The following is a 115,343-nucleotide window of genomic DNA, read 5'->3' as shown; positions in this document are numbered from 1 at the left end:
CGAATGGAGAGCGCCCGCGATTGACTCACCCCTCCGCCACCGCGTCGCTCCAGGGCTGGAACGGCTCGGTGGCGCCAGAGTTGGTGGTGCCCTCGCGCAGCACCACGCTCGGGCAGGCGAACTTCATCGGCAGGGTCTGAATGCGGGCCTCCTCGAAGTCGAAGCGGCCGCGCAGCGCCTCGCGCACGCTGGCGGGCAGGCGGACATCGCCGATCACCACGGCGCCCTCGCTGGCGTCGATCCGCGGCTGGTGGATCGCGGCGTCGAGATCCATGCCGAAATCCATCACGAAGGAGAGAAGCTGCGAGATCGCCGGCAGGATACGCCTGCCGCCGGATGCGCCCACGGCCAGCGTGCGGCCGTCGGCGGCCTGCGCCACGACAGGCGTGTAGTTGGTCAGGCAGCGCTTGCCGGGCGCAAGCGAGTTCGGATTGCCTTGCGTCGGATCGAACCACATGATGCCGTTGTTCATGGTCAGCCCGGTGTTCGGCGTCACGAATTTGGAGCCAAAGGTCGACAGCAGCGTCTGCGTCACCGCGGCCATGTTGCCGTCGCGGTCGACCGCGGAGAAATGCGTGGTGCAGCTTGGTGCGATCGCTTCCGCGCCGAGCGCGCGGCGGCCGTCGACATCGCCCATGTCCTTCAGCCGCTCGCGATAGGCGGCTTGCAGCGCCTCGGCATAGGCGGCATAAGCCGCGGCATCCGGACCGCCCTGCGCGGGCGCGAACGCCTTTTGCAGCAGGCCGAGCGTGCGCGCCATGGTCGGACCCGCGGTCAATTCCGGCGTCGCATAGACCGTGCCGCCGCGATAGGGAATTTTCAGCGGCTCGCGCAGATGGGCGCGGAAGGCGGCGAGATCGCGCGCCGACAGCGCGCCGCCGGCGGCCTGGATATCGTCGGCGATGCTGCGCGCCAGATCGCCCTCGTAGAAATCGCGCGGGCCTGCGGCCGCGAGCTGCGCCATCGTCGCCTTGAGCTTGTCCTGCGGCATGCGGACCACCGAGCGGATGCCCCATTGCGCATTCGGCGGCAGGCCATCCTGCAGATAGGCCGCCGCGCTAGCGGGATAGCGCCTGAGATCGGCGGCGGAGCTTGCGATCATCGCGGTGGTCCACCAATCGACCAGCAGGCCTTCAGCGGCGAGCTTGACGCTCGGCGCCAGCAAATCCTTCCACGGCATTTTGGCGTGGCAGCGATGCGCCTCCTCCATGCCCGCGACGACGCCGGGCACCGCGATCGAGCCGGGACCGTGCAGGTTGCGGTCGTCCTTGACCCGTGCCCAGGGGAACAGGTCGGAGGCCGCGCCGCCGGTCAGCGGATAGTCCTCGATGCGCAGGCCGTCGGGGGCGCGCATGCCGTAGTCGATCACCTCGACGCGGTTCTCGCGGGCGCGATACAGCACCATCGCGCCACCGCCGCCGGCGCCGCTCATCCAGGGCTCCACCACGCCAAGCGCAAAGGTGGTTGCAATCACGGCATCGACGCAATCGCCGCCCGCAGCCAATACCTCTGCGCCGACCTCGGCCGCCCTGCGCGACTGCGCGGCGACGATGCCGCCCTTGGCGCTGACGGCCGGCTTGCGGATCACTTGCGAGTTGGAGAACTGGTCGGACATGGCGTTGCTTTCGCTGTTCTTGTTGCGGGCGGGTCACGTTGGCGTAGCATGCCAAGCAGGGCACTGTCAGTGCAACAACAAGAAGCAATTTCAGGGAGCGGAAAATGAGCGGTGTGAAGCGCGAACGGGACGGCAAGGTCGGCATCCTGACGTTGAATGATCCCGCCAGCCTGAACGCGATGACGCCGGACCTGCTCGGCGATCTTGCGCAGGCCGTCGGCGAGATGAGCCACGATCCCGGCATCCGCGCGCTGGTGCTGACCGGGGAGGGGCGCGGCTTCTGCTCCGGGCAGAACCTCAAGGCGTTCCAGTCGCTCGGCGACAACATCTACACCGGCGTGATGCGGCATTACTGGCCGGCGATGCAGGCCTTGCGCGAATGCCGCATGCCGGTCGTGGTGGCGGTCAATGGCGTTGCCGCCGGCGGCGGCTTCAGCCTCGCGATGTCCGGCGATATGATTTTGGCCGCGCGTTCGGCGAGCTTCATCCAGGTGTTCAGCCGGATCGGCCTGGTGCCCGATCTCGGCTCGACCTGGCTGTTGCCGCGGCTGGTCGGCCGCCAGCGCGCACTCGACCTGATGCTGCTGAACGAGCCGCTGCCGGCCGAGCGGGCCAAGGAGTGGGGGCTGGTGCGCGACGTCGTCGACGATGCAAGGCTGCTCGACGAGGCGAAGGCGCTCGCCGCCCGATTGGCCGATGGCCCGACGCGCGCGCTGGTCGCGACGCGGCAGCTGCTCGAGGAGAGCGAGCATGCGAGCTACGCCGATCAGTTCCGCCGCGAGATCGAGCTGCAGCAGGTGATCCGCGAAAGTGCCGACGCGAAGGAAGGCCGGCAGGCCTTCGTCGAGAAGCGCAAGGCCCAGTTCACGGGGCGCTAGGCCTTGCTGTGGTGTACGTCAGCCGATCGCAATCGCGACCTTGCCGAAATGCGCGCCGCTCGCCATGTGGGCGAACGCGTCCTTGACCTGGTCGAAGGCGAACACCTTGTCGATCACGGGCTTGACGCCGTGCACGCTGATGCCGTCGCACAGCGCCTGCAGGTCCTCGATCGAGCCGACGGTGACGCCTTGCAGCCGCTGCTGCTGCATCACCATCAGCGGCAGCCGCGAGTCGGACGAGGCAGGGCCGGCGAGCACGCCGATGAAGGCGATGGTGCCGCCGATTTTCGTCGCGCGGATCGACTCGTTCAGCGTGCCGACGCCGCCGACCTCGACGACGAGATCGACGCCGCGCCCGGTCAGCTCGCGTGCTTTCTTGCCCCAGTCGGGCGTGGTCTTGTAGTTCAGCGTGACGTCGGCGCCGAGCTGCTTCAGCCGCGCGATCTTGGCATCGCTGGACGAGGTCGCGATGACGCGGGCGCCGCACATCTTGGCGAATTGCAGCGCGAACAGCGAGACGCCGCCGGTGCCCTGGGTCAGCACCGTCTGCCCCGGCTTGAGGTCGCCGAGCTTGACCACCGCGCTCCACGCCGTGAGGCCGGCGCATGGCAGTGCCGCGGCCTCGATGTCGCTGAGATGGTCCGGCGTGCGCACCAGCGCGTGCGCCGGGAACACCCGGTACTCGGTCAGAACGCCGTCGACGCTGCCGCCGAGTGCCGCGCGCATCCGCGCCTCGCTCGGCTCGCCGCCGATCCAGCTTTCGAAGAAGCTGCCGATCACGCGATCGCCGGGCGCGAAACTTCTCACTCCGGGGCCGACCGACTCGACGATTCCGGCACCGTCGGAGACCGGTACCAGCGGAAATTTCTGGCGCGAGCCGTAACCGCCCTTGACCGTGAGCAGGTCGCGATAGTTCAGCGTCGCCGCCTTCAGCCGCACCAGGACTTCGCCGGGGCCGGCCTGCGGAACCGGCTTGTCGACCAGCGCAAGCGCGTCGACGCCGCCGGGGCCTTGCAACTCATAGCATTTCACGGGACGTCTCCTCGGTGTTCTCGTTTTGGGCAACGCCCTCGGCGCCGCCGCACATGCGCCGAGCATATGTCAGGCTTGCCGCGCGTGGCCATAGCGCGCAGCGCGGCCGATGGAATGGTGCCCATGTCCGAACAGGCTGGCGCTACCGGGAAATACCGTCAATCTGTGCCGTCAATGAAGTGACCGAGCGGAGGTGACGATGGCTGCCTTGCTTGAGAGGAAGCACAATCTGATTGCCATGCGTGCACGCGGCGTGGTTCGCGCGCTGCTTGCGGCTGCGTTGATCTGTTGTGATGGTGCGATGGCGGCGGACGAGAGCCTCTACCGTGCGCAGACCGTCGTCACCGGCCAGGGCGAGCCGAACCGCATCATCGGCTTCGCTGCATGCCTGGAGGATGTCCTGATCAAGGTCTCCGGTCAGCCCGCGCTGGCGAGCGACCGCCGGCTTGCCGCATACAAATCGAAGGCCAAGGAGTTCGTCAGCAGTTTCGACTATCACGATCAATATGCCGGCAAGCCGCATCACGACGAGCAGGGTACCCGCGACCGGCCCTACGACCTCACGGTCGCCTTCGACGACAATAAGATCGACGGCATTCTCGCCAAGCTCGGTCTCGAGCCGTGGCGGTCGGAGCGCCCGGTGCTCGGCGTCTTCGTCGAGATGCAGCACGGTCCGAAGGACACCATCGTCACATCGGACGGCACGCAGTCCGATTTGCAGCGCGACGCGCTCGCGGCCGCGGCCGGCAAGCGCGGCATGCGCGTCGTGCTGCCGGCCGCATCCGCGCTGACGAGCGCCAACGTCACCGCGTCCGAGCTGTTGAAGCAGCCGCCGGCGAAGCTGACCTCGATCATCGCGCCGCAAGGCGGCCAGGCGCTGCTGATCGGACGGCTGGTCTGGGATGACAATGATCTCGGCTGGGCGACGCGATGGCAGATGGCCTGGCAGGGCAAGGACTACAAATGGCAGTTCCGCGGCGTCACGTTCGATGAAGCCTTCCGCCGCGGCGTCGGCGGCGCTGCGCAGGTGTTGTCTGGCAATGGCGATCCGGGGCGGGCGAAATGAGTTTGTGCGAGCGCCGCGGCCGCTTCGCTTCAAACGGTGTAGCCGAGCGTCTGCGAAGGGTATTCTCCGAACATCGCGCGGTAATATTGCGAGAAGCGCCCGAGCTCGATGAAGCCCTGTTCGAGCGCGACCTTGGAGACGGTGGTCTGGTCCGGCGTGCTTTCGCGTAGGATCGAGCGGACCGTGCAGAGCCGCTTGTAACGCAGGAACGTCACCGGGCCGACGCCGAACACCTCGTGGAACGCGCGGTGCAGGCTGCGTCGCGACAGCCGTAGCTCGGTGCAGATTTCCGAGACATGGACCGGGCGGCTGCCCGCTGCGCGCAGATAATCCTCGACGTGGCCCACCAGTTTCATCGCCGACGGCAGATAGCTCGAGCCGTCGGGCGGCAGCGACGTGACGACCGTCGCCGTCACGCAGTCGATGATCGCGCGCTTCCAGAATTCGGCCGACGCGTCCGACAGCGCGTCCGGATACCGGGCGAGATGCGAGACGATCTGCGGCAGCCGGTCCGCGGCGCTCATGCCGATCGATGGGTCGGCGCGATAATGGTTCTTCGCGTTCCAGGTCTCGGCATCGGCGAGCCGCGGCTCGCCGCCGAACACGGCGGGCAGGTCGGCCATGTCGAAGCGAATCGCCGCGTAGGAGGAGGCCTTGTGAAAGACCCCGTCATGCTCGACCGATGGCGGAATCACCAGCACGTCGGCCGGCTGCATGTCGAATGCCCAATGCGTGACGCGATCGGTCGCATTCAGCAGCATTCCGATGATCAATTTGGGGTCGGTCGAGATGCGCTGGGTCCGGACCCCGACATTGAAGGCGCCGATGCTCAGCGAAAAATCGCCGATGCCGACATGGGACAACGTGCCGCGCAGCTTGCCGCGCTCAAGCTGCATGACTTCGACATGCGATCCCTTGACGGCCTGGTGGAGTCCCTCGAAGCCGTCAAGTTCGCCGGTGTTGACCGTCAGGTGCTGACCCACGCCCGCAACTGTAGCGTGATTGGTCCGGCGAGACCAACTGATTTAGCTCAGCTGCGACAATTGGGTAGGCCGATTTGTTTCGCGTGGCGAGATCGCTGCACGCGTACGGATCACGGCAGGCGGAAAAGGGAAGCACGGTTGACGGATCAGCGCCGCCGGACGCGCGCCGCCCGGTGGTTAGGCCGCCATCAGTTGCTCAAGCGCCACAGCCTGTTCGCGGGTCTGGAATGCGATGGCGGTGTGGGTGAAGCCCGATGACGCCTGGGTCTGCGCGATGTGATTGAGGACCTCGTTGCCCTTGACCACGTGGAGATCCATGCCAGGGCCGGCCGGGAAGATGCCGAGAACGACGTCATAGGCATCGACGATGGCCTTGAGGGCACCGCCCTTGTCTTCCGATGCGTCGATGAAGATACGAACATCCGCGGCGATACTACGAAGTTCGTCAAAGTCGATCACTGGAAGTCTCCCATACGCAACGCACTGATCGATCCTAGCTGCAACTTGCTTACTGAAACATAAATTGCGCCCGGTTCCGTCGTGCACTCACCGCCACGTGACTCGTATTTCGATCTGCGCGTTCGCCGTCTTGGCGGCCTGCCGCTTTCAGGCGTCCCTCGGCGGTCGCCGCTTCGCGATGCGTTTGACCGGCGCATGGGCCGGTGCGGCAAGTTCGGACTGATCCGCCATGTGCGGAATGCGGCGCTCGATGTGATCGACGACACGGAAGAAGGCATCCAGCGCCTTGGCGTCGAGGCCGGCCGTGAGGTTGCTGTGCCGGCGCAGGATTTCGTCGAGGCTGCGGTCGAGCAGTGCGACGCCCTGGGCCGTCAGGCGGATCTCGCTCCGGTTCCGGGCGCTGCCTCTGACCGGCGTCAGCTCGATCAGTCCCTTCTTCTTCAGCGACGTTGTCTCGCGGCTGACGACGGCCTTGTCGAGCTGCGCGTTGGTCCAGATGTCGTAGGCGCTGGCGGGCTCGTGCTCCCTGAGGAAGGACAGCACCCGCCATTCCGCGAGCGACACGCCGTAGGCCTGCGGGAAGAACGCATTGGCATTGGCGCGCAGTTTTGCGACCAGGCTCGAGAGCACTGTCGGCACGTAACGTTCGAAATCGATCACCAGTTCGGAGCGCGCGTCCTCCTTGGGGGCGCGGCGCGGGGCAGGGGCCTTGGTACGGCTTGATGCAGTCCGGCTTTTCATTCTTTCACGAGTTGAGAGCGGGCGATCAGGACCATGACCGCCGCGAGGAGGAGAACGCCTGTTACCACGAGGAATCCGATGGTGAAACTGCCCGAGGCGTCCTTGGCGCGTCCGATCACGATCGGGATCGTCGCACCCCCGATGCTGCCGATCGTGCTGACCAGGCCGATCGCGCCCGGCGCGCTCTGCCGCGACATGTAGGACTGCGGGATGGTCCAGAACACCGCCTGCGTACCATAGACGCCGACATTGGCGACCATGAATCCGATGATGATCCAGACTGGCGACGTCGAAAAGGCGGCGATGGCAAAGCCTGCGGCTGCGATCACGAAGGTCGTGGCCGCATAATAGAAGCGCTCGCCGACATGATCGGAATGCCGCGACAATGCGATCATGCCGATCAGGCCGGCGACCGGCGGGATCGCGGTCACGAAGCCGACCTGCGAGTTCGGCAGGCCGAACGACTTGATGATCTGCGGCAGCCAGGGGAACAGCGACGCCAGCCCGCAGAACAGGCCGAAATTGCACAGGCCGAACAGCAGCACCATCGGCTTGGTGATGGTCCGGAGCACGCCCTCGGCGTGCACCACGCCGGTTGCCTTGGCGTCGCGCTCGAGCGCGCCGGTCAGCCAGTTGCGCTGCGCCGTCGACAGCCAGCTCGCCTGCTGCGGGCGGTCGGTCAGGTAGAAGATGCCGACGATGCCGAGAATGATGGGCGGCACGCCTTCGAGGATGAACAGCCATTTCCAGCCCGAAATCCCGAACACTCCATTGAGCTCGAGGATCGCGCCGGAGATCAGCGAGGCGAAGATGTAGGAGATCGGCACCGCATAGTTGAACATCGCGTTGTAGCGGGCGCGATAGCTGAACGGAAACCACAGGCTGAGCAGCAGCATCACGCCGGGAAACAGGCCGGACTCGGCAAACCCGAGGAAGCCGCGGAATGCATAGAGGCTCAGCGGCCCCTGGGTGAAGGCCATCAGCACCGTGGCGATGCCCCACAGGATCGCGATCCGCGTCAGCGTGACCCGCGCACCGTATTTGCTGAGGATGAGATTGCTCGGGATCTCGAAGATGGAATAGGTGAAGTACATGATCCCGACCGCGATGCCGAACATCTCGGCATTGAGCCCGAGCTCCTTGTTCATCTGCAGCGCGGCAAAGGAGATGTTTCCGCGGTCGAGAATGGCGAGGAAGTACATCGCCATCACGAACCACATCAGGCGCAGCGCGACCTTGCGGATCGTGGTGCGTTCGATCTCCGCATCGGCGGTCGTTATCGCCGCCTTGTCCATCACGACTTCGGTCATTCCTGTTTCCCCCGATTTTTGATTATTTGATGGTTGCTTTATGCAGGCAGGCAGACTTCCAGCCTGTCGCCTGTGACCCGCACGGGATAGGTCTGGATGTCGATCTCGACCGGATTGGTCAGCGCCTCGCCGGTTCGGATGTCGAAGCGGCCCATATGCAGCGGGCATTCGATCTCGCAGCCGTCCAGCATGCCGTCGGACAGCAGCGCCTCCGCGTGCGTGCAGATATTGCTCGTGGCGTAGTACTCAGTGCCGACGCGATAGAGCGCGATGTGGTGACGGCCGATCTCGATGCCGTACGGCTCGCCTTCGTTCAGTGCGCTCAGTGCGGCACCGTCGTGCCAGGTTCCTTCATCCGCCATGTGCCCTCTCAAATGCTGTAGAAATCGAGCACGGTCGGAATCCGGTCATTGACCAGCGTGATGACCTTGCGCGCGATCTTCCAGGTGTCGCCTTCACGTCTCAGCGTGTGCTGATAGCGCCCGTGACGCAGATGCTCCCTGGCCACGCGTGGGTCGTAGACATGGACCGAGAACACCGAGTGACAGATGATCTGGTCAGGTCCGGTCTCGGTCGCCTCCAGGTTCGAGATCTGATGCACGGTGCGCGGCAGCGGCAGCGCGGTGATCGATTTGCGCGACTCGATGCGCGCGATCCGCTCCTCCAGCCCGCGCCGCGCATCGTGGTAGAGCAACGAGACCTGCGTATCGGGATCGCTGGTCGTGGTGTACTCGTCGAGCCATGCCGGCACCCAATAGACGGCATCCTCGCTGTACATCGCGACCCAATCGGCCCATTCGCCGGTGTCGAGCAGGCGGGCTTCGCGGAAGATGATCGCGGCGGCGACCGCGTGGGCATCCGCTTGCTTGATTGTGTTGGCTGTCATCACGCCGTCTCCCCCGCGGCGTGCTGCAACAGCCTGCGCCACTCGCGATATCCGGGGTGGAAATTGGTCTCGCCGCCAAAACTTGTAGGACCGAACGACCATTCCGACGCGGTGATGCCGAGCTCGCGCGAATGCGCGCTGTCGCCGTGGCCGACATCTGCGACGCCGCGCAGATAGCCTTGGGTGGGCGCGGCGGTGGTCGCCTCGTAGCCGGTCTGGCAGAACTCATACATGACGTTGTCGTCGGAGCTGGCGAGCCCCGAGGCGTTGAAGAAGTCTTCGTAGTTGCGAATCCGCAGCGTGCGCGCCGCGGCGCTTTCGCCGACCGGGGCGAGGCAATGCGACACCATCTCGGTCTTGTCGGGCGCCAGCGGCCGCCAGGTCCGGACCTGCGCCGAGAGGATGTCGATGACCTGCAGATTTGGGAAGATCGTGAGGTTGCGCTGGCGGAGCATCCACTTGGCGCGGGTGCTGCCGACCCGTTGCCGTACGGCGTCGAGGCGCGCCGGATCCATGCCGAGCGGCCGGCCATAGAGCTGCGTGCGCTTGATCGACCAGTTGACGGCATGGCCATAGTCGAAGCTGAAGCTGCCTTGCCCTTCCTGCTCGCCTTCCGGCTCCGCGGTGAATCCGGTGTCCGGCCCGGCGGTGGCATTGCGCTTCTTCAGGATATCGACATAGGAGCTGTGGGTGGTCGCGAAATGATAGTAGTCGAGGCCGTTCTCGAACTGCAGCTTCCAGTTGGCGTCGAACGTATAGGTGCTGGCGCCCGGCACGAACTCGACCTCGCCGCTGTCGCTCTGGTCGATGATGAGGTCGAGGAAGGCGCGGGTGTCGCCGAGAAACTCTTCCAGCGGCGGAACGTCGGCCGAGAGGCTCGCGAACAGGAAGCCGCGATACGCGCCGAGCCGCGCGACCGGCAGCAGATCGTGGTTCTGGTTGGAGAACGACGGCGGATACTGCCCGCTCGCTTCCTCGGTCACCGAGATATTGCGGCCGCTCGAATCGTAGGCCCAGCCGTGATAGCGGCAGACGTGGAATTTCTGCCGGCCCTGCTTGAACGGGCAGACGACCGTGCCGCGATGCCGGCAGGTGTTGAGGAACGCGCCGACCTTGCCGTCGGCACTCCGCATCACCAGGATCGGATGCCGGCCGATATGGGTGGTGACGAAGTCGTTGGGCCGCGCGACCTGCGATTCCAGGCCGATGAAATTCCACGTCGCCTCGAAAATATGCCGAAGCTCGGCGTCGAACACCTCGGGATCGGTGAAGATCCGGCGATCGACCGCGAAGATGCGCTCGGCGGGCCGGTCGTCAATCAGCCGGGAAATCTCACGCAGCCGTGCCGCGTGGTTCTGCGAAGCAGCGTTCATCACGTCCTCCCTTCGACAAGCCGCCGGCCGTGCAGGGCGAGCATCAAGGTCGCCGTGCAGCCAACGCAGTTTCACGGCTCTCGTCGTTCCACGGCGAGACCAGCCGGCTTGATCGCCAATCTTGGAACGACTCTATAGTTGTCATGACAACTATGGTCAAGACGGTTGGCCGACCGGAAAGCCGGAGCTGGACGTGGCTGGGCCCGGCCGGTCGCCCGGGCGGCCGCCGGGAAACAGCAGTATGGCCGCGCGGATTGCTACCGCGCGAAAGCAGCGGGTGGTCCGGAGTGCCAGGGAGCGCTCAGGTCTTGCGCACCGGCGCTGTCAGGATAATTCCCTGATCGATCAGGCCGCGGCAGATCTTCTTCAGCGCGGTGATCGCCTCGCGCGTCGCCCGGCTCACCGGCCGTCCGCGCGGCAATGCCAGGACGCGGTCGGCGCGCATCCACGGCAACAGCGCCGCCGACAGCACGCCGGCAGCTACTTCCTGGTGAATTCCGGAGAAGGGCAGCAAGGCATAGCCGAGGCCTTCGGCAACCATGCGCTTCATCGGGGTGCTGTTGTCGACCCGCACCGCGCAGAGCATCGTCGACGGGAACGGGTTGCGGCTGAGCGGCGCCACCGCGGAGGGCAGGGCGTCGAACTCCTTGCGGGTCAGCCTGCCGCGCTTCAGCAGCGGATCGCGCGCCGGCCCGATCAGGAACACCTGTTCGACCATGAGCAGTTCATGGTCGAGGTGATCGTTGGGCGACGGCGCCGTCACGATCGCCAGATCGAGCTCACCTCGCAACAGGCGCTCGGATGCGCTCTCCGTCAGGCCCTCGTTCAGCTCGAGCCGCACGCGCGGAAACTGCGTCACGAATGTCCGGGCCAGCGGCGGGTAGAGGATGTCGCCGAGGCTCGGCGGCGCGCCGATCCGCACCGTGCCGCTCGGCTCACGATTCTCAGTGCGTACCTCGGCCTTGATGTCGTCGATCGTGCCAAGCAGCCAGCGCCCTCGCGCCAGCAGCACCTTGCCGGATTCCGTGACGGAAACGCCGCGTGCGCCGCGCTCGAGCAGCGCGCCGCCCAATTCCTCCTCGAGTTCCTTGACGTGACGGCTGAGCGCCGACTGGGCGACATTCAGCGTGCTCGCCGCGGCGGCAAAGCCGCCACGCTCGGCCACGGCCACGAAATAGCGGATCTGCCGCAGGTCCATGATGGCGCTCCATCTCAAATCGAGATCGATACCATATCAAACATATTCTTGTGAGATACCAAAAAGAGCGCAGTCTCCTCGCAACGATCAAACCGAGGAGAGACAAGGATGGGCATCGCCACCGATGAGGCACGCCGGACGTCCGTATTCATCGCCGGCGGCGGGCCGGTAGGGCTTGCGATGTCACTGCTGCTCGATCGCTTCGGCATCGACTGCGTGGTGGTCGAGAAGAGCCCGACGACGACAGATCATCCCAAGTCGCGCGGCTGCTGGGTCCGCACCATGGAGATCTTCCGGCAATGGGGGATCGAGCAGGCGATCCGCGACCGCGGCCTGCAGGACAACTCCGACATGTTCGTGTTCCTCGACAGCATCGCGGGACATGAGTTCGGCCGCACCCGTCCCGAGCCGAATGTCGGTCATACACCCGCATGGAAGAGCCTGGTCGCCCAGGACGCCGTCGAGGAGGAAATCCTGCGGGTGGTCGAGAAGTCCAAACACGCCACGGTCCTGTTCAACACGTCCTGCGAGTCGTTCGAGGAGACCAACAGCGGCGTCAACGTAACGACCCGTTGCGAGAAGACCGGCGCGGTGATGCGGTGGACGGCGACCTATCTGATCGCCGCGGATGGCGCGGGCAGCCAGACCCGGCGTAGCGCCGGGATCGAAATGGTCGGACCATCCACGCTGGCGGTGATGTCGAACGAGTATTGGCGAGCCGATCTGTCGCGGTTGCCGATTGCGCGCGAGGCCGCCGGCTTCATCATCGTCCCCGAAAGGCCCGATCTGCCGCGCGCCGGCATCCTCAACACCAACGGCAGGGATCGCTGGCTGACCGTGACGCAGATCGGCCTGACCAAGGACGATCGCGAGCGGCCGTGGACCGACCAGGAGTTCATCGAGATCGCGCGCGGCCATGTCGGCATTCCCGACCTCGATGTCACGCTTTTGAACCGTTCGATCTGGCGCGTCAGCATGCAGGTGGCCGAGACCTTCCGGAAGGGCCGGGTGTTTCTGGTCGGCGACTGCGCGCACCGCTTTCCGCCGACCGGCGGCTTCGGCCTGAACTCCGGCGTTCAGGACGCACACAATCTCGCCTGGAAGCTCGCCTTCGTTCTGAAGGGCCTGGCGGATGAGAAGCTGCTCGACAGCTATTCCAGCGAACGCCGCCCGATCGCGCAATCCAATGCCAATTTCAGCTACGGCAACCGGCTGCGCTTCGGTCTGACCGACGACGCCGTGCGATCACGCAATCCAGACCGCATCAGGTTCTGGATCAACGACATGGATAATCATCTGCACAGCATCGGTCAGAACCTCGGGCACAATTACGAGGAGGGTGCGGTGATCCCCGATGGCACCGTCGCGAAGGCGTTGAACTCCCGCTACTACACGCCGACGGACCGTCCCGGCGCGCGCTTTCCGCACATGTGGCTCGAGCCTTCGCGGAAGAAATCGACGCTCGACTGGTTCGACAAGGAATTCACCGTCGTCACCGGGCCGCTCGGCAGCGAATGGCTGGAGGCGGGACGGCAGGTATCGGAGAAGACCCGCCTGCCGCTGTCGCTGAAGCAGTTGCCGTCGGCGGATCCGGCGGACGGCTTCCAGCTCGGCATGCGCGGCGCCGTGCTGGTGCGCCCCGATGGACATGTGGCGTGGCGGATGCCGTGGCTGCCGTCGGATCCGGCGAAGGAGCTGGCCGGCGCGCTTTCAACACTGCTGCACTAGGGGCCTCCGATGCAATCGTTCGAAGCCAACGGCGTCATCACGGCGTTCGAGAAAACCGGACATGGCGAGCCGATCGTGCTGCTGCATGGCGGTGAAGCCGATCACTCGATGTTTAACGATCTTGCGCCGGCGCTGGCGGCGCATTTCACCGTGATCGCCTATGATCAGCGCGACTCCGGCGCCACCAGGAATCCCCCGTCGTCCTATTCGCTGGCCGACCTGGCCGATGATGCCGCGGCCCTGATCAAGGGACTCGGGTACGATCGCGCCCATGTCTTCGGCACCTCCCTGGGCGGCCAGATCGCGCAAGTGCTGGCGGCGCGCCATCCCGGCAGCATCGATCGCCTGGTCCTGAGCAGTACCTGGAAGGTCAACAAGAGCCCGCTCGACGTCAATGCGGATGCCTTCCGCACACTCGCGTCCTACCGCGCGGACACCGCAGGCAACGCGCCGAAGATTGCGGAGTTCTTCTTCCCGCCGGATTATCTGCGCGCGCGGCCCGAACTGATCGACATCTTCCGTGGCGCCAACCGCGACGACGGCCAGAAGGCGCGCCGCGGCGCCTTGCTGGCGCAGCCTGTCGCCGCCGATCTGACCGGCTTCGATCGCCCGACGCTGCTGCTTGCGGGCAGCGACGACCGGTTGATCCCGAATGCCGAGACATTTGCGCTCGCCCGCGATCTTGCCTGCGTCGAGACCAGGACGATCGCGAACGCCGGCCACGTCGCCTCGATCCAGGCGCCCGAGCAGGTGGCGGAGGCGGTGACGGCATTCCTGAATTCAAAAAAGAAGGCAGCTTGACAACAACAGGGGGAGACCATGGTTGAGCAAACGAACGCAGTGCCGTTCGACGAAGCGCCGGTGACGACGCGCTATTGGTTATCGATCATCATCTTCGCCGTGGCAGGCGTGGTCGATTTCTTCGATTTCTTCGTCGTCGGCTTCCTGGTCTCGGTGCTGGCGCCGAAATGGCACCTGACGTTCGGGCAGACCTCGATCATGCTGATGAGCGCCGGCATCGGCGCGATGCTCGGGGCGTTCGTCGCGGGCTTCCTCGCCGATCGTTTCGGGCGCAAGCCGTTGGCGGTTGCCGGCGTCATGCTCTGCGGCCTGACCTCGGGCGCGATCGCGTTCATTCCGGAAGACGGCTGGGTCGCGTTTGCGATCCTGCGCTTCTTCGTCGGCTTCGGCCTTGCCGCGGGCGCGGCGGCGGCGGTTCCTGCGATCGTCGAATTCGCCCCGACCCGTCATCGCACGCTGGTGACGAGCCTCGTGGTCGTGCCGGTTGCCTTTGGCGTGCTGTCGGCGTCGGTGACGGCGAGCTTCCTGCTGCCATTGGTCGGCTGGCGCGGATTGGCGGCGGTCGGCTTCCTGCCGATCATCCTCGGAATTCTGACCATGATCATCATGCCGGAATCGCCGCGCTGGCTGATCAGCAAGGGCCGCGTGCGCGAGGCGCAGGCGAGCATCCGGAAACTCTATCGGGTCGGCGGCGATGCGTTCACGCTGCCCACGTTGCCGCCGGCGAATCCGGCGACATTTGCCGATCTCTTTGCCGAGCAGCGGCGCTTCTGGCTGACGGTGCTGATCTGGTTCGGCGCCAGCACGGCGAACTACGGAGTCTTCTTGTGGGGGCCGACCATCGTGGCGCTGCTGCTTGGCGTCGCACCCCAGGAAGCGGCGAAGATGTTCATCTATGTCAGCCTCGCCGGCGTCCTCGGCCGGACCGGCTTCGCTTTCCTCGCGCATCGGATCGGCCGCAAGCCGTGTGGCCAGTTGATGGGCTATGGCACCGCGGTTTCGCTGGCGCTGGCGGCTTATTTCCATAACGACTTTGCCGGCTCGGTGCCGCTGTTCCTGGTCTTCCTGACCGTCGGTGCCGTGTTCTTCGACGGCGGGTTCTCGAACATCGGGCCGTATCCCGCGGAGATCTTTCCGGTCCAGATTTCGGGACGCGCGGTCGGCCTTGCCCAGCTCTCGAACGGGGTCGGCAAGATCGTAGGCCCGCTGTGTCTCGCATTGATCGCCGGTGCGGACAATCTCGTGCATCCGAGCGCAACGGCCGCGGCGGTGATGCCGGCGTTCTGCTTTCTTGCCGGCGCGGGTCTCCTGATCGGGCTTGCCTTTACGTTCCTCGGAGTCGAGCCGCACGGACGTCCGGTGGCGCTGTTCGGCGAGAACGCAGGCGCGAGCGCCACATCGAAGTCGCTGGCGGCGAAGACGGCCACTTGAGAAAACGAAAGGTCTTAACCATGGACAACGCGTTCGACACGATCGCAACTGCGGCGCCGTTCGATACTGCAAAGCTCGACCGGCTGATGGACGAGGCGGGGCTCGACATCCTGATCGCCACCTCGCGTCACAATGTGCAGTATCTGCTCGGCGGCTATCGTTTCTTTTTCTTCGATGTCATGGAGGCGATCGGCACCAGCCGCTATCTGCCGGTGTTCGTCTATCAGAAAGGACATCCGGAAAACTCGATCTACATCGGCAACCGCATGGAGAAGTTCGAGCATGAGCTCGGACGGATATGGACGCCGCTTGTCGAGACAGGCAGCTGGGGGACGATCGACGCGATGGCGCTCGCGATCGATCATGTAAGAAAGCTGGGCGGCACGGCAAAGCGCGTCGGCATCGAGGCCGGCTTTCTGCCGGCCGACGCCAGGGATCATCTGCTTGCCGGTCTTGGCAATCTCGAATTCCGCGAGGCCCATTTCACGCTTGAACGCCTCCGTGCCGTCAAATCTCCCGCCGAGCTCGACCTCATCAGGGAGGCGTCCGTACGCGTCGTCGACGCGATGATGGCGACGTTCAAGGCCTGCGACCCGGGCATGAGCAAGAACGACGTCGTCGCCCGTCTGCGCCGCGAGGAGCAGGAGCGCGATCTCGTGTTCGAATATTGCCTGATCGCCGGCGGCAAGAGCCACAACCGTGCGCCGTCGAACCAGCGTCTCGAGGAGGGCGACGTGATCTCGATCGATTCCGGCGGAAACTACCGGGGCTATATCGGCGACCTCAGCCGCATGGGCATTTTGGGTGAGCCCGACGCCGAATTGCGCGAACTGTTGCAAGAAATCGAGGACATCCAGCAGGTTTCGCGCCGCGTGATCCGGCCGGGCGCCATGGGCGGCGACATCATTACGGCAGGCGAAGCGGCGGTAAAATCCTCGCCGCATCGCGCCGTGCTCGACTTCACGGCGCACGGCATCGGGCTCGTCAGTCATGAAGCGCCGCGCCTGACCGCGACCGGCCCGGTGCCTTACGTACCGTATGACGCCGGCCGGCCGCTCGAGCGCGGCATGGTGATCTCGATCGAAACCGCGCTGCTGCATCCGGCGCGCGGCTACATCAAGCTCGAGGACACCCTGATCGTCACCGAAGCGGGCTGGGAAGCACCCGGTGACCACGGCCGGGAATGGAATTCATCACGTCTCATGACGTGAACCGGTCAAACCCAGGGCAGCATTTTTGGATGGGTCACCGATTCGGCTGCGGTGCTGGAGGCGCTCGTCGGTCGATTTCGGAATACTAGAAATATATCCCTGAGTTGCCCGACGTGTCAAGTTGCCCGGCCGCCGCCGGCTCCTTTGCATGGGGTTGTTTTCGATATTTTGGCGGCGCCCCGCCTGCCGCCGGTCTTTGCTTCACTCGCGCCTCCGGTCATGCGATGCTTCGCGCTGGATGCAGCGGCGGTTCCGTGCCGTCTGCTCGCCAGGTCGGCGCCGATGATGGGCAGGTGCAACCGATAAGGATTGCCTCCCATCGACAGAAGCGACCCGATGACCGCCAACGCGCTCCACGACTACGCCCAAAGCATCCTCACCGCCCGCGTCTACGACGTGGCGGTCGAGACGCCGCTCGACCCGATGCCGCGGCTCTCGGAGCGCTTGTCGCGATCCGTGCTGCTGAAGCGGGAAGACTTCCAGCCGATCTTCTCGTTCAAGCTTCGCGGCGCCTACAACAAGATTGTCAGGCTGCCGGAGGCGCAGCGCAGGCTGGGCGTGATCTGCGCGTCGGCGGGCAATCACGCGCAGGGCGTGGCGCTGTCGGCGCGCAAGCTCGGCATTCCCGCGACGATCGTGATGCCGCGGACGACGCCCGCCATCAAGGTCGAAGCTGTCCGGCGTCTGGGCGGCGACGTTGTGCTGCATGGCGACGCCTTCGACGACGCGCAGACCAAGGCCAGGGAGATCGAGGTCGCGCGCGGCCTGACCTTCGTGCATCCGTTCGACGACCCGGATGTGATTGCCGGCCAGGGGACCGTCGGGATGGAGATCCTGCGGCAGCATCCCGATCCGATCGAAGCGATCTTCGTGCCGATCGGCGGTGGCGGGCTGGCGGCCGGCGTCGCCGCGTTCGTCAAGTTCCTCAATCCGTCGATCAAGGTCGTCGGCGTGGAGCCGGCCGACGCCGCCTCGATGGCGGCGGCGTTGGCAAAAGGCAGCGTGGTCGCGCTGGATCAGGTCGGACTGTTCGCCGACGGCGTCGCGGTTCGCAAGGTCGGAACCGAGACGTTCCGGCTCTGCCGCGATTTGCTCGACGAGGTCGTCACCGTCGATACCGACGCGATGTGCGCGGCGATCAAGGACATCTTCGATGACGTGCGATCGGTGGCCGAGCCGTCGGGAGCATTGGCGCTCGCCGGCCTCAAGGCCTATGCCGAGCGCGGCGCGCTGAGCGACGGCAGCCTGATCGCCGTCAACAGCGGGGCCAATCTGAATTTCGACCGGCTGCGCACCATCGCCGATCGCGCCGAGGTCGGCGAGCATCGTGAGGCCTTGCTTGCGGTGACCGTACCGGAGAAGCCGGGCAGCTACCGGCACTTCATCCGTATCCTCGGTTCGCGCGCCATCACGGAGTTCAACTACCGCTTCAACGAGACGACCGCGCCGGCGCAGCTGTTCGTCGGCATCGCGCTGAGCCGCGGCGAGGCCGAGAAGCGGGAGGTCATGGAGCTGCTGCGGCGAGAGGGCTATCCGATCCTCGACCTGAGCGACAACGAGATGGCCAAGGACCATGTACGCTACATGGTGGGTGGCCGCGCCCCGCTGCTCAAGGACGAAGTGATCTACCGCTTCGAGTTTCCGGAGCGTCCCGGCGCGTTGCTGAAATTCCTCGAGAGCCTAGCACCCGATTGGAACGTCTCGCTGTTCCACTACCGCAATCACGGCGCTGATTACGGGCGCATCCTGGCTGGCATCGAGGTCAAGCCGCAGGAGCGCGCCCGGTTCGTGCAGGCGCTGGATGCGCTCGGCTATCCCTACTGGAACGAGAGCGAGAATCCGGCCTATCGGCTGTTTCTCTCTGCCGAGAAGGGATGAAGATCCACTCGCTGCTGGTCAAATCCTGCCGGCAACCAGTTTGAGCGAGCCGGCGATTCCTGTCGCCAGCACGAGGATCACCGCCATCCCGATCATGCCGGCGTTGAACGATCCGGTCGCGTCCTTCAGGAAGCCGACCATGTAAGGACCGACGAAGCCGCCGAATGCGCCGACGGAGTTGATGAACGCGATGCCTCCGGCTGCCGCGGCACCGGTCAGGAAGCTCTGCGGGATCGTGTAGAACACCGTGCGTGCCGAGATCGTGCCGACCAGCGCCAGTGTCAGGCAGGCGAGCGCCGGAACGAGCGAGCTGAAGAGCACGGACAGCGCAAGGCCAAGGGCACCGAGGATCAGCGCGGCCGTCAGGTTGTAGATCTTGTGGCCCTTGCGGTCGACGAGACGCGCCCAGAACAGCATGCCGATCGTCGCGAACAAATAGGGGACCGCGGAAAGCCAACCGACTTGCATGTTGCTCAAACCGTGGCTCTTCAGGATCAATGGCAGCCAGATGCCGATGCCGTAGGAGCCGATCGTGAAGGCGAAGGTGATCGCGGTGAGCATCAGCACGCGGATATCCTGCATGGCGGCCCACAAATCCTTTTTGGGCTTGTCGTGCTTGTCGCCGGCCAGCGCGGCGAGCAGCGCATGCCGCTCCTCGGGCGTGAGCCAGCGGGCCTGCTCGGGCGTGTCGGCGAGCAGCACGAGGCAGAGAATTCCGAGCAGGCAAGCCGGCAGGCCTTCGAGCAGGAACATCCACTGCCAGCCTGCAAGTCCCCAGAATCCATCCATGCCGAGCAGCGCTGCCGAGATCGGGCTGCCGAGCAGCGAGGAGAGCGGCGTCGCGGCCATGAACAGGGCCAGCACGCCGGTGCGGTGCTTCTCCGGAAACCAGATCGAGAGATACCAGATCACGCCCGGAAAGAATCCGGCCTCGAACACGCCGAGCAGAAAGCGGATCGCGTAAAAGCTGTAGGGCCCGACTGCGAACGCGGTTGCGGCAGCGGCAAGGCCCCAGGTGATCATGATGCGGGCCAGCCAGCGCCGGGCGCCGAACCGGTACATCATCATGTTGCTGGGAACTTCCAGCAGGCAGTAGCTGAAGAACAGGATGCCGGCGCCCCAGCCGAATTGCGTGGCGCTCAGGCCGATATCCTTGTTCATTTGCAGCGCAGCAAAGCCGACGCTGGTGCGGTCGAGATAGTTGAAGAGATAGGCGAGGCCGAGCAGTGGCACCAGGCGCCAGGTATTCTTGGAAAGGGCGCTCGCGAGCAACCCTGCATCCGGATTGCCCTCCGTGAACGATCCGTTGGCTACGATCTCGGTCATCCGCCGATCCTCCCCTGCATGCGGGCCGGTTACCCCGACGGGGCCCGGCTGTGTTAGCGTCGAAAATGCCAGACTGAGCGGACAGCGGTCCAATCGCTAATGTTCAAGAACCGATAACCGGGAGGAAGAAGTGGACCTTCGCGACCTCACCTATTTCGAGGTGATTGCCGACCTCGGCCATATGGGCCGGGCCGCGGACAAGCTCGGCCGCACGCAACCCGCGCTGACCAAATGCATCCAGCGCCTCGAGGAAGCCGTGGGCGCCGATCTGTTCGAGCGGACCGGTCGCGGGATCACCCTCACGCGCGTCGGCGAAGTGCTGCTGGCGCGGGCCCGGCGGATGCGCGAGGCGATGGAGGAATCGCTGCGCGAGGTCACCGATTTCGCCGCCGGTGCCGCCGGTCGCGTCAGCATCGGCTGTGGCGCGACGATGGGCGAGTACCTGCTGCCCCAGATCTGCCGCGCCATCATCGCCGACGCGCCGGGCCTTGCGATCGAGGTGCAGATCGGAATGAGCGGCGTGGTCAGGGCGGCGCTGCGCGAGCGAACGCTGGATCTTGCGATCGGCCCGATCCTTCCGTCCGACGAGCAGGAGTTCAGTCACGAGGCGTTCGGTATGGACGACGTCGTCGTGGTCGCGGCAAAGGACCATCCGCTTTGCGGCAAGCGGCTCGCCATCGAGGACCTGGTCGCCGCGAAATGGGTGCTGCCGGCCCGTACGGTGGCGATGCGCCAGTGGCTCGACAACGTGTTCGAAGCGCATGGCCTTGCGCCGCCCATGGTCCAGATCGAGACCAATTCGATCACGACGCTGCCCAAGCTGATCGCCGACACGGCGCTGCTCAGCTTCACGTCCACGCGGAATTTGCATCCGCATCGCTTGGGCAGCCAGCTCGACCGCCTGATGATCGACACCACCACGATGCGACGGCCGCTGGGTTTCGTCACCCGCCGGGATGGCTACCTCTCTCCGGCCGCGCAGCGGGTCGTGAGCCTGCTCAAATCCAGGGGGCGCGACTTTCTCGAACAGGTCACGCTGCCCGGCATGACGGATGCCGCGGCCACCATGCCGGCCATCGTGGTCAGCCGGGGAGAGCGAGCCCATAAACGCGCGCGGCAGTCCCACTGAACAGGCTCGCGCGATCGCTCTCGCTGACATGGCGCGTCAAGCGTTTGAATGCATTCCACACCGACCCATAGCCATACGAGCCCTTGTCGACCGGAAAATTGCTTTCGAACATGCATCGTTGCGCGCCGAATACCTCGATGCAAAGCTCGATGTAGGGCCGCCAGGCCGCGGCGAGGACTTCCGACGCGGGCGGGGCGTCCAGCGTCTCGAAACCGAATCCATTGATCCGCATGCCAAGACCGCCGAGCTTGACATAGACATTCTCGCATCCCGCGAGCTCACGCATGGCGCGCGACCATTCGGCGAAGATCTCGGCGCGCCGATCCCTATAGGCGCCGATCCCGACGATCCCGCCGAGATGGTCGAGCACGATTGTCGTTTGCGGAAACGCCCGCGCGAGTTCGGTCAGTTCGGAGATTTGCGGGTGGAACAGCCATGCGTCGAACACCAGCCCCAATGGCGCCAGCCGCGCGAAGCCGGCGCGAAATGCGCTGTCGCCGAGCAGCCCGGGCGGACCGGCACTCAGCGGATTCATCAGGCTTCGATCCGCGTCCCGCACGGTAATGTGCCGGATGCCGCTGAAGCGACCGGGCGCGGCGGCGATGTGGGCCTCCAGCACCGGCGTCACGTCGTCTCCGAGACGCAGATCGGCGTGGCCGACGATCCCGGCACAAAGTTGCCGCGGTCCGTAATTGCCGCTCGCGCTCGTGGCCGCGACGCCGTTGACGAACTCGGTCTCGCCGACGACGCGCATCGCGGCCGGTCCAACGTCCCGGTACATCGCCTGGCATTGCATGAAGACGCTCGCCATGACGTTGTGGCCGCTGCCGGCGATATCCGCGAGATATTCGTCGAACAGATACCGCCAGCCTTGCCGGTCCCAAAGGTGATGGTGCGCATCGATGATCGGCAGTTCGGGTTCGAGCGCCGCCTCGACGCCGCGCGCCAGCCAGTCCGGTCGCACGGCGAGATAATTGCCGCCTCCGGTCTGCGATGCGATCACTTGGCGAAATCCCGCGGAGCCGGTCCGGTGTAGCGATAGGGAATGCCGGGTGGCATCGGCCCCTTGATCCGGCCGCCCTGCTGCGATTGCTCCCATGCATGCGCCAGGATGCCCACGGAACGCGAGAGGATGAACAGGCCGCGCCCCAGCGCAGGCGAAAACCCCAGCTCCGAATAGATCACGGCGGTTGCGCCGTCGATGTTCATGGGAATCTTGCGGCCCTTGCGCTGCTGCATCTCGGCCTCGACGCCGCGGCCGATCTCGGCGAAGCGGCCGGACACCACCTCGTTGCTGCGGGCCGCGTCGACGAGCTCGAGCAGCCGCGGCGAGCGCGGGTCGATCGGATGAAAGCGGTGTCCGAAGCCGGGCACGATCTTTCCATGCGCCGCGGCGAAAGCGTCGAGGCCTTGCTGGATGGCTGTCTTCAGCTCGACGCCCGTCTCCTGACGGCGTGCGATGCCGGAGTAGAGCTTCATGCATTGTTCGCCGGCGCCGCCGTGAATGTCGTCCAGCACGTTGATGGCCGAGGCCATCGCGCCATTGAGGGGGAGGCCACAGGTCACGGCCATTCGTCCGATCGCGATCGACGGCGCCTGGGGACCGTGATCGACGGCGGAGACGAGCGCGGCCTCCAGCAGCGCGCCTTGCTCGGGCGACGGCAGATCGCCCTTCAGCATCAGCCAGATCATTTGCGGGAACGACACCCGGCCGATCAATTGCTCGATTGGGAAGCCGCGAAACCGGATCACGCCGGGCTTCATGTCGATGATGTCGGTCGACCACCATTGGGTGGCCTTTTGCAGCAGGTCTGCGGTGCCTTGATCGGTCATGGCATCTGTCCTCGATTTCTTCTCAACTGCTTGAAGTTTCGGCGCGCGTCTTCAGGTCCGGCATCCGGACGCTCTCCCGCGCCGTTGGCCGGTTGTCGAAGGCGACGACGCCGCGCTGGCCAAGATCCTCGATCTCGGCGTGCGTGAAGCCGAGCTGTCCGAGCCATTTCTCGGTGTGTTGTCCGAGGCTGGGTGGCGGCGATGGTTCCGGATAGTCGGTCTCGAGCCGGAAGCCCGGGCGGGTGACGCGCATCGTCTGGCCGCCCGAGACCTCAGCCTTCAGGCTTTCGACGAATTTGCGGCCGACGATCTGCGCTTCGTTCAGTACCTGCGGCACACTCAGCACGCATCCTGCCGGCACGCCCTTGGCGTTGAACAACGTCTCCCATTCGGCCGCGGATTTGGCGGCGAGAGCGGCCTCGAGCTCGCGCTTCAAGGCGACGCGATAGTCCTTGCGGGACTGCCGCTCGCGAAACAGCGGATCGGTCTTCAGCTCCGGCTTTCCGACGATGTCGCACAACGCTTCGAACTGCTTCTGTTCGTTGGCCGCGATGTTGAGCGGTCCGCAGCCTGTTGCGAACGTGCCGGAGGGGGCCGCCGTGAAATTCTCGTTGCCGATCGGCTGCGGATCGACATTGCCGTTGAGGTGGTTGGAGACCACCCAGCCCATCGCTGCCAAAGTCGATTCGAGCAGTGAGACATCGATCTGCCGCCCGCGCCCGGTCTGCCGCTGCTCGACGAGCGCGGCCGTGATCGCAAAGGATGCGGTGAGGCCCGCGATCGTGTCGGCGATCGGAAAACCGGTGCGCAGCGGCGCGGTCTCGGCATCGCCCGTGACGCTCATGACGCCGGAAAGCCCTTGAACGATCTGATCGTAGGCGGGGCGTCCGGCCCACGGGCCGTCCTGTCCGAAGCCCGAGATGGCGCAATAGATGATCCGCGGGTTGCGTTTGGCGAGCACCTCATAACCGAGCCCGAGCCGTTCCATGACCTTCGGCCGGAAGTTCTCCAGCACGACGTCGGCCGTCTCGACGAGGCGGAGGAAGATCTCCTTGCCTTCATCGGCCTTGAAATCGATCGCGACGGACTGCTTGTCCGCGTTCACAGCGACGAACGACAGGCCCATCAGGTTCTTCGCCATTGCCGGATCGGCGCCGAGCCGGCGCGCGAGATCGCCGCCCTTGGGATTCTCGACCTTGACGACCTCGGCGCCGAGGCGGGCGAGCTGATAGCCGCAGAACGGCCCGGCAAGCACGTTCGAGAGATCGAGGATGCGAATGCCGGCGAGGGGCAGTGTCATAGGTGTTCTCCGGATGATGCTTGATTGATCAGACCAGCCCGAGCCAGTGCCACCAGGTCGCGGCGCACAGGGCATAGAGCAGGCAGGCGGCGATGCAGACGATGACGCCGACGCGCGGGAAGTCCTCGACGCGGAGCCGGCCGGTGCCGTAGACGAGGATGTTCGGCAGCGTGTTGTAGAACATCAAAAGCGGGTAACCGCCGATGATCATGCCGGCCGGCAGCGCCAGTGCGACCGGATTGACGCCAGCGGTCGTTGCCATCGCCAGGATGATCGGCAACAGCGCAGTCGCCATCGCGGTCGTGCCGACGAACATCACGTGCATGAACTGCACGATGAACATCACGACCACGATGACGACGAGCGCCGATGCTCCGGCGAGGCCAAGCGCATGGAAAATCGAATTCGCCAGCCAGTTGGCCGCGCCGGTCTTGAGCAGGATATCGCCGAGCGACACGCCGCCGCCGGCGATCAGCAGTACCTGCCAGGACACGCCTTTGTTGGCGTCGTTCCAGTCGATCACACCGAAACGCGGCAGGAACAGCAGGCAGGCTCCCATCAGGCAGACCACCGTGGTGTCGAGCCCGGTCAGGCCCTGCGTCGCCCACAGGCAGGTCACCAGCACGAACACCGCCAGCGCGCGCCATTCGGCCGACGACATCGCTCCCATCGCCGCGAGATTCTGCGAGATCCGTGCATCGGCCTGGTCATGGCCGGCCTTGAACTCCGGCGGAAACACGCGCTGGATCACCCACCAGGTGAACATGGTCATCAGCAGTGCCGGCGGGAATCCGTAGAGCAGCCATTCGGCATAGGTGATGGTGTGGCCGCTCATCTTGGCGACGAACTCGACGGTCACGGGATTCGGCACCGTTGCCGTCAACACGCCGGCGCCGATCGTCGCGTTGGTCATCGTCAGCGTCAGCAGCAGATTGATCGCGAATGGCGAGCGGGCCTGGGCTCCGAAGATCGTCAGGATGCTGAGGCATTCCGGCAGCAGGATTGCCGTACGCGCCGTAGACGACGGAACGAGAAAGGCGAGCGCAATATTGACCAGCGTCACGCCGAGCGTGATCCGCGTCGGTCCGCTGCCGAACCGCGCCAGAATGATGTAGGTGATGCGCTCGGCAAGCCGGGTCTTCACCATCGCGGTCGCGAGGATGAAGGCACCCACGATCAGATACACGGGCGAAGCGGAAAAGCCGTCGAGCGCGGTTCGAAGCGGGGCTGTTCCGGTCAGCACCGCGAGCGGCACGACCATCAGGCTGGCGATCGCCAACGGGATCGCCTCGGTCAGATAGAGCACGAAGATGCCGCCAAACAGCGCCAGTGCCTTGTGTCCCTGTAAGGACAGCGTGTCCGGAGTCGGGCTGAGCCAGATGGCGGCGGCGACGGCAAGGGCGAGGGGAGCGCCGATCGCCTTCAGCGTTGCCTCCAGCGAGCGCGGCGCGGCTTCGCTGGTCTCCGCGTGAGCGTGAGATGACACGTGTTTTCTCCCTGTCGAAGCATGCGGCGATGGTTCGGTGCCATCATGGATTTGGAGCCGTGCTTCGCAGTGGAATTAGCTCGCGGGTCGAACCAGCGTCCAATTGCAAGTTTTCAGGAGACCATAACCCGCGGGAATGTGCGCGGCCGACGCGGCCACAGCCCCTTGTAATCAGGCGCCTGGTTCGACGACCTGAGCCTGACGGAGACGTTGGGTGCCGGATCAGCGATCGGCCGTCAGCTGCTGGCGATAGCGCTCGGCGTCCCAGTTCAGCAATGCGTGCTCATTCTCTGCGGTCAGATAGTGGATCCGCGCGGCCAGAGGCAGGCGGCAGGTGACCAGTGCGAGACAGCTCAGCATGGCTTCCGCGCCGTCGCTCGCATCCGCGCGGATCAGGCTGCCGATATCAGGGACGAGAAAGGCAACCGGCGGCGGCAAACCGTTCGCAGCCGCTCGTGCGATCATCGCGCCGAGGTCCTCGCGATGCTCCAGGACCGGCAGGCCCGGGCCAAGGAACACGACGTGATCAGGATAGAGCGAGCCGCTGGTCGCGATCGCGCGGCTGTAGCGGTCGGTGGCGATGTCGTGGCTGCGTGGATCCCGCGGCAAGCGATAGTTGGTGCCGGCGCTGATTGTCTGGAGCGCGTCATGATCCGCAGCCGGTGCGCTCCGCTGCTCCAGCGCGAGGCGTTGTTCGACGTCGGCGACCAGAGCTTCCGCCGCGTCACAGGTGGCGGCTCCGACCACCAGGCCATGATTGCCGAGGATCAGCACGTCGACGCCATCCTGTGCGATCGCCTCGCTGACCGCGCGCGCCAGCGGCAGCCCCGGGTGGTGGTAGTCGAGGTAGCGCCAGGCCAGTCCGTCCAGACGCCGGGCAAATTCGTCGCGGGCGTCGGTGCGCACCGCCCATGCGATGGTGTTGACGGAATGGACATGCAGCACGATCCGATGCGGCATCAGCGCATGCAGCGAGGTCTCGATCGAGGCGCGCAGCGTCGTCCCGGCGTTCGGTGCGAGCGGCACGCGCTCGTCGCCTTGCGTCAGCGCCGCGCGCGCGGCCGACAGTGCGACCGGCACGAAAATCTCCTTGTCCTCGGCATCGGCGAGCCAGGTGCCCGACGCTTTCACCCACAGCGCGTCGCCATCCTTGATCGACGAATTGCCGCCGGCGCCCTGCACTAGCAGGATATTCCTGCCGACGCGCGCCGACATGCGGCGCAGTTCGTTCAGTGCTTGAGGCGGTCGCATCGCGCTGTTCTCACCAGGTCAGATGGTCCATCGTCCAGTGCGGCATCCGTGCCGCTGCGCCGGCCGCGGTCTTGATCGCCCGCGGCAAATCGCTCGCCTGCGCAAGCGTCGCGCGGTGCGCGCCGGAGCCGATCAGCAGGGTCAGCATGCCGGCACTGCGTCCGCCGGCGATATCGTGATCGATGGAATCGCCGATGACGAGGATCCGCTCCGGTGGCGGATGTCCCAATTGATCGCGCGCGGCGGCAAACATCGGCGGATACGGCTTGCCGACGAACAGCACGGTGCCGCCGAGCGATTGATAGAACGCGGCGAGCGCGCCAGGCGCGGGGATCAGCCCTGCGACGCCGAACATCACGAGATCCGGATTGGCGCACAGCATCGGCAGGTGCCGTGCGGCGGCCGCCGTCAGTTGCACACGCCAATGCTCGGGCTCCGCCGCATCGTCGTCGAGCCCGCCGAGCAGGATGAAATCGGCCTCGCGTATGTTGGACACCACCACGAGGTCGGTGCCGTCGACGATCGAGCGGTCGGCGTCGCGCGAGATCAGGAAACAGGCGCGTCCGAGCTCGGCAAAGGGCGCCTGCTCGCGTGCATGCAGGCCGCGCCAGGTGACCTCGCCCGAGGACAGCACGCCGTCATAGGCCTCCGGTGGCAGCCCGAGCGCGGCAAGGCGCCGCCGGTTGCTGCCGGCGCGCTTGCCGGAATTGGACAGGATCAGGATGCGCTTGCCGGCCTCGCGCAGCCGCGCCACGCATTCCAGCGCCGCGGGAAACACCGCCATGCCCTCGTGCAGCGTGCCCCATTGGTCGAGCAGCACATGGTCGAAGCGGTCGGCGATGGTGTGAAGGCCGGCGATCGCGGTCGCATCGGCCTTCATGGCGGACCTCCGTTCAGCGCGAGCAGCGCGGCGCCGTAGCTTGCTTCGGTCTGCTCGGCGACCGAGACGGGGACGCCGAGCACGCGGTGCCGGATCCTGGTCCATGCGTCGTTCTTCGCGCCGCCGCCGATGCCGATGACGCGGCGCAGGCGCGGCGCGCCGAGCCGTGCCAGCTGGCGGTATGCGAGGGCTTCGACCGAGGCGATGCCTTCGAGCAGGCCCTGGAAGAAGCGGCAATCTTCCGCCGGGCGCGGCGTGATCCGCGCGGCGAGCTCGGGATCGGCGATCGGGAAGCGTTCACCGGGTTTTGGCAGCGGGTAGTAGTCGAGCCCGGTCGGCTGCTCCGGTGTCACCTGCGGCGTCAGCCGCTCCATCTCGTCGGCGGTGAAATGCAGCAGCAGCGCCGCGCCGCCGGAGTTCGAGGCGCCGCCGGCCAGCCAGCGCTCGCCAAGCCGGTGCGAATAGACGCCTTGATCCGCGGCGAAGATCGGCTGGGTCGAAAGCTGCTTCACTACCAGCGTGGTGCCGAGCGAGGTGACGGCGTCGCCCGGCTGGTCGGCCCGGGTCGCGATGAAGGCCGCCACGCCGTCGGTGGTGCCGGCCGCGATGTGCGCTGTGGCGGGCAGTCCGAGCGAGCGCGCGATCTGCGGATCGATCTCGGAAAATGGCGTTCCCGGCATCAGCACCTCGGGAAGCAGATCATCGCGCACGTCGAGCCGATCCAGCCAGGACGGCCAGGCGCGCGCGACCGGGTCGTAGCCGAGCTTCAGCGCGTTGTTCTCGTCGCTGATGCCGTGATGGTTGGCGAGCCGGCCCGCGATCCAGTCGGCCTGGTGCACGGCGTGGCGCGGATCGCCGATATAGCCATCGTTCTGCAGATAGAGCAGCTTGGCGAGCGCGCTGCTCGCACCATGCGCGCCGCTCTCGCGCGGTGCGACCGCCGCTACGCGCGTCGCCTCATGCGTCGCGCGTGCATCATTGTACATCAGCCCCGGCGAGCAGGGGCGGCCGGCCGCATCGACCAGCAACAGCGTGCCCGACGTGCCGTCGACGACGATGCGCGTGACGTCGCCAAGATCGACGGTGTCGCCGAGCTTGCCGATCGCAGCGACCGTGGCCTGCCACCAGATCTCAGGCGTTTGGTCGATGGCGTTGCCGTTGACGCGCGGCGCAGGCAGTGCGACGGACGCGAAGCCGCGGATGCCGGCCTGCGGATCGATTGCACAGGCGCGGACTCCACCGGTTCCGACATCGATGCCGAGATACAAACCTCCCATCCGACTTCACCGCTCTCTGTGCCCGCGCTTCGACGTTGGTTGCGCTGCAGCACGTTTGGGGGATTGACGCCCCGTCCGGCCTCTGCAATTTTTTGCAGGACGTGAAGAAATTTGCAAGCGGACTTTTCCGGACATGGCACCCCCGCACGACAGGCTGCCGGTGATCGACGGCGAGGCGTCGCTCGCGACGCGCGCGGCATGGCTGTATTTCGCGGCCGGGCTCACGCAGTCGGAGGTCGCCGACCGCCTCAACATCCAGAGCACCAAGGCCCATCGCCTGATCGCGCGCGCCAGCCGCGAGGGCATGATCCGCGTGTTCGTCGAGGGACCGGTCGCCGAATGTGTCGCGCTGGAGAACGAGCTCGCGCAGCGCTTCGGCCTCTCGTTCTGCCGCGTCGCGCCCGATCTCGGCGAGGGCGATTGGCCGCTGAAGGCGCTGGCGCTGGAAGGCGCGAGCTTCCTGCGCCAGATCCTCGAGCGCGGCCAGGACAAGGTGATCGGCGTCGGTCACGGCCGCACGCTCGCCGCCGTCGTCGAGCAGATGCCGCAGACGCCGGCGCGCGAGGCGCAATTCGTGTCGCTGCTCGGCGGGCTGACGCGGAAATTCGCCGCCAACCCGTTTGACGTGATTCACAAGCTTGCCGAGCGCACCGGCGCGGAGGCCTATCTGTTGCCGGTGCCGGTGTTCGCCAATTCGGTCGCCGACCGCGCCGTGCTGATGCAGCAATTCGGCATTGCCGACGTGTTCGCGCTGGCACGCAAGGCCTCGCTGCTGTTCGTCGGCATCGGCCAGGTCAGCCGCGACGGCTTTCTGGTGTCGAGCGGCATGATCAAGCCTGACGAGGTCGTCGAGCTGAAGCGCGTCGGCGCCTGCGCCGACCTGCTCGGGCATTTCTTCAGCGCCGACGGAGCCGTGCTCGACACCGATCTCTCGGCCCGCGCCACCTCCATGAGCATGGCCGATCTCAGGAAGCATCGCATTGTCGCCATTGCCGGCGGCCCGGCCAAGGTGACCGCGCTGCGCGGCGTACTGCGCAGCGGCGTGTTGCACGGCCTCATCATCGACGAAGCGACCGCAAAGGCGCTCGCCACCGACAAGCCGGAGACCACATCCGGCAAGACAAGAAGCAAGACCCGGAAGGACACATAAAACAAGCGTCAACAAGGAGAGGAAATACATGTTCGATCGCGAGAAGAATCTGTTCGACTCCTACGCTGCCAAACGCATCAGCCGCCGCGATCTCCTCGACGGCGCCGCCAAGCTCGGCATTGCGGGCATCGCCGCAAATGCCGCCTTCGCCTCCTCGCTGTCGAAAGCGATGGCCGCGGACTTCAACTGGAAGGCTCAGAGCGGCAAGAGCGTCAAGCTGCTGCTGAACAAGCACCCCTATGTCGACGCGATGATCGGCGACATCGAGGCGTTCAAGTCGTTGACCGGCATGAACGTCACCTACGACATCTTCCCGGAGGACGTCTATTTCGACAAGGTGACGGCGGCGCTGTCGTCGAAGTCGGACCAGTACGACGCCTTCATGACCGGCGCCTACATGACCTGGACCTATGGTCCGGCGGGCTGGATCGAGGACCTCAACACCTACATCAAGGATCCCGCCAAGACCAACCCGGCCTTCGCCTGGGACGACGTGCTGCCTGGCTTGCGCGCCTCCACCGCGTGGGACGGCGTCGCCGGCTCCGAGCTCGGCTCGGGCAAGGCCAAGCAGTGGTGCATCCCGTGGGGCTATGAGCTCAACAACATCACCTACAACCGTAACGTCTTCGACAAGGTCGGCGTCAAGCCGCCGAAAAACCTCGACGAGATGCTCGAGGTCGCGGCCAAGATCACCAAGGACGCCGGCGGTCCCTACGGCGTCGGCGTGCGCGGCTCGCGCTCCTGGGCGACCATCCATCCCGGCTTCCTGTCGGCCTATTCGAACTTCGGCCAGAAGGATTTCGTGATGGAGGGCGGCAAGCTGAAGGCCGCCATGAACACCAAGGCTTCGAAGGAATTCCACGACAAATGGGTCAAGATGATCCAGGCCTCGGGCCCGAAGAACTGGTCGACCTACACCTGGTACCAGGTCGGCACCGATCTCGGCGCCGGCGCCTCGGGCATGATCTTCGACGCCGACATCCTCGGCTATTTCATGAACGGCGGCGACAACAAGGAGAAGGGGCATCTCGGCTACGCGCCGTTCGCCGCCAATCCGGCCGCCAAGGCGCCGACCCCGAACGTCTGGATCTGGTCGCTCGCGATGTCGAGCTTCTCCAAGCAGAAGGACGCAGCCTGGCTGTTCATGCAGTGGGCGGCGTCGGTCGAGCACGACCTGTTCGGCGCGCGCAAGATGGACTTCGTCAATCCGGTGCGCGCATCGGTGTGGAAGGACAGCGAGTTCCGCGACCGCATCGCGAAGTCATATCCCGGCTATCTCGAGCAGCACGACATGTCGTCGCCCGGCGCCAAGATCTACTTCACGGCGCAGCCGCTGTTCTTCGACCTGACCACCGAATGGGCCGCCTCGCTGCAGAAGATGGTGGCCAAGGAGGTCAGCGTCGACGAGGGGCTCGACAAGCTCGCCGACAGCATCAACCGCCAGCTCAAGCAGGCCGGTCTCGGCTGACGGACCAACTGTGCGGTGCATGATCCCCCGCACCGCACCCATCCGCCGGCTCGGATCCTTGTCCCGTCCGAGCCGGCGGCGTTTGCCAGCCCAACGCGATCTCTTATCATCATGAGCATGGTCCAACTTCTCCAGACGAACGCGCAGGCAGCGCCGGCCAAACCAAGGCCGCGCGTGCGCCTCTTGCCCTATCTGCTCAGCCTGCCGGCGCTGCTCGTCTGCGTGGCGATCCTGGTTCCGTTCGTGACCGCGGCGGTTTACTCGCTGCAGCGCTACCGGCTGAACCTGCCCTATCTGCGCGGCTTCATCGGCGCGGGCAATTACATCGACTTCCTGACTGATCCGGCGTTCTGGAATACGTTCCGGATCTCGATCACCTATACTGCGCTGACGGTCGTGCTCGAGCTCTTGCTCGGCCTCGGCATCGCGCTCCTGCTGCGCCGGCCGACCCGCTTCCACAATGCGGTGTCGATCATGCTGCTGCTGCCGCTGATGACGGCACCGGCGATCGCCGCGCTGATGTGGAAGCTGATGACCAATCCGAGCTTCGGCATCTTGTCCTATTTCATAGGCCTGTTCGGCGTCACCGATTTCAAATGGGCCTCCGATCCGTCGAGCGCGCTGTTCACGGTCGTGCTGGTCGACGTCTGGGTCTACACGCCCTTCATCATGATCCTGCTGCTGGCAGGCCTGCGCTCGCTGCCGCGGCAGCCGTTCGAGGCCGCGGCGCTCGACGGCGTGCCGGCGAGCTTCGTGTTCTTCCGGATCACGCTGCCGATGCTGGCGCCCTACATCATCACGGCCTCGCTGTTCCGGCTGCTCGATTCGATCCAGCAGTTCGACATCATCTATGCGATGACGCAGGGCGGGCCGGGCGACCGGCTGATGGTGTTCCAGGTGCAGGCCTATCTGGAGTTCTTCCAGTACACCAATGTCGGCAGGTCGGCGGCGCTGCTGATGATCCTATGGCTGATCACCAACATCCTGTCGAACATCTTCATCAAGAACTGGCTGCGGTTGCGCGCGCGTGCGCACGGCCACGCGTGACGGGGAGAGGCGCGATGGAACATTCCAGCCTTGCCGGTCGCATCTTCCGCGGTGTAGCGCTGACGCTGATCCTGATCTTCTTCATGTTTCCGATCGTCTGGATCTTCCTGATGTCGTTCCAGACCAACGAGCAGATCTTGCGGATTCCGCCGCGGATCCTGTTCGAGCCGACGCTTGCGAACTACGAGGCGCTGATCTCCGGCCAGCTGCGCACCGCGGCCGGCAATCTGCAGATCTCCTTCATGCGCAATCTGTTCAACAGCGTCGTACTGTCGAGCGCGGCGGTGCTGCTGGCGCTGCTGCTCGGCGTGCCGGCGGCCTATGCCTTTGCACGCTTCAAGTTCCGCCTCGGCGAGACGATTGCCTTTACGCTATTGTCGTTCCGCTTCGCGCCGCCGCTGCTCGTGCTGCTGCCGCTGTCGCTGTACTACCAGGAGCTCGGGCTCAACGACACTTACTTCGGTATCGTCTGGGTCTATCAGCTGATCGCGCTGCCGTTGATCCTGTGGATCGTGCGCGGCTATTTCGAGGATATCAGCCCCGATATCGAGCACGCCTATCGGCTGGCCGGACATTCCTGGCGCGAGGCCTTCACCCGGATCGCGGTGCCGCTGGCAGGACCCGGCATCGCCGCGGCGGGGCTGCTGTCGTTCATCTTCTGCTGGAACAATTTCGTCTTCGCCCTGATCCTGGCGTCGGCCGACAAGCAGCCGGTGACGGTCGGCGCGCTCGCCTTCGTCACCGCATCGGGAATCCAGTACGGCCAGATCGCGGCGGCGATCGTGCTGTCGGTGACGCCGACCCTGTTGCTCGCGCTCTATGCGCAGCGCTACCTGGTCGAGGGTCTGTCGCTCGGCGCGGTGAAAGGCTGATCCGATGGCGCGTCTCGAGATCAATTCGGTGAGCAAGGCATTCGGCGCGGCACGGCCCGCCGACGGATTGTCGCTGGCGGTCGAGCCCGGCGAGATCGTGGCGGTGTTCGGACCGTCCGGCAGCGGCAAGACCGTGCTGCTGCGCATGATCGCGGGCATGTTCGAACCCGACGACGGTGACATCACCGTCGGCGGCCGCTCGGTGGTCGGTGCTCCGCCCGAGCGGCGCGGCATCGGCATGGCGTTCCAGAACTTTGCCCTGTTTCCGCACATGACCGCCCGCGACAACATCGCAAGCGGCCTGCGCGCCAAGGGCGGCAGCAGCGATGTCGCGGGCCGGGTTGCCGCGATCAGCAAGCTGCTCAAGATCGAGCACGTGCTCGGCCACACCCCGCGCGAGCTGTCGAACGGACAGAAGCAGCGCACCGCGCTGGCGCGGGCGCTGATCGGCAATCCGGACGTGCTGCTGCTCGACGATCCCCTGCGCAATGTCGATGCCAAGCTGCGCTACGAGATGCGGCTCGAACTGCCGAACCTGCTGCGACGCGGAACCGCCGCCGTGCTCTATGTGACCCAGGACTATCGCGAGGCGATGGCGATCGCCGACCGCATCGCGGTCTTGATCGACGGCCGGCTCGCCCAGGTCGCAACCCCAGCCGATATCTATGCGCAGCCCGCGTCGGTTGCGATCGCGCGGCTGTTCGGCGATCCGACCATCAACCTTGCCGAGGTATCTCCAGTCGCCGAGCACGGCATGCTGTCGGCTGAGGTCGCCGGCGCCAGAATACGGCTCGGTGCGGCCGATGGCGCGACACCTGCCGGTCAATGGTGGCTGGGCGTCCGGCCGGAGGATCTCGCGGTCTCGGCCGTGGCTACGGACGATGCCATCCCGGCGCGGATCCTCGCGGTCACGCCGATGCACGAGAAGGCCGTGCTGCTGCTCCGTCTCGCCGACGGAACGGAATGGCTCGCGGCGTTGCCGCCGGATGCACCGCAAGGTGCGGCCGACGACAGTGTTTTCATCCGCTTCGCGAGCGATGCGGCGATGCTGTTCGATCGCGCGACCGGCCTGCGGATCGGGTCCTCGCACCGGCTCAAGGCGGCATAGGAGCGGATGGTCATGGACATGCTCGAGCTTCGAGGCATCGACAAGGTCTACCGCAGCCGCGGCAAGCCGCCGGTACATGCGGTGCGCGCGCTCGACATGGCGGTCGAGAAGGGTGAGATCGTCGCGCTGCTGGGATCGTCGGGCTGCGGCAAGACCTCGACCTTGCGCATGATCGCAGGCTTCGAGGACGTCTCGGCCGGATCGATCGCGCTCGGCGGGCGGCGGATCCACGAGCTGCCGCCGGCGCGGCGCAAGGTCGCGATGGCCTTCGAGGGCTACTCGCTCTATCCGCCGCTGACGGTCCGCGAGAACATCGCATTCGCGCTGAAATCCGCCCAGCTGCCGCGCGCCGAGGTGACGCGCCGCGTCGACGAGATCGCCCGCCTGGTCGAGATCGAGGACATCCTCGACAGCTATCCGCGCGCGATCTCCGGTGGGCAGCAGCAGCGCGTGTCGCTGGCGCGGGCGCTAGTGCGCGATGCCGATCTCTATCTGCTCGACGAGCCGATGGGGCAGCTCGAACCGCAGCTGCGCGCGGTGCTGCGCGGCCGCATCAAGAGCCTGCTCGCCGAGCGCGGCATGACCGCGATCTTCGTTACCCATGACCAGACCGAAGCCAGCGCACTGGCCGACCGCATCGCGGTGATGGAAGGCGGCGTGTTGCAGCAATTCGCCAGCGAGAAGGAGCTGAAGGGCCGCCCCGCCAATCTGTTCGTCGCGAGCTTCATCGGCGAGCCGCCGATGAACCTGCTCGACGCCGGCGTGACGCGGTCGGATGGCGGTTTCCGCCTGTCGGTCGGAACGGACATGGCTTTCGAGATCGGTGGCGCCGGGCTCGACGGTGAGGCAGCGAAGGCGCTCGCCGGCGCACCGCAGGTGCGGATCGGCATCCGTCCGCAGAAGATCGCGGTCGGGACCGGGGAGGTCAGGGTCAAGGTTGTCTCCAATCAGTGGCTCGGCGACCAGTCGCACATCGCCGGCGATTGCGGCGGCCGCATGCTGATCGCGGTGACGCCGGGCCGCGTCGCCGCGCGGCCGGGCGACGTCGTTCCGTTCGCGCTGGAGCCGCGTCATTTGCACATCTTCGGCGGTGACGGAACCTGCATTCGCCACGCGGAGGTGTCCTGACCATGGCCGCGTCCGCAAGCCGCGACGTCATCATCGGCATCGATGCCGGCACCTCGCTGATCAAGGCGGTGGCGTTTACGCTGGCCGGCGAGCAGCTTGCCGATGTCTCGCAGCCGAATGCGTATAGCAGCCTGGCCGGCGGCCATGTCGAGCAGGACATGGCGCGGACCTGGAGCGATACGGTCGCGGTGATTCGCGCGCTTGCGAAGTCGGTGCCCGACTTGCCGGCACGGATCGCGGCGATCGCGGTGACCGGGCAGGGTGACGGGACCTGGCTGATCGATGACGATGGCCGGCCGGTCGCGCCGGCGCTGCTGTGGCTGGACTCCCGCGCCGGGCGGCTGGTTGAGGAGATCCGCTCCAGCGAGCGCAACGCGCCGCTCTATCACCGCACCGGTTCCGGGCTCAATGCCTGCCAGCAGGGACCGCAACTGGCGTGGCTGCAGGCGCACCAGCCCGAGACGATCGCCAGAGCGACCACGGCGTTCCATTGCAAGGACTGGCTCTATTTCCTGCTCACCGGCGAGCGCGCCACCGATCCGTCGGAAGCCACGTTCTCCTGCGGCGAATTCCGCAAGCGCGGCTTCGATGCGGAGACCGCGCGGCTGATCGGCATCGCCGAGCTGACGCGCCTGTTTCCGCCAGTCGTTGACGGCGCGGTCACGACGCATCCGCTCACCGCGGCGGCGGCGATCGAGATCGGCCTGCCGGAAGGCGTCCCGGTCTGCCTCGGCTATGTCGATGTGATCTGCAACGCGCTCGGGGCCGGGCTGTACGATCCGTCGCCCGACGTCGGCTGCACCATCATCGGCTCGACCGGCATGCATATGCGGCTGGTTGCGAGCGCGGACGCGGTGACGCTGAACCGCGAGGCGACCGGCTACACCATGGCATTCCCGGTGCCGGGTCACTATGCCCAGATGCAGTCCAACATGGCGGCCACGCTGAACATCGACTGGATGCTCGATCTCGCCTGCGACATGCTGGCGGCGGAAGGCGTGACGCGCACACGCGCCGAGCTGATCCGCCGGCTCGACGATCAGGTGCTGCGGGCCAGGCCCGGCGAGGTGCTGTTCCACCCCTTCATCTCCGATGCCGGCGAGCGTGGTCCGTTCGTCGCGCATGAGGCCAGCGCGCAATTCTTCGGCCTGCGCTCACGCCACCGCTATGGCGATCTGATGCGCGGCGTGATGGAGGGCCTGGCCTTTGCCGCGCGGGATTGCTACGCCGCGATGGGGTCGCTGCCGCGCGATGTCAGGATCACAGGCGGCGCGGCGAAGAGCCGCGCGCTCGGCGCCATCCTCGGCGCTGCACTGGATTGCGACGTCCGCATCTGTAGCCGCGCCGAGGCCGGCGCCGCGGGCGTCGCGATGATCGCTGCCGTGACCATCGATGCCTATCCCGACATGCGCGCCTGCGCCGAGCAGTGGGTTACGCCGCATCTGAGTGCCCCGCAATCGCCTGATGCCGCGCTGGCGAAGCGCTACGCCAGCATCTTCCCGACCTATCTCGATGCAAGGCTGGCGTCGCGGCCGGTCTGGAAGCAACTCGCCGCGCTACGCGCCGGAGGCGACCATGTCTAAGTCCATCGCCATCATCGGCGACCGCTTCATGCTGCCCTCGATGTTCGCCGAGCATATCCGGGCCGCCTGCGGTAATGGCGTCGATATCCGCTCCCTGGAGCAGCCCTGGCCGGACGAGCCGATGGAGCACGGTTACGCCGGCTCGAAGCTCGACGGCCTGAAGGAGTTCATGGGGCAGCCGGACGAGATCATCGACTTTATCGGCGACGCCGAGCTGCTCGTCACCCATCTGGCGCCGATCTCGCGATCGATGCTGGAGCGGCTGCCGAAGCTCAGGTTCATCGCAGTGTCGCGGGGCGGGCCCGTCAACGTCGACATGCGGGCGGCGCGCGACCATAGCGTGCTGGTGGTCAACACGCCCGGCCGCAATGCGAGCGCGGTGGCGGAGTTCACCATCGGCGCCATTCTCGCCGAGACACGCCTGATCCGCAGCGGCCATGAAGCGCTGCGCGGCGGGGAATGGCGCGGCGATCTCTATCGCGCCGACCGCACCGGGCGCGAGCTCGGCGAGATGACGGTCGGCATCGTCGGCTATGGCGCGATCGGCAGCCGTGTCGTCAAGCTGCTGAAGGCGTTCGGCTGCAAGATTCTGGTCGCCGACCCCTATGTCCAGCTCAGCGCCCAGGACCGCAACGACGGCGTCGAGCACGTCGCGCTCGGCGAATTGCTCGGCCGCGCCGACGTCATCACGCTGCACGCGCGGGTGACGCCCGAGACCACTCATTTCATCGGGCGCGACGCGCTGGCGCGGATCAAGCAGGGCGCATTCCTGATCAATACCGCGCGCGGCCCGCTGGTCGATTACGAGGCGCTGCATGACGCGCTGGCCTCGGGGCATCTCGGCGGCGCGATGCTCGACACCTTCGCGGTCGAGCCGGTCCCGGTGGACTGGCCGCTCTTGCGACTTCCCAACGTCACGTTGACGCCGCATATCGCCGGCGCCTCCGTGCGCACCGTCACCGTGGCTGCCGAGCAGGCGGCCGAAGAGGTTCGCCGCTTCCTGGCCGGCGAGCCGCCACGCAATCCGTGCTGAAGAAGAAAGGCAGTCCGTATGACCCGTGAGGAACGACAATTGCGCGAGGCGATCATTGCCAAGTGCCGATGGATGAATGCGTCGGGTCTCAACCAGGGGACATCAGGCAACATCTCCGCCCGCTACAAGGACCGGATGCTGATCACACCGTCGGCGACCCCCTACGATTCGATGAAGCCGGAGATGATTGCCTCGATGCCGCTCGAAGGCGACTATGGCGCGTGGGAGGGGCCGCTGCAGCCGTCCACCGAATGGCGCTTCCATCTCGACATCACGCGAGCCCGACCCGACGTCGGCGCCATCGTCCACACCCACTCGACCTATGCGACGGTGCTCGCGATCGCGCGCAAGCCGATCCCGGCGTGCCATTACATGATGGCGGCGTTCGGCGGCACCGAGATCCGTTGCGCGGGCTATGCGCGCTACGGCACCAAGGAATTGTCCGATCACGCGATCGCCGCGCTCGAAGGCCGTAATGGTTGCCTGCTTGCCAATCACGGCATGATCGCGCTCGGCGCCAATCTCGACAAGGCGATGTGGCTCGCGGTCGAGCTCGAGACCATCGCGCGGCAGTACTACCTCGCGCTCGCGCTGGATTCGCGCGTCATCCTGACCGACGAGGAGATTGCCGACACCGCCAAGGGGTTCTCCACCTACGGCTTGCAGGTACCAAAGCCGGCTAAGGCGCGCGCGGCGGCAAAGGCGGCGCCGCGCCGCGCCGAGAAACGGCGCAGCAGCAAGCGATGACGGGTGCTGCGCCGATCGCCGGCGGAGATCATGGACTGGTCGATATCGCGGTCATTGGTGGCGGCATCAACGGCGCCGGCATCGCCCGCGACGCTGCCGGCCGTGGATTGAAGGTGCTGCTCTGCGAGAAGGATGATTTCGCCGAGGGCACCTCGTCGCGCTCGGGCAAGCTGATCCATGGCGGGCTGCGCTATCTCGAATATTACGAATTCCGCCTGGTGCGGGAGGCGCTGATCGAGCGCGAGGTGCTGCTGGCATCGGCGCCGCACATCATCTGGCCGATGCGCTTCGTGCTGCCGCATTCGCCGGAGCAGCGGCCGGCCTGGCTGGTTCGCACCGGGCTTTTGCTCTACGACCATCTCGGCGGCCGCAAACAGCTGCCGGCGAGCCGCAGTCTCGATCTGTCGCGGGCCCCGGAGGGCGCGCCGCTGCGCCAGGAGTTCCGGCAAGGTTTTGAGTATTCGGACTGCTGGGTCGATGACAGCAGGCTGGTGATCCTCAATCTGATCGACGCCGCGCAGAATGGCGCCCGCATCCTGCCACGCACGCGGGCGGTGCGTGCACGGCGCGACGGCGAGTTCTGGCTGCTCGAGATGCAGGGCAACGACGGCACGGCGCAGATCGTGCGGTCGCGCGCGCTGGTCAACGCCGCCGGGCCGTGGGTGCAGGATGTCATCCAGGGCGTGGCGGGACTGAATTCCGCCCAGAGCGTCCGGCTGGTCAAGGGCAGCCACATCGTGGTGCCGAAATTCTGGGACGGGCCGCAGGCCTATCTGCTGCAAAACAGCGATCGCCGGGTGATCTTCGTCAATCCCTATGAGGACGATCTCGCGCTGATCGGCACCACCGACATTCCCTATCAGGGCCGCGCCGAGGATGTCGCGATCGGCGAGGACGAGGCCGATTATCTCTTGCAGGTGCTGCGCCGCTATTTCCGGACGCCGCCGCAACCGGGCGACATCGTGTATGCCTTCTCCGGAGTCCGGCCGCTTTACGACGACAACGCCGACAATCCGTCGGCCGTGACGCGCGACTACGTGTTCGAGGTTCACGGCGCCGAGGGCGCGCCGCCGCTGCTCTCGATCTTCGGCGGCAAGATCACGACCTACCGCCGGCTGGCGGAGCAGGCGATGCAGCGCCTCGCGCCGTGGTTTCCGAAGCTGTCGCCCGCCTGGACCGCGGATCGGCCGCTGCCGGGCGGCGACATCGGCGGCAGCTTCGATGGGTTCTTAACTGGGCTCGTGCGCGACTATCCCGATCTGCCACGAAGGCTCGTCCAGCATTATGCCCGTCTCTATGGGACGCGTGCACGTCAGCTGCTGGGCCCGGCCCGCAGCTCCGTCGATCTGGGCCGTCATTTCGGCGGCGACTTCTATGAACGCGAAGCGGTGTATCTGCGCGAGAAGGAGTGGGCGACAAGGTCTGCCGACTTCCTGGACCGGCGCACCAAGCACGGCTTGCATTTGACGCCGGCGCAGCGGCTCGCGTTTGAGAGTTCTATCTAGGATGGTGCTGGCGGCGAGAGATCGTCAGCCGATCGGGATCTCCTTCAGCGCCTGATCGAGCGCCTCGACCAATAGATCGCTGTGGTCCTCGCGGAAGACGAGCGGCGGACGAATCTTCAGCACGTTGGCACCGGGCCCGGCGGCGCTGATCAGGACACCTCGTCCGCGCATCGCATTGACCAATTTCGCAGTCTCAGCTCCAGCGGGCGCGTTGCCGCGGCGGAGCTCGACACCGATGAAGAGACCGGCGCCGCGCACCTCCGCCACCAGCTCATGCCTGGCGCGCAGCGCTTCGAGCCGCTCGCGCAAATCAGTCCCGGTTCGCCCGGCGTTCTCGATCAGGTTTTCCCGTTCGATCACGTCGAGCACCGCCATGCCGGCGGCTGCGGACACCGGATTGCCGCCAAAAGTGTTGAAATAGCGCGAGCGCGCGCCGAACTCCCTGAGCAACTCCGGTCTCGCCGCCATCGCCGCGATCGGGTGGCCGTTGCCCATCGGCTTGCCCATCGTGACCATGTCGGGAACGATGCCGTGGCGGGCAAAGCCCCACAGGCCCTCGCCGCAGCGGCCAAAGCCGGGCTGCACCTCGTCGGCGATGAACAGCGCCCCGGCCGCGTGCGCGGCCTCCAGCGCGGGCCGCAGGAAGCCCGGCGGATCGGCGAACACGCCGTCGCTGGAGAAGATGGTGTCGACCAGCAGCGCGGCGGGGCGAATGCCGCTGCCTGCCATATCCTCGAACGCGGCACGAATGTGGCTTGCAAAGATCTCCCCCGTTTCATCGCCGGCGGATTGCGGCGCTGAAACCAGCCGGACATGCGGTGCGGTCGGCTCGGGCAGGCCGAGCGACGGCGACAGTTCGGCCAGCGCGCCGGTGACGCCATGGTAGGCATTCCGTGTGACGACGACGCCGGTTCCGCCGGTGCAGGTGCGGGCGACGCGGAGCGCGAGATCGTTGGCCTCGCTGCCGGTGCAGGTGAACATCACGTTGCCGAGCTCGGTCGGGAACCTCGCGAGCAGCCGCTCGGCGTAGTCGAGGATCGTCTCGTGCAGGTAGCGGGTATGGGTGTTCAGCACCGCGGCCTGCCGCGCGATCGCCTCGATCACGTGCGGATGGCAGTGGCCGACGCAGGCCACGTTGTTGTAGGCGTCGAGATACCGGTTGCCTGCGGCGTCGTATAGCCAGACGCCTTCGCCGCGCACGACATGCACCGGCTGCTCGTAGAACAAGCGGTAGGCAGGCCCGAGCAGGCGATTGCGGCGCGCGATCAGCTCTTGCGTCTGGGTTTCCGCGGACATCGTATCACTCCCCCTGGCAGGCGTGTTCGATCTGCTCTGCGGCCCGCGTTCGCGTCAGCGTCGCGATCCTGGCGAGCCGGGCCGACGCCTGCTTGTTGTTGCGCAGAATATACGCGCTGTTCTCCGGATAGCGAGCGGCCCGGATACTGCTGATCACGATCGTCATGACCATGCGGGTCGCGATCAGGTCGAACAGGATGGCGCGCTCGCGCGCCTCGAGCGGCGAGACCGCGTGATAGGCGGCGACCAGCTCGAGCGCCGGCGCCAGCGGGTCGTCGCTGTCGGTCACCTGATAGGCCGCGGCGATCGCCAGGTCGTTGATGCGCGCCGTCGCGGTCAGGTCGCCGAAATCGATGATCCCGCAGACGCGGGCCTGTGAGGCCGCATCGACGACGATGTTGTGCGGATTGAGATCGTTGTGCAGCGGTTGCTTGGGAAGCTGCGCCAGCACCGGCATGGCGTTGGCCTCGAAATGGTCGAGGACGTGCTCGACCATTTCTCGCTGGGCGGCGGGGACCGCGTCGAGCAGTGGCCGCAGCTCGGCGGCATGCTGGATGTCCCAGAGCAATTTGTGGTTTGCGCCGGGATGAACGAAATCGCGCAGCGCCAATGCGAGCCGCGCCGCGCAACGGCCGACATCGCGGCGCAGCGCGGCCGACGGCGGCGCCTGATGCATCGGCGTTCCCACCAGGAATGACAGCAGCCGCACGACCCTGCGCGAGCCGTCGTCGAAGCCGATGTCGAGCTCGACCGCACCGTCTCGTGCGGGAACGACGCGCGGAATCGGCAGCAGCGGATCACGGACCACGGCGTGGCGCAGTGCCTCGGTCTGCAGATTGGTGACGGCGCGCTCCTCGGCGGGATTGGCGATCTTGAGGACGTATTCGCGTCCATCGCGCGTGCGCAGCCGGAAATTCTGGTCCCGCTCGCTGTCGAGCCGGCGGATCTCGGCCGACAGGCCGTAATGCTCCATGACAAGCGCCTGCGCTCGCGCCTCCGTGATCGGCCCGGCGGCGCGCAGCCCGTCGAGCGGGTGCGCGGGATCGGCGGACAAACCGGGGTTCTGCATTGGATGCTCCCTCCGTGTCGCAATCAATAGCCGCGTGCGCGGTCGATCGCATGCGGGGGCCGCCGTCCGGCGCGGATCGCGTCTGCCGTCGTGGCAAGCGTGGTCGCGACGGCGTTGATGCTGACGTCGCTGGCGTCATGCGGCGTGACGGCGATCTGCGGATGGTGCCAGAACGGATGCGCCTTGGGCAACGGTTCCGTTGCGAAAACGTCGAGCGCCGCGCCGGACAGATGGCCGCGGTCGAGCGCCGCGAGCAGATCGGCTTCCACCAGATGTTCGCCGCGGCCGACCTGGATCAGGTAGCCGCCGCGGCGCATCCGGCCGAACAGATCGGCATTGAGGATGTTGCGCGTCTCCGGCGTCAGCGGCAGCAAATTGACCAGCACTTCGGTCTCGCTGAGCATCGCGGCAAGGCCGGCCGGGCCGTGGAAGCTGCGGCTCGCCGACGAGATGACCTTGGCGGTCCGGCTCCACGACATCACGGGAAAGCCGAGATGGGCGAGATCGACGGCGACGCGCCGGCCGATTTCGCCATTGCCGAGGATACCCACCGGAACGTCCTGCGGGCGCCGCTGCGCGCGGCGTTGCCAGATCCGGTCGCGCTGCTGCGCGCTGAAGGCGGCAAAGCCGCGCTGATGCCCGATCGCATGCCAGGCGATGAAGCCCGACATCATCTGCCCCTGTCCGGGGTCGACCACGCGCACCACGTCGACGCCGGGCGGCAGGCTCGGACAGGCCATGATGTTGTCGACGCCGGCGGCAATCGAGCATACCGCCTGAAGATCGGGATAGCGTTCGAACGCGTCGTCGGGCGGATGCCAGGCCAGCGCGAGGCGGACATCCGCGGCGCCACCGGCGTGATCGACCACCTCGAGGCGCGGGGCGACGCGTGCCAGCTCCGCACCGAAATAGTCGCGGAGATCGAGGCTCGTGCTGATCAATACGCAACGCATCGCTCAGGCCGCCCGCGACGAAGAAATCTGGCCGGGCACCGCGGCGAGCAGTTCGCGCGTGTAGGGGTGTTCGGGGGCCGAGAACAGCGTGGCGGTCGGCTTCAGCTCGACGATCCCGCCGCGCTGCATCACCGCGATGCGGTCGCAGATTTGCGCCGCCACCCGCAGATCGTGGGTGATGAACAGCATCGACAGGCCGAGCCGCGCCTTGAGGTCTTCCAGCAGGTTCAGCACCTGTGCCTGCACCGAGACGTCGAGCGCGGAGACGGCTTCGTCGGCGACGATGATTTCCGGCTCGAGCGCCAGCGCGCGTGCAATGCCGATGCGCTGGCGTTGGCCGCCGGAGAATTCGTGCGGATAGCGTTCCATCGCGCTGGCATTGAGGCCGACGAGACCGAGCAGCTCAGCGGCACGCTGACGTGCAACCGCCGGATCGGTGCCGTGGGCGATCGGCCCGTCGGCGATGATGTTGCCGACCTTGCGGCGCGGGTTGAGCGAGGCGAACGGATCCTGGAAGATCATCTGGATGCGGCTGCGCTCCTTGCGCAGCGCGCGGCCTGAGATACGGGTGAAGTCGGTGTCGCCGAGCCGCACCGTGCCCTGGTCCGGTTCGATCAGCCGCATCACGAGCCGGGCCACGGATGATTTGCCGGAGCCGGATTCGCCGACCAGGCCCACGGTCTCGCCTTGCAGAATGTCGAAATTGACCTGCTTCGCGGCCTGGACGCGGCGTTCCGGCTGAAACCAGCCGCCGCCGCTGACATAGGTCTTGTCGAGGCCAACCACTTCGACCGCCCTGGCGCGATCCGCAAGCGGCGTGCGCGGCGGCGGCTGCATCGAGGGCACGGCCGCGAGCAGCGCGCGTGTGTAGGGATGTTGCGGCCGCCGCAACACGTCGTCGGCCGCCCCCTGTTCGACCACTTTGCCGTGCTGGAGCACGACGACGCGGTCGGCAATATCGGAGACGACGCCGAAATCGTGGGTGATGAACATGACAGCCATGTTGCGGCGGCGCTGCAAGTCGCGGATCAGCTCGAGGATTTGCGCCTGCGTGGTGACGTCGAGCGCGGTGGTCGGCTCGTCCGCCACCAGGATCGCGGGCTCCAGCGCCAGTGCCATTGCGATCATCGCACGCTGGCGCTGGCCGCCGGAGAGCTGATGCGGGTAGGCGCGCACCGAGCGCTCGGGCTCGGGGAGCCCGACCTCGCGCAGCAGCTGCAACGCCTTCTGCTTGCGCTGCCGCGGCGTCAGCAGATTATGCGCCTCGAACATCTCGGCGATCTGGTCGCCGATCCGCATCAAGGGATTGAGCGCGGTCATCGGCTCCTGGAACACCATTGCGATGTGGCGGCCGCGCAGCGCGAGCCAGCCGGCGTCGTCGAGGGTGAGCAGGTTTTGCCCGTCATAGGCGATCTCGCCGGCCTGGCGGATGATGGTGTCGGGCAGCAGTCCCATCAGCGCATGCGCGCACATCGACTTTCCCGAGCCGGATTCACCGACCACGCAGAGGATCTTGCCGGGTTGAAGGTCGAAGGAGACGTCGTCGACGGCATAGGGGCGGTCGGAGCCCTTTGGCAGCGCGAGCTTCAGGTTCCGGATCGAAACGGTTGTCGCGGCCGACATGCGTCAACGCCCTTCCTTGTTGAGGCGCGGGTTAAGCGCGTCGTTGAGCCCTTCGCCGATCAGGTTCAGCGCCAGCACCGAGAGCAGGATCGCAATCCCCGGGAAAAGCGTAATCCACCAGGCCTGGCGGATCACGGTGCGGCCGGCGCCGACCATGTAGCCCCAGGACATCAGATTGGGATCGCCGAGGCCGAGAAAGGAGAGAGAGGATTCCAGGAGGATCGCGGTCGCGACCATCAGCGAGGCCAACACAATGACGGGCGACAGCGCATTGGGCAGGATCTCGCGCCAGATGATCCAGCTGTGGCTCTGTCCGGTGACGATCGCGGCCTGGACATATTCGCGGGTGCGCAGCGACAGCACCTCGCCGCGGACCAGGCGGGCGACCGGCGGCCAGCTCACGATCGCGATCGCCAGCACGATCGAGACGATCGAAGGCTGCAGGATCGCGACCAGCACGATGGCGAGCGCGAAGCTCGGCACGGTCTGGAAGAATTCGGTGAAGCGCATCAGGGCGTCACCGACCTTGCCGCCGAAGTAGCCGGCGAGGGCGCCGACGGGAATCCCGACCGCGAGTGCGGCCATGGTCGAGACCAGGCCGACCAGCAGCGAGACGCGGGCGCCATAGATGATGCCGGCGAGCACGTCGCGGCCGAGCGCATCGGTGCCGAGCGGCAGGCCTGGCACCGTGAACGGCGGCAGGAACGGCCGCTGCACCATGCGCCAGGGCGAGGTGGGAAACAGCAGCGGGCCGAAGATCGCGATCGCGATCGCAAGCAGCAGGATGACGAGGCCGATCACGCCGCCGGGATTGCGCAGCATGGTGCGCCAGAACTTGCTCATGAGGCGAACTCGATACGGGGATCGACCGCGCGGTAGATCAGGTCGGTGATCAGGTTGAAGGCGAGCACCATCGCCGAGCACACCACGAAGACGCCGAGCAGCAGATTGTAGTCGCGCTGCAGCAGCGCCTCGTACATCAGCCGGCCGATGCCGGGCCATGCGAACACGGTCTCGGTGAGCACCGCGCCGCCGACCAGCGTGCCGGCTTGCAAGCCCGCCAGCGTCACGACAGGCAGCAGCGCGTTGCGCAGCACATGGCGACGCTGGATCACGGCATCGCGCAGGCCCTTGGCGCGCGCAGTCTTGACGAAATCATGCCGCTTCACCTCCAGCATCGAGGCGCGGGTCATGCGGGCATAGGTGGCCATGAAGAACAGTCCCATCGTCGTCGCCGGCAGGATCAGATGGGCGCCGACGTCGAGCACATGGGCGAAGCCGGTGTAATTCGCGCCGACGGTCTCGTAGCCGAAGCTCGGCAGCCAATCCATCGAGACCGAAAACAAAAGGATCGCCATCAGCGCCACCCAGAACAATGGCGTGGCGTAGAAGATCAGCGCCAGGATCGTGATCGCGGTGTCGGCCCAGGTGCCGGCAAAGCGCGCGGCGAGTGTGCCGAACAGAACGCCGAGCAGCAGCGAGATCACGAATGCCGTACCGGTCAGCAGCAGCGTCGCCGGCAGCCGCTCGGCGATCAGCTTGGCGACCGGCATCTGCTGGCGGAACGAGAAGCCGAGATCGAGCGTCGCGATACCTTTGACGTAGCGATAGAGCTGGACCGGCAGCGGCTGGTCGAGCCCGAACTTCTCGCGCAACTGGGTGACGAAGATCTGGTCGCTGGCGCCGGCCTCGCCCGCCATCACCATCGCCGGGTCGCCCGGCGCCATCCGGATCAGCATGAAGTTGAAGACCACGATCGCGAGCAGGACGACCACGGCCTTGGCAAGTCGCTTGGCAATGAAAGAGAGCATGGGTGACGTCGTTGCGTTCGAGGGCAGGCGGAAACCGCGGCGCCGGAGGCGCCGCGGCGGGAAGCGTCGTTACTTGTCGAGCCAGGCGTCGCGGAAGCCGTCATTGACGCCGATCGCGGTGGTGACGAGGTTCTTGACGTTACAGCGGGTGATGGTCGGGAACTGGAGCTCGAGCTGCCAGGCCACCGGCACGTCGTCGGTCAGGATCTTCTGCGCCTTGAGATAGATCTCGTCGCGCTTGGAGTCGGGGAAGGCGGTGGCGCCGTCGGCGAACAGCTGATCGATCTCGGGGTTCGAATAGCCTTCGACGTTGTTGAACGGCGAGCCCTTCGAAATCTGGCTCGAAATGTAGTTGCGGCCGACGCCGAGCGCGGGATCGCCATACTGATAGAGATAGGTGAAGGCGATGTCGTAATCCCAGTCGGACACCTTCTGGTTCCAGCCGGGCACGTCGGTTGCGATCATCTCGACATTGATGCCGACGTCCTGCAGGTTCTGCTTCACGGCTTCGGCCCAGCGCTGCCAGGTTTCGCCATAGGGCAGCGGCAGCAGGCGGACCTTCTCGCCCTTGTAGCCGGCCTCCTTCAGCAGCGCCTTGGCCTTGGCCGGGTCGTAGTCGTAGGTCGTCACCTTGTCGGTGTAGTACTTGATCGTGGAGGCCGACGGGCCGGTCGCGACCTTGGCGAGGCCGTTCCAGATCACGTCCTTGGCGAAGTTGCGATCGATCGCATACATCAGCGCCTGGCGGAATTTCTTGTTCGCCGTCGGGCCGGAGCGGTTGTTGAGCCACAGCCAGGAATGCGGGCTGAAGAATTCCCAGCCGGCACCGGTGACGCAGACATTCTTCAGCTTGGTGAGACGCGGCACATCGAAATTCTCGACCGAGCCGCCGGGCAGCACGTCGACCTTGCCGGTCTCGAACGCCACCGCGCGCGCGGCGGCGTCGGGGATCACGTGCCAGTAGATCTCGTCGAGATGCGGCAAGCCCTTGATGTAGTAGTTCGGATTCTTGACCAGGCGGATGAACGAGCCCTTCTGCCATTCCTTGAACATGAATGGGCCGGTGCCAACAGGCGTGTTGTTCGCCGGATTGGTCTTGTAGTCGGTGCCTTCGTAGATGTGCTTGGGGAGCATCGGCAGCGAGCCGACCTCGAAGATGCCGAGGAACGGGCCGAACGGCTGCTTCAGCGTGAACACCACGGTATAGTCATCCGGCGTCTCGACCTTGTCGAGCTGGGCGAGGTTGCCGCGGGCGCGCGGATGGGTCTGCTTGAGGAAATCGATCGAGAAGGCGACGTCGGCCGAGGTGAACGGCTTGTTGTCGTGCCAGGTGACGCCCTTGCGCAGCTTGAACGTATAGATCTTGCCGTCCTCGCTGACGCTCCAGCTTTCGGCGAGGCCTGGCAGCGGCTCGAGCTTCGGCGAGTAGCGCAGCAGGCCTTCATAGATGTTGCCGGCGACCATCTGGGTCGGCCCGTTCTGCACCAGGCCGACCATCAGGCCCGGCGGCTCCGGCTGGATCACCGCGTTGATCACGCCGCCGGATTTGGGCTCCTCGGCAAATGCCGCGGTGCTCAGGGCACTCGCCACCAAAAGACTCAACACCACTCGCTTCGACATGTTCAGGCTCTCTTGTTCGATTTGCCCGGCTGCAGAACCGGTATCCACTTCGCTTGAAAACGCTCTAGTTCACGAAATCCGGATCGGTGCGCGCGAGCATGCGCTTGAAGGCCGCCCACTCGGTGTCGGGCACGCCGTTGGTCTCGATGCTGTCGTAGAAGGTTGCGTATTGTCCGGCGGTCTTGTGCGCGACCGCATCCGACAGCGGCGCGATCTCGGCGCCGGCGGCCTGGATCGCGAGCTGCGCGCGGCAGGACCGCTCCATGTTGTGCATCAGCTTGAAGGCTTCCGAGACCGAGCGGCCGCAGGTCAGCATGCCGTGATTACGCAGCACCATCACGAACTTGTCGCCGAGGTCGGCGACCAGGCGCTCGCGTTCGTCGAGATCGAGCGCGATGCCTTCGTAATCGTGATAGGCGAGGCAGCCGGTGAACTGCATCGACCATTGATTGAGCGGCAGCAGTCCCTGCTTCTGGCAGGACACCGCGACGCCGGCGACGGTGTGCGTGTGCAGCACGCAGGCGACGTCCGGCCGCGCCGCATGCACGGCGCTGTGGATGGTGAAGCCGGCCGGATTGATGCCGAGCCCGAGCGGGTCGTCGATCACGACGCCGTCGAGGTCGACGGTGACGAGGTTCGAGGCCGTCACCTCCTCGAAGCGCAGGCCATAGGGATTGATCAGGAAGCGGTCATGGCTGCCGGGCAGCCGCACCGAGATGTGGGTGTAGATGCTGTCGTCGAGACCGAGCCGGTGAATCAGCCGGTAGGCCGCGGCGAGATCGATGCGGAATTGCTGGTTCTGGTCCTTCACGGCGTCGGGCCGCACATGCGTCGTCATCGTTGCTGCTAGTCCCTGTCCGCGGGCCGTTTTTGTTGCGTTGCAATGCCCGCGTCATTAAACTGTCGACAATCTAAGAATTGATCAAGTCTAAACTGTCGACAATCCGCGATTAAATAATGTACAAGGGTCGAAACGGACCCTTTTGATGCGCACGATTTCCCCTCCGGTCGGCTTGCCGGCCCTCAACGAGACCGACCTCGTCGGCCAGGTCGCCCGCCGTCTCACCGAAGCCATCGTTCAGGGACGGCTGCCGCCGGGATCAAAGGTCGTCGAAGCCGGCATCGCGCGCGAGCTGGGTGTGAGCCGCGCCCCGGTGCGCGAGGCGGCGCGGCTGCTCGAGCAGCAGGGCCTGCTCGTCGCCAATCCACGCCGCGGCTTCTTCGTCCGGCAGTTTGCCGCCGACGATATCGACGAGATCTACGATCTGCGTCTCTGCGTCGAACGCCACGCCGCCGTGCTCGCCGCGCGCAACCTGACGCCGGAGACGCGCGACATGCTGCGCCGGCAGATCGACGTGCTGCACGAGACCGCCGATCTCGACGACCCGGCGCGGCAGGTCGAGGAGGATTACCGTTTCCATCGTTTGATCTGCGAGATCGCCGGCAACCGGCGCATGCTGCGGCTGTTCGACGACCTCGCCTCCGAGCTGCGCATGGTGATCGGCCTGATCGGCCGCCTCTATGACGATCCGCACGAGATCGCGCGCACGCATGAGCCGGTGCTCGCCGCGATCGAGGCCGGTCATCCTGAACGCATCGTCGCGCATGTCGACTATCACATCGGTCATGCCTGGCGCGAAGTCGGGCGACTGGTGCGGGAGATTCCGCCGTGGCCGGCGGCGGCGAAATAAGCGCGCGAGGCCTCGCCGAGGCGCGACATCGCGCGATCCATCTCACTCATTCATCGAACAGGAGTGTCCCGTGAAGGCCGTCTACAGTGATCTGCACCGCAGCCATGATCCGCAGTTCTTCCTGGTCCGCGGCGTGGTCCAGCGCACCACCGAGCAGCCCGAGCGCGCCGACCGCCTGCTGGCCGGCCTGAAGGCCGGCAAGCACACGCTGATCGAGCCGACCAAGTTCGGGCAGGGACCGCGGGCGCGCGTGCACAGTCCGGAATATCTGAGCTTTCTCGCCGACGCGTGGGAGCAATGGACCGCGCTCGGCGATGCCGGGCCGGAGATGATCGCGAACATCCATCCGGTGCGCAACGCAGCTACATACCCCACCCACATCGTCGGCAAGCTCGGCTGGCACACGGCCGACACTGCAGCGCCGATCGGTCCCGGCACCTGGGCCGGTGCCTGCGCCTCGAGCGACGTCGCGGTCACCGCGGCGCAGATGGTGCTGGACGGCGAGGATGCGGTTTATGCGCTGTGCCGTCCGCCCGGCCACCATGCCTATCGCGATATGGCCGGCGGCTTCTGCTTCCTCAACAACAGCGCAATCGCGGCCGAGCATCTGCGCCAGAAGCATGAGCGCGTCGCGATCCTCGATGTCGACGTGCATCACGGCAACGGCACGCAGGGCATCTTCTACGAGCGGCCGGATGTCTTCACGGTGTCGATCCACGCCGATCCGTCGTTCTTCTATCCGTTCGTCTGGGGTTATGCGCATGAGCGCGGCGCCGGATCCGGCCTCGGCACCAATCTCAACATTCCGCTCGCCAGGGGCACCGGCGACGACGACTACCTGAAGGCGCTCGCTGCCGCAGAGAAAGCCATCCGGTCCTTTGCGCCGACCGCGCTCGTGGTCGCGCTCGGGCTTGACGCCTCCGAGAAGGATCCGCTCGCGGGCCTCGCGGTCACCACCGACGGCTTCCGCCGCATCGGCGAGGCGCTGGCGCGTTTCGGACTGCCCACGGTGCTGGTGCAGGAGGGCGGCTATCTCTCCGATATCCTCGGCGCCAATCTGACCGCGGTGCTCGGCGGGTTCGAAGCCGCGCGCTGAGTCCGTGGTGCGGTCCGGCAGGAGTTGAACCTGCAACCAGACCGTCATGAGCGACGATCGCACGCATTGCAGTTCAGTGCGGTCGTTTCTGGTGCGAAACCGGCGCGGTTGGTCTGAGCGCGCAGGCTCTGCGTTCCGGCGTTACCGACTTTGGCGACGCGTCACGCGCCGTTTCTTGCGGGATTCCGGCAAGTTCGGTGTGGAAGCCTGCTGATCCTCCTGAAACTTGAGCGTCGCCTTGACATGTTCGGCGAGTTTCAGGGCGCTGTCGGCGTTCGAGGCAAGCCGAGATAAAAGCTGGGACAGCGCCTTGAACTCCTCGCGCGTCAGCATTCCAAACAACGCGTCGTTGACCGGTCGTTGCAAGGCGGCCAGGCGGATCAAGAGGCCCACGCCGTGCTCGGTGAGGGTCAATTGCACCCGTCTTCCGTCTTCGGGATGGGGGCTCTTGCCGAGCAGGCCATCGGAAACCAGCTTGTTGATCTCATTGGTGACGAAGGCGCCGCTGAGATACAGCCGCTCGGCGATCTGATTGACCCCCATCGGTTCTTCCGCCGTCGAATTCTTGATCGCGATCAGGATCAGATACTGGGTCGGCGACAGGTCGACAAAGCTAGCGAAGATTTCGCGGCAGGCTTCCAGGCTGCGTCCGAATGCGAAATAGTCGTAGAGCAGACCGCGAAGCGTGCGATCTCCTTCCTTATCGAGCAGCTCGGGTTTCGACGCCGTCAAGAGCGCATCGGTCACTCGGTCATTCTCCCCGCGAAATCATGGTCTCTGGCGCGTTTGCTTAAAAAGCACGCATGCGCCCGCCCAGCAAGTGGGCTTGACATTTCCAAATAGCTTTGTCAGAAAGCTATCTGAGAATTATAAATCAGGGCCAGGCGACGAGGCGGGTGTCCATGGAGGATCGTGCATTCAGGCGTGCGCTCGGAGAATTCGCCACCGGCGTTGCGGTGGTCACCGCGCGCGGCAAGGGCGAAGAGCTGATCGGCATGACCATGAGTTCGTTCAACTCGGTCTCACTCGATCCGCCGCTCGTTCTCTTCAGTGTCGATCGCAAGGCACGCAGCCTGCCTGCGATGCTCGAAGCCAAGGGCTTTGCCGTGAATATCCTGGCGCGTGACCAGGAAAGCATCTCCAACCAGTTCGCGCGCGCCCTGTCCGACAAATGGGACCGGGTAAGGACATCGGTCGGCCATGCCGAGGCGCCGTTGATCTCGGGCGCGATGGCGCATTTCGAATGCGCGCCCTACGCCAATCACGACGGCGGCGACCACGTGATCTTCGTCGTCCGCGTCGTCCGTCACGCGAGCCGCCCCGAGGCCGCCGCTCCCCTGATCTTCTTTCGCGGCCGATACCGCGATCTCGTCGATGAAACCGAGCGCGAGCCGACCTGGCCGCTTCCCATTCACTACTAGCTTCGAACCGGAGAACCGCGATGCGTAGCGCAAAGGAATATTTGTCGGGCCTGAAGGACGGCCGGGCCATCTACATCAACGGCGCCTCGGTAGGCGATGTCACGACGCACCATGCCTTCCGCAATCTTGCCGGCTCGATGGCGGGCTTGTTCGACTTTGCGAGCGCGCCGGAGAATGCGGAGCTGATGACGTTCGATACGGGCGCAGGCCGCGCCAACCGCATCTGGCAGTTGCCGGCCAGCTATGCCGAGCTCGTGACGCGGCGAAAGGCGCTCGAGGCATGGGCCGCGCTGCATGCAGGCTTCATGGGCCGCGCCCCGGATCACGTGGCATCCTGCATTTCCGGACTCTACATGGGGCTCGACGTCTTCAAGGATCATGATCCGGCCCGCGCCGGCGCCCTCGCGAGCTACTACCGCTACGCCCGCGACAAGGACCTCTATCTCACCTACGTCATCATCAATCCGCAGGCCGATCGTTCGAAGGGGGCTGCCGAACAGGCGGATCCGTTCCTCACCGCCGGCGTCGTCGATCGCGACGCGGAAGGGATCACGATCCGCGGCGCCAAGATGCTCGCCACCGGAGGCGTGGTCGCCGACGAGGTCTTCGTCACGACCATCCAGCCGATGCGTCCGGGCGAAGAGCGTTACGCGATGTCCTTCGCGATCCCGATGAAGACGAAGGGCCTCAAGATGCTGTCGCGCAAGTCCTACGAGGATGCCGCCGGCGCGGTGTTCGACAATCCGATGTCGAGCCGTTTCGACGAGAACGACTCGGTTCTCTATTTCGACGACGTGAAGGTGCCCTGGGATCGCGTCTTCATCGAGGGCAACGTCGAAATGTGCCAGAAGCAGTTTCACGCCACGCCGTGCCACGTCTATCAGAATTACCAGGCGATGGTGCGTCTCAGCGTGAAGCTCAGGTTCCTGGCCGGTCTCGCGCATCGGATCGCCGAGATGAACGGGGTCACCCAGTTTCCGCAGGTGCGCGAGATGCTCGGTCAGCTCGCGGCCGAGACCGGCATGGTCGACGCGCTGGTGGCCGCGATGGAGGCGAAGGGCACGCAGGTCGGTCCCTATTTCATCCCGGACCGGCACACGCTCTATTCCGCGCAGGTGCTGACGCAGCAGCTCTATGCGCACATCATCAATACGCTGCGCGAGCTCGCCGGCGGCGGCATGATCATGCTGCCCTCGTCGGTTGCAGACTTCGACAATCCTGAGATCGCCGCCTTGATCGGCAAGACCCAGCAGTCGCCGAAGGCCAATTCCCACGACCGCGTGAAGTTCTACAAGCTCGCCTGGGATGCCGTCGGCTCCGAGTTCGGATCCCGGCATCAGCAATACGAGATGTTCTACGCCGGCGCGACCTTCGTCACCAAGGGGCACTCCTATCGCACGTACGACTGGGCCGGCGCCGACCGGCTCGTCCAGACCATGCTCGATTCCTACGACCTCAACGGCGTCTCGACCGCCAGCAAAGCCGCTTGAACCAGGGAGACAACTCATGCCCGTCAACAAGAAGCACGACGAATTCCATACGCTCGACATGGCCACCGGCTGGGAAGTGCCGGCGGGCTATCCGGCCGGCATCCAGCAGAAGATCATCGCGGGTGGCCTCGATGAGGAGAAGCGGAGCGGGACGCGGACCCGGTTGCTCCGTTTCGCGCCCGGCGTCTACACGACCGCGCCGTTCTCGCACGAGTATTGGGAGGAGGTCTATCTCGTCTCCGGCGATCTGATCGTCGGCAACGATGCGAACGGCGAGGGCGGCAAGAGCTTTCCGCCGAATACCTATGCCTGCCGGCCGCCGCATGCGCCGCATGGGCCGTTCAAGTCCGACACCGGCTGCCTGCTTCTGGAGATGCACTACTTCGATCCGGTTTGATGCCGGATCGCCACCGCACACCATCATTCGATCAGCCAAGGGGGAAGAGAGATCATGACGTTCAAGGGTATTTCCACCGTCGTCGCGCGTTGCCTATCGTCGCTTGAACTGCTCTTCAGTCTGGATCGCGGGCTGCCGCAGAGCAGATTTCGATTGGTGGTCGACGGTTTGGTGGGGGCGGTCGCGATCGGCGTGGTGGCGACGACCTCGGTCGCCGCGCAGGAAAAGCCAAGCGCGCTGGGACTGGGCATCTTCACCTTCACGTCCGGTCCCGCCGCAGCCTATGGCATGCCCGGCAAGAATGCCGCCGACCTTATGATCGATGAGATCAATGCGAAGGGAGGAATCGAGGGCGTTCCGGTCAGCGCGACCTACGTCGACGAGGCGCAGGGCGCGCAAGGCGTGATCGCGGAATATCGCCGGCTGGCGGGCGATACGAAGAACCAGGCGATGGTCGCCGCCTTGTCCAGCGCGAATTGCCTGGCGCTGGCACCGCTCGCGGAGCAGCTCGAGGTTCCGACCGTGGGCTGGAACTGCGATACCCATCAGTTGCTGATCGACGGCAAGAGCAAGTATGTGTTCAGACCCAACGGCAACACCGTGCCGGAATTCATCGCCTACGCGATCTACCTTCTGGACCGCAAACCGGATGTGAAGACGGTTGCGATCATCAACCCGGACTATGCGTTCGGCCACGACGCGGCCAAGATCTTCACCGCGGCGCTGAAGGCGTTGAAGCCGGACATCGAGATCGTTGCCGAGCTCTATCCGAAGCTCGGCTCGCCGAACTACCAGACCGAGATTTCGCGCCTCGCCACCGCGCGCCCGGATGTCGTCTTCTCCAATCTCTGGGGCGCCGACCTCGAGAACTTCGTTCGTCAAGCCGCACCGCGCGGGATCTTCACCTCCAGTCAGGTGACCCTGGCGCTGGGCGAGACCGTGCTGCAACGTGTGCCGTTGCCGGACGGCGTGATCGTCGGCGTTCTCGGCGACGGCTGGTGGATGTCGCCGGACGCCAAGGCCAATCCCGAGACGGTGAAGTTCGCCGAGGCCTACAAGGCGCGCTTCGGCGAGTATCCGGTATTCCCGGCGATCAAGATGGCCAACGCGCTGATCTACCTGAAAGCCGCCTACAAGGCCGCGATGTCGAAGAACGACGGCAAGTGGCCGACCCGTGCCGAGCTCGCTGAGGCCATGAAGGGCAGCAAGGTCGCGACCCTGACCGGCACCATGCAGACGCGCGCCGACAATGACGGCCTCGTCGACCAGATCGTCGGCGTCACGGTGAAGACGTCGGCGCAGCAGTTCCCCGTGATCGGCGACATGGTCCGCTACAAGGGCGATAGCTTGATGCCGCAGGCCGGCCAGGACCCGCTGGCCTGGATTTCGACGCTCAAGCCCGAGTTCGCCAGGAGCCTGCCCAAGCCGGGAAGCTACAAATAGGCCGGGATGACCTTCACCTGATTCCAATCACGAGGCGTAGGCCGATGTCGAATGCAATCATCCCCTTGCTGCTGGACAGTCTGGCCAGCGCCGCGTTGATCTTCTTCGCGGCGGTGGGCCTGACGCTGGTCTTCAGCGTGCTGCGCGTCCTCAACGTCGCCCATGGCAGCCTCTATTCGATCGGCGGCTATGTCGCGGCATCGATCTGCCTGTTCATTGCGAGCCGGCAGCTCAACCCGTATCTGTCGTTCGCAGCGCTGCTGTTCAGCGCCGTGCTGGTCGCGGCCATATTCGGTCCGCTGATTGAGCGCGGTCTGGTCCGCTGGACCTACGGCAAGTCGGAGGCCGTCCAGATCCTGGTCACGTTCGGGCTGTTCCTCATCCTGGAGGACCTCCAACGCGTGATCTTCGGCGTGCAGTCGTTCTACGAAGACGCGCCGATGCGATTGCTCGGCACGTCGAGCATCGGCGGCGTCGTCTATCTCAATTACCAGATCGTTCTGATCGGCATGGCAGTCGTTGTCGTCATCGGCCTGCGGCTCCTGATCAATCATACAAGGCTGGGCCGTCTGATCACGGCCGTGGTCACCGACCGCGAGATGGCGCAGTCGATCGGCATCGATACCAACCGGATCTTCATTCTGGCGTTCTCGCTCGGCGTGTTCCTCGCGGCATTGGGCGGTGCGTTGGCAACGCCGACGTCCGGCATCGCCCCCGGGCTCGGGGCCGACACCATGGTGCTCGCCTTTGCGGTGGCGGCGATCGGGGGGTTAGGACAGATCGAGGGCGCTGCGGTGGCCTCGCTGATCGTCGGCCTGGCGCGGGTGCTCGCGATTTATCTGGCGCCGTCGCTGGATGCCGTTGCGCCCTATGCGGCCATGCTTGCCGTGCTCCTGATCCGCCCCTACGGCCTGTTCGGGTCGGTGACCGCGCGGAGGATATGATGCCGACGATCCTTGCCGCTGCCGCGGTGCTCATGCTGGCTGTGCTGCCGGTCGCCGCGCCCTGGCTGCAATTCGTGTTGACGCTCGCGATCGCCAAGGGATTTGCGGCGCTCGGCGTCGCCGTGCTGCTCCGCGCCGGTCTGATCTCGATCGGTCATGCGATGTTCTTTGCCGCGAGTGCCTATGGGGTCGCGTTCCTGGCGCGCGCCGGCGTCAATGATCTCGGCCTGCTCCTGATCCTCTCGGTGCTGGCCGGGGCGCTCGTCGGCGCCGTTGCCGGATCGTTCCTCGTCCGCTACCGCGCTATCTTCTTCGCGATGTTGAATCTTGCGGTGTCCATGGTGTTCTACGCGCTGTGCGCCAAGCTCTACGGCATCACCGGTGGGACAGACGGCATGCCGGTTCCGGTGCCGACGGTTTTCGGCGTCGTGCTGGGCGAGCCGGCCTTCAAGAGCGTCCTGTTCTATCTCAGCCTGGGACTGATGGTGTTCGTCGGTGTCGCCGTTCAGCGCTACCTGAACAGCCCGCTCGGTCATGCGCTCTCGGCCGTCCACACCAATGAGATCCGGCTCGAATATCTGGGCATTCCGGTCTGGGCGGTGCTGCTGATCGCGTATGTCATCTCGGCAGCCCTCGCGGGTCTCGGCGGCGCGATCGCCGGTTTTGCGATCGGCCGCGTCGTCCCCGATTTCGCGTTCTGGACCGCATCCGGCCACCTCGTGCTGATCGCCGTGCTCGGCGGCATCGGTGGCGTGCCGGGCGCGTTCATCGGCGCCTTGTTCCTGGAACTGCTGCACAGCGCAGCGGTGACCGTCACGGATTCCTGGAATTTGATCGTGGGCATGACGCTGATCATCGTCATCATGTTCATGCCGCAGGGAGTCTATGGGTTGTTCGCGCGCAAGGAGGCGTCGAGCCTATGACGCGTCCCATCCTTGAAGCAAAGGGTCTCCACGTCGCATTCAACGGGGTCAAGGCCGCTGACGATGTCTGTATCGCGATCCATGACGGCGAGTTCCTCGCGATCATCGGTCCGAACGGATCGGGCAAGACGACACTGCTCAACATCTGCACAGGCTATATTCGTCCGAGATCAGGCAGCGTGCTGCTCGATGGCCACGACATCACGCGCCTGTCGCCGCGCGCGATCGCCCGCCGCGGTGTCGCACGCGCGTTCCAGATCCCGCAGCTGTTCTCCGCTCAGCGCGTGATCGACAACATGATGCTGGCGCTGGCCGCGACCGATGGTCTGTGGAGCGCGGTCCGGCCGCTTGAAACAGCGGCGCGGCGCGACGAGGCGATGGCCCTGCTCGAGCTGGTCGGGCTCGCCGGGGACGCCGACCGGATCAGCAGCACACTGCCTGAAGGGCATCGCAAGCTGCTGGATATCGCGGTTGCATTGGCGCTCAAGCCGCGGCTGCTGCTATTGGACGAGCCGACGAGTGGCGTGAGCGCCATCGAACGCTTCCCGCTCATGGAGGCGCTGATGAGCGCGCTGCGCCAGCGGCGCATCACGGCGTTGTTTGTCGAGCACGACATGGACGTGGTCGCCCGTTACGCGAGCCGCGTCCTGGTGTGGAACGCCGGCAACATCATGGCCGAGGGGCGGCCCGACGAGGTGTTCAGCAACGCGCAGGTTCGCCAGCGCGTCGTGGGAGTGGCCTGATGCTCAGTCTCGACAAGGTCAGCGTCTCGATCGAAGGCGTCCGCGTGCTGCGCGGGGTGAGTTGCGAGATCGTCGCGCGAAAGACGACGGTGTTGATCGGCCGCAACGGCGCCGGCAAGACCACGACGCTTCGTGCGATCATGGGCCTCGTCGCGCATGACGAAGGCTCGATCCGCCTCGATGCCGACGACCTCGGCAGCAGGCCTGCATACACGCGCGCCCGGGCCGGCATCGGCTACGCGCCGGAGGACCGTCGGCTGATTCCGGAGTTGAGCGTCGAGGAGAACATCCGTCTTCCGGCGCTGGCCTTGAAGCTCGACCGTGCCGAGATCGCGCGCAGGCTCGACGAGGTCTATCAGCTGTTGCCCGAATTGCATGTGATGCGCGCCAGGCCTGCCGGCGGCGTATCCGGAGGGCAAGGCAAAATGGTTGCGCTCGGGCGTGCGCTGACGGTGGCCCGCAAGGTCCTGCTGCTCGACGAGCCATTCCAGGGCCTGGCGCCGGCCCTCGCGCTCGACTATGCGCGCACGCTCGGCGAGTTGCGCAAGCACCGGCCGGAGCTCGCCATGCTGATCACCGAATCGTCGCCGGCGCTGCTCGAACGGATCGCCGACAGGACCCTGCAGATCGAGCGCGGCGAAGTCCTGGCCACATCAACGAAGGATGGGAAATCCCATGTTGCTGCAATTTGACCGCCTCGCAAACCAACAGGCCGACCGTGTCGGGATCGAGATCAATTCTCTCGTCATCGCGGGCTGGGCGGGCAGGGATGCCGCTGCCATCGAGCACCATATCGAGGAGCTCGCCGCGCTCGGTGTTCCACGTCCCTCGACGACACCGCTCTACTACCGTGTCGCGGCACAGACATTGACCCAGGAGGGCCGCCTCACCGTGCTTGGCCCGGACAGTTCGGGCGAGGTCGAACCGGTCATCGTCGCCATGGCTGATGGGCTCTGGATCGGCATCGGATCCGACCATACCGACCGCAAGGCGGAAGCGTCGGGCATTGCTCTCTCGAAGCAGCTCTGCGGCAAGCCGGTCGGCTCGCGGCTCTGGTCATACGCCAGTGTCGAAGATCATTGGGATGAACTGGTTCTTCGCTCGTGGGCGACGATCGATGGCAAGCGGGTTCTCTACCAGGAGAGCCCGGTATCCTCGCTCAGGACGCCGCGTGATCTGATCCGCCGCCACACCGGCTCCGACACGCTGCCGGCCGGTACGTTGATGTTTTGCGGCACGCCGGGCGCGATCGGCGGCATCCGGCCGGCAACGCGCTTTGAGATGGAGCTGAGCGATCCGGTGCTCGGCCGCAAGCTGACGCATGGCTACGACATCGACGTGCTGCCTGTCGTCTCCTGATCGTCCTCGCAGCCGCCATGACCATGACAGCAACGCGCGATCATCCCGACCCTTCGGCCATTGCGCGGCTGGAGGCGGCGCTTGCGCGAATCCGGTCGCCGGAAGCGGCGAACGTCTTCACGGCTGTCTTCTCGGACAGCGCCCGGTGGGAGGCAGAGGCCGCGGATCGGCGCGCCGCGGCCGGTACATCTCGCGGCCCGCTCGATGGCCGCATCGTTTCCGTGAAAGCGCTGTTCGATGTCGCAGGCGCGGTTACCAGTTCCGGATCTGCGGTTTTGAGCAGCCTGCCGCCGGCCGTTGAAGATGCCGCCATTGTCAAGCGGCTGCGGGCTGCGGGCGCCATCGTCATCGGCAAGACCCAGATGACCGAGTTCGCCTTTTCCGCGCTTGGAACGAACTTGCATGATGGCACGCCGGGCAACCCGCGGGACCGCAGGCGCGCGCCGGGAGGTTCGTCATCGGGTGCCGTGGTGTCGGTGATCGACGGCATGTCGGACATGGCAATCGGCAGCGATACCGGCGGTTCGATCCGAATCCCGGCCGCCCTGTCAGGCGCGGTCGGCTTCAAGCCGACCAGCGGATTCGTGCCGACCGCCGGCGCGTTCTCGCTGTCGTCGAGTCTCGATACGATCGGTCCGATCGCCTTGACCGTTGCCGACTGCTTCGTGGCCGACCAGGTGCTTTCGGGGGAAGCCGCGCCGTCGCGGCTGAGGAATGCCTCTCCCGGTACGTTCCGCCTCATCGTTGCCCGCGGACGCCTGTTCGATCGCTGCGAGCCGGACGTGCTTGGTGCGTTCGAGAGTGCGTTAGAGCGGCTTCGATCGGGTGGTTTGCAGATCGAGGACGGGTCGATCGAGGCTGCCCTCGATCATGTCGCAGAGATCGACAGGATCGGCACGTTTCCGTCGATCGAGGTCGGCGCGACGCTACGCGGTCTGGGACTTTCGAGCCTGGACGGGGTTGATCCGAGAACGCGCGTTCGCATCGAAGCGGGCGCCGGCATCCTCGGCACGGACTATGTCCGCATGGCGCGGCTCCGGCACGCCGCAATCCGCTCCTTTGAAGAGTCCTTCAGCAATAGTGAGGTTTTCGTTCTGCCAACGACGCCAATTCGCGCGCCGCTTCTGTCGTCGGTCGAGGAGGACAGCGTGTTCCACGAACTCAACGGACTGGTGCTTCGCAATCCACGCGTCGCGAACATGCTCGATTGCCCGTCGATCTCGATACCGCTACCGCTCGACGGTCTTCCCGTCGGTTTGATGCTGATCGGCCGCAGGAACGCCGACCGGCGCTTGCTGGAGATCGCGACCAGTGTGGAAGCGATGCTGCAAGGCTGATCGGCTGTCGTTTGCCGACGTATGGCGATGGGCCCCGCGGCGAGACGTTCTCGTGCAGCGGCCCGACGGGGCGGCGAAATGGAAACCGGATATCCGCTGATTGGGATGGTGGGCCCGGCAGGACTCGAACCTGCAACCAGACCGTTATGAGCGGCCGGCTCTAACCATTGAGCTACAGGCCCCGCCGCCTTGCGGGCCGCTTGGCGCGGCCGGCAACGGTGCGGGCTCCGTTTACAGGGTGCGTCGGGTTTCGGCAATGCCGCCCCAACGCGCCCATGGCGGCACTCCGCGGCTTAGTCCACCGAGACGCCGGCGAACTCCACAACCTTGCGCCATTTCTCGGTCTCGTCGGCCACCAGTTTGCCGAATTCGGGTGGGGTCATCGGCTTCGGAATGCCGCCGACCTCGGCCAGGCGCGCCACCAGCTTGGGGTCCTTCAGGGCCTCGCCGACCGCCTTGTTGAGGGTCTCGACGATCTCCGGCGGCGTGCCCTTCGGCGCGGAGATTCCGTAGAAGCCGACCGCCTCGAAGCCCGGCACGGTCTCGGCGATCGCGGGCACGTCGGGCACGCCCGGCCAGCGCTGCGGCGAGGTCACGCCGAGCGCGCGGACGCTGCCGCCGCGCGATTGCTCCAGCGCCGAGGGCAGATTGTCGAAGATCAACTGCACCTTGTTGGAGATGATGTCGGGGAAGGCGATCGCCGATCCGCGATACGGCACGTGCTGCATGTCGCATTTGGTCATCGCCTTGAACAGTTCGGCCGACATGTGCACCGAGGTGCCGTTGCCGGACGAGGCATAGGCGATCTTGCCGGGATTGGCCTTGCAGTAGTCGATGAACTCCTGAACCGTCTTCACCGGCATCGCATTCGAGACCACCAGCATGTTCGTGAGCTGCATGATGCTGGCGACCGGCGTGGTGTCGCGCAGGAAGTCGTAGGGCAGTTTCTTGTAGAGCGAGGTCGAGATCGCGTTGTTGGGCGCGACGAACAGCAGCGTATAGCCGTCGGCCGGCGAGTTGATCGCCGCGGCGGCTGCGATGTTGCCGCCGGAGCCGGCGCGGTTCTCGACCACGAATTGCTGGCCGAGGTGATCCGACAGCCACTGGCTCATGATGCGCGCGACGATGTCGACCGGGCCGCCGGCGGCAAACCCGATCAGCCAGCGCACCGGACGGTTCGGATAGTCGGATGCAGATGAGGGGGCAACCAAGGCAATGCAACAAATCAAACCAAGCAAGGCAGCACGTGCGAACCGGAACATCGTCTCTCCCGTCATTTTCTTGTGACTGTTGCCGTCATGGTTTCACAAAACGCCGGCTTTGCCTACGACCCCGCCCGTGCGACGATAGTTGGACTCGCATGCGATGCTTGAGGCTCGGAATGAAATTCGCTGTTATGATTTGCGCCGGCGCGTTGCTGATTGCGGGCGGCGTGGCGGCGCAAGAGGGGAGCAGGACCATTTCCAAAACCACGATCAGCTTCGCCACGGCGACGCCGGGTGGCGGCTTTCCGCTCTATGGCAATGCGCTTGCCGAGGTGATGAACGCAGCCGATCCGACGCTGTCGATCGAGCCGCGCAACACCAAGGGCTCCAACGAGAACATTCCGCTGCTCGAGGCCGGCAGCGTCGACATCGCAACGGTTGCGGGTGAACCGTCCTACGAGGCCTTCATGGGCATCGGCCGGCCGAAGGCCACCAAGCTGAAGATCCTCACCGCGATGTATTCGAGCCCGGGCATGTTCGTGGTGCGTGCCGACAGTCCCTACAAGACGATCCAGGATCTGGTCGGCCAATCGGTCGCGTTCGGCGCCAAGGGTTCGGGCCTGCCGATCCTGTCGCGCTACATCCTCGACGGCATCGGGCTGAAGCAGGACGAGGACTTCAAGTCGATCTATCTCGATCGCGCCGGCGATGGGCCGGCGATGGTCGAGGACGGCCGCGCTGCTGCGCTGTGGGGCGCCGGCATCGGCTGGCCCGGCTTCACCAAGATGGCCGAGAGCGCGAGCGGGGCACGTTTCATCGCGCCGACCGCAGATGAGATCGCGCGCATCCGCGCCAAGCACACCTTCCTGAAGCCGCTGACGATCCCCGCGGGCAGCTATCCGAAGCAGAGCGAGGCAATCTCCTCGGTCGGCTCCTGGAGCTACGTCCTGGTGCGCGAGAGCCTGCCCGACGATGTCGCCTACCGGCTGACGAAGGCGCTGCACGGCGTCGAGGCTGATTTCTGCAAGAAGCTCGCCCAGGCCTGCGAGACCACGGCGGCGAACACCGTCGCCGCCGCGCCCGATCTCAATCTGATCCACCCCGGCGTGCTGAGATATTTCCGCGAAATCGGGGTGGCGAAATAGAACCGCGAATGGTTTGGGGCGAGTGGCGAACGACGACATCCGTTCGCTACTCGCTGCCACATTACGCAGTCATTTCTTCACCAGCGGGCACGCCGGGTCCGGCGGACCGAACGCGTCCTCGCCCGAGATCTTGGCCAGGATCTTGTAATAGTCCCACGGATATTTCGACTCGGCCGGCGTCTTGACCTGCACCAGCCAGAGATCGTGCACCATCAGATTGTCCTCGCGCAGTCTGCCGTTGCGGGCGAAGAAATCCTCGACCGGCTTCTCGCGCATCTTGGCCGCGACCTTGAGCGGATCGTCGGTGCCGCTGTCCTTGATCGCGCTCAGATAGGCGGTCACCGAGGAATAGACGCCGGCCTGCCACATCGTCGGCATCCGGTTCATCTTGGCGAAATAGCGCTTCGACCATTCCCGGGTCTTGTCGTCCATGTCCCAGTAGAACGAGGTCGTCAGCAACAGGCCCTGCGCGGCCGACAGTCCGATCGAGTGGACGTCGGTGATCAGCGCCAGCAGCGCGGCCATCTGCTGCCCGCCGGCGAAGACGCCGAACTCGGCGGCGGTCTTGATCTCGTTGGTGTTGTTCGGCGGTCCGCCGGCAATGCCGATGATCTTGGCCTTCGATGCCTGCGCCTGCAGGATGAAGGACGACAGATCCGGCGTCGCAAACGGCGGCCGCACCGCGCCGAGCACCTTGCCGCCGTTCTTGGTCACGATCGCGGAGGCGTCCTTCTCCAGCGAATGGCCGAACGCGTAATCGTCGGTGATGAAGAACCAGCTGTCGCCGCCGCGCTTCACCACCTCCTGCGCGGTGCCGACCGCGAGCGCGCGGGTGTCGAACACCCACTGCATCGTATAGGGCGAGCAGAACTTGCCGTGGAAATCGGTCGCGCCGGTCGAGTGGGTGATGAACAGCTTCTTCTTCTCGTTGGCGATGTTCTGCACGGCGAGGCCGACCGCCGAGACCGGCACGTCGACGATGAGGTCGACCTGATCGACGTCGTACCAGCGCCGCGCGATGGTCGCGCCGATGTCCGGCTTGAGCTGGTGATCGCCGACGATCACGGAGATCGGCTTGCCGAGCACCTTGCCGCCGAAATCGTCGACCGCCATCTGCGCGGCGGTCACCGAGCCCTGTCCGGTCGGCGTCGAGGCCGGGCCGTTCATGTCGGTCAGCACGCCGATCTTGACGATGTCGTCGGATACCTGCGCCGATACGGTCGAGGAGGCCAGCAGCGCGGCTGCGAGCGTCCCGAACATGGCTAGTCCTTTGGCGATCATTCTGTCTCCCTCCTGAATTGGCGCATTGGCCATTATGGTTGTCCCGGGCCTCTGGAACCCGGTCATATTGGTTTCTTTTGCAACTAGTTTGGGGTCGGCGTCAACGCACCATCGGTCTAATGACGGGGATCGGGCCGGCCCAGGAACGGCCCAGGGAACGGCTCGAGTAACGGTTCAAGCCGGTTTCCTTCGGGGCCGATTCAGTCCATAGCGGGCCATGGTCACCGCCCAGCGCCTTCCGGCTTCGCTCACCCCGCTCGATGCGGCGCTGGCCGCCATGCTGCGCGACCTCGCCCCCGTCGAGCCGGTTGAGCTACCGCCGGCCGAGGCGCTGCGCTGCATTGCGGCCGAGATGCCGGCCTTGCGCGCCTACCCGCCACGCGATGTCGCGGTCGGCGACGGCTGGGCGATGCGCGCCAATGATCTGGTCGGCGCGTCGTCCTATGCGCCGCTGCCGCTGGCCGAACGCCCGCTCTGGGTGGCAGCCGGCGCGGCGATGCCCGACGGCACCGATTGCGTGGTCGATGCCGATGCGGTCGATGTTTCCGGTCCGTTGCCGCAGGTACTTGCCGAAGCCATCCCGGGGCAGGGCGTCCGGCGTGCCGGCAGCGACATTGCCGCCGGGCGGGCCGTGATCGCGGCGGGAGAGCCGCTGCTGCCGCGTCATCTCCTGCTCGCGCGCGCGGCCGGAGTGGCGCGCTTGCGCGTCCGGCGGCCGCGGCTTCGCATCGTCAACATCTCCAACGGTGAGCTGGCCGCGCAGCTGATCGCTGACACCGCGCAGCTCGCGGGCGCTGAGATCGTCTGCACCGAGGCGGCGCCGGATATGGCGGCGATTGCGGATGCGCTCGTGGCAGATGGCTGCGACCTGATCGTCACGATCGGCGGCACCGGCGTCGGTCACACCGACGCGACGGTGAATGCGCTGGCATCGCGCGGCGCGCTGATCGCGCACGGCATTGCCCTGCAGCCCGGGCGCACCGCGGCGGTCAGTCGGATCGATGCAATGCCGGTCGTCGCCTTGCCGGGCGCTCCCGATCAGGCGTTCGCGGCCTGGTGGGCGATTGCGCTTCCCGTGCTTGATCGGCTGTTGGGCCGGCGCGCGCGCAAATCGCTGGCGCTGCCGCTGGAACGCAAGATCGCTTCCGGCGTCGGCATTGCGGAGGTCGTGCTGCTGACGCGTCAGCATGGTTCCTGGTCCGTGATCGCGATCGGGGACCTGTCGCTCGACGCCATTGCGCGCGCCGAAGGCCTGCTGATCGTGCCCGGCGGCGCGGAAGGCTTCGCTGCGGGCACGGTGGTCGATGCCTATATGTTGCGGGAGTGAGTTCCCGAGATGAGCAATATCTTCACGCCGAAACCAAATGCCTCTGTCGAGCAGGACCAGTTCCTGACCATCCTGTCGCGCGAGGACGCGATCGCGCGCTTCGAGGCGGCGCTGTTCCCGCGCCCATTGCCGTCCGAGGCGCGGCGGCTCGCCGATGCGCTCGGCCGCGCGCTGGCGGAGGACGTGGTGGCGCCGATCGACGTGCCGCCATTCGATCGCTCCAATGTCGACGGCTTTGCCGTGCGTTCCGCCGATCTTGCGCGCGCGGGCGAGGGCGCGCCGGTGCAACTCACGCTGAATGACGAGACCATTTCGTGCGGGACCGCGCCGGCCCTGCCGGTGCTCCCGGGGAGCGCGACCGCGATTGCGACCGGCGGTCCGGTGCCGCGCGGCGCGGACGCGATCGTGATGGTCGAGCACACCCAGCCGGCCCGCCGCGCGGGCGGCAATGGCGCCATCGAGGTCCGGCGCGCGGCGTCGCCCGGGCAGTTCGTCTCCTATGCCGGCTCCGACATCGCGCGCGGCGAGGCGCTGCTGCGCGCGGGAACGATCATCGGGTCGCGCGAGATCGGCATGCTCGCCGCCTGCGGCATCGCCGAGGTTCAGGTGACGCGCCGTCCGCGGGTTGCGATCCTCTCGACCGGCGACGAGCTGGTGCAGCCGGGCGAGACGCTGCGGCCGGCCGCGATCTACGACACCAACGGCGCGATCGTCACGGCGGCGATTGCCGAGAACGGCGGTGACGCGGCGTTCCTCGGCGCGATCGCGGACGATGAGGCGATGCTCGAAGCCGCGATGCGCAAGGCGCTGGCCGAGAGCGACATGCTGGTGCTGTCCGGCGGCACCTCCAAGGGCGCGGGCGACGTCTCGCACCGGATCATCGCTCGCCTCGGCAAGCCCGGCATCATCGCGCATGGCGTGGCGCTGAAGCCCGGCAAGCCGCTCTGCCTTGCGGTCTGCGACGGCAAGCCGGTGGTCATCCTGCCGGGCTTTCCGACCTCCGCGATGTTCACCTTCCACGACATGATCGTGCCGGTGCTGCGGCGGATGGCCGGCCTGCCGCCGCGCTCCGATGCCAAGGTGGAGGCGACGGTGCCCGTGCGCATCGCCTCCGAGCTCGGGCGCACCGAGTTCGTGATGGTGTCGCTGGTCGAAGGTGCCGAGGGCCTGATCGCCTATCCGAGCGGCAAGGGCTCGGGCGCGATCACGTCGTTCGCGCAGGCCGACGGCTTCCTGAAGATCGAGGCGCTGGCCGACCAACTGCCGGCCGGCAGCGACGCCGCGGTCACGCTGTTCACGCCGCACGTGCGGGTGCCAGACTTGGTCATCGTCGGCAGCCATTGCACCGGGCTCGATCTCGTCACCACCCCGCTGGCGCATGCCGGGCTCGTGGTGCGTTCGATCGCGGTCGGCAGTCTCGGTGGATTGGCGGCCGCCAAGCGCGGCGAATGCGATCTCGCCCCGATCCATCTGTTCGACGACAAGACCGAAACCTACAACACGCCGTATCTGGCTGACGGCCTCGAGCTCGTGCCGGGCTGGCGGCGCATGCAGGGCATCGTGTTCCGCAAGGACGATGCGCGCTTTGCCGGCTTGAGCGCAGAGGAGGCGGTGCGCGCCGCGCTCGCCGATCCCGCCTGCATCATGGTCAATCGTAACCAGGGCGCCGGCACCCGCATCCTGATCGATCGCCTGCTGGGCGGCCACCGGCCCGACGGCTACTGGAATCAGCCGCGTTCGCACAACGCGGTTGCCGCCGCGGTGGCGCAGCATCGCGCCGACTGGGGCATGACGATTGCGCCGGTCGCCCACGCGTCCGGGCTCGGCTTCATTCCGCTGGCCGAAGAGCATTACGACTTCGCGCTGGTGACGGCGCGCAAGCAACGCCCCGCGGTGCAGGCCTTTCTCGATGCGCTGGCGTCGGAAGAGGGGCGGGCGGCGTTGACGGCGGCGGGATTCCGGCCGGCGTAGCCAGATTGTTGGCGTTCTGCCGCACCAATCACAACTGTCGTCCCTGCGAAAGCAGGGACCCATACGCCGCGGCGGTTGTTGTCGAAGGGACTCGTCGTTCCAGCGACGTTCAACAATGACCATTTGTGGTTATGGGTCCCTGCTTTCGCAGGGACGACACTGAGGATGGTTCTCGATCCAAGATGCCAAACATGCGGTGTCGTTACCCGCGAAAGCGAAAGCGGGCGATCCAGCGTGGCGGTGCTTGAGCCGAGAGGCCGCGGCGTACCGGATCGCCTGATCGAGCCGGGCGATGACGGTTGTGGTGTGGACGCATCGCCGCCGGCGGGGCCGGCTCAGTGCCGCATCGCCGTCTCGACGAACTCCAGCACCGAGCGCGGGACCTCTTCGTATTCGACAAAACGGCGCCGCAGCTCGTCGGCAATATCGGTGGTCACGTCGCGCGACCATCCCTCGTTGGTATTGAAGGCCACGATGCGCACCGGATGGCTGTACTGGTCATCAAGCATACGCCGGATCAGCGTCTTCCGGTCGGTGCCCTCTTCATCGGTTTCGCACCAGGCTCGGCCAAGCCGGCCGAAATCGTTCAGCACCAGATAGGTGTCGTGGTCGATTTGATGCGGCACGATCGAAGGCGAGCGAGGCATATGGCGTGGTCCTCCTGCGATGCACGATATCGTGGTCGGGTTGCCCCATGCATTGGAAACTTCGAGGTATATCCGTTGATAGTCGAATGACGCGCGACATGAGACGAAGGGCGCAACGATTGCCTTGGAGCAAAGCGTCCCGTCGCTGGTTAATCTTCCATCACCGGCATGACCCCCCTGTCGTGGGCATCGGTGGCTGAGCGACCCATGGGGCACCCACCTGGTCAGGGAGCGGTGCGATGTTCAGAAGGCTTCGCTTTAGGAATACAACACTGGAAGAGGTCCTGGCGGTTGGCACGCAGCGTGTCCGGAAGCGGTTCCGAGTGCGTTGCCCGCCCGCGCGAGAGAACCGGTCGCGAAGGTTTGCCAAGCCGGGGCGGCCTGTCAGTCAGCGGAACGCGTGATTCCTGTGGAATAGCGCCGCGATGATCCCGAAGCGGGCGCGTCTGCGGCCTGGTCGCGTTTGCGGTCGGCGCAGCCGCTCCAGGAGTTTCCAAAGGCGCTCCAGCAGGCCGCCCATCGTCATCGTCCGCCGGCGGGGCTGGCATGACATTGCGCCAAGGCTGATATAAGCAGCGTTGGACGCTGGATGTCTTCGGAGACGGGTATGAAAGTGATTGGCCTCGCGGGCTGGAGTGGCGCCGGCAAGACCACCCTGCTGTCGCGGGTGATCCCCTATCTGCAGGGGCGGGCCTTGCGCGTCTCCGTGATCAAGCACGCCCATCACGAATTCGATGTCGATGTGCCCGGCAAGGATTCCTGGGTGCACCGGCAGTCCGGCGCGACCGAGGTGCTGGTGTCCTCGACGCGGCGCTGGGCGCTGATGCATGAGCTGCGCGGAGCCCAGGAGCCGCGGCTGCCGGAGCTGCTCGCCAAGATGGCGCGGGTCGATCTGGTCGTCGTCGAAGGATTCAAGCGCGAGCCGGTCAACAAGATCGAGGTGTATCGCGCCGCCAACGGCAAGCCGCTGCTGTTTCCCGACGACCCGCGCGTGGTCGGGATCGCCAGCGACGTCGCTATCGAGACCACGCTGCCGGTCGCGCATCTCGACGACATCGCGGACGTTGCCGAATTGATGTTGCGTTCCGCGATCCCCGTCGACGATGTGCTCGCTTCGGCGCCGGCGGATAGCTGAACAGGTGAGGGGCGCCGGCGTTGACGATGCGTGACGGCTTCGCCATGGTCCAACCATGACCACGACAAAGCTCGATCTCACCGGCCTGAAATGCCCGCTGCCGGCGCTGAAGACGCGCAAGGCGCTGAGGAGCGTGACGGCGGGAGATTTCCTCGAAGTGCACTGCACCGATCCGCTTTCGGTGATCGATATCCCGGCCCTGATCCAGGAGACCGGCGACAGGGTCGAAATCACCGAACGAAGCGACGTCCGGATCGTTTTCCTGATCGAGAAGGCGAATGGAACGATAGATAATTCAAATGCTGCAGCGCCGCGTACGCGCTAGATCCAGCTTGATATCTACCTTTTGCCAATCGACACCTATTTTCCATTCTGCGCGAATTGATAATGTCCACGGGGTTGTGGAGATGAAGTCGTGCCCGGATCCGGGCACGTGGGGCAGTGCAGGGCAGGCATAACGTTCAGAGCGGGCCGTGCGGCCGGGGCATATCCGGCCGCATCGGGGGTTAGCATTTCCGGAATGCGCGTGGCTGATCCCGGCGCATGCGGGAATGGGTGGAGCAATGTGAAGATTGCGCCGCAAGGGATGGGACGGGATCGAACACGGCAGAACGCCTGACGCAACGGCGGCTGCAGGGAGGGTTCAATGACGACGATGAGCAGCGCCGGACGCGTATCGGCTGCAGGTGCAGGCTTCCTCGACAAGGAACACACGATCGCGACCGCCGGCTTCAACCGCTGGCTGGTGCCGCCGGCCGCGCTGTGCATCCATCTGTGCATCGGCATGGCCTACGGCTTCTCGGTGTTCTGGCTGCCGCTGTCGCGCGCGATCGGGCTGACCGCGCCGAAGGCGTGTCCCGACATTTCGCTGGTGCAGGAATTGTTCACGACCACTTGCGACTGGAAGGTCGCGAGCCTCGGCTGGATGTACACCTTGTTCTTCGTCGTGCTCGGCGTGTCCGCCGCGGTGTGGGGCGGCTGGCTCGAGAAGGTCGGACCGCGCAAGGCCGGCTTCGTCGCCGCGCTGTGCTGGTGCGGCGGCCTGGTGCTCGGCGCCATCGGCATCATCACCCATCAGCTGTGGCTGATGTGGCTCGGCTCCGGCGTGATCGGCGGCATCGGGCTCGGCCTCGGCTACATCTCGCCGGTGTCGACGCTGGTGAAATGGTTCCCCGATCGTCGCGGCATGGCGACCGGCATGGCCATCATGGGCTTCGGCGGCGGCGCCATGATCGGCGCCCCGCTGGCCGACAGGCTGATGAACTACTTCAAGACCCCGACCTCGGTCGGCGTCTGGGAAACCTTCCTCACCATGGGCGCGATCTATCTCGTGTTCATGATGATCGGCGCGTTCCGCTATCGGCTGCCGCCGTCCGGCTGGCAGCCGGACGGCTGGACGCCGCCCGCCAAGACCAACGCGATGATCTCGACCAAGAACGTTCATCTCGACAACGCGCACAAGACGCCGCAATTCTGGCTGATCTGGTGGGTGCTGTGCTTGAACGTGTCGGCGGGCATCGGCGTGATCGGCATGGCATCGCCGATGTTGCAGGAGATCTTCGCCGGCAAGCTGATCGGGCTGCCCAATGTCGGCTTCAATGCACTCGATGCCTCGCAGAAGGCGCAGATCGCGGCGATCGCCGCCGGCTTTGCCGGCCTGCTGTCGCTGTTCAATATCGGCGGCCGCTTCTTCTGGGCCTCGTTGTCGGACAAGATCGGCCGCAAGAACACCTATTACACGTTCTTCGTGCTCGGCATCGTGCTCTACGCGCTGGCGCCGACCTTCGCCGCGATGGGCTCGAAGCTCCTGTTCGTGCTCGGCTTCGGCATCATCCTGTCGATGTATGGCGGCGGCTTCGCCACCGTGCCGGCCTATCTGGCCGACATGTTCGGCACCCAGTTCGTCGGCGCGATCCACGGCCGACTGCTGACGGCATGGTCGACCGCGGGCATCATCGGCCCGGTGGTGGTGAACTATCTGCGTGAGTTCCAGCTGGCCGCCGGCGTGCCGCGCGACCAGCTCTACAACACCACGATGTACATCCTGTGCGGCATGCTGATCGCGGGCTTCATCTGCAACTATTTGATCAAGCCGGTCGATCCGAAGTGGCACATGAGCGACGCCGAAGTGGCCAAGCTGCAGGAAGCGACGGCGACCGCCGGCGCCGGACCGAGCGGTTCGTTCGGCATCGGCAAGGGCGGTCTGGACGGCCGGGCGGCGCTGTTCTGGCTGTTCGTCGGCATCCCGCTGGCCTGGGGCATCTACATGACGCTGCTCAGCGCGGTCAAAATTCTCTGATCGCGACCATCGTCGCCGCGGGTTGCCGATTGCCGGCGCCCGCGGCGTTCGCTTTATTCAATGAACAGAAATGGGATTGGGGGATTTCAATGCTTCGCACCCGGATTTGCCTTGCCGTCGCGCTGCTTGCCTTGGGGCTTGCCTTGGGGCTTCATGCCGCGTCGGCCCAGACCGCGGCGCCGGCCGCGCCGGCACCGGCCGCCACGACGGCCAAGCCGTCGAAGATGAAGCTGACGATGGAAAAGCTGAAGGCGATGAAGGCGCAGTGGCGCGCCAACAAGCCCAAGCTGAAGGCCTGCCGCAAAGAGGTGAAGCAGAAGGGCCTGATCGGCGACGAGCGCTGGTTCTACATTTCAGATTGCATGGGCAAGAGCTGAGCGCTGCTCTGAATGTGTTGAACTTCCGCGGAGAGGGCACGCCGTGCGGCACCCCTCTCCCTAACCCTCCCCCCCGCAAGGGGGGGGGGGGAGGGAACCCTTCCGCCTCTGCCTTCCTTACACGCGCGCAACAAAGGACGTGCTTCCTGCGCGGCGTAGTGTCAGGTGAGCACGCCGACAAGGCTCCCTCCCCCACGCAACCGGGGTTTACCCCGGTTGCGCATCGTGACTTTGCGCAAGTCGGGCAAGCCCGACTTGCGGCGGGGGAGGGTTGGGGAGAGGGGTAAGCCCCGGGCGAGATGATCGACGCGGAGCGCACCTCCTTCCGCTTGTCCTCACTCCGCTGCGGCGGGCGTCATCTTGGCGGGCTCCAGCGCGGCGGCGATCGCTTCGTCGACGCGTTCGAGCCAGATGAACTCCAGCTTGGCGCGGGCGCCGGCGGGGATGTCGTCGAAGTCGCGCCTGTTGCGCGCCGGCAGCATCACCCGGGTCAGGCCCGCGGCCGCGGCGGCGACCACCTTCTCCTTGATGCCACCGACCGGAAGCACGAGGCCGCGCAGTGAGATCTCGCCGGTCATTGCGGTGTCGCTGCGCACGGTGCGGTCGGTCAACAGCGAGGTGAGGGCGGTGAACATCGCAACGCCCGCGCTCGGGCCGTCCTTCGGCGTCGCACCAGCGGGAACGTGGACGTGGATGTCGCTCTTCTCGAACACGCCGGGGTCGATGCCGAGTTGTGTCGCGCGGCTCTTCACCAGCGTCATCGCGGCCTGCACGCTCTCGCGCATCACCTCGCCGAGCTGGCCGGTGAGGATCAGCGCGCCGCGGCCCGGCGTGCGCGAAGCTTCGATGAACAGGATGTCGCCGCCGACCGGGGTCCAGGCAAGCCCGGTGGCGACGCCCGGGATGCTGGTGCGCATCGCGATCTCGTTCTCGAACCTGGGCTGGCCGAGCAGCGACACGATGTCCTTTGGCGCGATCGTGACGTGGCTGGTGCTGCCTTCGGCAATCTGCACCGCGACGTTGCGCAGCACCTTGCCGATCTCGCGCTCCAGGTTGCGGACGCCCGCCTCGCGGGTGTAGTTGCGGATGATCAGCCGCAGCGCGTCCGGATCGATCTCGACCTGCTCGGCCTTGATGCCGTTGGCCTCGAGCTGGCGGCGCACCAGATAGCGCTTGGCGATCTCGAGCTTTTCGTCCTCGGTGTAGCCGGCGAGGCTGATCAGCTCCATGCGGTCGAGCAGCGGACCGGGCACGCCGTCGAGCATGTTGGCGGTGGCGATGAAGACGACGCGCGAGAGGTCGAACGGCACGCCGAGATAATTGTCGCGGAAGGTGCTGTTCTGCTCGGGGTCGAGCACCTCGAGCATCGCGGCCGACGGATCGCCCTGGATGCCGCGGCCCATCTTGTCGATCTCGTCCAGCATCATCACGCAATTGCGCGCGCCGGCCTTCTTGATCGCCTGGATGATGTTGCCGGGCAGCGCGCCGATATAGGTGCGGCGATGGCCGCGGATCTCGGCCTCGTCATGCACGCCGCCGAGGCTGACACGAACGAACGGCCGCGACATCGCGCGCGCGATCGATTGGCCGAGCGAGGTCTTGCCGACGCCGGGGGGCCCGAGGAAGCAGAGGATCGGCGCCTTGCCGCCGGGCGCGAGCTTGCGCACCGCGAGATATTCGATGATGCGGCTCTTGATCTTCTCGAGGCCATAATGGTCCTGGTCGAGGATCTTGCGGGCCTCGGCGATGTCGATCGGCTTCTCGTCCGGAATGCTCCAGGGCAGGTCGATCAGCCAGTCGAGATAGCTGCGCACCATGCCGGATTCGGCCGCCGCCTCCGGCATCCGCTCGTAGCGGCGCAATTCCTTTTGCGCCTGGCTCTCGGCCTCCGGCGGCATCTTGGCTTCCACAATCGCCTTGGTCAGCTCGGCGACCTCCGCCGCCTTGCCGTCGCCTTCGCCGAGCTGGCGCTGGATCGTCGCCATCTGCTCGCGCAGGATCGCCTCGCGCTGCCGCTCGTCGAACACCGCCTTGGTCTTCTGCCCGATCTCCTGGCTCAGCCTGAGCACCTCGATGCGCTCGGCGAGATGGCGCGACACCTTGTCCATCCGCGCCACGAGATCGACGGTCTCGAGGATGTCCTGCTTCTCCGCCGGCTTGATGTCCATGTAGGAGGTCGCAAGGTCGGCGAGGGTTGCCGGCGAGGTCGTGCCCTGCAGCGCGGCGATCAATTCCTGCGGTACCTGCGGCAGGAGCTGCGCCGCCTCAAGCGCCTGGCGCTGCAGATTGAGGAAGCGCGCCTCGATCTCGGGCGAGGTGGTGGTCGGTTCGGGGATCTGCAGCACGCGCGCGGCGAGGAATGGCGTGCCGGGCAGGTAGTCGAGCACCCGCATGCGTTGCACGCCCTGGCAGACCAGATGATGGGTGTCGTCGGCGCCGGTAATGTAGCGCACGATGTTGGCGACGGTGCCGACGCGATAAAGCCCGTCGGGGCCGGGATCGTTGGCCTCGGGATCACGCTGCAGCAGGATGCCGATCGGCCGCTGCTCGCGCACCGCCTGCTGGGCGGCGGCGATCGAGGTCGCGCGCGCGATCGTGATCGGAATGATGACATCGGGAAACAGCACGGTGTTGCGCACCGGGACGATGATCGTCGCGTCGCTCGGGATCGGCGTCGAGGTCGATGCTGGGCTTGAAACGTCTGCGATAGCCATGTCGATATCCTCAGCTCGATTTTCCGAGCCGCAGGCCGACGCAGCCATGCGCGGCAAAGCGGCTGATGGTGTAGCGGCCGGTCGGCAGCGTGATGCGGCGCTCGAACCGGCCCTGCGGCAGCTCGAGGCGCAGGATGCGGGCGTTGCGCAGCTCGGAGGGCAGGGTGCGGCGGCCGGAGATGACCAGCGTGCCGCCGTCGAGCGCGGCCTCGACCTCGTCGGGATCGACCCCCGGCAGCGCGACCAGGATCAGGATTTCCTCCTCGGTCTCGATCACGTCCATCGGCGGTTCCCAGCTCGGCTCGCTAGAGCCCGCGCGCGGGTGCAAATTGAGGAAGCTCTGGTGCAACCGTTCGGCGCGGGCGAGCGCCTCGATCGCATCCGACAGCATCCAGTTGATCTGATCCTTGGGCCGCATGGGCACTCTCCACGTCGCATTGGGAGGCAACGTTACCGGTCTTGCCGCCGACCGTAAACCGGCCCCTCCCGCCGCTCACCGAGGGTAAAATTGTCCGAAATCTCGCGAATTGCAGCATGGCTGCGATACGCCGTTGCATTCTGCCCCGGACCGGGATGGCGCGATGTTGTGATCGCGGACTACAGCCAGCCGGAGCGCCTGAACCGCCAGAACAGCGCGCCGCATGCGGCCAGCATCAGGCCCATCACGACGAAATAGCTGTACTCCCATTGCAGCTCCGGTATGTATTTGAAATTCATGCCGTAGATGCCGGCCACCGCGGTCGGCACCGCAACGATCGCAAGCCAGGAGGCGAGCTTCTTGGAGATCGCCGTTTCCTGCGCCTGGCCGACCAGCAGGCTTGCTTCAAACGCGAAGGCGAGCACCTCGCGCAGCGAATCGATCCGCTCCTGGACGGTGCGGACGTGGTCGGTGACGTCGCGGAACAGCGGACGCATGGTCTCGCGCACCATCGGCAGGTTGTCGCGCTCCAGCCGGCGGCAGACCTCCACCAGCGGCCCGACCGCGTTGCGCAGCCGCAGCAGGTCGCGTCGCAGCAGATAGAGCCGCTCGATCTGCGCCCGCGTCATCGCGCTCGCCAGCACCTCCGCCTCCATGGTCTCGACCTCGTCCTGGATGGTCTCCAGCACCGGCGAGTAGTTGTCGACGATGAAATCGAGGATGGCATAGAGGATGTAGTCCTCGCCGCGGGCGAGCGCGCGCGGGCAGCTCTCGCAGCGTTCGCGGACCGGCGCGTAGGATGTCGAGGCGCCGTGGCGCACCGAGACGATGTATCCCTCGCCGACGAACAGATGCGTCTCGCCGAAGGTGATGCTCTCGCCCTCGAGCTGCGCGGTGCGCGCCACGATGAACAGCGCGTCGCCATACTGCTCGATCTTCGGCCGCTGATGCGCGTGATCGGCATCCTCGATCGCGAGGTCGTGCAGCTGGAATTGCCGCTGCAAGCTTTTCAGCAGCGTCATGTCGGGTTCGTGCAGGCCGATCCACACCACATGATCCGGCTTGTTGCGCCAGCTCGCGGCCTCGTCGATCGCGATATTGGCGACGCGCCTTCCCTCGACATAGACGCCCGCCGCGATCACGCCATCGGAGTGGACGGGTCCGGCGGTTGCGAGATTTGGCGATCCGAGGTTCATGGTCTTCACCCTCGACGCGGTGATCAAATCCGCTTGACGACAATTCGCGATCAAAAAGCTAGCACCGAATAGAAGCTGGTCAACACGCGCGGGGACGTCGTGTTCCGCCTTGCAGGGGCCGTCGCGGTAAGCCGCCCTGGGGCCTGCCGGTGCTTATGCGGCTCCTATGCCGCACCGCGGCGGGTCCTCTCGAATTCCTACGGCCTTCCCCGCATCTTGGCTGTGACGCGGCGCGCTCGCGCGCCGCCAACCGGAAGGTGGGACATGACCTTGCTCCAACTCCACGATGTCCGGCCGCAACGTTCGGCCGGTACCGTCAGCCCCGTACTGAAGCGGACGATCCGGCGGATCGGCCTTGCCTTCAAGACGATCCATCGCGCGATCGCCGCAGCAAAAATCCATCGGCTGCGCAACGAGCTGTTGCTGCATCGCGGCCATGAGAACTGGGCTCGCGCCGATCTCAAGGTCGGCATGCCCGGTGGCGATGCCGAGAGATATCCGCGGGCCCCGGTCGTGCTCGGCGAAAAGTGGGACTATTGAGATGCGTGTAGCTTCGTTCATCGCCGTCCTGCCGCGTCGCGCCGCGGAAGGGCTGCTCAAATTCCTCGCCTGGATCGGTGAGGAACCGATCGGCGGTTACCGGCCCGAGGCGCATTACATGCGCGGCCCGGGTCCTGCGTGGCGGGCCAAGCATCACGGGCACTAGCAAGTCGGATCACGTCGCTTCACGTCGCGGCGTCAGGTGATCGAGCAGGTTCATCGGCAGCGGAAACACCACCGTCGAGGAGCGCTCGCCGGCGATGTCATGCAGCGCCGCGAAATAACGGAGCTGCATCGCCTGCGGCTCCTGGGCGAGGATCCGGCCGGCCTCGACCAGCTTCTCGGCGGCCTGCTGCTCGCCCATCGCGTTGATCACCTTGGCACGCCGTAACCGCTCCGCCTCGGCCTGCTTGGCGATCGCCCGCACCATGGTCTCGTTGATGTCGATGTCCTTGATCTCGACCGCGGTGACCTTGATGCCCCAGACGTCGGTCTGCTTGTCGAGGGTCTCCTGGATATCGGCGTTGAGCCGGTCGCGTTCCGCCAGCATCTCGTCGAGCTCGTGTTTGCCGAGCACCGAGCGCAGCGTGGTCTGGGCAAGCTGGCTGGTGGCAGCCATGTAGTCGCTGACCTTGATGATGGCGCGTTCGGGATCGACGATGCGGAAGTAGAGGACGGCGTTGACCTTGACCGAGACGTTGTCGCGCGAAATCACGTCCTGCGGCGGCACCACCTGTACGACGACCCTGAGATCGACCTTCACGAGCTGCTGCACCACCGGAATCAGGATGATCAGCCCCGGGCCCTTCACCCCGGTGAAGCGGCCGAGCGTGAAGATGACGCCGCGCTCGTATTCGCGCAGCACGCGCACCGCCTGAGTCAGGAAGATGACGACCAGCAGCGCGACCGCCGCATAGGTGAAATAATCAAGCATCATGCTGTACCTCCTTCGCCGGTCGCGGCTGGCGCACGCCGCACCACCAGCGTCAAATCGATGATGTTGGCGACCTCGACCGTCTCTCCGGCCCTGAATGTCTCGGTGCCGCGCGCCTGCCAGCGTTCACCATTGGTGAAGACGTGACCTGAAGTCTCCGACCAGTCGAGAACCTCGGCCGATAGCCCGCGCATGGCTTGCGCACCTGTCTGGACCGGGCCGTTGCGGGCGCGGCGCAGCGCGCCGAGCACGACGAGAATGAGTCCGGTGAACATCGCCGCGACGATGCCGATGAGGGGCCATGACAGGGTGTATCCGGGCGCCTCGATCCGGAACAGCATGGCGGCGCCCAGCACGAAGGCGACGATGCCTCCGAGGCCGATCACGACCGTCGGGTTGAAGGCTTCGATCGCGAGCAGGGCGATCCCGACCAGCATCAGGCCGAAGCCGGCGTAGTTGATCGGCAGCATGTTGAGGGCGTAGAGGCCGACCAGCAGGCAGATCGTCCCGACCACGCCGGGCGCCACGGCTCCAGGCGACATGAACTCGAAGATCAGGCCGTAGATGCCGACCATCAGGAGAACGAATGCGATGTTGGGGTCGGTGATGACCGCCAGCGCGCGCGAGAGCCAGGTGGGATCGATGGCTTCGATCACGTCATCCTTCGTCGCCAGGGTTTGCGTCTTGCCGTTTGCGAGCTCCACCGTCCGGCCGTCGATCTGCCTGAGCAGGTCGGCGGGATCGCGCGCGGTGAATTCGATGACATTGGCTTGCAACGCGGCGTTGGCGGAGAGGGTGGCGGCATCGCGCACCGCCTTCTCGGCCCAGTCGGCATTGCGGCCGCGCAGCTCGGCGAGGCTGCGGATGAAGGCGACGGCATCATTGGTCACCTTCGCCGTCATCGCATCCTTGGCCTCGGACGGCTTGCTGCCGTCCTTGTCCTTGCCGTCCTTGTCCGGGGTGCTGCCCGGCAGGCCCGGCATCGGCCCGCCAATCTGCACCGGCGTCGCGGCGCCGATATTGGTGCCGGGCGCCATGGCCGCGAGATGGGTCGCATAGAGAATATAGGTCCCGGCGCTGGCGGCATGGGCTCCGGACGGAGCAACGTAGCCGATGACCGGAACGGGCGAGGCCAGCACGTCGGTGATGATCTCGCGCATGCTGGTGCTGAGACCGCCCGGCGTATTCATCCGCAGGATGACGACCTCGGCGTGCCGCTCGGCGGCCTTTGCCAGCGCATCCTTGACGTAGCTGGCCGATGCCGGCCCGATCGCACCATCGATGGAAATGGTCAGGGCAAGACGGTTGTCGTCCGTGGCCGTACCGGGACGGCTGGAAACAACCAAAGCGACCAGTGCGATCGCCACAACGAGAGCCGCCTTGAAGGTCTGCACGGCAAGCACTCCCTTGCCGTGGATATGGGGCGCGGTTCCGGAACCTCAATATGGCGCGGCGTCACGGACGGCGCTGGCGCGGGCCATTGTGCATTGCGATGGCTTGCGGTGCGTCCGGATCTCACTGCGCGGCGGCGAGATACTCGTCGGCAAGCGCGGCCATCGCCTGCGCGACCTCGGCTTTTGCCCTTGAATCGAGCTGCACGATCGGCAGCCGCGTCGCCGGTTGCATAAAGCCCAGCAGCGCCAGCGCGAATTTCAGGGCGGCGGGATGCTCGCGCTCCAGCAGGCTTGCAAGCGGCGCCAGCCGCTGATGCAGCTCGCGGGCCTGATACAGCCGGCCCGCGCGGAAATGCCTGTGAACGGCCACATAGAGGTCGGGCGCGACGTTTGCGACGGCCGAGATGCAGCCGTCGCCGCCGGCCGCGAGCCAGGCCAGCGACGAATTGTCGTCGCCGGTCAGCATCCGGAACGTCGCGGGCAGGCGTGAGCGCAGGCGCGCCAGCCGGGCAACATCCCCGCTGCCGTCGCGCAATCCGGCGAAGCACGGCGATGCGGCGAACTCGAGCAGGGTCTCGTCGGCGAGGCCCTTGACCGTCCGCGACGGAATGTCGTGCAGGATCACGGGCAATGTCGTGGCCGCGGCGACGGCGCGGAAATGCGCCGCCATGCCGTGTGGCATCGGCTTGTTGTAATAGGGCACGACCGACATGATGGCGTCGGCGCCGGCCGCCTGCGCGGCCCGCGCGAACATGACGGCGCGGTCCGTCGCGTTCGATCCGGCGCCGGCGATGATCCGCACCCGCTTGCGTGCGACGCGGGCGGCGACGTCGACCAGCTGCACGCGCTCCGCGGGCTCCAGCGTCGCGCTTTCGCCCGCGGTCTCGCCGACCACCAGCGCCGAGGCGCCGGCCGCGATCTGGCGCTCGCACAGCCGGCCGAACGCATCGGTGTCGATTTCGTCCCGGTGGTTGAACGGGGTCGGAAGATCGGGGATGAAGCCCGACAGCCATTCGGCCGTGTCAGCTCGCGATGTCGTTGTCGACGTCATGGGAGGTGGCTCAGGCCACGCGGCTGGTGGGGAGGCTTGTGGTCTCGCCGCGCATATCGAGCTCGATCTCACGCGACAGCTCGATGATCATTTCGGGGTGCTGGCCGTTCTCGAACAGCGCGTATTTGACGGCCTGGGCGCGGTTGACGAACAGGCCGCCATAGAGGCCGTTCTGTTGCTGGGCGACCCACTGGCCGCGGTGGTTGCGGCCGATGAAGACAATGGTGGACGCTGCGCTACACGAGGGAGGTTCGACGAGTTTCACGGTGGTAGTCCTTTGGGTCACAGTCACGCGATCAATGTCTGTTGTGCCGGATATGAAATCGAGCGCGGCGGACGGCCGACTTCATAGGAGCGGCATAGGATTTTCGGGGATGGCTCAGAGACCCTGGACGATGCCGGTGCCGAGCGCGCACAGCGCGACATAAGCGGTCATCTCGTCCCAGTGATTGAGGTTTGCGGCCAGCGGCATTTCGCGCTTGGCAATCCCGGCGAAGGCGCAGATCACGGCTGACATCGCCAGCAGCGTGACCAGGCCCTTGCCGAAGCCTGCGCCGGCGAACGCAGCAAAGCCGATCATGATGGCAAGACGGAAGCCGAACCGGACCATGACCTGGACCGATTGCAGCTGCCGCGGCAATTGTTCGGTGTTCACGACAGCGCCGCCATCAACTGATGTTGTCGACGAACAGCGGCTCGTAGAGCGAGCGCGGTTCGCGGCGGACGGTAGGCACGCTGCCGCGGCTTTCAGGCGCAGCGATCTTCTGCGCCTCGACGAAGGCGCTGAGGATCGCGAGCGCAAGATCCGTGTGGTGGGTCTCGATCGACTGGTCGAGCCAGTCCGGCAGCTCGCGTTCGCGCGACAGCGCGCAGTGCCATTCGCCCTCGTCATAGACCAGGCGGCGGACCTGCCATTGCGGCAGCTCGAGATCGAGCAGCGCGATCGCCGCATCGGTCCAGGCGCAGGACTGGATCAGGCGCTCGACCCGCGAGGTCTTGCAGCTCTGCCCGGCCGAAGGAAAGCGGCGGCAGGTCTGGCTGATGATATCGGCCATGAACTCGGCAGTGACAGCGTAGGCGTCGCGCAGCCGTTCGCCGAGGTCGGTCGAGGTGTGTTCGGAAAGTACAGACATCGCGTCATCTCGTTTCACGCGCGGCCCAACACATTGGCCGCACCTTTCAAAATGGCCCTGATGGCCGTTGGAAAGCGAGATAAGGGAAGGGGCCGAGATATAGGGATTCCATAAAGACGGAACTGACCCTTTCTCACCCTCCCCTGGAGGGGGAGGGTCGCTTCACATCGCGTTAGCGATGCGAAGCGGGGTGACGGTCCCTCCTCGTCCAACGGTGCCCGTGTGGAGAGATCACCCCACCCCGGCTCGCATTCCGCTTCGCTGCATGCGAACCGACCCTCCCCCTCCAGGGGAGGGTAAGGGATCGCCAGTGGCACTTATACAATTCCTATAACGTCCATATTCCCCACCTCTCGAAAACCTATGCCCCGGATGGCACCTCACGGCGATCCGGTGCGGAGCGCCTATACGGTCGCCCGCACCCTCGGACGCATAGGAGTCTCTCATGATGGACATTCTCATGGCGGCGCTCGCGATCGGCTTCTTCGCGGCGGGCATCGGCTACGCTTACGCCTGCGAACGGCTGTAAGGGGAGGCGGCGATGATCTTTGATTACTCGCTCGCCGGCCTCGTCTCGCTCGGCCTGCTGTTCTACCTCACCTATGCGCTGCTGCGGCCCGAACGCTTCTAGGCGGCCGCGATGTCAGCGCTTTGCACCATTCTCCTCGCCGACGCGGTGCTGACCGGGCTGTTGCTCGGCATGTTCGCGTCGCTGCTGCGCTTCGCACCCATTCGAAAGGTTTGACGCGATGACCGTCATCGGCTGGATTCAAATTATTCTGTTCTGCGCGATCGTTGCCGCGCTGGTCAAACCGCTCGGCTGGTACATGACCCGCGTGTTCAACGGCGAGCGCACCTTCCTCTCGCCCGTGCTGCGCCCTCTCGAGCGCGGCATCTACTGGGTCGGCGGCGTCGACGAGCGGCGCGAGCAGCACTGGCTGACCTACACGGTCGCCATGCTGCTGTTCCATGTCGGCGGCTTCGCCCTGATCTATGGCCTGATGCGGCTGCAGGCGGTGTTGCCGTTCAACCCGGCGGGACAGTCCGCCGTGGCGGAGGATCTCTCGTTCAACACCGCGATCTCCTTCATCACCAACACCAACTGGCAGAACTACGGCGGCGAAAGCACGCTGTCCTATCTGGTCCAGATGCTGGGCCTGACCCACCAGAACTTCCTGTCGGCGGCGACCGGCATCGCGCTCGCGATGGCGCTGATCCGCGGCTTCACCCGTTCGTCGATGCGCACGGTCGGCAATTTCTGGGTCGACGTGACGCGCTGCACGCTTTACGTGCTGCTGCCGATCTGCATCGTCTATGCGCTGTTCCTGGTCTGGCAGGGCATGCCGCAGACGCTCGGGGCCTATGTCGATGCCACCACGCTGGAGGGCGGCAAGCAGACCATCGCGCTCGGTCCGGTGGCCTCGCAGGTTGCGATCAAGATGCTCGGCACCAACGGCGGCGGCTTCTTCAATGCCAATGCCGCGCATCCGTTCGAGAACCCGACCGCGCTGTCGAACCTGGTGCAGATGATCTCGATCTTCGCGCTGGGTGCTGCGATGACCAACGTGTTCGGCCGCATGGTCGGCAATGAACGTCAGGGCTGGGCGATCTTCGCCGTGATGGGCGTGCTGTTCGTCGCCGGCGTTGTCGTCACCTACTGGGCGGAAGCCAACGGAACCTCGCTGCTGCAGGCATACGGCCTGACCGGCGGCAACATGGAGGGCAAGGAGGTCCGCTTCGGCATCGTGGCGTCCTCGCTGTTCGCCGTGATCACCACCGCGGCGTCCTGCGGCGCGGTCAACGCCATGCATGACAGCTTCACCGCGCTCGGCGGCATGATCCCGCTGATCAACATGCAGCTCGGCGAGGTCATCATCGGCGGCGTCGGCGCCGGCTTCTACGGCATGCTGCTGTTCGTCGTGCTGGCGATCTTCGTCGCCGGCCTGATGGTCGGCCGCACACCTGAATATGTCGGCAAGAAGATCGAGGCCCGCGAGGTCAAGATGGCGATGCTCGCGATCCTGGTGCTGCCGCTGATGTATCTCGGCTGGACCGCGGTCGGCGTGGTGCTGCCGTCGGCGGTGGCCTCGATGGCCAATGCCGGCCCGCACGGCTTTACCGAGGTGCTCTATGCCTTCACCTCGGCGACCGGCAACAACGGCTCGGCCTTCGCGGGCCTCACCGGCAACACGCTGTTCTACAACCTGACACTGGCGTCCGCGATGTTCGTCGGCCGCTTCTTCATGATCGTGCCGGCGATGGCCATTGCAGGTTCGCTGGTCGAGAAGAAGTCGATCCCGGCCTCGGCGGGCACCTTCCCGACCACCGGCGGCCTGTTCGTCGGCCTCGTCATCGGCGTGATCCTGATCATCGGCGGTCTCACCTTCTTCCCGGCGCTGGCGCTCGGGCCGATCGTCGAGCACCTCGCCATGAACGCCAACACCCTGTTCTGATCTGATATGTCCGGAGTGACATCCATGGAAACCACAAGACTGCAGAAGCAGGTGACGGCGTCGACCATGCTCGACCCGAAGATCCTGGTGCCCGCGATCAAGTCGGCCTTCGTCAAGCTCGATCCACGGCTGATGATGAAGAACCCCGTGATGTTCGTGGTCGAGGTCGTGGCGGCGCTGACCACCGTGATCTTCGTCCGCGACCTCGTCACCGGCAGCGCCAATATCGGCTTCACCTTCCAGATCATCCTCTGGCTCTGGTTCACGGTGCTGTTCGCCAACTTCGCCGAGGCCGTCGCCGAAGGCCGCGGCAAGGCGCAGGCGGAGTCGCTGAAAAAGACCCGCACCGAGAGCCAGGCCAAGCTCTTGACCGGCACCGACCGGACCTACCGCATGGTGCCCGGCACCTCGCTGAAGGTCGGCGACGTCGTGCTGGTCGAGGCCGGCGACAACATCCCGTCCGACGGCGAGGTGATCGAAGGCGTTGCCTCGGTCAATGAGGCTGCCATCACCGGTGAATCCGCGCCTGTGATCCGCGAGTCCGGCGGCGACCGTTCGGCGGTTACCGGCGGCACCCAGGTGCTGTCGGACTGGATCCGCGTCCGCATCACCGCGGCCCAAGGCTCGACCTTCATCGACCGCATGATCAAGCTGGTCGAGGGCGCCGAGCGCCAGAAGACGCCGAACGAGATCGCGCTCAACATCCTGCTCGCGGGCCTCACCATCATCTTCGTGTTCGCGACCGTGACGATCCCGAGCTATGCGGCCTATGCCGGAGGCTCGATCTCGGTTGTGGTGCTGGTGGCGCTGTTCGTCACGCTGATCCCGACCACGATCGGCGCGCTGTTGTCGGCGATCGGCATTGCCGGCATGGACCGCCTGGTGCGCTTCAACGTGCTGGCGATGTCCGGCCGTGCGGTGGAAGCCGCCGGCGACGTCGATACGCTGCTGCTGGACAAGACCGGCACCATCACGCTCGGCAACCGCCAGGCGACCGCGTTCCGGCCGATCCGCGGCGTCTCCGAGCAGGATCTCGCCGATGCGGCGCAGCTTGCCTCGCTCGCCGACGAAACCCCGGAGGGCCGCTCGATCGTGGTGCTCGCCAAGGAGAAATACGGCATCCGCGGCCGCGACATGCATGAGCTTGCCGCGACCTTCGTGCCGTTCACCGCGCAGACCCGCATGAGCGGCATCGACGCCGGCGCAATGTCGGTCCGCAAGGGCGCGGTGGACGCCATCCTCGCCTATGTCGATGGCGGTTCGCCGCGTACAGTCGCCTCAGGCAACACGGTCCGCGCGGTCGCGGCGACGATGAGCGCGGAAGCGCGCGAGGTCCAGGCCATCTCCGACGAGATCGCCAAGGCCGGCGGCACGCCGCTGGCGGTGGCCAAGGACGGCAAGCTGCTCGGCGTCGTCCACCTCAAGGACATCGTCAAGGGCGGCATCCGCGAGCGCTTTGCCGAATTGCGCCGCATGGGCATCCGCACCGTGATGATCACCGGCGACAACCCGATGACCGCGGCCGCGATCGCGGCCGAGGCCGGCGTCGACGACTTCCTGGCGCAGGCAACGCCCGAGGACAAGCTCAAGCTGATCCGCGATGAGCAGTCCAAGGGCAAGCTGGTCGCGATGTGCGGCGACGGCACCAACGACGCGCCGGCGCTGGCGCAGGCCGATGTCGGCGTCGCCATGAACACCGGAACCCAGGCTGCCCGCGAGGCCGGCAACATGGTCGACCTCGACTCCAACCCGACCAAGCTGATCGAGGTGGTCGAGATCGGCAAGCAGCTGTTGATGACCCGCGGCGCGCTGACCACCTTCTCGATCGCCAACGACGTCGCCAAGTATTTTGCGATCATCCCGGCGATGTTCCTCGCGTTCTATCCGCAGCTCCAGGTGCTGAACGTGATGCACCTGGCGAGCCCGCAAAGCGCGATCCTGTCGGCGATCATCTTCAACGCGCTGATCATCATCGCGCTGATCCCGCTGGCGCTGAAGGGCGTCAAGTATCGCGCGGTCGGGGCCGGCGCGCTGCTCAGCCGCAACCTGATGATCTACGGTCTCGGCGGCATCATCATCCCGTTCATCGGCATCAAGGCGATCGACCTCATCGTCGCCGCCCTGGGCCTGGCCTAACAAAGGAACATCATTGCGAGCGAAGCGAAGCAATCCATCTGTCCGCGAAGAAAATGTGGATTGCTTCGTCGCTTCGCTCCTCGCAATGACGAAGCAAAATTCGGAGACAACATCATGCTCAGAGAAATCCGTCCCGCCATCCTCGTGCTGGTCCTTCTGACCGCGATCACCGGCCTTGCCTATCCGCTCGCCATCACCGGCATTGCCGGCGTCATCTTCCCGCGGCAGGCGCAGGGCAGCCTGATCGAGAAGGACGGCAAGGTGATCGGCTCTGCCCTGATCGGGCAGGAGTTCAAGGAGGATAAATACTTCCACGGCCGGCCGTCGGCGACGGTGGCGCCCGATCCGAACGACTCCACCAAAACTGTTCCGGCGCCCTACAACGCGGCCAATTCCGGCGGCTCCAACCTCGGCCCGACCAGCAAGGCGTTGAACGACCGCATCAAGGACGACGTCGAGAAGCTGAAGGCGGAGAACCCGACCGCTTCTGTGCCGGTCGATCTCGTCACCACCTCGGGCAGCGGGCTCGATCCGGACATCTCGCCGGACGCCGCGCTGTTCCAGGTGCCGCGGGTGGCCAAGGCGCGCAGCATGTCCGAGGACGCGGTGCGCGAGCTGGTGACGCAGAACACGCAAGGCCGCTTCGCCGGCGTGATCGGTGAGCCCCGCGTTAACGTTCTTGCGCTCAACCTGGCGCTCGACGCGGCCAAGGCGAAATAGGGGAGTAGGCTCGCTCCCGCAGGATGACTATATTGCGGTATGGCCAATCAGCGCGATCCCCATAAACGACCCTCGCCGGATGCGCTGCTCGAGGCGGCGCGCCGGGAGACCGATCGCTCGGGGCGGCTGAAGATCTTCATCGGCGCCGCGCCCGGCGTCGGCAAGACCTACGAGATGCTCTCGAGCGCCCACGCCCGCCTCAAGGCGGGCGTCGACGTCGTGGTCGGCGTCGTCGAAACCCACGGGCGGGTGGAAACCGAGGCGCTGCTGAAAGGCCTTGAGGTGATACCTCGGAAGCGGCTGGGCTATCGCGACCAGACGCTGGAGGAGATGGACCTCGATGCCGTGATCGCGCGGCGGCCGCAGCTCGCGCTGGTCGACGAGCTCGCCCACACCAACGCGCCGGGCAGCCGGCACCCCAAGCGCTATCTCGACGTCGAGGAGCTGCTGTCGCACGGCATCGACGTCTATACCGCGATCAACATCCAGCACATCGAGAGCCTCAACGATGTCGTCGCGCAGATCACCCATGTGCGGGTGCGCGAGACCGTGCCCGACTCGGTGGTCGATCGCGCGGACGCCATCGAGCTGATCGACCTCACGCCCGACGACCTGATCCAGCGGCTGAAGGAGGGCAAGGTCTATGTGCCGAAGCAGGCCGAGCGGGCACTGGAGCATTATTTCTCGCCCGGCAATCTGACCGCGCTACGCGAGCTGGCACTGCGCCGCACCGCCGAGCGGGTCGACGAGCAACTGCTCAATCACATGCAGGCCAATGCGATCCAGGGCCCCTGGGCCGCCGGCGAGCGCATTCTGGTCTGCCTGAGCGAGGATCCGCGCGCGGCAGGTCTGGTGCGCTACACCAAGCGCCTGGCCGACCGTCTGCATGCGCAATGGACCGCGGTCAGCATCGAGACGCGGCGCAGCCTGCAACTGAGCGACGAGCAGCGCGACCGGCTGGCCGACACCATGCGGCTTGCGGAATCGCTCGGCGGCGAGGCGCTGACGCTTCCCGGCGTCGGCCGCCGCATCGCCGACGATGTCATCAATTTCGCCCAGGCCAACAACGTCACCCAGATCATCATCGGCAAGTCGACGCGCTCGCGCTGGTTCGAGCTGACGCACGGCTCCGTCGTGCACGACCTGGTGCGCCGCGCCGGCAATATCAGCGTCAACGTGATCGCGGGCGACGAGCTGCCGGTCGGCAAGGCGGCGGTGCAGACCGCCCAGCGGCAGGAGCCGTTCAATCCGCGGCCCTATCTGATGTCGCTGCTGCTGGTCGGATTGGGGCTCGGTGCGGCCAAGCTGATCCAGCCGGTCTTCGGCATCGAGAATGTCGACCTCGTCTTCATCACCGCTGTGGTTGGCGCCGCGGTGCGTTACGGCCTGTGGCCATCGCTGCTCGCGAGCGTTGCGGCGTCGCTGAGCTACAATTTCTTCTTCCTGCCGCCGGTCTATACGTTCACGATCACCGACCCGACCAATGTCGCGGCGTTCTTCTTCTTCATGCTGATCGCGCTGTTGGTCTCCAACGTCGCGGCGCGGGTGCGGATCCAGGCCGACACCGCGATCGGCCGCGTCCGCACCACCGAGTCGCTCTACGCCTTCAGCCGCAAGCTCGCCGGCACCGCGACGCTCGACGACGTGCTGTGGGCGACCGCCTACCAGATCGCGCTGATGCTCAAGGTCCGCGTGGTGCTGCTGCTGCCGGAAGACGGCATGCTGACGGTCAAGAGCGGCTATCCGCCGGAGGACCAGCTCGACCAGGCCGATCTCGCCGCCGCCAACTGGGCCTGGGGCAACGATCGCCCGGCCGGCCGCGGCTCCGACACGCTGCCGGGCGGCAAGCGGCTGTTCCTGCCGATGCGCACCGGCCGTGGCCCGATCGGGGTGATCGGCATCGACGACGACCGCACCGGGCCGCTGCTGACGCCGGACCAGCGCCGGCTGCTCGACGCGCTGGTCGATCAGGGGGCGCTGGCGATCGAGCGCGTGCTGCTGGTCGAGGACATGGACCGGGTCAAGCGCACCGTGGAATCCGACCGGCTGCGCGGCGCGCTGCTGACCTCGATCTCGCACGACCTCAAGACGCCGCTCGCCTCGGTTCTTGGTTCGGCCTCGGCGCTGCGCGATCTCGGCGCCAACCTCAGCGACGCCCAGAAGCACGATCTGCTCGCCACCGTGATCGACGAGTCGGAGCGGCTGAACCGGTTCATCGCCAATCTGCTCGACATGACCAAGCTGGAATCCGGCGCGATCGTGCCCAACACCGCGCGGCACGATGTCGGCGAGATCGTCGGCAGCGCGCTGCGCCGCGCCGCCAAGATCCTGGTGCATCACCGGGTGTCGCTGGAGCTCGCGGCCGATCTGCCGATGCTCGAGCTCGACGCCGTGCTGTTCGAGCAGGTGCTGTTCAATCTGCTCGACAACGCCGCCAAATACGCCCCCTCGGACACCACGATCTCGATCCGCGGTGCGCGCGACCGCGACACCATCGCATTGCAGATCCTGGACGAAGGCAACGGCATTCCCCCCGCCGAGCTCGAAAGCGTGTTCGACAAATTCTATCGCGCCGAGAAGGGCGACCATGTCCGCCCCGGCACCGGGCTCGGGCTGGCGATTTCACGCGGCTTCGTCGAGGCGATGCGCGGCACCATCGCGGCGGCCAACCGCTCCGACCGCAGCGGCGCCGTCATCACCATCCGCCTGCCGATCCCCGCCGACACCAACGCGCTGGACACTGCTGCATGAACGCGACGCCGATCAAGGTCCTGGTCATCGACGACGAGCCGCCGATCCGCAAGCTGCTGCGGATGGGGCTGAGCACGCAGGGCTACGAGATCCTCGAGGCATCCAACGGCAAGAACGCGCTGGAGATGCTGGGCGAGGGGCCGGCGCTGATCATCCTCGATCTCGGCCTGCCCGATATCCAGGGCCACGACCTCCTGCGCATGATCCGTGGCCGCAACGAGAGCGTTCCGATCGTGGTGCTGTCGAGCCGCGGCGACGAGGCCGGCAAGGTGCAGGCGCTCGACCTCGGCGCCGACGACTATCTGACCAAGCCGTTCGGCATGGACGAATTGCTGGCGCGGCTGCGCGCGGCGCTGCGCCACCAGCTGCAGGTGCAGGGCGAGCGGCCGGTGTTCCGCTCCGGCGATCTGTCGGTCGACCTGGTGCGCCGGATCGTCAAGGTCGGCGACAGAGACATCAAGCTGTCGCCGAAGGAATACGACTTGCTGCGCGTGCTGGTGCAGCACGCCGGCAAGGTGCTGACGCACCGATTCCTGCTGAAGGAATTGTGGGACGAATTGACCGACGCGCAATATCTGCGGGTCTATGTGCGCCAGCTCCGCCAGAAGATCGAGGCCGATCCCGAGCGCCCGCAATTCGTGCTGACCGAGACCGGCATCGGCTATCGGCTGCGCGCGGCGGATTAAGTACGTAGCCTGTAGCCCGGATGAGCGGAGCGATATCCGGGTGTCTCCCGCATGTCGCTCCGCTCATGCGGGCTACGCTCGTGCTGGCCTTTGCAATAGCCGGGCAACGACGCAGACGGAACTTTCGCTGCGATCGTGGCTTGTTTTCCGTTACCGGGAGAGAAGCCATGGCAAGGAAATACTCGCGGAAGGCATCAAGCGATGTCGAGCGTGTGATGAAGAAGCGCAAGGCCGGGACGCTGCGCAGCGGCCGCTCCAAGAAGAAGGTGAAGAGCCGCAAGCAGGCGATCGCGATCGGCCTGTCCGAGGCCCGCGCCAAGGGCCGCAAGGTGCCGAAGAAGGCGTCCAAGAAGACGGCGAAGAAGACACGTAAGACGGCCAAGAAGCGGAAGAGCTCGAAGAAGAAGTAAGGCGTCAAAGTATCCTGCCGTCATTGCGAGCGAAGCGAAGCAATCCATCTCTCTACGTATGCGGAAAGATGGATTGCTTCGTCGCTTCGTTCCTCGCAATGACGTGGAGAGAGCCTCAACCCGCCTTCCGACGCCGCGCGCTCGACCGGTGCGCCTTCTTTGCCGCACGGCGGTGCGATGTCGGGCGCCGCGCGGTGGCGCCGGATCGCCGTGCGCCGCTCTTGCCGCCCTTCAGGCTCTGCTGCAGCGCGTCCATCAGGTTCACCACATTGCTCGGCTTCTCCTCGCGCGCGGCGGCCTTGATCGGCTTGCCGGCGGCCTTGCGGCGGACCAGCGCCTTCAGCGCGGTCTCGTACTCGTCCTTGAATTTCGACGGGTCGAAATGCGCGGCCTTGCTGTCGAGGATGTGACCTGCGAGCTCGATCATGTCCCTGGTGACCTTCGGGCTCCTGATGTCGTCGAAATAATCGTCGGCGTCGCGCAGCTCATAGGGGTAGCGCAAGGTGGTGCCGAGCATGCCCTTGTCGAGCGGCTCGATCGCGATCACGTGCTCGCGGTTGGTCAGCACGATCCGCGCCAGTGCGACGCGGTCCTGGTCCTTCATGGCGTCGCGGATCACCGCGAAGGCGTCGACTCCGGCCTTGCCGTCGGGCCTGATGTAATAGGGGTTGTCGAGATAGCGCTTGTCGATCTCACCCTCGGGCACGAAACTATCGATATCGATGGTGTGGTTGCTTTCGATCTGGACCGCCTCGAGCTCGTCCTTCTCGATTTCAACATATTTGCCCTTGCTGACCTCGTAGCCGCGACCCTTCTGGTCGCCCTCGACGACGTCGCCGGTCTCGCTATCGACCATCTGCTGCTTCAGCCGGTTGCCGGTCTCCCGGTTGATCATATGGAAGCGGGTCTTCTCGACCGTGGTCGAGGCCGGGTAGAGCGCCACCGGGCATGACACCAACGAAAGTTTAAGCGTGCCTTTCCAGTAGGCGCGGGGAGCGGCCATGATCGCCTCCAAACAGCTTGAGTTTGGAACTTGAACGGATACCGTAGGTTTTGGTTCCTGAAGGCCGCACGAAGGCGGCGGCCGCCGTTTGCGCCGAGGCTCCTACGTGCCGCTGAGAAACCTCACCACCTATCGCAAGAAGCGCGACTTCGAGAAGACCAACGAGCCGTCGGGCGACGTCAAGGTCGCACCGGCTACGCAGCGGCGCTTCGTGATCCAGAAGCATGACGCGACGCGGCTGCATTATGATTTCAGGCTGGAGTTCGACGGCGTCTTCAAGTCTTGGGCGGTGACGCGCGGGCCCTCGCTCGATCCGCATGACAAGCGGCTCGCGGTCGAGGTCGAGGATCATCCGCTCGACTATGGCGATTTCGAAGGCACCATTCCCGAGGGCCAATATGGCGGCGGCACCGTGCAGCTGTGGGATCGCGGCACCTGGGAATCGGAGGATCCCGAGCGCGGCTTCAAGAAGGGCGATTTGAAGTTCACGCTGCATGGCGACAAGCTGCACGGCAGCTGGGTGCTGGTGCGGATGAAGAACGACCGCTTCGGCGGCAAGCGTACCAACTGGCTCCTGATCAAGCACCGCGATGAATATGCCGTCGACGGTAACGGCGAAGCGATCCTCGACGAGGACCGCTCGGTCGCATCGGGGCGTTCGATGGACCAGATCGCTTCCGGCAAGGGCCGGGCGCCGAAGCCGTTCATGCTGGCGAAGGGCAACGGCAAGGCCAAAGCGGATGCGGTCTGGCAGTCCAATCACGGCATGGCCGCCGACGCGCGCGCGAAGACCAAGGCGCCGGCGCCCAAAGCGCAACTGAAGCAGCGCGTGAAGGCGAATCCGACACAGGTGGCTGAGATGCCTGACTTCGTCTCGCCGCAGCTCTGCGCCGCGGTCGAGAGCCCGCCCAATGGCACGGGCTGGTGCCACGAGATCAAGTTCGACGGCTATCGCGTGCAGCTCCGCGTCGAGAGCGGCGAGGCCGTGCTGAAGACCCGCAAGGGGCTCGACTGGTCCGACAAGTTCGGCGCCATCGTGAAGGAGGCGGAGAAGCTGCCGGATGCCCTGATCGATGGCGAGATCGTTGCGCTCGACGAGAACGGCACGCCGCATTTTTCGACATTGCAGGCGGCGCTCTCCGACGGCAAAACCGACCGGCTGATCTTCTACGCGTTCGATCTGCTGTTTGCAGGCAACGAGGATCTGCGCCCGCTGCCGCTCACCGAGCGCAAGGCGCGGCTGCAAGCGCTGCTCGCGGCGCGCAAGGGCAAGAACCCGCTGATCCGCTATGTCGAGCATTTCGAGCAGCGCGGCGACGCCGTGCTGGATTCGGCGCGCAAGCTCGGGCTGGAAGGCATCGTCTCCAAGAAGCTCGATCGCGCCTATCGCTCCGGCCGCTCCGACGACTGGACCAAGGCAAAAATCCGCGCCGGCCATGAGGTGGTGCTCGGCGGCTGGAAGACCACCAACGGCAAATTCCGCTCGCTGATGGCGGGGGTCTATCGCGGTGATCATCTGGCCTTTGTCGGCATCATCGGCACCGGCTTCGGCCAGGACACCGTCCGCCGCATCATGCCGGAGCTGAAGGCGGCAGAGTCGGACACGAGCCCGTTCGGCGGCAAGGACGCGCCGAAGAAGACCCGCGACGTGCATTGGCTGAAGCCGGATCTGGTCGCCGAGATCGAGTTCGCCGGCTGGACCGATGCCGGCAATGTCCGCCAGGCCGCGTTCAAGGGCCTGCGCCAGGACAAGCCGGCGCATGAGGTGGAGGCCGAGCGGCCGGTCGTAACCAAAGTGGTGAAGCCGATGGCCAAGGGAAAGTCGTCCGGAAAGTCGTCCGGAAAATCCGAGGTGATGGGCGTCGCCATCTCCCATCCCGACAAGGCGCTGTGGCCAGACGCCGGCGACGGCGAGCCGGTGACCAAGCTCGACCTCGCCAATTATTTCGAGGCGGTCGGCGAATGGATGATCTCCTATCTCAAGGGCCGGCCGTGCTCGATCGTGCGCGCGCCCGACGGCATCAAGGGTGAGACCTTCTTCCAGCGCCATGCCATGGCCGGCACGTCGAAACTCCTGAAGCTCGCCAAGGTCTCCGGCGACCGTAAACCCTATCTCCAGATCGACCAGATCGAAGGTCTGGCGGCCGTCGCGCAACTCGGCGGCCTCGAACTGCATCCGTGGAATTGCGCGCCCGATGCCTATGACACGCCGGGCCGGCTGGTGTTCGATCTCGATCCCGCGCCCGACGTCACGTTCTCCGACGTGATCGAGGCCGCCAAGGACATGCGCCAACGGCTCACTGCGGTCGGCCTCGAAGGCTTCTGCAAGACCACCGGCGGCAAGGGGCTTCATGTCGTGGCGCCGCTGCTGTCAGGCGCAAGGGACAAGGTGACGTGGAAGGAGGCCAAGGCGTTCGCGCAAGCCATCTGTCAGTGGATGGAACAGGATGATCCCGAGCGCTATCTGATCAACATGTCGAAGGCCAAGCGCACCGGAAAGATCTTCCTCGACTATCTGCGCAACGACCGGCTCTCGACAGCGGTCGCGGTGCTGTCGCCGCGGGCGCGCCCGGGCGCGACGGTGTCGATGCCGCTGACCTGGCCGCAGGTGCGCGGCGATCTCGATCCGAAGAAATACACGGTGCGATCGGTGCCGGCGCTGCTGGCCAAGACCAAGGCCTGGGACGGCTATGAGGATGCGGCATCGTCGATCAAGGCGGCGATGAAAAAGCTCGCGGCACAGTAAGCGCTTTCTCCTCGTCATACCCCGCGAAGGCGGGGTATCCAGTACGCCGCGGCCTATCGGTTCAATCGCTGACGTCTCTGGAATACTGGATCGCCCGCGAAAGCTTTCGCGGGTGATGACAGTTGTTAATGCGGAAAGTACGAACATCCGCGCGGGCTACAGGCGTCCGAGCAGCAGCAGGATCAGCAGGATCACGATCACCAGGCCGAGGCCGCCGCCGCCGTAATAGCCGGTGCCATAGAACGGTCCGCCGCCGATGCCGCTGAAGCCGCCAAGCAGCGCGATGACCAGAATAATAAGAATGATCGTTCCGAGTGACATCTCAATCCCTCCTCAGCCCGGCGGGCCTGTTGTCGCTGCCCTTCGGGAGAGAAACAACCCGCAACTGTGAAGGTTCCGCCTTGAGCGGCGCGATAAACCTGTGTGGTCTTCCGTTTGCGTAGGAACAGAACTACATCAACGGAATCCATGGAGGAGTGCTCTGCGATGTCGGCTCCGCTGATCGTTTCGATTCCCCATAGCCTCGGCCGCGATGAGGCCATGCGTCGACTGAAGACGGGCTTGTCGCGCGCAACGGCGAACGTACCGATGCTGAGCGTCGAGGAAGAGCGCTGGGACGATAATCGCATGAGCTTCCGCGTCCGCGCGCTGGGGCAGGTTGCCTCCGGACATGTCGATGTCGAGCATAGCCTTGTGCGGGTCGAGGTGACGCTGCCCTGGCTGCTGCAACGCTTCGCCGAGGTCGCGCAGGCCGTCATCCAGAAGCGCGGGCAGTTGCTGCTGACCAAGCGCTGACAGGCGGCGCTAGCTGTGGGCGCGCGCTCGCCTTGAGGCGTGCTTCGCTCCGGTTGAGGGCTTCGCCTTCAGCACGGCGACGGGCAGGCTGGCAAACAGCGTGGAGAGCTGAACGTTCTTTTGGCCGCCCGGGAGGGCATATCCCGCCAGGTCGATCTCGCCTTCAAAGGCTTCCGGGCGTGGCCACTGCCTGCCGCCTTGCGTGAACGGCGCAAATGATTTCGCTACCGCGACGATGGTCGCCTCGCGGCCATGACGCCTTGCGAAGGCGATGGCATGATCGCGATGCTGCCCACTGATCGCGAGCGGTTCGTAGTCGCCGCTGGTGAACACGTCGGCCATCTCGTTGCGCAGCCGCAGCAGATATCGGGTCCACGCGAACTTCAGGCGGCCATCTTGCCAACTCTGCGCCAGCGTGCCCCAGTCGGGCGTCTTGAGCGTCGCAAGCGTGTCCGCGCGCTCGGCAAAGTCGACCGGGCGGCGGTTATCGGGGTCGACCAGCGAGAGATCCCAGCTTTCGGTGCCCTGGTAGAAATCCGGCACGCCCGGCATCGTCGCCTTCAGCGTGATCTGGCTGAGCGAGTTCAACGCGCCGATCAGCGCGGTGCGTTGTGCCAGCGTCTCCAGCGCACCGAGAAATTCGGACGATGTATTGCGATCGAGGATCCGCTCGATGAAGGTTTTCACGCCCGCCTCGTAAGGCTCGTGCGGATTGAGCCAACTGGTCTCCTGCTTGCCCTCGCGCGCCGCCTTCAGCGCATAGGCCTGGATGCGGGCGACCAGCGACGGATCGTCCGGATCCCAGGCGCCGAGCAGGGCCTGATAGAGCATGTATTCGAACGTCGCCGATGGCGCGCGCATCTCGCCGTCGAGCACCAGATGCGGCGCGTTCAGCACTTTCCAGCGTGCCACCGCGCTGGTCCATTCGCCGGGAATTTCGGCAAGCGCCATGATGCGGGCGCGGGCGTCCTCGCCGCGCTTGGTGTCGTGGGTTGCGGTCGCGGTCATGCCGTGCGGCCAGTCGCGGGCGCGGGCCTGCATCATGGCGTGGAAGGTCTCGGGCGCGATCGCGCTGGCCGCCGGATCGCCGCCGACCTCGTTGAGCGCGAGCAGGCGGTGATAGCGATAGAAGGTGGTGTCCTCGAGCGACTTCGCCATCATCGGCCCGGTGAACTGCTGCACCTTCAGTGCGAAGCGCCGCACCCGCGGCGCGCTGTGCGGCGGCCGGCCGGGCTTCAGGAGGTCCATGGTCAGGGCGTCGCGCAGGAAGTCGAAGATGCCTTCGTCGGCGGCGAACCAGTCGGCGCGGGCGCGCTCGATGGTCTCGCCGATCAGCGCGCGGTCGTGCGCGGTCGGGCCGGAGGCGGTGAGATAGGTGCGGTAGACCGGGAAGTGCAGCACATAAAGCTCGAGCGCCTGTCGCAGGCTATCGGCGGAGAAGTCGCGGCTCGAATAATGCCCGCTGGCGATGCGCGCGACGAGCCGCGCCAGCACGGTGAATTCGCTGGTCAGCAAGGTCTCCAGCACGCGGCGCTTGGCTTCGCGCAGCACCGGCGTCAAATTCGGCGACTGGTTGCTGATCTGGCGCCAGATCTCGCTCAGCGGATCGAGGCCGCTGCGATCGACCAGCACCTGGCTGATCGTGTTCATCCATTCATAGCCGGTGGTGCCGTGAACGCCGGCAAATTTCGTCAGTCTCTCGTCCTCGCCGAGGATCTTCTCGATCACCATGTAGAACGGCCTCGCCGTGGCGCCCTGCGCTGTGCGGATCAGGCGGCGCAGCCGTTGGAAATACTGCGCGGGATCGCGCAGGCCGTCGATATGGTCGAGCCGCAGGCCCTGCAGCCGGTCCTCCGCGATCAGCCGCTTCACGAGGCTGTGGCTTGCCTCGAAGGTGGCGGCATCCTCGACCCTGAGGCCGGCCAGCGTGTTGACGTCGAAGAAGCGGCGATAGTTGATGTCGCTGGAGGCCAGCCGCCAATGGCCGAGCTTGTAGTGCTGGCGCTCCAGCAGGTGATGCAGCGCCAATATCTGGGTCGGCCGGTCCTCACCGGCGCGATAGGCGTCTAGCCCGCGCGCGATGATCCCGGCGCCGCCCTCGATTGCCTTGATCGCCGCCTTCAGCGTCGGCGCCTCCAGGCGGTTCGGATGCCGCAGCCCGCGGTAGCGCGCGGCGAGTTCGAGCATCGCGCGTCCGGCGGGACTGTCTTCGGCACCAGCTTCGCGGACAATGGTCCGCAGCACCTCGCCATAGCGCTCCGGCGCGATCGGCAGGCGGTGCTCGAAATACCAGGCGGAGAAGCTGCCTTCGTTTGCGTCGTAGCGCAGCTCGATGTCGCCGCGCTCCAGCGCCTGGCCATAGGATGAGCCGAGGATCGGCAGCAGCACGCCGCCGCGCGCGCGATAGGGCAGCTGGTCCCAGTCGATGTCGAAGGAGGCCGCGTGCGGCGACACCGGTCCCCATTCCAGTACATCGAGCCACCACGGATTATCGGCAAAATGCACGCCGACATGGTTCGGCACGAAGTCCAGGATCAGCCCGAGATCGTTCCGCTTCAGTGCCTCGCTGAACCGCGCAAAGCCTTCCTCACCGCCGAGCTCCGGATTGAACTTGGTGTGGTCGACGACGTCATAGCCGTGGGTCGAGCCCTGGCGCGCCTTCATGAACGGCGATGCATAGACGTGGCTGATGCCGAGCGCCTTCAGATAGGGCGCCACGTGGGCTGCGGCATCGAAGTCGAAATCGGCAGTGAGTTGCAGTCGGTATGTCGCGATCGGGATCGCCGGAGGCATTGTGCTATCCGATGTGCCAGCGCACCGCCCAGCCGGGCAGGTCGCTCGACAACGCGCCGCCCCAGATCGCAGTTCCCTTCGGTTCGGCCACGCCGGCGATGTCCCGATCCGACAGATTGAGCGTCAGCCACAGCGTGCGGCCGTCTCCCATCTGCCAATGCGCGGTCAGGAGATCGCCCGTGACTCCGTCGCCGCCGAAGCGCGCCCCTGGGAGCCGCGGCGTGATCTCGCGCCGCCGCACCGCGAGCAGGTCGCGCACCAGCGCAAGCCGCGCGCGGGCGGGATCATGGCCGAGCGCCGCCCAGTCGAGCACGGCCGACCGCACGGTCTCCTCGGCAAGCGGATCGGGAATGTCGTCGCCATATTTGGCGTAGGCCCAGGCGAACTCCTTGCGCCGTCCGGCACGGACCGCGTTGGCGAGGTCGCCCTTGAAATCGCAGAAGAACGGGAACGGCGTCGTCGCGCCCCATTCCTCGCCCATGAACAGCATCGGCGTGGTCGGCGCGATCAGCGTCACCGCCAGCGCCGCCTCGATCGCCTCAGGCTTTGCGATGCTCTCGAGCCGGTCGCCGAGCGGCCGGTTGCCGATCTGGTCGTGGTTTTGCAGGAAGTTGATGAAGCAGGTCGGCGACAGCATGCCGCTCGGCTCGCCGCGGGCCTTGCCGCCCCAGAACTCCGAGACTTCGCCCTGGTAGATGTAGCCCGACGACAGCGCGCGGGCGAGGTCCTGCTTCGGCGCCCGGTAGTCGCCGTAATAGCCCTGGGTCTCGCCGGTCAGCAACACGTGCCAGGCGTGGTGATAATCGTCATTCCACTGGCCGCGGAACTTGCCGTGTGGCGGGTCCGCGGCGGCATCGAGCAGGCTTGCGATGTTGTCGCCGTTCTCGAGCACGAGGTTGATCTGGCGGCCGGTCTCGGTGGCAAGCCTGCCGGCGGCCTTGCTGAAATCGTGGATCACGAAGATCTCGCCGGCCTCGACGATGGTGTTGACGGCATCGAAGCGCAGCCCGTCGAAGCGATAGTCGCGCAGCCAGCTCACCACGCTTCCGATCGCAAACTCGCGCACCTCGGGCACGCGATAATCGATCGCGCTGCCCCACGGCGTATGCTTGTCGCTGAAGAAGGAGGGTGCATAGCGGCCGAGATAATTCCCTTCGGGGCCGAAATGATTATAGACCACGTCGAGCATCACCATCAGCCCGCGCAGATGCGCCTCGTCGATCAGGGTCTTGAGGTCTTCGGGGCGGCCGTAGGCGCTATCGGGCGCGTACCACAGCACGCCGTCATAGCCCCAGTTGCGGCGGCCCGCGAAGTCCGCGAGCGGCATCAGTTCGAGCGCGGTGATCCCGGTTGCGACCAGATGATCGAGCTTGTCGATCATGGCACGATAGGTGCCCTCGGGCGTGAAGGTGCCGACATGGGCTTCGAGAATGACGGCCTCGTGCCAGGGACGGCCGCGCCAGTCGGTCGCGCGCCATTTGAAGGCGGTGTGATCGATCACCTCGCTCGGGCCGAACACGTCGTCCGGCTGGAAGGCGGAGGCCGGATCGGGAACGTCGACTTCGTCATCGATGCGGAATTTATAGCGCGTGCCGGCGCGTGCGCCCGCGATCTCGCCGACGTACCAGCCGGCGGCATCGCGCGTGAGCGGATGTGGCTTGTCGAGCAGCAGGTCGACCCGCTTCGCTGCCGGCGCCCAGAGCCGGAAGCGCGCGCCATCGGGTGTCAGCTCGGGGCCGAAATGCTGCGCGGTCATGCGGAGCCTGCAAATGCCAGCACCGAGCGCGGCGGTGCCGTGGTGTCTGCGCCGGATGCGAATTGCTCGGCCGTCTGCTGCGCTTTGGTTGTGTTCAAGACCTGCTGCCAGCTCTTGTATTCCGCCATCCTCGGCATCCTGAACACGATCTCCTGCGGCGCGGCATTGAGCACGATAAAGACCGGCGCTTGTCCTGGTTCCATCGGCCCCAGCACATAGGCGAGAAACCGGCTCTCCGGGAATTTCCAGTCGGATTCCTTCATCTCCTCCGCCGCCGGCGTCAGCCACAGCACGCCGTAGCTGCCATCGGTACGGCGGCCGTCGAGCCAGCTCTGGCAGCGGATCTGGCCGAAGCGCTGGCGCAACGCGGTGAGGTGGCTGATGAAGTCGATGGCGTCGTCATCGGTGCCGAGATTCTCCCAGCCGATCCAGCCGGTCTCATTGTCCTGGCAATAGGCGTTGTTGTTGCCTCCTTGCGTGTTGGCGACCTCGTCGCCGGCGAGGATCAGCGGCGTGCCCTGGGCGAGCAGCAGGCAGGCCAGTGCGTTCTTTCTGAGCTGGCGGCGCAGCGCGATGATCGCAGGGTCGTCGGTCGGGCCTTCGTGGCCGCAATTGTTGCTGTGATTGTCGTTGGAGCCGTCGCGATTGTCCTCGCCATTGGCCTCGTTGTGCTTCTCGTTGTAGCTGAAGAGGTCGGCGAGCGTGAAGCCGTCATGCACCGTGATGTGGTTGACGCTGGCGCGGGTGGCGCGGTTGTCGTGGTGAAACAGGTCCGAGGAGGCGGTCATGCGGCCGGAGATGTCACCGATCAGGCTGCCTTCGCCGCTCCAGTAGCGCCGCATCGCGCTGCGATAGCGGTCATTCCACTCCGACCATTGCGACGGAAAGGCGCCGACCTGGTAGCCGCCGAGACCGAGATCCCAGGGCTCAGCGACCATCTTGGCGGTCGCCAGCACCGGGTCCTGGCGGATCGCGGTGAGGAAGGGATGGTTGCGATCGAACCCATTCGGTCCGCGCGCCAGGGTCGTTGCGAGATCGAAGCGGAAGCCGTCGACATGGCAGACCTCGACCCAGTAGCGCAGCGAATCCATCACCATCTGCAACACGCGCGGATGGGTGAGGTTGACCGAGCTGCCGCAGCCGGTGAAGTCGTCGTAGAAGCGCGGGTTCTCGCGGTTCAGCCAGTAATAGGAAGCATTATCGATGCCGCGGAAGCACAGCGTCGGGCCCATATGGTTGCCCTCGGCGGTGTGGTTGTAGACCACGTCGAGCAGCACCTCGATGCCGGCATCGTGCAGCCGCGCGACTGTTGTGCGAAACGAGTCGAGCACATTGTCCTGGGCGTAGCGTGCTTCCGGCGCGAAGAAGGCGATGGTGTTGTAGCCCCAGTAATTGGCGAGTTTCTTCTCGACCAGGACACGGTCGTCGATCAGGCCGTGGATTGGCAGCAGCTCGATGGTGGTGACGCCGAGTCGCTTGAGGTGGTCGATCATTGCCGGCGATGACAGGCCACCATAGGTGCCGCGCAAATTCGGCGGCACGTCCTCGCGCTTCTGCGTCAGGCCCTTGACGTGGGCCTCGTAGATGATGGTGTCTGCCCAGGGAATATGCGGGCGGATCTCGCGGCGGCCCCAGTTGAAGCTCTCGTCGACCACGACCGCCTTCGGCATGCCGCGGGCATTGTCGCGCCGGTCGAACGAGAGATCCTCGCGCGCGCTGCCGGTGCGATAGGCAAAGTGCGCATCGCTCCACACCAGCCGGCCGGCGAGCCGCTTGGCGTAGGGATCGAGCAGGAGCTTGTTGGCGTTGAAACGGTGGCCGCGCTCCGGCGCGTAGGGCCCGTAGACGCGATAGCCGTAGAGCTGGCCCGGCGAGACGTCGTTGAGGTAGCAGTGCCAGACGTCCTCGGTGCGCTCCGGCATCTCGATCCGCTCGAGCTCGCGGCGGCCCTGGCCGTCGAACAGGCACAGCTCCACCTTCTCCGCATTCGCCGAGAACAGCGCAAAGTTGGTGCCTCTGCCGTCCCAGCTTGCACCGAGCCGTGCGGAGGTTCCCCCGGTCAGTCGCATGAATCAGCTTTCCGGTACGAGGAAGATCGCAGCCAGCGGCGGGATCGTCAGGCTCAGTTCCGGCGCGGCACCCTCCGATGCGCGCACCTCGCCGACATTGCCGACATTGGTGCCGCCGTAATGCGCCGAATCCGAGTTGAACACCTCGTGCCACTTGCCCGCGAACGGCACCCGGACGCGATAGTTGCGATAGACGTTGGGCGAGAAGTTCAGAACCACGAGGCAGCGGGCGCGCTCGGCATTGCCCTTGCGGATCCAGGCGAACAAATTGTTGTTGGCGTCGTCGGTGATGACCCATTCGAAGCCGGCCTGGTCGCAGTCCAGCTCATGCAGCGCCGGCAGCGCGCGATACAGCCGATTGAGATCGCGGACCAGATTCTGGATGCCGCTGTGCCTCGGCTGTTGCAGCAGATGCCAGTCGATCGAGTAGTCGTGATTCCACTCGCGCTCCTGGCCGAACTCGCAGCCCATGAACATCAGCTTCTTGCCGGGGTGGCCGAACATGAAGCTGTAATAGGCGCGCAGGTTCGCGAAGCGCTGCCAGTCGTCGCCGGGCATGCGGCCGAGGATCGAGCGCTTGCCGTGCACGACCTCGTCGTGGGACAGCGGCAGGATGAAGTTCTCCGAGAAAGCGTAGTGCAGGCCGAACAGGATGTCGCCGTGATGGAATTTGCGGTGGATCGGATCCTTGCCGATGTATTTCAGCGTGTCGTGCATCCAGCCCATGTTCCACTTGTAGCCGAAGCCGAGCCCGCCATATTCGACCGGACGCGACACCTGCGGCCACGCGGTGGATTCTTCCGCCGCCGTCGTCGCCTGCGGGAAGTGCGCGAACAGCTCGGTGTTGAAGCGGCGCAGGAAGTCGATCGCCTCGATGTTCTCGCGGCCGCCATATTTGTTCGGGATCCAGCCGCCGGCTGGACGGCTGTAGTCGAGATAGAGCATGGAGGCGACGGCATCGACGCGCAGCCCGTCGATGCCGTAGCGGTCGAGCCAGAACAGCGCGTTCGACACCAGGAAGTTGGTGACCTCGGTGCGCCCATAATTGTAGATCAGCGTGCCCCAGTCGAGGTGACGGCCCTGCAACGGATTGGCGTGCTCGTAGAGCGCAGTGCCGTCGAAATTGCCGAGGCCGTGCGGATCGTCGGGGAAGTGCCCGGGCACCCAGTCGAGCAGCACGGCAAGGCCTGCGCCGTGGCAGGCGTCGATCAGCGCGGCGAAATCATCCGGCGAGCCGAACCGGCTGGTCGGCGCGAACATGCCGGTCGGCTGGTAGCCCCAGGAGCCGTCGAACGGGTGCTCCGATATCGGCAGGAATTCGAGATGGGTGAAACCCATGTCGCTGGCATAGGCGGGAAGCTGCTCCGCCATCTCGCGATAGGTCAGCCACTCGTTGCGGCCCTTGCGCCGCCACGACCCGAGATGGACCTCGTAGATCGACATCGGCGAGCTCAGCGCGTTGACGCGATCGGGCGCCGGGCGCGGATGCGGGATCTTGCGCTCGTCGATCACGATCGAGGCGGTCTTCGGGCGCACCTCCGCGGCGAACGCCAAGGGATCGGACTTCAGCGGCAGATGCTGGCCGTTGCGTCCGATGATCTCGAACTTGTAGTGGTCGCCGACGCGTGCCCGCGGGATGAACAGCTCCCAATAGCCGGGGCCGCGGACGCGCATCGGGTGGCGGCGGCCGTCCCAGAAATTGAAGTCGCCGACCACGCTGACCCGCCGCGCATTCGGAGCCAGCACCACGAAGCCAATGCCGTCGACGCCGTCGAGCGTCATCGGATGCGCGCCGAGCGTATCGTAGACGCGCTGATGCGTGCCTTCGCCGAGCAGATAGAGATCGAAATCGCTCAGGATCGGCGGAAAGCGGTAGGCATCCTCGAGCTCGACGACATTGTCGCCGAAGCGGGCGCGAAGCTGGTAGCGCGTCGAGCCGTTCGGCAAGGGACCTGCGAACAGGCCGGAATCATGGATGCGCGCGAGCGGTGCCGTCTCGCCATGCTCGCCGATCGCCTCGACATTGGCGGCATCGGGCAGGAAGGCGCGCACCACGTTGCGATCCCCCTCGGTGTGAAGCCCGAGATAATGGAAGGGATCGGAGTGGCGGCCCTCGATGATGGCATAGGCTTCGGCAGGCAGTTTGCTCATGCAACCTCATGCGGCTGTTGCGCCAAAATCCTTAACAAGCCGGTCAGCGGCACCCGGAGCCAATCCGGCCGGTTGGCCAGCTCATACTCGATCTCGTAGAAGGCTTTCTCAAGTACGAAAAAGTTGAGCAGGCGATCGGCCGCCTTGGCGTCGGCAGGCCACAGGCGCTGGCCGGCCATGGTCTCGCGATAGGCCGCCAGCAGGGTGTCCGCGGCCTGGTCGCGCCATTCGGCCACGGCGAGGCTTAGCCTGCCGCTTTCGTCGGGAGCGACCTTGAGCGTCCGTTCCAGCGCGGCGGTTGCCGCATAGTCGATCGAGCGGATCAGGCCGGCGACGTCGCGCGCCGCCGGTGCCTTGCGGCGGCGCTCGGCGATGGTGCGGCCGGGCCCGCCGTCGAAATCGATGATGAAGACGTCGTCCTTGACCACCAGCAGCTGGCCGAGATGCAGGTCGCCATGGTGGCGGATGTTGAACCCGTCGCTCTCGCGCGGCAGCAGGGCCTTGAGCCGGTCCGGCAGCGTGTCGTGCTGGGCCTGCAACTGATCGGCCAGCAGCCGCTCGGCCTCCTTGAGGGAGCCGCGCCGCTGCTTCAGCGTGTCGAACACGCGCTCGGCGCGCGCCATGATCTCGTCGATCCAGCGCTGCAAATCCTCGGGCTTGGTCGGCTCGGGCGCGAAGTCGGGCAGATCCCGGTTGCTGGCGAGCGCGATGTGCAGCTCGGCGAGACGCTTTCCGGCATGCGACATGTGGCGCAGATAGGTCGCATGATCGCCGTTCTCTGCCGGGTGCTCGCTCACTGCGAGCAGACGTTGCCGTTCGACGAGGCGGTCGAGATGCGAGGCGGCGACGTTCCAGAGGTCGCCCTGGTTGACGACCATTGCATGCAGCACGGCGATGGCGCTGCGCTTGTCGCCCTCGACCAGTTCAGAGGTGCCGAGCAGCGCCGGGGTGTTCGGGAAGTCGACCACCTCGGTGAGGAAGCGGCCCATCTCGATCTCTGGATTGATGCCGACCTCGAGCTTGCGGTAGATCTTGGTGACATATTCATTGTCGACCAGCGCGGTCGAGTGCGGCTGATCGTTCTCGAACACGCGAATACGCTCGGGCTGCCGCACCGGCCGGTCGGAGAAGCGGCTGGTCGGGCGGAATTCGAGCTTGAGGCCCTGCTCGCCTTCGTCGACGGTGAGGTTTTCCCGCAGATTGCGCAGGAACAGGCCGGTGAAGATCTGGTCGGTGGCGACGTCGAGCAGCGTGCCCTCGCGCGCGCCCTGGCGCACGGCAGCGAAGGCGCGGGGGTTGTAGCGCTCGCGGTCGAAGCGCACCCATTCGATCTGCATCGGCAGCACGTAGCGGCTGGTGGTGCCGCGCTCCGTGGTTTCGAAGAAGATCAGCCAGGGGCGGTTGTCACCGACGTCGCAGAACGGGATCGCGGACACCAGCGTCGGCTGGATCGCCTTGGCGGAATGCTCCGGGTACCAGCGCGACCGGGAGAGATGGCCGGGCAGCACGTCGTGCTCGAACACGCCGCGCTCCCGCGCCAGCGATGTCCAGGTCGAATTCAGCGGCACCACCAGGGTCTCGAACTCCGGTACCGCGCGCGGCTTCACCGGCTCGGACTTGTCGCGTTCCTGCAGCTGGAACCAGTAGAAGCCGTACGGCGCCAGCGTGATCATGTAGGGCAGCTCGCCGATCGCCGGGAAGCGCGTGCGCCCGAGCATCTCGAGCGGGATGCGGTCCTTGAAGGCGGAGAGGTCGAGCTCGGTGGCCTGCGCCGAGCGCGACAGATTGGCGACGCACAGGATCGCCTCGCCCTGGTACTGGCGCACATAGGCGAGCACCGAGCGGTTCTCGGGGCGGATGAAGGTCATGGTGCCGCGCCCGAACGCGAGCGTCGATTTGCGCACCGCGATCAGCCGCTTGGTCGCCGAGAGCAGCGAGGACAGGCTGCGCGACTGCGCCTCGACATTGACCGATTCGTAGCCGTAGACCGGGTCCATGATCATCGGCGCATAGAGCCGCGCGGGGTCTGCGCGCGAGAAGCCGCCGTTGCGGTCCGGCGACCATTGCATAGGGGTCCGCACGCCGTTGCGGTCGCCGAGATAGATGTTGTCGCCCATGCCGATCTCGTCGCCGTAATAGATGATCGGCGTGCCGGGGAACGACAGCAAGAGCGAGTTCATCAGCTCGATCTTGCGCCGGTCATTGTCCATCAGCGGCGCAAGCCGGCGGCGGATGCCGACATTGATGCGGGCGCGCGGGTCGTTGGCGTAGGTCGACCACAGATAGTCGCGTTCGACGTCGGTGACCATCTCCAGGGTCAGCTCGTCGTGATTGCGCAGGAACAGCGCCCATTGGCACGCCGCCGGGATGTCCGGCGTCTGCCTGAGGATGTCGGTGATCGGGAAGCGGTCTTCCTGCGCGATCGCCATGTAGATGCGCGGCATCAGCGGGAAGTGATAGGCCATGTGGCATTCGTCGCCATGGCCGAAATATTCCTGCACGTCCTCCGGCCATTGATTGGCCTCGGCCAGCAGGATCTTGCCCTTGGCATAGGTGTCGAGCTCCTGGCGCAGCCGCTTGATGATGGCGTGCGTCTCCGGCAGGTTCTCGTTGTTGGTGCCGTCGCGCTCGCAGAGATAGGGAATCGCGTCGAGCCGGAAGCCGTCGACGCCGGTGTCGAGCCAGCGCTTCATCACCTGCACGATGGCGCGCACCACGCGCGGATTGTCGAAGTTCAGGTCCGGCTGGTGCGAGAAGAAGCGATGCCAGTAGAACTGGCCGGCTTCCGGATCCCAGGTCCAGTTGGACTTTTCGGTATCGGTAAAGATGATCCGCGTATCGAGGTATTTCTGGTCGGTGTCGCTCCAGACGTACCAGCTGCGCGCGCTCGAATTCGGCGGGCTGCGGCGGGCGCGCTTGAACCAGGCATGCTGATCCGAGGTGTGGTTGACGACGAGCTCGGTGATGACCCGCAGGCCGCGCTTCTTGGCTTCCTGGATGAAGCGCTTGAAGTCCTTCATCGTCCCGAAATCGGGATTGATGTCGCCATAGTCGCCGATGTCGTAGCCGTCGTCGCGGCCGGGCGAGGGATAGAACGGCAGCAGCCACAGCGCGGTGACGCCGAGTTCCTGTAGATAGCCGAGCTTTTCCGTCAGCCCCGTGAAGTCGCCGATGCCGTCATTGTTGCTGTCGGCGAACGCCTTGACGTGCAGCTGGTAGATGATCGCGTCCTTGTACCACAGCTGGTCCGCGGTCTCGGTCGCCACCTTCGGCTCGGTATTGACGGAGGAGAAAACGTTCATGACGGCTCCTTCAGGCGACACAGCGCAACAGCAACGCGGGATCGCGCGCAGGATCGAGATGCAGGCGAATGCCTCCCTGTTCGAGCGCATGGCGCTCGCCGGTGACCAGGTCTTCGACGGCCGTGGCCGCGCGGCGGACCTCGCCATGGCCGACCATGACGTCGCGGAGCGGCAGCCAGACCTCACGCGGTTCGGGCGACAATGCAATCGCGGCCGCGATCACATTGCCTTGCTCGACCGCCTCCTTGATGTAGCCGATCACGCCGCCGTCATCGACATTGATAAAGCGCAGATTGGCGAATTGTTGCAGGGCCGGATTGCCGCGCCGGATCAGGTTGAGCGCCGCGATATAGGGCTTGATGTTCCCGGGCTCGTCCCAGTCGCGAACCCTGATCTCATACTTCTCTGAGTTGAGATGTTCCTCGCGGCCGGGCACCGGCGTGTGCTCGCGCAATTCGAAGCCGCTATAGATGCCGTAGCTGCTTGAGAGCGTCGCGGCCAGCGCGACACGCGACTTGAACATCCAGGATTCGCCGCTTTGCAGGTGGAAGGGCAGGATATCGGGTGTGTTGACGAAGAAATTCGGCCGAAAGAAGTCACGCTCGGGATAGGAGATCAACTCGCCGAGATACTGTTCGAGCTCGAAACGCTGCGTCCGCCAGGTGAAGTAGCTGTAGGACTGCGTGAAGCCGAGCTTGGCGAGCCCCTTCATCAGTTTCGGCCGCGCGAAGGCTTCCGACAGGAACAGCACGTCCGCGTCGCGCTCCTGCACCTCGCGGATCAGCCACTCCCAGAATGCCAGCGGCTTGGTGTGCGGATTGTCGACCCGGAAGATCTTGACGCCCTGTTCGACCCAGAACAGCACGACGTCGCGCAGCGCGCGCCACAGCGCAGCGGCATCCTCGGAACCAAAATCCGGATTGACGACGTCGTTCCAGCGCTGCGGCGGCTGTTCCGCGGTGCGCATCGATCCATCCGGACGCCGCTTGAACCACTCGGGATGCCCGGTCAGCCAGGGATGATCCGGCGAGCACTGTACGGCGAAATCGAGCGCGACCTCCATGCCGTGCGACTGGCATGCCGCAACAAAAGCGCGGAAGTCGTCGCGTGTGCCGAGCTCGGGATGCACGGCGTCGTGGCCGCCCTCGGCCGCGCCGATCGCATACGGGCTGCCGGGATTGCCCGATTGCGCAATCGCGGCATTATTGCGACCCTTGCGATGCGTTTGGCCGATCGGGTGGATCGGCGCCAGCAGCACGACGTCGAAGCCCATCGCGGCGATATCCGGAAGCCGCGCGATGCAGTCGATGAACGTCGCATGAACGCCCGGCGTCTTGCCTTGGCTGCGCGGAAACATCTGGTACCACGCGCCGCTGCGCGCCCGCGGCCGGTCGGCGGTCAGGGGATAGAGCTGCGATCGCAGCAGGTCGCGGCGAAACTGGCTGCCGGCCATCGCGTTCCGCAATTCCGGTGCGAGCAGCGCGCCCGGCTCGCCGGTCTGCAGAAAGAGTTCGCATTGCCGGATGATCACGGCGGCTGCGGCAGGTCCCCCGGCCTGCGCCTGGGTCAGCATACCCGCGCCCTCGACCGCATCCAGCGTGTGGTCAGAGCCGTCGCGCTGCTTCTGCTCGAAGCGATGCCGCCAGCTGGCGAATTCGTCGGTCCAGGCCTCGATCGCGAAGCTGTAGCGGCCGGGCCGGTCGGGCACGAAGGCGCCACCCCAGCGGTCGTCGCTGTGCAGCGTCATCGGCGCGAACTGCCACTCGCCGTCGCCCTCATGCCGCCACGCCAATGCGGCTGAGATCACGTCATGTCCGTCGCGGTAGATGTCGGCCCAGACCTCGACCGGTTCGCCGGCGATACGCTTGACCGGAAAGCGGCCGCCATCGACCGACGGGTAGACATCGGTGATATGAAAAGTGCCATGGGCACTCTCGACAGGCCGGAGGGTTTTGTTCACGGTGATGCCGCCATTGAAAATGCAAATGACGTCCCGGCGCCGGGAAGGAGGCGCGCCAGACCCATATAGAAAGCCGCTCGCCGGGCAATGGTTCCCGGTGGGAACGCCGGATAGGGTAGAGCGTTGAACATCAACTATCCCTTTCCCGTATCTGTACAATTTAGCAACGATCCCAATACCGTTGCGAGCAGGCAGCGTGCCGAATGGACCTTTACGCCAAAGCCCAGACCCTGGGAATCCAGACCGAGTATATCGATGGGAGCGGTCACCGCCGTGTGACAACCCCCGAGGCGCTGACGGCGATCCTCGCCGCGCTGCCGCCCCAGACGCCGCGGCGGATCGTCGCCGATCCGGTGGTCATGCGTGGCGGCCGTGGCGGGCAAACGCAGCTCGCGGAGGCAGCCCGGCTTCCGGTGCAATGGAAGGTCACCAGCGGCACCGCCGTGCTCGCGCAAGGCGAGGCGCATGAGCGGAATGTGACCTGGCCGTCCGGTCTACCCGAAGGCGTGCACCGGTTGCAGCTATCCGACGCAGCGGGCAGCGAGGAGCTGCCGCTCCTGGTGGCACCGGAAGGCGCGTTCGGCGGCACGTTCGACCGCTGCTGGGTGATCGCGGTCCAGCTCTACGGCGTACGGTCCGCGCGCAATTGGGGCATCGGCGACTTCACCGACCTGCAGGGCCTGCTCGAATTCGCCCATCGGCTCGGTGCCGACGGCATCGGGCTCAATCCGCTGCATGCGCTGTTCGACGACCGGCCGGGCGATTGCAGCCCGTACTCGCCGAACAGCCGGCTGTTCCTCAACGCGCTCTATATCGACGTCGAGAAGATTCCCGAATATCGCATCGATGCGCAGACGCAGGCCGCGCTGGCGCATCTGCGCAGCAACGACATGGTCGACTATGTCGGCGTCGCGGCGCTGAAATGGCCGGCGCTGCGTGCGGCCTTCGCCGCCTTCAAGGCCAATCCCGGTCTCGGCCGCTGGCAGGATTTCGAGGCCTATCGCAAGGAGCAGGGCACGCTGCTGTCGCGTTTCGCCTGCTTCGAGACGATGCGGCACAGGATCAACGCGCCGTGGTGGGAATGGCCGGACGACTGGCGGCAGCCCGACGATACGGCTTGCGCGAAACTGCACCGGGCGCGCGACACCGCCGCCGAAGTCGAGTTCGTCGAATTCGTGCAATGGACCGCGGATCGCCAGCTCGGCGCCTGCCAGGCGCTCGCGCATCAGCTCGGCATGCGGGTCGGGCTCTATCTCGATGTCGCGGTCGGCGTGCAGTCGGATGGCTTCGACGCCTGGAATGAGCAGACCGCAATCTCGCGGCATCTCGGCGTCGGCGCGCCGCCGGACCCGCTCAACACCGCGGGCCAGGACTGGGGACTTGCCGGCTTCAACGCCGCGGGCCTCGAACAGCGCTTGTTCGAGCCGTTCAGGCAGATGCTGCGGGCCGCGATGCACCATGCCGGCGCGATCAGGCTCGACCATGCCTTCGGGCTGAAGCGGCTTTATCTCGTGCCGCGCGGCTTTGGCCCGGCCAATGGCGCCTATGTTCTGATGCCGTTCGAGGCGCTGCTGGCGGCGACCGCGCAGGAGAGCGCAGCCAGCCGCTGCGTCGTGATCGGCGAGGACCTCGGCACCGTGCCGCCAGGGTTCCGCGAGCAGATGAACGGCTGGGGCATCTGGTCCTATCTCGTGATGATGTTCGAGACCGACGACCACGGCGCCTTCCGCAACGCCGACTACTATCTGCCGAACGCGTTGGTCACCTTCAACACCCACGACCTCTCGACGTATGCCGGCTGGCGCTCGTTCAGCGACCTCAAGACCAAGCGTGCGCTCGGGATTGATCCCGGCGAGACCGACGAAGGCCGCTGGCATGCGCTCGGCCAGCTCGACGACGTGCTGCGCCGGAACGACATCCACCACAATGATTTCTATTCGGTGGTGAGCTTCATGGCGCGGACGCGATCGCGGATGATGGCGGTCTCGATGGAGGATCTGCTCGGCATCGTCGACCAGCCGAACATCCCCGGCACCGTCTATGAGCATCCGAACTGGAAACGGCGGCTCCCGGTCTCGATCGAGCATTTGTCGTCGGCGATCGATGTCGACGCGCTCAAGCGCGCAACCCGCGAGCGCTCGCATGCCTGACAACGCGGAGCACGGCGCGTGGCCTCTCGGATCGAAGACTATGGACTGATCGGTGATTGCGAGACCACGGCGCTGGTCGGCCGCGACGGCTCGATCGACTGGCTGTGCTGGCCGGCGTTCGATTCCGACGCCTGCTTCGCGGCGCTGCTCGGCACCTCGAAGAATGGCCGCTGGCTGCTGGCGCCCGCCGAGGCGATCAAGCAGAGCTCGCGCCGCTATCGGGACGATACGCTGATCCTGGAGACACGGTTCGAGACCGACGGCGGCGTGGTCGCTCTGATCGATTTCATGCCGCCGCGCGGCAACGCCTCCGACGTGGTCCGCCTCGTTCGCGGCATCAGCGGCCGCGTCAAGATGCACATGGAGCTGGTGATCCGCTTCGGCCTCGGTGTCGATGTGCCCTGGGTGAAGAAGAATCCGGACGGCGAGGGGCTGCTGGCGATCTCAGGGCAGGACATGACCGTGCTGCGCACGCCGATCGAGACCCGCGGCAAGGACCTGACCACGATCGCCGATTTCGAGGTCGGCGAGGGCGACACCGTGCCGTTCGTCCTGACCTATGGCGCATCCTTTCAGCCGGTCCCGCAGCCGATCGATCCCGAGGCGGCGCTCAGGGACACCGAGGACTACTGGAGGGGATGGTGCAGCCGCTCGACCTATGACGGCAGCGTGCAACGCGACCTCGTGATGCGCTCGCTGATCACGCTGAAGGCGCTGACCTTCAGGCCGACCGGCGGCATCGTTGCGGCGCCGACCACGTCATTGCCGGAAAAACTCGGCGGCGCGCGCAACTGGGATTACCGGTTCTGCTGGCTGCGCGACGCCACCTTCACGCTGCTGGCGCTGATGAATTCGGGCTACACCGAGGAAGCGGCGGCCTGGCACAATTGGCTGCTGCGGGCCGCGGCCGGCGCGCCTGCCAACATGCAGATCATGTACGGCATCCTGGGCCAGCGGCGCCTCTTGGAATGGGAGGCCGGATGGCTGTCCGGCTATGAAGGGGCGCAGCCGGTGCGAATTGGCAATGCGGCGCATGCGCAGCTTCAGCTCGACGTCTATGGCGAACTGATCGACGCCTTCCATCAGTCCCGCATGGCCAGGCTGAAGCTCGACGAGGAGAACTGGTCGCTCGAGTGCACCGTCGTCAGTCATCTCGCCGATGTCTGGGACCAGCCCGACCACGGCATCTGGGAGCTCCGCGGCGAGCCGCAGCACTATGTGTTCTCCAAGGTGATGTGCTGGGTCGCCTTCGACCGCGCCATCAAGAGCGCCGAGCGGTTCGGTTTCAAGGGACCGCTGGTCAAATGGCGGGTGCTGCGCGAGGCGATCCATCGCGATGTCTGCCAACGGGGCTTCGATCCCGGCCTCAACAGCTTCGTCGAGAGCTATGGCTCAAAACTGCTCGACGCCAGCCTGCTGCTGTTGCCGTCGGTCGGCTTCCTGCCGCCGGACGATCCGCGCATCCGCGGCACGATCGACGCGGTCGAGCGGCACCTGATGCGCGACGGCTTCGTGCTGCGGCACGATCCCCGCGAGGTCTCCGATGAAGTCCAGCCGATCGAGGGCGCGTTCCTGGCTTGCAGCCTGTGGCTCGCCGACGCCCACGTGCTGGCGGGAGACGTCGACAAGGCGCAGGCCATGTTCGATCGCGTGGTGGCGGTCGCCAATGATCTCGGCCTGCTGGCGGAGGAGTTCGATTCCGGCGCCGGCCGGCAGACCGGCAACTTCCCGCAGGCGCTGACCCATATCGCCTTGATCAACACCGCGCACAATCTCAGCGCCGCCCGGGCCGACGCCGAGAAGCCGGCGGTGCAGCGGTCGACCTGACGCGCGGGGACCAAAATATCGAAAACAACCCCATGCAAAGGAGCCGGCGGCTGCCGGCGCTCGACAGGAGCTTGACACGTCGGGCAACTCAGGGGTACATTTCCAATATTCCGAAATCGTCGCTCGTTGGCTACGTCGCTTTGCTTCCATAGCGACGCAGTTCGTACGGCAGCGCAGCATGTCGCGATGGGCCATTTGCGGATGTTTGTGCGTGGCTCGCGACATGTAAGCACTCAAGGCTGATGACCTAACCTCACAATCATCTGCGGGTGACGTTCACTCAGGGCCTTCAACGCGAGCAGACTCTTCCGCTCGTCGTCCCGGTCGTATGTATAGCTGCCGGGTTCGACACCGTGCTCCCAGCCCCAGCGGGTATGGCAAGCGTCGCCAGTGAGGAGCACTGGACCGGACGGAGTGCGGGCAAGATACGAGACATGGCCAGCAGTATGTCCGGGGGTCAGGATTGCAAACAACGAGCCGTCACCGAAGACGTCGATCACGCCTTCGAACTTCCCATCCGGATCCTTGGTGAACTGAAACTCTTGAATCGCGGGTCTGCCTTCAAAGAAGGCATCTTCCATCCCCTCGACAAAGAAGTTCTCGATCTTCTTTTCCGCAGCTTCTCCGGGACCTGTATAGAACGGCACATTCTTTGGGATGTCTGACATCCCGGAGATGTGATCGAGATGAAGATGGGTCATGAGCACCCCTTTGAGGGGAGCCGCTTCCGACTTGATGGCCGATAAGGTGTCTTCCCGGACTTGCATCTTGTCGAGCTTGGCGAAGTTGCGCACCACCCATCCAACTCCCAAGCTCTTGGGGTCCGCGACAAACTGCTTCGAGACGCCGGTATCGACCATATAGAATCCCTGCGTCGGATGCCGCACGAGATGTGTGTAGATCTGGATCAGCTCCTCGTGATCCTTGAGCCCCGCCTGA

At 65.7% G+C, this 115,343-nt stretch carries 98 protein-coding genes and 1 tRNA gene (1 of these 99 only partly in view); 50 read left to right on the top strand and 49 right to left on the bottom strand.

Annotated elements, in window-relative coordinates:
* Positions 1–25: 25 nt before the first annotated feature.
* Positions 26–1,615 carry a gamma-glutamyltransferase gene (locus BI327_RS34635; protein ID WP_076865838.1) on the bottom strand — a complete coding sequence of 530 codons (1,590 nt, stop codon included), beginning with the start codon at positions 1,613–1,615 and terminating at the stop codon, positions 26–28.
* A 104-nt stretch (positions 1,616–1,719) separates the two neighbouring features.
* Here BI327_RS34635 and BI327_RS34630 point away from each other — a divergent pair, with 104 nt between their 5' ends.
* Complete coding sequence (locus BI327_RS34630) at positions 1,720–2,493, top strand: enoyl-CoA hydratase-related protein (RefSeq protein WP_076865837.1); 774 nt, start codon at positions 1,720–1,722, stop codon at positions 2,491–2,493.
* 18 nt (positions 2,494–2,511) lie between these two features.
* On the opposite strand, the gene BI327_RS34625 is transcribed toward BI327_RS34630, so the two are convergent.
* A complete protein-coding gene (locus tag BI327_RS34625) occupies positions 2,512–3,525 on the bottom strand; it encodes a zinc-dependent alcohol dehydrogenase family protein (protein ID WP_076865836.1) in 1,014 nt (337 codons plus the stop codon).
* 199 nt (positions 3,526–3,724) lie between these two features.
* Here BI327_RS34625 and BI327_RS34620 point away from each other — a divergent pair, with 199 nt between their 5' ends.
* The gene (locus tag BI327_RS34620) at positions 3,725–4,591 is read left to right on the top strand and encodes a DUF2066 domain-containing protein (RefSeq protein WP_083742315.1); all 867 of its coding nucleotides are present in this window, start codon (positions 3,725–3,727) and stop codon (positions 4,589–4,591) included.
* A gap of 29 nt (positions 4,592–4,620) precedes the next feature.
* Here the strand turns inward: BI327_RS34620 and BI327_RS34615 are convergent, their stop codons facing one another.
* The 8 genes from BI327_RS34615 to BI327_RS34580 all read right to left on the bottom strand — a co-directional run bounded on the left by BI327_RS34615 (position 4,621) and on the right by BI327_RS34580 (position 11,541).
* On the bottom strand, positions 4,621–5,574 hold the full coding sequence (locus tag BI327_RS34615) for a helix-turn-helix domain-containing protein (RefSeq protein ID WP_076865835.1): 954 nt from the start codon (positions 5,572–5,574) through the stop codon (positions 4,621–4,623).
* Positions 5,575–5,751: 177 nt separating this feature from the next.
* Positions 5,752–6,033 carry a hypothetical protein gene (locus BI327_RS34610; RefSeq protein WP_021079000.1) on the bottom strand — a complete coding sequence of 94 codons (282 nt, stop codon included), beginning with the start codon at positions 6,031–6,033 and terminating at the stop codon, positions 5,752–5,754.
* A gap of 147 nt (positions 6,034–6,180) precedes the next feature.
* Positions 6,181–6,774, bottom strand: coding sequence for a MarR family winged helix-turn-helix transcriptional regulator (locus BI327_RS34605; protein ID WP_076865834.1), 594 nt, complete (start codon positions 6,772–6,774; stop codon positions 6,181–6,183).
* Complete coding sequence (locus BI327_RS34600) at positions 6,771–8,084, bottom strand: MFS transporter (RefSeq protein ID WP_076865833.1); 1,314 nt, start codon at positions 8,082–8,084, stop codon at positions 6,771–6,773. The genes BI327_RS34605 and BI327_RS34600 overlap by 4 nt, the downstream gene beginning before the upstream one ends.
* 38 nt (positions 8,085–8,122) lie before the next feature.
* Positions 8,123–8,446: a non-heme iron oxygenase ferredoxin subunit gene (locus tag BI327_RS34595; protein ID WP_076865832.1), complete on the bottom strand. Its 324-nt coding sequence runs from the start codon at positions 8,444–8,446 to the stop codon at positions 8,123–8,125.
* 8 nt (positions 8,447–8,454) lie between these two features.
* Positions 8,455–8,970, bottom strand: a complete 516-nt coding sequence (locus BI327_RS34590) for an aromatic-ring-hydroxylating dioxygenase subunit beta (protein WP_076865911.1) — start codon at positions 8,968–8,970, stop codon at positions 8,455–8,457.
* Positions 8,970–10,343, bottom strand: a complete 1,374-nt coding sequence (locus tag BI327_RS34585) for an aromatic ring-hydroxylating oxygenase subunit alpha (RefSeq protein WP_076865831.1) — start codon at positions 10,341–10,343, stop codon at positions 8,970–8,972. Before BI327_RS34585 ends, BI327_RS34590 begins: the two co-directional genes overlap by 1 nt.
* A 301-nt stretch (positions 10,344–10,644) precedes the next feature.
* Entirely contained in the window at positions 10,645–11,541 is an 897-nt protein-coding gene (locus BI327_RS34580) for a LysR family transcriptional regulator (protein ID WP_076865830.1), read from the bottom strand.
* Positions 11,542–11,649: 108 nt separating this feature from the next.
* On the opposite strand from BI327_RS34580, the gene BI327_RS34575 reads away from it, so the two are divergent.
* The 5 genes from BI327_RS34575 (at position 11,650) to ilvA (ending at position 18,590) form a co-directional block, all read left to right on the top strand.
* A complete protein-coding gene (locus BI327_RS34575; protein WP_076865829.1) occupies positions 11,650–13,269 on the top strand; it encodes an FAD-dependent monooxygenase in 1,620 nt (539 codons plus the stop codon).
* 9 nt (positions 13,270–13,278) lie between these two features.
* Positions 13,279–14,070, top strand: coding sequence for an alpha/beta fold hydrolase (locus tag BI327_RS34570; RefSeq protein ID WP_076865828.1), 792 nt, complete (start codon positions 13,279–13,281; stop codon positions 14,068–14,070).
* A gap of 18 nt (positions 14,071–14,088) precedes the next feature.
* Entirely contained in the window at positions 14,089–15,501 is a 1,413-nt protein-coding gene (locus tag BI327_RS34565) for an MFS transporter (protein WP_076865827.1), read from the top strand.
* A 20-nt stretch (positions 15,502–15,521) separates the two neighbouring features.
* Positions 15,522–16,712 carry a M24 family metallopeptidase gene (locus BI327_RS34560; RefSeq protein WP_076865826.1) on the top strand — a complete coding sequence of 397 codons (1,191 nt, stop codon included), beginning with the start codon at positions 15,522–15,524 and terminating at the stop codon, positions 16,710–16,712.
* A gap of 336 nt (positions 16,713–17,048) precedes the next feature.
* On the top strand, positions 17,049–18,590 hold the full coding sequence (ilvA, locus tag BI327_RS34555; protein ID WP_076865825.1) for a threonine ammonia-lyase, biosynthetic: 1,542 nt from the start codon (positions 17,049–17,051) through the stop codon (positions 18,588–18,590).
* 18 nt (positions 18,591–18,608) lie between these two features.
* Here the strand turns inward: ilvA and BI327_RS34550 are convergent, their stop codons facing one another.
* Entirely contained in the window at positions 18,609–19,916 is a 1,308-nt protein-coding gene (locus BI327_RS34550) for an MFS transporter (RefSeq protein ID WP_076865824.1), read from the bottom strand.
* Between the two features lie 130 nt (positions 19,917–20,046).
* On the opposite strand from BI327_RS34550, the gene BI327_RS34545 reads away from it, so the two are divergent.
* Positions 20,047–21,045: a LysR family transcriptional regulator gene (locus tag BI327_RS34545; protein ID WP_083742314.1), complete on the top strand. Its 999-nt coding sequence runs from the start codon at positions 20,047–20,049 to the stop codon at positions 21,043–21,045.
* Here the strand turns inward: BI327_RS34545 and BI327_RS34540 are convergent.
* The 7 genes from BI327_RS34540 to BI327_RS34510 form a co-directional block, all read right to left on the bottom strand.
* Positions 20,999–22,048: an amidohydrolase family protein gene (locus tag BI327_RS34540; protein ID WP_245335018.1), complete on the bottom strand. Its 1,050-nt coding sequence runs from the start codon at positions 22,046–22,048 to the stop codon at positions 20,999–21,001. The genes BI327_RS34545 and BI327_RS34540 overlap by 47 nt on opposite strands.
* Positions 22,045–22,878 (bottom strand): citryl-CoA lyase, encoded by an 834-nt coding sequence (locus tag BI327_RS34535; RefSeq protein WP_076865823.1) that lies wholly within the window; start codon positions 22,876–22,878, stop codon positions 22,045–22,047. The genes BI327_RS34540 and BI327_RS34535 overlap by 4 nt, the downstream gene beginning before the upstream one ends.
* 22 nt (positions 22,879–22,900) lie before the next feature.
* A complete protein-coding gene (locus tag BI327_RS34530; protein ID WP_076865822.1) occupies positions 22,901–24,178 on the bottom strand; it encodes a CaiB/BaiF CoA transferase family protein in 1,278 nt (425 codons plus the stop codon).
* 28 nt (positions 24,179–24,206) lie between these two features.
* Complete coding sequence (locus tag BI327_RS34525) at positions 24,207–25,664, bottom strand: SLC13 family permease (RefSeq protein WP_076865821.1); 1,458 nt, start codon at positions 25,662–25,664, stop codon at positions 24,207–24,209.
* A gap of 222 nt (positions 25,665–25,886) precedes the next feature.
* The gene (locus tag BI327_RS34520) at positions 25,887–26,915 is read right to left on the bottom strand and encodes a class II aldolase/adducin family protein (RefSeq protein WP_076865820.1); all 1,029 of its coding nucleotides are present in this window, start codon (positions 26,913–26,915) and stop codon (positions 25,887–25,889) included.
* A 10-nt stretch (positions 26,916–26,925) separates the two neighbouring features.
* On the bottom strand, positions 26,926–27,795 hold the full coding sequence (locus tag BI327_RS34515; RefSeq protein ID WP_076865819.1) for a TIGR01459 family HAD-type hydrolase: 870 nt from the start codon (positions 27,793–27,795) through the stop codon (positions 26,926–26,928).
* On the bottom strand, positions 27,792–29,072 hold the full coding sequence (locus tag BI327_RS34510) for an FGGY-family carbohydrate kinase (protein WP_076865818.1): 1,281 nt from the start codon (positions 29,070–29,072) through the stop codon (positions 27,792–27,794). The genes BI327_RS34515 and BI327_RS34510 overlap by 4 nt, the downstream gene beginning before the upstream one ends.
* Before the next feature lie 133 nt (positions 29,073–29,205).
* On the opposite strand from BI327_RS34510, the gene BI327_RS34505 reads away from it, so the two are divergent.
* The 10 genes from BI327_RS34505 to BI327_RS34460 all read left to right on the top strand — a co-directional run bounded on the left by BI327_RS34505 (position 29,206) and on the right by BI327_RS34460 (position 40,713).
* A complete protein-coding gene (locus BI327_RS34505; protein WP_076865817.1) occupies positions 29,206–30,222 on the top strand; it encodes a sugar-binding transcriptional regulator in 1,017 nt (338 codons plus the stop codon).
* Positions 30,223–30,250: 28 nt separating this feature from the next.
* Positions 30,251–31,690, top strand: a complete 1,440-nt coding sequence (locus BI327_RS34500; protein WP_076865816.1) for an extracellular solute-binding protein — start codon at positions 30,251–30,253, stop codon at positions 31,688–31,690.
* A 117-nt stretch (positions 31,691–31,807) separates the two neighbouring features.
* Complete coding sequence (locus tag BI327_RS34495) at positions 31,808–32,737, top strand: carbohydrate ABC transporter permease (protein WP_174683070.1); 930 nt, start codon at positions 31,808–31,810, stop codon at positions 32,735–32,737.
* Between the two features lie 14 nt (positions 32,738–32,751).
* The gene (locus BI327_RS34490; protein ID WP_028341199.1) at positions 32,752–33,609 is read left to right on the top strand and encodes a carbohydrate ABC transporter permease; all 858 of its coding nucleotides are present in this window, start codon (positions 32,752–32,754) and stop codon (positions 33,607–33,609) included.
* A 4-nt stretch (positions 33,610–33,613) separates the two neighbouring features.
* Positions 33,614–34,717 carry an ABC transporter ATP-binding protein gene (locus tag BI327_RS34485; RefSeq protein WP_076865814.1) on the top strand — a complete coding sequence of 368 codons (1,104 nt, stop codon included), beginning with the start codon at positions 33,614–33,616 and terminating at the stop codon, positions 34,715–34,717.
* 12 nt (positions 34,718–34,729) lie between these two features.
* Entirely contained in the window at positions 34,730–35,845 is a 1,116-nt protein-coding gene (locus BI327_RS34480; protein WP_394329905.1) for an ABC transporter ATP-binding protein, read from the top strand.
* Between the two features lie 2 nt (positions 35,846–35,847).
* Positions 35,848–37,428: an FGGY-family carbohydrate kinase gene (locus BI327_RS34475; RefSeq protein WP_076865813.1), complete on the top strand. Its 1,581-nt coding sequence runs from the start codon at positions 35,848–35,850 to the stop codon at positions 37,426–37,428.
* Positions 37,421–38,461, top strand: a complete 1,041-nt coding sequence (locus BI327_RS34470; RefSeq protein ID WP_076865908.1) for a 2-hydroxyacid dehydrogenase — start codon at positions 37,421–37,423, stop codon at positions 38,459–38,461. The genes BI327_RS34475 and BI327_RS34470 overlap by 8 nt, the downstream gene beginning before the upstream one ends.
* A gap of 18 nt (positions 38,462–38,479) precedes the next feature.
* Complete coding sequence (locus tag BI327_RS34465; RefSeq protein WP_076865812.1) at positions 38,480–39,208, top strand: class II aldolase/adducin family protein; 729 nt, start codon at positions 38,480–38,482, stop codon at positions 39,206–39,208.
* Positions 39,205–40,713: a glycerol-3-phosphate dehydrogenase gene (locus BI327_RS34460; protein ID WP_076865811.1), complete on the top strand. Its 1,509-nt coding sequence runs from the start codon at positions 39,205–39,207 to the stop codon at positions 40,711–40,713. Before BI327_RS34465 ends, BI327_RS34460 begins: the two co-directional genes overlap by 4 nt.
* Before the next feature lie 24 nt (positions 40,714–40,737).
* Here the strand turns inward: BI327_RS34460 and BI327_RS34455 are convergent, their stop codons facing one another.
* The 8 genes from BI327_RS34455 to BI327_RS34420 form a co-directional block, all read right to left on the bottom strand.
* Positions 40,738–42,009 (bottom strand): aspartate aminotransferase family protein, encoded by a 1,272-nt coding sequence (locus BI327_RS34455; RefSeq protein ID WP_076865810.1) that lies wholly within the window; start codon positions 42,007–42,009, stop codon positions 40,738–40,740.
* 4 nt (positions 42,010–42,013) lie between these two features.
* Positions 42,014–43,078, bottom strand: coding sequence for a phosphotransferase (locus BI327_RS34450; RefSeq protein WP_076865809.1), 1,065 nt, complete (start codon positions 43,076–43,078; stop codon positions 42,014–42,016).
* A 23-nt stretch (positions 43,079–43,101) separates the two neighbouring features.
* A complete protein-coding gene (locus tag BI327_RS34445) occupies positions 43,102–44,031 on the bottom strand; it encodes a 2-hydroxyacid dehydrogenase (protein WP_076865808.1) in 930 nt (309 codons plus the stop codon).
* A 3-nt stretch (positions 44,032–44,034) separates the two neighbouring features.
* Positions 44,035–45,654, bottom strand: a complete 1,620-nt coding sequence (locus BI327_RS34440) for an ABC transporter ATP-binding protein (protein WP_076865807.1) — start codon at positions 45,652–45,654, stop codon at positions 44,035–44,037.
* 3 nt (positions 45,655–45,657) lie between these two features.
* On the bottom strand, positions 45,658–46,497 hold the full coding sequence (locus BI327_RS34435; protein WP_076865806.1) for an ABC transporter permease: 840 nt from the start codon (positions 46,495–46,497) through the stop codon (positions 45,658–45,660).
* Complete coding sequence (locus BI327_RS34430) at positions 46,494–47,465, bottom strand: ABC transporter permease (RefSeq protein WP_076865805.1); 972 nt, start codon at positions 47,463–47,465, stop codon at positions 46,494–46,496. The genes BI327_RS34435 and BI327_RS34430 overlap by 4 nt, the downstream gene beginning before the upstream one ends.
* Positions 47,466–47,534: 69 nt before the next feature.
* A complete protein-coding gene (locus BI327_RS34425) occupies positions 47,535–49,085 on the bottom strand; it encodes an ABC transporter substrate-binding protein (RefSeq protein ID WP_076865804.1) in 1,551 nt (516 codons plus the stop codon).
* A 64-nt stretch (positions 49,086–49,149) separates the two neighbouring features.
* A complete protein-coding gene (locus tag BI327_RS34420; protein WP_076865803.1) occupies positions 49,150–49,923 on the bottom strand; it encodes a class II aldolase/adducin family protein in 774 nt (257 codons plus the stop codon).
* A gap of 148 nt (positions 49,924–50,071) precedes the next feature.
* On the opposite strand from BI327_RS34420, the gene BI327_RS34415 reads away from it, so the two are divergent.
* Positions 50,072–50,776 (top strand): GntR family transcriptional regulator, encoded by a 705-nt coding sequence (locus BI327_RS34415; protein ID WP_076865802.1) that lies wholly within the window; start codon positions 50,072–50,074, stop codon positions 50,774–50,776.
* 70 nt (positions 50,777–50,846) lie between these two features.
* Complete coding sequence (locus tag BI327_RS34410; protein WP_076865801.1) at positions 50,847–51,872, top strand: histone deacetylase family protein; 1,026 nt, start codon at positions 50,847–50,849, stop codon at positions 51,870–51,872.
* Positions 51,873–52,013: 141 nt separating this feature from the next.
* On the opposite strand, the gene BI327_RS34405 is transcribed toward BI327_RS34410, so the two are convergent.
* Entirely contained in the window at positions 52,014–52,619 is a 606-nt protein-coding gene (locus BI327_RS34405) for a MarR family winged helix-turn-helix transcriptional regulator (RefSeq protein ID WP_076865800.1), read from the bottom strand.
* A 155-nt stretch (positions 52,620–52,774) separates the two neighbouring features.
* On the opposite strand from BI327_RS34405, the gene BI327_RS34400 reads away from it, so the two are divergent.
* From BI327_RS34400 to BI327_RS34355, 10 genes are read left to right on the top strand one after another with little or no spacing between them, the layout of a single operon-like run.
* Entirely contained in the window at positions 52,775–53,293 is a 519-nt protein-coding gene (locus BI327_RS34400; protein WP_076865799.1) for a flavin reductase family protein, read from the top strand.
* A gap of 20 nt (positions 53,294–53,313) precedes the next feature.
* Entirely contained in the window at positions 53,314–54,783 is a 1,470-nt protein-coding gene (locus BI327_RS34395) for a 4-hydroxyphenylacetate 3-hydroxylase family protein (protein ID WP_076865798.1), read from the top strand.
* Positions 54,784–54,799: 16 nt separating this feature from the next.
* Positions 54,800–55,180 (top strand): cupin, encoded by a 381-nt coding sequence (locus BI327_RS34390; protein ID WP_076865797.1) that lies wholly within the window; start codon positions 54,800–54,802, stop codon positions 55,178–55,180.
* A gap of 54 nt (positions 55,181–55,234) precedes the next feature.
* The gene (locus tag BI327_RS34385) at positions 55,235–56,623 is read left to right on the top strand and encodes an ABC transporter substrate-binding protein (protein WP_245335017.1); all 1,389 of its coding nucleotides are present in this window, start codon (positions 55,235–55,237) and stop codon (positions 56,621–56,623) included.
* Positions 56,624–56,667: 44 nt separating this feature from the next.
* Positions 56,668–57,567 carry a branched-chain amino acid ABC transporter permease gene (locus tag BI327_RS34380; RefSeq protein WP_076865796.1) on the top strand — a complete coding sequence of 300 codons (900 nt, stop codon included), beginning with the start codon at positions 56,668–56,670 and terminating at the stop codon, positions 57,565–57,567.
* Entirely contained in the window at positions 57,567–58,490 is a 924-nt protein-coding gene (locus tag BI327_RS34375; RefSeq protein WP_076865906.1) for a branched-chain amino acid ABC transporter permease, read from the top strand. The genes BI327_RS34380 and BI327_RS34375 overlap by 1 nt, the downstream gene beginning before the upstream one ends.
* Positions 58,487–59,233, top strand: a complete 747-nt coding sequence (locus BI327_RS34370; protein ID WP_076865795.1) for an ABC transporter ATP-binding protein — start codon at positions 58,487–58,489, stop codon at positions 59,231–59,233. The genes BI327_RS34375 and BI327_RS34370 overlap by 4 nt, the downstream gene beginning before the upstream one ends.
* Positions 59,233–59,925 (top strand): ABC transporter ATP-binding protein, encoded by a 693-nt coding sequence (locus tag BI327_RS34365; protein WP_076865794.1) that lies wholly within the window; start codon positions 59,233–59,235, stop codon positions 59,923–59,925. The genes BI327_RS34370 and BI327_RS34365 overlap by 1 nt, the downstream gene beginning before the upstream one ends.
* Positions 59,909–60,592: a DUF2848 domain-containing protein gene (locus BI327_RS34360; RefSeq protein ID WP_076865793.1), complete on the top strand. Its 684-nt coding sequence runs from the start codon at positions 59,909–59,911 to the stop codon at positions 60,590–60,592. The genes BI327_RS34365 and BI327_RS34360 overlap by 17 nt, the downstream gene beginning before the upstream one ends.
* Before the next feature lie 17 nt (positions 60,593–60,609).
* Positions 60,610–61,929 (top strand): amidase family protein, encoded by a 1,320-nt coding sequence (locus BI327_RS34355; protein WP_245335016.1) that lies wholly within the window; start codon positions 60,610–60,612, stop codon positions 61,927–61,929.
* 106 nt (positions 61,930–62,035) lie between these two features.
* On the opposite strand, the gene BI327_RS34350 is transcribed toward BI327_RS34355, so the two are convergent.
* Together BI327_RS34350 and BI327_RS34345 are read right to left on the bottom strand one after the other, a co-directional pair.
* Positions 62,036–62,111: transfer RNA gene (locus BI327_RS34350), tRNA-Ile, on the bottom strand.
* A gap of 111 nt (positions 62,112–62,222) precedes the next feature.
* Entirely contained in the window at positions 62,223–63,191 is a 969-nt protein-coding gene (locus BI327_RS34345) for a Bug family tripartite tricarboxylate transporter substrate binding protein (protein ID WP_076865792.1), read from the bottom strand.
* A gap of 119 nt (positions 63,192–63,310) precedes the next feature.
* On the opposite strand from BI327_RS34345, the gene BI327_RS34340 reads away from it, so the two are divergent.
* The gene (locus BI327_RS34340; RefSeq protein WP_076865791.1) at positions 63,311–64,279 is read left to right on the top strand and encodes a TAXI family TRAP transporter solute-binding subunit; all 969 of its coding nucleotides are present in this window, start codon (positions 63,311–63,313) and stop codon (positions 64,277–64,279) included.
* Between the two features lie 69 nt (positions 64,280–64,348).
* On the opposite strand, the gene BI327_RS34335 is transcribed toward BI327_RS34340, so the two are convergent.
* A complete protein-coding gene (locus BI327_RS34335; RefSeq protein ID WP_076865790.1) occupies positions 64,349–65,560 on the bottom strand; it encodes an ABC transporter substrate-binding protein in 1,212 nt (403 codons plus the stop codon).
* A 217-nt stretch (positions 65,561–65,777) separates the two neighbouring features.
* Here BI327_RS34335 and BI327_RS34330 point away from each other — a divergent pair, with 217 nt between their 5' ends.
* Together BI327_RS34330 and BI327_RS34325 are read left to right on the top strand one after the other, a co-directional pair.
* Positions 65,778–66,887, top strand: coding sequence for a molybdopterin-binding protein (locus BI327_RS34330; protein ID WP_076865789.1), 1,110 nt, complete (start codon positions 65,778–65,780; stop codon positions 66,885–66,887).
* 9 nt (positions 66,888–66,896) lie between these two features.
* Complete coding sequence (locus BI327_RS34325; protein ID WP_076865788.1) at positions 66,897–68,858, top strand: molybdopterin biosynthesis protein; 1,962 nt, start codon at positions 66,897–66,899, stop codon at positions 68,856–68,858.
* Between the two features lie 335 nt (positions 68,859–69,193).
* Here the strand turns inward: BI327_RS34325 and BI327_RS34320 are convergent, their stop codons facing one another.
* Positions 69,194–69,484 (bottom strand): hypothetical protein, encoded by a 291-nt coding sequence (locus BI327_RS34320; RefSeq protein ID WP_394329904.1) that lies wholly within the window; start codon positions 69,482–69,484, stop codon positions 69,194–69,196.
* Positions 69,485–70,112: 628 nt separating this feature from the next.
* Here BI327_RS34320 and mobB point away from each other — a divergent pair.
* From mobB to BI327_RS34300, 4 genes are all read left to right on the top strand, one after another.
* Positions 70,113–70,640 carry a molybdopterin-guanine dinucleotide biosynthesis protein B gene (gene mobB, locus BI327_RS34315; RefSeq protein WP_076865786.1) on the top strand — a complete coding sequence of 176 codons (528 nt, stop codon included), beginning with the start codon at positions 70,113–70,115 and terminating at the stop codon, positions 70,638–70,640.
* Between the two features lie 55 nt (positions 70,641–70,695).
* Positions 70,696–70,965, top strand: coding sequence for a sulfurtransferase TusA family protein (locus tag BI327_RS34310; protein ID WP_076865785.1), 270 nt, complete (start codon positions 70,696–70,698; stop codon positions 70,963–70,965).
* Between the two features lie 321 nt (positions 70,966–71,286).
* Positions 71,287–72,939, top strand: a complete 1,653-nt coding sequence (locus BI327_RS34305; protein WP_076865784.1) for an OFA family MFS transporter — start codon at positions 71,287–71,289, stop codon at positions 72,937–72,939.
* A gap of 89 nt (positions 72,940–73,028) precedes the next feature.
* Positions 73,029–73,316, top strand: coding sequence for a hypothetical protein (locus BI327_RS34300; RefSeq protein ID WP_076865783.1), 288 nt, complete (start codon positions 73,029–73,031; stop codon positions 73,314–73,316).
* A gap of 335 nt (positions 73,317–73,651) precedes the next feature.
* Here BI327_RS34300 and lon read toward each other — a convergent pair whose 3' ends face one another.
* The 3 genes from lon to corA form a co-directional block, all read right to left on the bottom strand.
* The gene (lon, locus tag BI327_RS34295) at positions 73,652–76,030 is read right to left on the bottom strand and encodes an endopeptidase La (protein WP_076865782.1); all 2,379 of its coding nucleotides are present in this window, start codon (positions 76,028–76,030) and stop codon (positions 73,652–73,654) included.
* Between the two features lie 10 nt (positions 76,031–76,040).
* On the bottom strand, positions 76,041–76,448 hold the full coding sequence (locus BI327_RS34290; RefSeq protein WP_076865781.1) for an Hsp20/alpha crystallin family protein: 408 nt from the start codon (positions 76,446–76,448) through the stop codon (positions 76,041–76,043).
* Between the two features lie 179 nt (positions 76,449–76,627).
* A complete protein-coding gene (gene corA, locus BI327_RS34285) occupies positions 76,628–77,644 on the bottom strand; it encodes a magnesium/cobalt transporter CorA (protein ID WP_076865904.1) in 1,017 nt (338 codons plus the stop codon).
* Between the two features lie 264 nt (positions 77,645–77,908).
* Between corA and BI327_RS34280 the strand changes: the two genes are divergently transcribed.
* Both BI327_RS34280 and BI327_RS42830 read left to right on the top strand, forming a co-directional pair.
* Positions 77,909–78,184 carry a hypothetical protein gene (locus tag BI327_RS34280; RefSeq protein WP_076865780.1) on the top strand — a complete coding sequence of 92 codons (276 nt, stop codon included), beginning with the start codon at positions 77,909–77,911 and terminating at the stop codon, positions 78,182–78,184.
* A 1-nt stretch (position 78,185) separates the two neighbouring features.
* Positions 78,186–78,350, top strand: coding sequence for a hypothetical protein (locus BI327_RS42830; RefSeq protein ID WP_167386925.1), 165 nt, complete (start codon positions 78,186–78,188; stop codon positions 78,348–78,350).
* Between the two features lie 9 nt (positions 78,351–78,359).
* Here the strand turns inward: BI327_RS42830 and BI327_RS34275 are convergent, their stop codons facing one another.
* The 6 genes from BI327_RS34275 to BI327_RS34250 form a co-directional block, all read right to left on the bottom strand.
* Positions 78,360–79,121, bottom strand: a complete 762-nt coding sequence (locus BI327_RS34275) for a slipin family protein (RefSeq protein ID WP_076865779.1) — start codon at positions 79,119–79,121, stop codon at positions 78,360–78,362.
* Positions 79,118–80,512: an NfeD family protein gene (locus tag BI327_RS34270; protein WP_076865903.1), complete on the bottom strand. Its 1,395-nt coding sequence runs from the start codon at positions 80,510–80,512 to the stop codon at positions 79,118–79,120. Before BI327_RS34270 ends, BI327_RS34275 begins: the two co-directional genes overlap by 4 nt.
* 121 nt (positions 80,513–80,633) lie before the next feature.
* Positions 80,634–81,563 carry a 4-hydroxy-tetrahydrodipicolinate synthase gene (gene dapA / locus BI327_RS34265; RefSeq protein WP_076865778.1) on the bottom strand — a complete coding sequence of 310 codons (930 nt, stop codon included), beginning with the start codon at positions 81,561–81,563 and terminating at the stop codon, positions 80,634–80,636.
* A 10-nt stretch (positions 81,564–81,573) separates the two neighbouring features.
* Positions 81,574–81,828: a hypothetical protein gene (locus tag BI327_RS34260; protein WP_076865777.1), complete on the bottom strand. Its 255-nt coding sequence runs from the start codon at positions 81,826–81,828 to the stop codon at positions 81,574–81,576.
* A gap of 114 nt (positions 81,829–81,942) precedes the next feature.
* The gene (locus BI327_RS34255; protein ID WP_083742312.1) at positions 81,943–82,218 is read right to left on the bottom strand and encodes a hypothetical protein; all 276 of its coding nucleotides are present in this window, start codon (positions 82,216–82,218) and stop codon (positions 81,943–81,945) included.
* Between the two features lie 13 nt (positions 82,219–82,231).
* On the bottom strand, positions 82,232–82,696 hold the full coding sequence (locus BI327_RS34250; protein ID WP_076865776.1) for a hypothetical protein: 465 nt from the start codon (positions 82,694–82,696) through the stop codon (positions 82,232–82,234).
* Between the two features lie 541 nt (positions 82,697–83,237).
* Between BI327_RS34250 and BI327_RS34245 the strand changes: the two genes are divergently transcribed.
* The 7 genes from BI327_RS34245 (at position 83,238) to BI327_RS34215 (ending at position 91,852) form a co-directional block, all read left to right on the top strand.
* Positions 83,238–83,327, top strand: coding sequence for a K(+)-transporting ATPase subunit F (locus BI327_RS34245; RefSeq protein ID WP_016846764.1), 90 nt, complete (start codon positions 83,238–83,240; stop codon positions 83,325–83,327).
* 118 nt (positions 83,328–83,445) lie between these two features.
* On the top strand, positions 83,446–85,149 hold the full coding sequence (kdpA, locus tag BI327_RS34240; protein WP_076865775.1) for a potassium-transporting ATPase subunit KdpA: 1,704 nt from the start codon (positions 83,446–83,448) through the stop codon (positions 85,147–85,149).
* A gap of 24 nt (positions 85,150–85,173) precedes the next feature.
* Positions 85,174–87,285 carry a potassium-transporting ATPase subunit KdpB gene (kdpB, locus tag BI327_RS34235; RefSeq protein WP_076865774.1) on the top strand — a complete coding sequence of 704 codons (2,112 nt, stop codon included), beginning with the start codon at positions 85,174–85,176 and terminating at the stop codon, positions 87,283–87,285.
* Positions 87,286–87,399: 114 nt separating this feature from the next.
* Positions 87,400–88,005 (top strand): K(+)-transporting ATPase subunit C, encoded by a 606-nt coding sequence (locus tag BI327_RS34230; protein WP_076865773.1) that lies wholly within the window; start codon positions 87,400–87,402, stop codon positions 88,003–88,005.
* A 39-nt stretch (positions 88,006–88,044) separates the two neighbouring features.
* Positions 88,045–90,756, top strand: a complete 2,712-nt coding sequence (locus tag BI327_RS34225) for a sensor histidine kinase (RefSeq protein ID WP_076865772.1) — start codon at positions 88,045–88,047, stop codon at positions 90,754–90,756.
* Positions 90,753–91,442: a response regulator gene (locus BI327_RS34220; protein WP_076865771.1), complete on the top strand. Its 690-nt coding sequence runs from the start codon at positions 90,753–90,755 to the stop codon at positions 91,440–91,442. Before BI327_RS34225 ends, BI327_RS34220 begins: the two co-directional genes overlap by 4 nt.
* A 167-nt stretch (positions 91,443–91,609) precedes the next feature.
* A complete protein-coding gene (locus tag BI327_RS34215) occupies positions 91,610–91,852 on the top strand; it encodes a DUF6496 domain-containing protein (RefSeq protein WP_076865770.1) in 243 nt (80 codons plus the stop codon).
* Positions 91,853–91,967: 115 nt separating this feature from the next.
* Here BI327_RS34215 and ku read toward each other — a convergent pair whose 3' ends face one another.
* The gene (ku, locus tag BI327_RS34210; protein WP_076865901.1) at positions 91,968–92,855 is read right to left on the bottom strand and encodes a non-homologous end joining protein Ku; all 888 of its coding nucleotides are present in this window, start codon (positions 92,853–92,855) and stop codon (positions 91,968–91,970) included.
* 106 nt (positions 92,856–92,961) lie between these two features.
* On the opposite strand from ku, the gene ligD reads away from it, so the two are divergent.
* A complete protein-coding gene (gene ligD / locus BI327_RS34205) occupies positions 92,962–95,601 on the top strand; it encodes a DNA ligase D (protein ID WP_076865769.1) in 2,640 nt (879 codons plus the stop codon).
* Between the two features lie 156 nt (positions 95,602–95,757).
* Here ligD and BI327_RS34200 read toward each other — a convergent pair whose 3' ends face one another.
* Positions 95,758–95,922, bottom strand: a complete 165-nt coding sequence (locus BI327_RS34200; RefSeq protein ID WP_076865768.1) for a DUF3309 family protein — start codon at positions 95,920–95,922, stop codon at positions 95,758–95,760.
* 165 nt (positions 95,923–96,087) lie between these two features.
* On the opposite strand from BI327_RS34200, the gene BI327_RS34195 reads away from it, so the two are divergent.
* Positions 96,088–96,396, top strand: a complete 309-nt coding sequence (locus tag BI327_RS34195; RefSeq protein ID WP_076865767.1) for a polyhydroxyalkanoic acid system family protein — start codon at positions 96,088–96,090, stop codon at positions 96,394–96,396.
* Between the two features lie 9 nt (positions 96,397–96,405).
* On the opposite strand, the gene treY is transcribed toward BI327_RS34195, so the two are convergent.
* The 6 genes from treY to BI327_RS34165 are packed head-to-tail and all read right to left on the bottom strand — an operon-like array spanning position 96,406 to position 110,427.
* Positions 96,406–99,189 (bottom strand): malto-oligosyltrehalose synthase, encoded by a 2,784-nt coding sequence (gene treY / locus BI327_RS34190; protein WP_076865766.1) that lies wholly within the window; start codon positions 99,187–99,189, stop codon positions 96,406–96,408.
* Positions 99,190–99,193: 4 nt separating this feature from the next.
* Entirely contained in the window at positions 99,194–100,945 is a 1,752-nt protein-coding gene (treZ, locus tag BI327_RS34185) for a malto-oligosyltrehalose trehalohydrolase (protein WP_076865765.1), read from the bottom strand.
* Entirely contained in the window at positions 100,942–103,014 is a 2,073-nt protein-coding gene (gene glgX / locus BI327_RS34180; protein ID WP_076865764.1) for a glycogen debranching protein GlgX, read from the bottom strand. The genes treZ and glgX overlap by 4 nt, the downstream gene beginning before the upstream one ends.
* A 3-nt stretch (positions 103,015–103,017) precedes the next feature.
* Positions 103,018–105,165 (bottom strand): 1,4-alpha-glucan branching protein GlgB, encoded by a 2,148-nt coding sequence (gene glgB / locus BI327_RS34175; protein WP_076865763.1) that lies wholly within the window; start codon positions 105,163–105,165, stop codon positions 103,018–103,020.
* Positions 105,162–108,467, bottom strand: a complete 3,306-nt coding sequence (gene treS / locus BI327_RS34170; RefSeq protein ID WP_076865900.1) for a maltose alpha-D-glucosyltransferase — start codon at positions 108,465–108,467, stop codon at positions 105,162–105,164. The genes glgB and treS overlap by 4 nt, the downstream gene beginning before the upstream one ends.
* A 10-nt stretch (positions 108,468–108,477) precedes the next feature.
* Positions 108,478–110,427, bottom strand: a complete 1,950-nt coding sequence (locus BI327_RS34165; protein ID WP_076865762.1) for an alpha-1,4-glucan--maltose-1-phosphate maltosyltransferase — start codon at positions 110,425–110,427, stop codon at positions 108,478–108,480.
* Between the two features lie 203 nt (positions 110,428–110,630).
* Between BI327_RS34165 and malQ the strand changes: the two genes are divergently transcribed.
* Both malQ and BI327_RS34155 read left to right on the top strand, forming a co-directional pair.
* Positions 110,631–112,577, top strand: coding sequence for a 4-alpha-glucanotransferase (gene malQ / locus BI327_RS34160; RefSeq protein WP_076865761.1), 1,947 nt, complete (start codon positions 110,631–110,633; stop codon positions 112,575–112,577).
* Between the two features lie 18 nt (positions 112,578–112,595).
* On the top strand, positions 112,596–114,404 hold the full coding sequence (locus BI327_RS34155) for a glycoside hydrolase family 15 protein (protein WP_076865760.1): 1,809 nt from the start codon (positions 112,596–112,598) through the stop codon (positions 114,402–114,404).
* A gap of 233 nt (positions 114,405–114,637) precedes the next feature.
* On the opposite strand, the gene BI327_RS34150 is transcribed toward BI327_RS34155, so the two are convergent.
* A protein-coding gene (locus tag BI327_RS34150; protein ID WP_245335015.1) for an MBL fold metallo-hydrolase crosses the window boundary here: on the bottom strand, positions 114,638–115,343 show its 3' portion. 245 nt of this gene lie beyond the right edge of the window; only the last 706 of its 951 coding nucleotides appear in the window; its start codon lies beyond the right edge, outside the window; it ends in the stop codon at positions 114,638–114,640.

This window comes from Bradyrhizobium mercantei, assembly GCF_001982635.1.
Taxonomy (GTDB): Bacteria; Pseudomonadota; Alphaproteobacteria; order Rhizobiales; family Xanthobacteraceae; genus Bradyrhizobium; species Bradyrhizobium mercantei.
The sequence above is the reverse complement of the archived record's forward strand: the minus strand, read 5'-3'. Positions and strand labels throughout refer to the sequence as shown.

Bases quoted from the DNA above. Each gene is read 5' to 3' on its own strand.
- lon (WP_076865782.1), bottom strand. From the start codon at position 76,030: ATGGCTATCGCAGACGTTTCAAGCCCAGCATCGACCTCGACGCCGATC.
- BI327_RS34455 (WP_076865810.1), bottom strand. From the start codon at position 42,009: ATGTCCGCGGAAACCCAGACGCAAGAGCTGATCGCGCGCCGCAATCGC.
- BI327_RS34480 (WP_394329905.1), top strand. From the start codon at position 34,730: ATGGACATGCTCGAGCTTCGAGGCATCGACAAGGTCTACCGCAGCCGC.
- BI327_RS34280 (WP_076865780.1), top strand. From the start codon at position 77,909: ATGACCTTGCTCCAACTCCACGATGTCCGGCCGCAACGTTCGGCCGGT.
- BI327_RS34445 (WP_076865808.1), bottom strand. From the start codon at position 44,031: ATGCGTTGCGTATTGATCAGCACGAGCCTCGATCTCCGCGACTATTTC.
- BI327_RS34575 (WP_076865829.1), top strand. From the start codon at position 11,650: ATGGGCATCGCCACCGATGAGGCACGCCGGACGTCCGTATTCATCGCC.
- BI327_RS34565 (WP_076865827.1), top strand. From the start codon at position 14,089: ATGGTTGAGCAAACGAACGCAGTGCCGTTCGACGAAGCGCCGGTGACG.
- BI327_RS34595 (WP_076865832.1), bottom strand. From the start codon at position 8,446: ATGGCGGATGAAGGAACCTGGCACGACGGTGCCGCACTGAGCGCACTG.
- BI327_RS34475 (WP_076865813.1), top strand. From the start codon at position 35,848: ATGGCCGCGTCCGCAAGCCGCGACGTCATCATCGGCATCGATGCCGGC.
- glgX (WP_076865764.1), bottom strand. From the start codon at position 103,014: ATGCGACTGACCGGGGGAACCTCCGCACGGCTCGGTGCAAGCTGGGAC.
- BI327_RS34570 (WP_076865828.1), top strand. From the start codon at position 13,279: ATGCAATCGTTCGAAGCCAACGGCGTCATCACGGCGTTCGAGAAAACC.
- BI327_RS34635 (WP_076865838.1), bottom strand. From the start codon at position 1,615: ATGTCCGACCAGTTCTCCAACTCGCAAGTGATCCGCAAGCCGGCCGTC.
- BI327_RS34510 (WP_076865818.1), bottom strand. From the start codon at position 29,072: ATGGGAGGTTTGTATCTCGGCATCGATGTCGGAACCGGTGGAGTCCGC.
- dapA (WP_076865778.1), bottom strand. From the start codon at position 81,563: ATGACGTCGACAACGACATCGCGAGCTGACACGGCCGAATGGCTGTCG.
- BI327_RS34375 (WP_076865906.1), top strand. From the start codon at position 57,567: ATGCCGACGATCCTTGCCGCTGCCGCGGTGCTCATGCTGGCTGTGCTG.
- BI327_RS34605 (WP_076865834.1), bottom strand. From the start codon at position 6,774: ATGAAAAGCCGGACTGCATCAAGCCGTACCAAGGCCCCTGCCCCGCGC.
- BI327_RS34220 (WP_076865771.1), top strand. From the start codon at position 90,753: ATGAACGCGACGCCGATCAAGGTCCTGGTCATCGACGACGAGCCGCCG.
- BI327_RS34420 (WP_076865803.1), bottom strand. From the start codon at position 49,923: ATGACGACGCATGTGCGGCCCGACGCCGTGAAGGACCAGAACCAGCAA.
- BI327_RS34560 (WP_076865826.1), top strand. From the start codon at position 15,522: ATGGACAACGCGTTCGACACGATCGCAACTGCGGCGCCGTTCGATACT.
- BI327_RS34195 (WP_076865767.1), top strand. From the start codon at position 96,088: ATGTCGGCTCCGCTGATCGTTTCGATTCCCCATAGCCTCGGCCGCGAT.
- treY (WP_076865766.1), bottom strand. From the start codon at position 99,189: ATGCCTCCGGCGATCCCGATCGCGACATACCGACTGCAACTCACTGCC.
- malQ (WP_076865761.1), top strand. From the start codon at position 110,631: ATGGACCTTTACGCCAAAGCCCAGACCCTGGGAATCCAGACCGAGTAT.
- BI327_RS34500 (WP_076865816.1), top strand. From the start codon at position 30,251: ATGTTCGATCGCGAGAAGAATCTGTTCGACTCCTACGCTGCCAAACGC.
- BI327_RS34400 (WP_076865799.1), top strand. From the start codon at position 52,775: ATGGAGGATCGTGCATTCAGGCGTGCGCTCGGAGAATTCGCCACCGGC.
- kdpA (WP_076865775.1), top strand. From the start codon at position 83,446: ATGACCGTCATCGGCTGGATTCAAATTATTCTGTTCTGCGCGATCGTT.
- BI327_RS34535 (WP_076865823.1), bottom strand. From the start codon at position 22,878: ATGACCGATCAAGGCACCGCAGACCTGCTGCAAAAGGCCACCCAATGG.
- BI327_RS34370 (WP_076865795.1), top strand. From the start codon at position 58,487: ATGACGCGTCCCATCCTTGAAGCAAAGGGTCTCCACGTCGCATTCAAC.
- BI327_RS34225 (WP_076865772.1), top strand. From the start codon at position 88,045: ATGGCCAATCAGCGCGATCCCCATAAACGACCCTCGCCGGATGCGCTG.
- mobB (WP_076865786.1), top strand. From the start codon at position 70,113: ATGAAAGTGATTGGCCTCGCGGGCTGGAGTGGCGCCGGCAAGACCACC.
- BI327_RS34585 (WP_076865831.1), bottom strand. From the start codon at position 10,343: ATGAACGCTGCTTCGCAGAACCACGCGGCACGGCTGCGTGAGATTTCC.
- glgB (WP_076865763.1), bottom strand. From the start codon at position 105,165: ATGAGCAAACTGCCTGCCGAAGCCTATGCCATCATCGAGGGCCGCCAC.
- BI327_RS34360 (WP_076865793.1), top strand. From the start codon at position 59,909: ATGTTGCTGCAATTTGACCGCCTCGCAAACCAACAGGCCGACCGTGTC.
- BI327_RS34460 (WP_076865811.1), top strand. From the start codon at position 39,205: ATGACGGGTGCTGCGCCGATCGCCGGCGGAGATCATGGACTGGTCGAT.
- BI327_RS34600 (WP_076865833.1), bottom strand. From the start codon at position 8,084: ATGACCGAAGTCGTGATGGACAAGGCGGCGATAACGACCGCCGATGCG.
- BI327_RS34340 (WP_076865791.1), top strand. From the start codon at position 63,311: ATGAAATTCGCTGTTATGATTTGCGCCGGCGCGTTGCTGATTGCGGGC.
- BI327_RS34485 (WP_076865814.1), top strand. From the start codon at position 33,614: ATGGCGCGTCTCGAGATCAATTCGGTGAGCAAGGCATTCGGCGCGGCA.
- ilvA (WP_076865825.1), top strand. From the start codon at position 17,049: ATGACCGCCAACGCGCTCCACGACTACGCCCAAAGCATCCTCACCGCC.
- BI327_RS34200 (WP_076865768.1), bottom strand. From the start codon at position 95,922: ATGTCACTCGGAACGATCATTCTTATTATTCTGGTCATCGCGCTGCTT.
- BI327_RS34470 (WP_076865908.1), top strand. From the start codon at position 37,421: ATGTCTAAGTCCATCGCCATCATCGGCGACCGCTTCATGCTGCCCTCG.
- BI327_RS34330 (WP_076865789.1), top strand. From the start codon at position 65,778: ATGGTCACCGCCCAGCGCCTTCCGGCTTCGCTCACCCCGCTCGATGCG.
- BI327_RS34580 (WP_076865830.1), bottom strand. From the start codon at position 11,541: ATGGACCTGCGGCAGATCCGCTATTTCGTGGCCGTGGCCGAGCGTGGC.
- BI327_RS34300 (WP_076865783.1), top strand. From the start codon at position 73,029: ATGCTTCGCACCCGGATTTGCCTTGCCGTCGCGCTGCTTGCCTTGGGG.
- BI327_RS34310 (WP_076865785.1), top strand. From the start codon at position 70,696: ATGACCACGACAAAGCTCGATCTCACCGGCCTGAAATGCCCGCTGCCG.
- BI327_RS34415 (WP_076865802.1), top strand. From the start codon at position 50,072: ATGCGCACGATTTCCCCTCCGGTCGGCTTGCCGGCCCTCAACGAGACC.
- BI327_RS34620 (WP_083742315.1), top strand. From the start codon at position 3,725: ATGGCTGCCTTGCTTGAGAGGAAGCACAATCTGATTGCCATGCGTGCA.
- BI327_RS34345 (WP_076865792.1), bottom strand. From the start codon at position 63,191: ATGTTCCGGTTCGCACGTGCTGCCTTGCTTGGTTTGATTTGTTGCATT.
- BI327_RS34355 (WP_245335016.1), top strand. From the start codon at position 60,610: ATGACCATGACAGCAACGCGCGATCATCCCGACCCTTCGGCCATTGCG.
- BI327_RS34275 (WP_076865779.1), bottom strand. From the start codon at position 79,121: ATGATGCTTGATTATTTCACCTATGCGGCGGTCGCGCTGCTGGTCGTC.
- treS (WP_076865900.1), bottom strand. From the start codon at position 108,467: ATGAACGTTTTCTCCTCCGTCAATACCGAGCCGAAGGTGGCGACCGAG.
- BI327_RS34435 (WP_076865806.1), bottom strand. From the start codon at position 46,497: ATGAGCAAGTTCTGGCGCACCATGCTGCGCAATCCCGGCGGCGTGATC.
- BI327_RS34495 (WP_174683070.1), top strand. From the start codon at position 31,808: ATGGTCCAACTTCTCCAGACGAACGCGCAGGCAGCGCCGGCCAAACCA.
- BI327_RS34425 (WP_076865804.1), bottom strand. From the start codon at position 49,085: ATGTCGAAGCGAGTGGTGTTGAGTCTTTTGGTGGCGAGTGCCCTGAGC.
- BI327_RS34550 (WP_076865824.1), bottom strand. From the start codon at position 19,916: ATGACCGAGATCGTAGCCAACGGATCGTTCACGGAGGGCAATCCGGAT.
- BI327_RS42830 (WP_167386925.1), top strand. From the start codon at position 78,186: ATGCGTGTAGCTTCGTTCATCGCCGTCCTGCCGCGTCGCGCCGCGGAA.
- BI327_RS34305 (WP_076865784.1), top strand. From the start codon at position 71,287: ATGACGACGATGAGCAGCGCCGGACGCGTATCGGCTGCAGGTGCAGGC.
- BI327_RS34380 (WP_076865796.1), top strand. From the start codon at position 56,668: ATGTCGAATGCAATCATCCCCTTGCTGCTGGACAGTCTGGCCAGCGCC.
- BI327_RS34365 (WP_076865794.1), top strand. From the start codon at position 59,233: ATGCTCAGTCTCGACAAGGTCAGCGTCTCGATCGAAGGCGTCCGCGTG.
- BI327_RS34530 (WP_076865822.1), bottom strand. From the start codon at position 24,178: ATGACACTGCCCCTCGCCGGCATTCGCATCCTCGATCTCTCGAACGTG.
- ku (WP_076865901.1), bottom strand. From the start codon at position 92,855: ATGGCCGCTCCCCGCGCCTACTGGAAAGGCACGCTTAAACTTTCGTTG.
- BI327_RS34290 (WP_076865781.1), bottom strand. From the start codon at position 76,448: ATGCGGCCCAAGGATCAGATCAACTGGATGCTGTCGGATGCGATCGAG.
- BI327_RS34395 (WP_076865798.1), top strand. From the start codon at position 53,314: ATGCGTAGCGCAAAGGAATATTTGTCGGGCCTGAAGGACGGCCGGGCC.
- kdpB (WP_076865774.1), top strand. From the start codon at position 85,174: ATGGAAACCACAAGACTGCAGAAGCAGGTGACGGCGTCGACCATGCTC.
- BI327_RS34250 (WP_076865776.1), bottom strand. From the start codon at position 82,696: ATGTCTGTACTTTCCGAACACACCTCGACCGACCTCGGCGAACGGCTG.
- BI327_RS34430 (WP_076865805.1), bottom strand. From the start codon at position 47,465: ATGCTCTCTTTCATTGCCAAGCGACTTGCCAAGGCCGTGGTCGTCCTG.
- BI327_RS34390 (WP_076865797.1), top strand. From the start codon at position 54,800: ATGCCCGTCAACAAGAAGCACGACGAATTCCATACGCTCGACATGGCC.
- BI327_RS34465 (WP_076865812.1), top strand. From the start codon at position 38,480: ATGACCCGTGAGGAACGACAATTGCGCGAGGCGATCATTGCCAAGTGC.
- treZ (WP_076865765.1), bottom strand. From the start codon at position 100,945: ATGACCGCGCAGCATTTCGGCCCCGAGCTGACACCCGATGGCGCGCGC.
- BI327_RS34590 (WP_076865911.1), bottom strand. From the start codon at position 8,970: ATGACAGCCAACACAATCAAGCAAGCGGATGCCCACGCGGTCGCCGCC.
- BI327_RS34520 (WP_076865820.1), bottom strand. From the start codon at position 26,915: ATGCGACCGCCTCAAGCACTGAACGAACTGCGCCGCATGTCGGCGCGC.
- BI327_RS34215 (WP_076865770.1), top strand. From the start codon at position 91,610: ATGGCAAGGAAATACTCGCGGAAGGCATCAAGCGATGTCGAGCGTGTG.
- BI327_RS34490 (WP_028341199.1), top strand. From the start codon at position 32,752: ATGGAACATTCCAGCCTTGCCGGTCGCATCTTCCGCGGTGTAGCGCTG.
- BI327_RS34335 (WP_076865790.1), bottom strand. From the start codon at position 65,560: ATGATCGCCAAAGGACTAGCCATGTTCGGGACGCTCGCAGCCGCGCTG.
- BI327_RS34385 (WP_245335017.1), top strand. From the start codon at position 55,235: ATGACGTTCAAGGGTATTTCCACCGTCGTCGCGCGTTGCCTATCGTCG.
- BI327_RS34630 (WP_076865837.1), top strand. From the start codon at position 1,720: ATGAGCGGTGTGAAGCGCGAACGGGACGGCAAGGTCGGCATCCTGACG.
- BI327_RS34440 (WP_076865807.1), bottom strand. From the start codon at position 45,654: ATGTCGGCCGCGACAACCGTTTCGATCCGGAACCTGAAGCTCGCGCTG.
- BI327_RS34515 (WP_076865819.1), bottom strand. From the start codon at position 27,795: ATGAAGGCCGATGCGACCGCGATCGCCGGCCTTCACACCATCGCCGAC.
- BI327_RS34230 (WP_076865773.1), top strand. From the start codon at position 87,400: ATGCTCAGAGAAATCCGTCCCGCCATCCTCGTGCTGGTCCTTCTGACC.
- BI327_RS34245 (WP_016846764.1), top strand. From the start codon at position 83,238: ATGATCTTTGATTACTCGCTCGCCGGCCTCGTCTCGCTCGGCCTGCTG.
- BI327_RS34505 (WP_076865817.1), top strand. From the start codon at position 29,206: ATGGCACCCCCGCACGACAGGCTGCCGGTGATCGACGGCGAGGCGTCG.
- BI327_RS34325 (WP_076865788.1), top strand. From the start codon at position 66,897: ATGAGCAATATCTTCACGCCGAAACCAAATGCCTCTGTCGAGCAGGAC.
- BI327_RS34450 (WP_076865809.1), bottom strand. From the start codon at position 43,078: ATGCAGAACCCCGGTTTGTCCGCCGATCCCGCGCACCCGCTCGACGGG.
- corA (WP_076865904.1), bottom strand. From the start codon at position 77,644: ATGAACCTCGGATCGCCAAATCTCGCAACCGCCGGACCCGTCCACTCC.